This is a genomic window from Achromobacter spanius (assembly GCF_003994415.1).
Lineage (GTDB): Bacteria > Pseudomonadota > Gammaproteobacteria > Burkholderiales > Burkholderiaceae_B > Achromobacter > Achromobacter spanius_C.
The window spans coordinates 1,930,353-2,039,565 of record NZ_CP034689.1; the positions used below are offsets into that span (position 1 = coordinate 1,930,353).

The 109,213-nt window shown below is 62.5% G+C and carries 118 protein-coding genes and 6 tRNA genes (1 of these 124 running past the window's edge); 83 read left to right on the forward strand and 41 right to left on the reverse strand.

Annotation, left to right across the window (positions count from 1 at the left end):
- Positions 1-198 precede the first annotated feature (198 nt).
- The 3 genes from ELS24_RS08760 (at position 199) to ELS24_RS08770 (ending at position 3,179) form a co-directional block, all read left to right on the forward strand.
- Entirely contained in the window at positions 199-1,125 is a 927-nt protein-coding gene (locus ELS24_RS08760) for a LysR substrate-binding domain-containing protein (protein ID WP_127183861.1), read from the forward strand.
- A 7-nt stretch (positions 1,126-1,132) separates the two neighbouring features.
- Entirely contained in the window at positions 1,133-2,251 is a 1,119-nt protein-coding gene (gene mnmA, locus ELS24_RS08765; protein ID WP_050445966.1) for a tRNA 2-thiouridine(34) synthase MnmA, read from the forward strand.
- Between the two features lie 106 nt (positions 2,252-2,357).
- Positions 2,358-3,179: a sulfite exporter TauE/SafE family protein gene (locus ELS24_RS08770; RefSeq protein WP_050445965.1), complete on the forward strand. Its 822-nt coding sequence runs from the start codon at positions 2,358-2,360 to the stop codon at positions 3,177-3,179.
- 117 nt (positions 3,180-3,296) lie between these two features.
- Here the strand turns inward: ELS24_RS08770 and ELS24_RS08775 are convergent, their stop codons facing one another.
- Positions 3,297-3,908 carry a glutathione S-transferase gene (locus ELS24_RS08775; RefSeq protein ID WP_050445964.1) on the reverse strand — a complete coding sequence of 204 codons (612 nt, stop codon included), beginning with the start codon at positions 3,906-3,908 and terminating at the stop codon, positions 3,297-3,299.
- A gap of 161 nt (positions 3,909-4,069) precedes the next feature.
- On the opposite strand from ELS24_RS08775, the gene purB reads away from it, so the two are divergent.
- Together purB and ELS24_RS08785 are read left to right on the forward strand one after the other, a co-directional pair.
- Positions 4,070-5,446, forward strand: a complete 1,377-nt coding sequence (gene purB / locus ELS24_RS08780; protein WP_050445963.1) for an adenylosuccinate lyase — start codon at positions 4,070-4,072, stop codon at positions 5,444-5,446.
- Between the two features lie 58 nt (positions 5,447-5,504).
- Positions 5,505-5,963, forward strand: a complete 459-nt coding sequence (locus ELS24_RS08785) for a c-type cytochrome (RefSeq protein ID WP_050445962.1) — start codon at positions 5,505-5,507, stop codon at positions 5,961-5,963.
- Positions 5,964-6,066: 103 nt separating this feature from the next.
- Here the strand turns inward: ELS24_RS08785 and ELS24_RS08790 are convergent, their stop codons facing one another.
- The 3 genes from ELS24_RS08790 to ELS24_RS08800 form a co-directional block, all read right to left on the reverse strand.
- Positions 6,067-6,759: a cytochrome b/b6 domain-containing protein gene (locus ELS24_RS08790; RefSeq protein WP_050445961.1), complete on the reverse strand. Its 693-nt coding sequence runs from the start codon at positions 6,757-6,759 to the stop codon at positions 6,067-6,069.
- A gap of 111 nt (positions 6,760-6,870) precedes the next feature.
- Positions 6,871-7,152: a hypothetical protein gene (locus tag ELS24_RS08795; protein ID WP_050445959.1), complete on the reverse strand. Its 282-nt coding sequence runs from the start codon at positions 7,150-7,152 to the stop codon at positions 6,871-6,873.
- Positions 7,153-7,880: 728 nt separating this feature from the next.
- The gene (locus ELS24_RS08800; protein WP_050446083.1) at positions 7,881-8,240 is read right to left on the reverse strand and encodes a hypothetical protein; all 360 of its coding nucleotides are present in this window, start codon (positions 8,238-8,240) and stop codon (positions 7,881-7,883) included.
- Between the two features lie 118 nt (positions 8,241-8,358).
- Between ELS24_RS08800 and ELS24_RS08805 the strand changes: the two genes are divergently transcribed.
- The 3 genes from ELS24_RS08805 to ELS24_RS08815 all read left to right on the forward strand — a co-directional run bounded on the left by ELS24_RS08805 (position 8,359) and on the right by ELS24_RS08815 (position 10,893).
- Positions 8,359-8,868 carry a GNAT family N-acetyltransferase gene (locus ELS24_RS08805; protein WP_127183862.1) on the forward strand — a complete coding sequence of 170 codons (510 nt, stop codon included), beginning with the start codon at positions 8,359-8,361 and terminating at the stop codon, positions 8,866-8,868.
- A 161-nt stretch (positions 8,869-9,029) separates the two neighbouring features.
- Positions 9,030-9,734, forward strand: coding sequence for a DUF3053 family protein (locus tag ELS24_RS08810; RefSeq protein ID WP_127183863.1), 705 nt, complete (start codon positions 9,030-9,032; stop codon positions 9,732-9,734).
- A gap of 67 nt (positions 9,735-9,801) precedes the next feature.
- Complete coding sequence (locus ELS24_RS08815; RefSeq protein ID WP_127183864.1) at positions 9,802-10,893, forward strand: AI-2E family transporter; 1,092 nt, start codon at positions 9,802-9,804, stop codon at positions 10,891-10,893.
- Between the two features lie 30 nt (positions 10,894-10,923).
- Here ELS24_RS08815 and ELS24_RS08820 read toward each other — a convergent pair whose 3' ends face one another.
- Positions 10,924-12,801 carry a DUF4153 domain-containing protein gene (locus tag ELS24_RS08820; protein ID WP_127183865.1) on the reverse strand — a complete coding sequence of 626 codons (1,878 nt, stop codon included), beginning with the start codon at positions 12,799-12,801 and terminating at the stop codon, positions 10,924-10,926.
- Positions 12,802-13,062: 261 nt separating this feature from the next.
- Here ELS24_RS08820 and ELS24_RS08825 point away from each other — a divergent pair, with 261 nt between their 5' ends.
- Positions 13,063-14,637 carry a sensor domain-containing diguanylate cyclase gene (locus tag ELS24_RS08825; RefSeq protein ID WP_127183866.1) on the forward strand — a complete coding sequence of 525 codons (1,575 nt, stop codon included), beginning with the start codon at positions 13,063-13,065 and terminating at the stop codon, positions 14,635-14,637.
- Between the two features lie 18 nt (positions 14,638-14,655).
- On the opposite strand, the gene ELS24_RS08830 is transcribed toward ELS24_RS08825, so the two are convergent.
- Positions 14,656-14,910, reverse strand: a complete 255-nt coding sequence (locus ELS24_RS08830; RefSeq protein ID WP_050445951.1) for a hypothetical protein — start codon at positions 14,908-14,910, stop codon at positions 14,656-14,658.
- Between the two features lie 165 nt (positions 14,911-15,075).
- On the opposite strand from ELS24_RS08830, the gene yddG reads away from it, so the two are divergent.
- Entirely contained in the window at positions 15,076-15,981 is a 906-nt protein-coding gene (gene yddG / locus ELS24_RS08835) for an aromatic amino acid DMT transporter YddG (RefSeq protein ID WP_127183867.1), read from the forward strand.
- 32 nt (positions 15,982-16,013) lie between these two features.
- On the opposite strand, the gene ELS24_RS08840 is transcribed toward yddG, so the two are convergent.
- Entirely contained in the window at positions 16,014-16,205 is a 192-nt protein-coding gene (locus tag ELS24_RS08840; protein WP_050445949.1) for a hypothetical protein, read from the reverse strand.
- A 260-nt stretch (positions 16,206-16,465) separates the two neighbouring features.
- Here ELS24_RS08840 and ELS24_RS08845 point away from each other — a divergent pair, with 260 nt between their 5' ends.
- From ELS24_RS08845 to ELS24_RS08855, 3 genes are all read left to right on the forward strand, one after another.
- Positions 16,466-16,717: a hypothetical protein gene (locus ELS24_RS08845; RefSeq protein WP_050445948.1), complete on the forward strand. Its 252-nt coding sequence runs from the start codon at positions 16,466-16,468 to the stop codon at positions 16,715-16,717.
- A gap of 141 nt (positions 16,718-16,858) precedes the next feature.
- The gene (locus ELS24_RS08850; protein ID WP_050445947.1) at positions 16,859-17,050 is read left to right on the forward strand and encodes a hypothetical protein; all 192 of its coding nucleotides are present in this window, start codon (positions 16,859-16,861) and stop codon (positions 17,048-17,050) included.
- 207 nt (positions 17,051-17,257) lie between these two features.
- On the forward strand, positions 17,258-18,178 hold the full coding sequence (locus ELS24_RS08855; protein ID WP_127183868.1) for a hypothetical protein: 921 nt from the start codon (positions 17,258-17,260) through the stop codon (positions 18,176-18,178).
- A 50-nt stretch (positions 18,179-18,228) separates the two neighbouring features.
- Here ELS24_RS08855 and ELS24_RS08860 read toward each other — a convergent pair.
- From ELS24_RS08860 to egtD, 3 genes are all read right to left on the reverse strand, one after another.
- A tRNA-Met gene (locus tag ELS24_RS08860) sits at positions 18,229-18,305 on the reverse strand.
- A gap of 182 nt (positions 18,306-18,487) precedes the next feature.
- Positions 18,488-19,804 carry an ergothioneine biosynthesis protein EgtB gene (egtB, locus tag ELS24_RS08865; protein WP_050445945.1) on the reverse strand — a complete coding sequence of 439 codons (1,317 nt, stop codon included), beginning with the start codon at positions 19,802-19,804 and terminating at the stop codon, positions 18,488-18,490.
- A gap of 36 nt (positions 19,805-19,840) precedes the next feature.
- Positions 19,841-20,818 (reverse strand): L-histidine N(alpha)-methyltransferase, encoded by a 978-nt coding sequence (egtD, locus tag ELS24_RS08870; protein WP_127183869.1) that lies wholly within the window; start codon positions 20,816-20,818, stop codon positions 19,841-19,843.
- Here egtD and ELS24_RS08875 point away from each other — a divergent pair.
- From ELS24_RS08875 to ELS24_RS08885, 3 genes are all read left to right on the forward strand, one after another.
- Positions 20,817-21,149, forward strand: a complete 333-nt coding sequence (locus ELS24_RS08875; RefSeq protein WP_127183870.1) for a hypothetical protein — start codon at positions 20,817-20,819, stop codon at positions 21,147-21,149. The two genes, egtD and ELS24_RS08875, sit on opposite strands and share 2 nt — an antisense overlap.
- A complete protein-coding gene (locus ELS24_RS08880) occupies positions 21,146-21,478 on the forward strand; it encodes a DUF883 family protein (protein ID WP_050445943.1) in 333 nt (110 codons plus the stop codon). The genes ELS24_RS08875 and ELS24_RS08880 overlap by 4 nt, the downstream gene beginning before the upstream one ends.
- A gap of 125 nt (positions 21,479-21,603) precedes the next feature.
- A complete protein-coding gene (locus ELS24_RS08885) occupies positions 21,604-22,980 on the forward strand; it encodes a phospholipase D-like domain-containing protein (protein WP_240669545.1) in 1,377 nt (458 codons plus the stop codon).
- A gap of 36 nt (positions 22,981-23,016) precedes the next feature.
- On the opposite strand, the gene ELS24_RS08890 is transcribed toward ELS24_RS08885, so the two are convergent.
- The 5 genes from ELS24_RS08890 to ELS24_RS08910 form a co-directional block, all read right to left on the reverse strand.
- The gene (locus ELS24_RS08890) at positions 23,017-24,657 is read right to left on the reverse strand and encodes an FMN-binding glutamate synthase family protein (RefSeq protein ID WP_050445941.1); all 1,641 of its coding nucleotides are present in this window, start codon (positions 24,655-24,657) and stop codon (positions 23,017-23,019) included.
- Between the two features lie 117 nt (positions 24,658-24,774).
- Positions 24,775-25,998, reverse strand: a complete 1,224-nt coding sequence (locus ELS24_RS08895; RefSeq protein WP_050445940.1) for a YeeE/YedE family protein — start codon at positions 25,996-25,998, stop codon at positions 24,775-24,777.
- A 168-nt stretch (positions 25,999-26,166) separates the two neighbouring features.
- The gene (locus ELS24_RS08900; RefSeq protein WP_127183872.1) at positions 26,167-27,447 is read right to left on the reverse strand and encodes an arsenic transporter; all 1,281 of its coding nucleotides are present in this window, start codon (positions 27,445-27,447) and stop codon (positions 26,167-26,169) included.
- A gap of 9 nt (positions 27,448-27,456) precedes the next feature.
- Complete coding sequence (locus ELS24_RS08905) at positions 27,457-28,401, reverse strand: AEC family transporter (RefSeq protein ID WP_127183873.1); 945 nt, start codon at positions 28,399-28,401, stop codon at positions 27,457-27,459.
- A gap of 28 nt (positions 28,402-28,429) precedes the next feature.
- Positions 28,430-29,338, reverse strand: coding sequence for a DMT family transporter (locus ELS24_RS08910; RefSeq protein ID WP_127186282.1), 909 nt, complete (start codon positions 29,336-29,338; stop codon positions 28,430-28,432).
- Between the two features lie 112 nt (positions 29,339-29,450).
- Between ELS24_RS08910 and ELS24_RS08915 the strand changes: the two genes are divergently transcribed.
- The gene (locus tag ELS24_RS08915; RefSeq protein ID WP_370641185.1) at positions 29,451-29,900 is read left to right on the forward strand and encodes a GNAT family N-acetyltransferase; all 450 of its coding nucleotides are present in this window, start codon (positions 29,451-29,453) and stop codon (positions 29,898-29,900) included.
- A gap of 143 nt (positions 29,901-30,043) precedes the next feature.
- Here ELS24_RS08915 and ELS24_RS08920 read toward each other — a convergent pair.
- A tRNA-Leu gene (locus ELS24_RS08920) sits at positions 30,044-30,128 on the reverse strand.
- Positions 30,129-30,268: 140 nt separating this feature from the next.
- On the opposite strand from ELS24_RS08920, the gene ELS24_RS08925 reads away from it, so the two are divergent.
- The gene (locus ELS24_RS08925) at positions 30,269-30,880 is read left to right on the forward strand and encodes a tRNA-uridine aminocarboxypropyltransferase (protein ID WP_127183874.1); all 612 of its coding nucleotides are present in this window, start codon (positions 30,269-30,271) and stop codon (positions 30,878-30,880) included.
- A gap of 236 nt (positions 30,881-31,116) precedes the next feature.
- Here ELS24_RS08925 and ELS24_RS08930 read toward each other — a convergent pair.
- A tRNA-Leu gene (locus ELS24_RS08930) sits at positions 31,117-31,201 on the reverse strand.
- A 93-nt stretch (positions 31,202-31,294) separates the two neighbouring features.
- Positions 31,295-31,379 (reverse strand) — tRNA-Leu (locus ELS24_RS08935).
- A 274-nt stretch (positions 31,380-31,653) separates the two neighbouring features.
- Here ELS24_RS08935 and rnr point away from each other — a divergent pair.
- The 7 genes from rnr to ELS24_RS08970 all read left to right on the forward strand — a co-directional run bounded on the left by rnr (position 31,654) and on the right by ELS24_RS08970 (position 39,193).
- On the forward strand, positions 31,654-34,119 hold the full coding sequence (rnr, locus tag ELS24_RS08940) for a ribonuclease R (protein WP_050445935.1): 2,466 nt from the start codon (positions 31,654-31,656) through the stop codon (positions 34,117-34,119).
- 142 nt (positions 34,120-34,261) lie between these two features.
- Entirely contained in the window at positions 34,262-34,999 is a 738-nt protein-coding gene (rlmB, locus tag ELS24_RS08945) for a 23S rRNA (guanosine(2251)-2'-O)-methyltransferase RlmB (protein ID WP_100857043.1), read from the forward strand.
- A 48-nt stretch (positions 35,000-35,047) separates the two neighbouring features.
- Complete coding sequence (locus ELS24_RS08950; protein ID WP_127183875.1) at positions 35,048-36,292, forward strand: cystathionine gamma-synthase family protein; 1,245 nt, start codon at positions 35,048-35,050, stop codon at positions 36,290-36,292.
- 58 nt (positions 36,293-36,350) lie between these two features.
- A complete protein-coding gene (locus ELS24_RS08955) occupies positions 36,351-37,031 on the forward strand; it encodes a Fe2+-dependent dioxygenase (protein ID WP_127183876.1) in 681 nt (226 codons plus the stop codon).
- A 357-nt stretch (positions 37,032-37,388) separates the two neighbouring features.
- Positions 37,389-37,661 carry an HU family DNA-binding protein gene (locus ELS24_RS08960; RefSeq protein ID WP_003812968.1) on the forward strand — a complete coding sequence of 91 codons (273 nt, stop codon included), beginning with the start codon at positions 37,389-37,391 and terminating at the stop codon, positions 37,659-37,661.
- A gap of 169 nt (positions 37,662-37,830) precedes the next feature.
- Positions 37,831-37,906: transfer RNA gene (locus ELS24_RS08965), tRNA-Val, on the forward strand.
- 171 nt (positions 37,907-38,077) lie between these two features.
- Complete coding sequence (locus tag ELS24_RS08970; protein WP_127183877.1) at positions 38,078-39,193, forward strand: site-specific integrase; 1,116 nt, start codon at positions 38,078-38,080, stop codon at positions 39,191-39,193.
- On the opposite strand, the gene ELS24_RS31685 is transcribed toward ELS24_RS08970, so the two are convergent.
- From ELS24_RS31685 to ELS24_RS08995, 6 genes are read right to left on the reverse strand one after another with little or no spacing between them, the layout of a single operon-like run.
- Complete coding sequence (locus tag ELS24_RS31685; RefSeq protein WP_370641184.1) at positions 39,114-39,491, reverse strand: helix-turn-helix domain-containing protein; 378 nt, start codon at positions 39,489-39,491, stop codon at positions 39,114-39,116. The genes ELS24_RS08970 and ELS24_RS31685 overlap by 80 nt on opposite strands.
- Positions 39,488-40,834: a hypothetical protein gene (locus ELS24_RS08975; RefSeq protein WP_127183878.1), complete on the reverse strand. Its 1,347-nt coding sequence runs from the start codon at positions 40,832-40,834 to the stop codon at positions 39,488-39,490. Before ELS24_RS08975 ends, ELS24_RS31685 begins: the two co-directional genes overlap by 4 nt.
- A complete protein-coding gene (locus tag ELS24_RS08980) occupies positions 40,831-41,154 on the reverse strand; it encodes a hypothetical protein (protein WP_127183879.1) in 324 nt (107 codons plus the stop codon). The genes ELS24_RS08975 and ELS24_RS08980 overlap by 4 nt, the downstream gene beginning before the upstream one ends.
- Before the next feature lie 6 nt (positions 41,155-41,160).
- A complete protein-coding gene (locus tag ELS24_RS08985; RefSeq protein WP_127183880.1) occupies positions 41,161-41,442 on the reverse strand; it encodes a DUF4884 domain-containing protein in 282 nt (93 codons plus the stop codon).
- Positions 41,430-41,972, reverse strand: coding sequence for a hypothetical protein (locus tag ELS24_RS08990; RefSeq protein ID WP_205736958.1), 543 nt, complete (start codon positions 41,970-41,972; stop codon positions 41,430-41,432). The genes ELS24_RS08985 and ELS24_RS08990 overlap by 13 nt, the downstream gene beginning before the upstream one ends.
- Complete coding sequence (locus ELS24_RS08995; protein ID WP_127183881.1) at positions 41,969-42,487, reverse strand: hypothetical protein; 519 nt, start codon at positions 42,485-42,487, stop codon at positions 41,969-41,971. Before ELS24_RS08995 ends, ELS24_RS08990 begins: the two co-directional genes overlap by 4 nt.
- 83 nt (positions 42,488-42,570) lie before the next feature.
- Between ELS24_RS08995 and ELS24_RS09000 the strand changes: the two genes are divergently transcribed.
- A complete protein-coding gene (locus tag ELS24_RS09000) occupies positions 42,571-43,245 on the forward strand; it encodes a hypothetical protein (RefSeq protein ID WP_127183882.1) in 675 nt (224 codons plus the stop codon).
- Positions 43,246-43,293: 48 nt separating this feature from the next.
- On the opposite strand, the gene ELS24_RS09005 is transcribed toward ELS24_RS09000, so the two are convergent.
- The 5 genes from ELS24_RS09005 to ELS24_RS30810 all read right to left on the reverse strand — a co-directional run bounded on the left by ELS24_RS09005 (position 43,294) and on the right by ELS24_RS30810 (position 46,035).
- Positions 43,294-44,070: a ParB/RepB/Spo0J family partition protein gene (locus ELS24_RS09005; protein WP_127183883.1), complete on the reverse strand. Its 777-nt coding sequence runs from the start codon at positions 44,068-44,070 to the stop codon at positions 43,294-43,296.
- Positions 44,071-44,086: 16 nt separating this feature from the next.
- Positions 44,087-44,986, reverse strand: coding sequence for a recombination-associated protein RdgC (locus ELS24_RS09010; RefSeq protein WP_127183884.1), 900 nt, complete (start codon positions 44,984-44,986; stop codon positions 44,087-44,089).
- Between the two features lie 155 nt (positions 44,987-45,141).
- The gene (locus ELS24_RS09015) at positions 45,142-45,375 is read right to left on the reverse strand and encodes a hypothetical protein (protein ID WP_127183885.1); all 234 of its coding nucleotides are present in this window, start codon (positions 45,373-45,375) and stop codon (positions 45,142-45,144) included.
- Positions 45,372-45,911, reverse strand: coding sequence for a hypothetical protein (locus tag ELS24_RS09020; RefSeq protein ID WP_127183886.1), 540 nt, complete (start codon positions 45,909-45,911; stop codon positions 45,372-45,374). Before ELS24_RS09020 ends, ELS24_RS09015 begins: the two co-directional genes overlap by 4 nt.
- Positions 45,877-46,035 carry a hypothetical protein gene (locus tag ELS24_RS30810; RefSeq protein ID WP_164741229.1) on the reverse strand — a complete coding sequence of 53 codons (159 nt, stop codon included), beginning with the start codon at positions 46,033-46,035 and terminating at the stop codon, positions 45,877-45,879. The genes ELS24_RS09020 and ELS24_RS30810 overlap by 35 nt, the downstream gene beginning before the upstream one ends.
- Positions 46,036-46,600: 565 nt before the next feature.
- Between ELS24_RS30810 and ELS24_RS09025 the strand changes: the two genes are divergently transcribed.
- On the forward strand, positions 46,601-47,290 hold the full coding sequence (locus ELS24_RS09025; protein WP_127183887.1) for a hypothetical protein: 690 nt from the start codon (positions 46,601-46,603) through the stop codon (positions 47,288-47,290).
- A 445-nt stretch (positions 47,291-47,735) separates the two neighbouring features.
- Here the strand turns inward: ELS24_RS09025 and ELS24_RS31220 are convergent, their stop codons facing one another.
- Complete coding sequence (locus tag ELS24_RS31220) at positions 47,736-48,812, reverse strand: S24 family peptidase (RefSeq protein WP_240669470.1); 1,077 nt, start codon at positions 48,810-48,812, stop codon at positions 47,736-47,738.
- A 90-nt stretch (positions 48,813-48,902) separates the two neighbouring features.
- On the opposite strand from ELS24_RS31220, the gene ELS24_RS09035 reads away from it, so the two are divergent.
- The 35 genes from ELS24_RS09035 to ELS24_RS09200 all read left to right on the forward strand — a co-directional run bounded on the left by ELS24_RS09035 (position 48,903) and on the right by ELS24_RS09200 (position 78,535).
- A complete protein-coding gene (locus ELS24_RS09035) occupies positions 48,903-49,175 on the forward strand; it encodes a hypothetical protein (protein WP_127183888.1) in 273 nt (90 codons plus the stop codon).
- A gap of 201 nt (positions 49,176-49,376) precedes the next feature.
- On the forward strand, positions 49,377-49,892 hold the full coding sequence (locus ELS24_RS09040; protein ID WP_127183889.1) for a hypothetical protein: 516 nt from the start codon (positions 49,377-49,379) through the stop codon (positions 49,890-49,892).
- A complete protein-coding gene (locus ELS24_RS09045; RefSeq protein ID WP_127183890.1) occupies positions 49,886-50,191 on the forward strand; it encodes a hypothetical protein in 306 nt (101 codons plus the stop codon). The genes ELS24_RS09040 and ELS24_RS09045 overlap by 7 nt, the downstream gene beginning before the upstream one ends.
- A complete protein-coding gene (locus ELS24_RS09050) occupies positions 50,184-50,489 on the forward strand; it encodes a hypothetical protein (RefSeq protein ID WP_127183891.1) in 306 nt (101 codons plus the stop codon). Before ELS24_RS09045 ends, ELS24_RS09050 begins: the two co-directional genes overlap by 8 nt.
- A complete protein-coding gene (locus ELS24_RS09055; protein WP_240669546.1) occupies positions 50,489-50,980 on the forward strand; it encodes a nuclease domain-containing protein in 492 nt (163 codons plus the stop codon). The genes ELS24_RS09050 and ELS24_RS09055 overlap by 1 nt, the downstream gene beginning before the upstream one ends.
- Positions 50,977-51,801, forward strand: coding sequence for a helix-turn-helix domain-containing protein (locus ELS24_RS09060; protein ID WP_127183893.1), 825 nt, complete (start codon positions 50,977-50,979; stop codon positions 51,799-51,801). The genes ELS24_RS09055 and ELS24_RS09060 overlap by 4 nt, the downstream gene beginning before the upstream one ends.
- Positions 51,798-53,162 carry a replicative DNA helicase gene (locus ELS24_RS09065; protein ID WP_127183894.1) on the forward strand — a complete coding sequence of 455 codons (1,365 nt, stop codon included), beginning with the start codon at positions 51,798-51,800 and terminating at the stop codon, positions 53,160-53,162. The genes ELS24_RS09060 and ELS24_RS09065 overlap by 4 nt, the downstream gene beginning before the upstream one ends.
- A 6-nt stretch (positions 53,163-53,168) precedes the next feature.
- Positions 53,169-53,363 carry a DUF7696 family protein gene (locus ELS24_RS31690; RefSeq protein ID WP_428839683.1) on the forward strand — a complete coding sequence of 65 codons (195 nt, stop codon included), beginning with the start codon at positions 53,169-53,171 and terminating at the stop codon, positions 53,361-53,363.
- Between the two features lie 8 nt (positions 53,364-53,371).
- Positions 53,372-53,785, forward strand: coding sequence for a putative PDDEXK endonuclease (locus tag ELS24_RS09070; protein WP_127183895.1), 414 nt, complete (start codon positions 53,372-53,374; stop codon positions 53,783-53,785).
- A complete protein-coding gene (locus ELS24_RS09075; RefSeq protein ID WP_127183896.1) occupies positions 53,785-54,426 on the forward strand; it encodes a hypothetical protein in 642 nt (213 codons plus the stop codon). The genes ELS24_RS09070 and ELS24_RS09075 overlap by 1 nt, the downstream gene beginning before the upstream one ends.
- A 465-nt stretch (positions 54,427-54,891) precedes the next feature.
- On the forward strand, positions 54,892-55,476 hold the full coding sequence (locus tag ELS24_RS09080) for a Panacea domain-containing protein (protein WP_127183897.1): 585 nt from the start codon (positions 54,892-54,894) through the stop codon (positions 55,474-55,476).
- A 727-nt stretch (positions 55,477-56,203) separates the two neighbouring features.
- Positions 56,204-56,584: an HNH endonuclease gene (locus tag ELS24_RS09085; protein ID WP_127183898.1), complete on the forward strand. Its 381-nt coding sequence runs from the start codon at positions 56,204-56,206 to the stop codon at positions 56,582-56,584.
- A 209-nt stretch (positions 56,585-56,793) separates the two neighbouring features.
- A complete protein-coding gene (locus ELS24_RS09090; protein ID WP_127183899.1) occupies positions 56,794-57,276 on the forward strand; it encodes a phage terminase small subunit P27 family in 483 nt (160 codons plus the stop codon).
- 3 nt (positions 57,277-57,279) lie between these two features.
- Entirely contained in the window at positions 57,280-59,004 is a 1,725-nt protein-coding gene (locus ELS24_RS09095; RefSeq protein ID WP_127183900.1) for a terminase large subunit, read from the forward strand.
- 1 nt (position 59,005) lies between these two features.
- Complete coding sequence (locus ELS24_RS30815) at positions 59,006-59,161, forward strand: hypothetical protein (RefSeq protein ID WP_164741230.1); 156 nt, start codon at positions 59,006-59,008, stop codon at positions 59,159-59,161.
- Positions 59,158-60,387: a phage portal protein gene (locus ELS24_RS09100; protein ID WP_127183901.1), complete on the forward strand. Its 1,230-nt coding sequence runs from the start codon at positions 59,158-59,160 to the stop codon at positions 60,385-60,387. Before ELS24_RS30815 ends, ELS24_RS09100 begins: the two co-directional genes overlap by 4 nt.
- A 23-nt stretch (positions 60,388-60,410) precedes the next feature.
- Positions 60,411-61,022 (forward strand): HK97 family phage prohead protease, encoded by a 612-nt coding sequence (locus tag ELS24_RS09105; RefSeq protein WP_240669472.1) that lies wholly within the window; start codon positions 60,411-60,413, stop codon positions 61,020-61,022.
- An 11-nt stretch (positions 61,023-61,033) separates the two neighbouring features.
- A complete protein-coding gene (locus ELS24_RS09110) occupies positions 61,034-62,257 on the forward strand; it encodes a phage major capsid protein (protein ID WP_127183903.1) in 1,224 nt (407 codons plus the stop codon).
- Positions 62,258-62,298: 41 nt separating this feature from the next.
- Positions 62,299-62,619 (forward strand): head-tail connector protein, encoded by a 321-nt coding sequence (locus ELS24_RS09115; RefSeq protein ID WP_127183904.1) that lies wholly within the window; start codon positions 62,299-62,301, stop codon positions 62,617-62,619.
- An 8-nt stretch (positions 62,620-62,627) separates the two neighbouring features.
- Positions 62,628-62,960, forward strand: coding sequence for a phage head closure protein (locus tag ELS24_RS09120; protein ID WP_127183905.1), 333 nt, complete (start codon positions 62,628-62,630; stop codon positions 62,958-62,960).
- A gap of 3 nt (positions 62,961-62,963) precedes the next feature.
- Positions 62,964-63,458 carry an HK97 gp10 family phage protein gene (locus ELS24_RS09125; RefSeq protein ID WP_127183906.1) on the forward strand — a complete coding sequence of 165 codons (495 nt, stop codon included), beginning with the start codon at positions 62,964-62,966 and terminating at the stop codon, positions 63,456-63,458.
- Positions 63,451-63,804 (forward strand): DUF3168 domain-containing protein, encoded by a 354-nt coding sequence (locus ELS24_RS09130; RefSeq protein ID WP_127183907.1) that lies wholly within the window; start codon positions 63,451-63,453, stop codon positions 63,802-63,804. The genes ELS24_RS09125 and ELS24_RS09130 overlap by 8 nt, the downstream gene beginning before the upstream one ends.
- Positions 63,801-64,241 carry a hypothetical protein gene (locus tag ELS24_RS09135; RefSeq protein WP_127183908.1) on the forward strand — a complete coding sequence of 147 codons (441 nt, stop codon included), beginning with the start codon at positions 63,801-63,803 and terminating at the stop codon, positions 64,239-64,241. Before ELS24_RS09130 ends, ELS24_RS09135 begins: the two co-directional genes overlap by 4 nt.
- 104 nt (positions 64,242-64,345) lie before the next feature.
- Entirely contained in the window at positions 64,346-64,996 is a 651-nt protein-coding gene (locus tag ELS24_RS09140; protein WP_127183909.1) for a phage tail protein, read from the forward strand.
- Between the two features lie 73 nt (positions 64,997-65,069).
- Positions 65,070-65,387, forward strand: coding sequence for a phage tail assembly chaperone (locus ELS24_RS09145; protein ID WP_127183910.1), 318 nt, complete (start codon positions 65,070-65,072; stop codon positions 65,385-65,387).
- A 98-nt stretch (positions 65,388-65,485) separates the two neighbouring features.
- The gene (locus ELS24_RS09150) at positions 65,486-65,695 is read left to right on the forward strand and encodes a DUF1799 domain-containing protein (RefSeq protein WP_240669547.1); all 210 of its coding nucleotides are present in this window, start codon (positions 65,486-65,488) and stop codon (positions 65,693-65,695) included.
- A gap of 34 nt (positions 65,696-65,729) precedes the next feature.
- Entirely contained in the window at positions 65,730-71,336 is a 5,607-nt protein-coding gene (locus ELS24_RS09155; RefSeq protein ID WP_127183912.1) for a phage tail length tape measure family protein, read from the forward strand.
- Entirely contained in the window at positions 71,333-72,223 is an 891-nt protein-coding gene (locus tag ELS24_RS09160; protein WP_050449232.1) for a hypothetical protein, read from the forward strand. Before ELS24_RS09155 ends, ELS24_RS09160 begins: the two co-directional genes overlap by 4 nt.
- Before the next feature lies 1 nt (position 72,224).
- Positions 72,225-73,745 (forward strand): phage tail protein, encoded by a 1,521-nt coding sequence (locus ELS24_RS09165; protein WP_127183913.1) that lies wholly within the window; start codon positions 72,225-72,227, stop codon positions 73,743-73,745.
- Positions 73,746-73,813: 68 nt separating this feature from the next.
- A complete protein-coding gene (locus tag ELS24_RS09170; protein WP_240669473.1) occupies positions 73,814-74,140 on the forward strand; it encodes a hypothetical protein in 327 nt (108 codons plus the stop codon).
- A gap of 200 nt (positions 74,141-74,340) precedes the next feature.
- A complete protein-coding gene (locus tag ELS24_RS09175; RefSeq protein ID WP_127183914.1) occupies positions 74,341-74,784 on the forward strand; it encodes a hypothetical protein in 444 nt (147 codons plus the stop codon).
- A gap of 2 nt (positions 74,785-74,786) precedes the next feature.
- Positions 74,787-75,263 (forward strand): hypothetical protein, encoded by a 477-nt coding sequence (locus tag ELS24_RS09180; RefSeq protein WP_127183915.1) that lies wholly within the window; start codon positions 74,787-74,789, stop codon positions 75,261-75,263.
- The gene (locus ELS24_RS31050) at positions 75,260-75,778 is read left to right on the forward strand and encodes a lysis system i-spanin subunit Rz (protein WP_205736959.1); all 519 of its coding nucleotides are present in this window, start codon (positions 75,260-75,262) and stop codon (positions 75,776-75,778) included. Before ELS24_RS09180 ends, ELS24_RS31050 begins: the two co-directional genes overlap by 4 nt.
- 622 nt (positions 75,779-76,400) lie before the next feature.
- Complete coding sequence (locus ELS24_RS09195; protein ID WP_127183918.1) at positions 76,401-77,633, forward strand: DNA cytosine methyltransferase; 1,233 nt, start codon at positions 76,401-76,403, stop codon at positions 77,631-77,633.
- Positions 77,633-78,535 carry a NotI family restriction endonuclease gene (locus ELS24_RS09200; protein WP_127183919.1) on the forward strand — a complete coding sequence of 301 codons (903 nt, stop codon included), beginning with the start codon at positions 77,633-77,635 and terminating at the stop codon, positions 78,533-78,535. Before ELS24_RS09195 ends, ELS24_RS09200 begins: the two co-directional genes overlap by 1 nt.
- Before the next feature lie 249 nt (positions 78,536-78,784).
- Here the strand turns inward: ELS24_RS09200 and ELS24_RS09205 are convergent, their stop codons facing one another.
- Positions 78,785-79,042: a hypothetical protein gene (locus ELS24_RS09205; RefSeq protein WP_127183920.1), complete on the reverse strand. Its 258-nt coding sequence runs from the start codon at positions 79,040-79,042 to the stop codon at positions 78,785-78,787.
- Positions 79,043-79,164: 122 nt separating this feature from the next.
- Positions 79,165-79,240: transfer RNA gene (locus ELS24_RS09210), tRNA-Thr, on the reverse strand.
- A gap of 494 nt (positions 79,241-79,734) precedes the next feature.
- Between ELS24_RS09210 and ELS24_RS09215 the strand changes: the two genes are divergently transcribed.
- The 6 genes from ELS24_RS09215 (at position 79,735) to ELS24_RS09240 (ending at position 85,853) form a co-directional block, all read left to right on the forward strand.
- Positions 79,735-80,550 (forward strand): energy transducer TonB, encoded by an 816-nt coding sequence (locus ELS24_RS09215; RefSeq protein ID WP_050445931.1) that lies wholly within the window; start codon positions 79,735-79,737, stop codon positions 80,548-80,550.
- Position 80,551: 1 nt separating this feature from the next.
- Positions 80,552-81,505: a MotA/TolQ/ExbB proton channel family protein gene (locus ELS24_RS09220; protein WP_127183921.1), complete on the forward strand. Its 954-nt coding sequence runs from the start codon at positions 80,552-80,554 to the stop codon at positions 81,503-81,505.
- Positions 81,505-82,011, forward strand: a complete 507-nt coding sequence (locus ELS24_RS09225; protein WP_127183922.1) for an ExbD/TolR family protein — start codon at positions 81,505-81,507, stop codon at positions 82,009-82,011. Before ELS24_RS09220 ends, ELS24_RS09225 begins: the two co-directional genes overlap by 1 nt.
- A 63-nt stretch (positions 82,012-82,074) precedes the next feature.
- The gene (locus ELS24_RS09230) at positions 82,075-82,746 is read left to right on the forward strand and encodes a response regulator transcription factor (RefSeq protein WP_006218435.1); all 672 of its coding nucleotides are present in this window, start codon (positions 82,075-82,077) and stop codon (positions 82,744-82,746) included.
- A 156-nt stretch (positions 82,747-82,902) separates the two neighbouring features.
- The gene (locus tag ELS24_RS09235) at positions 82,903-83,928 is read left to right on the forward strand and encodes a sensor histidine kinase (protein ID WP_050445928.1); all 1,026 of its coding nucleotides are present in this window, start codon (positions 82,903-82,905) and stop codon (positions 83,926-83,928) included.
- On the forward strand, positions 83,925-85,853 hold the full coding sequence (locus ELS24_RS09240; protein ID WP_050445927.1) for a potassium transporter Kup: 1,929 nt from the start codon (positions 83,925-83,927) through the stop codon (positions 85,851-85,853). The genes ELS24_RS09235 and ELS24_RS09240 overlap by 4 nt, the downstream gene beginning before the upstream one ends.
- Positions 85,854-85,956: 103 nt before the next feature.
- Here the strand turns inward: ELS24_RS09240 and argG are convergent, their stop codons facing one another.
- Positions 85,957-87,297, reverse strand: a complete 1,341-nt coding sequence (gene argG / locus ELS24_RS09245; protein WP_046805493.1) for an argininosuccinate synthase — start codon at positions 87,295-87,297, stop codon at positions 85,957-85,959.
- 169 nt (positions 87,298-87,466) lie between these two features.
- Positions 87,467-88,375 (reverse strand): LysR family transcriptional regulator, encoded by a 909-nt coding sequence (locus ELS24_RS09250; RefSeq protein ID WP_127183923.1) that lies wholly within the window; start codon positions 88,373-88,375, stop codon positions 87,467-87,469.
- Positions 88,376-88,483: 108 nt separating this feature from the next.
- On the opposite strand from ELS24_RS09250, the gene ELS24_RS09255 reads away from it, so the two are divergent.
- The 5 genes from ELS24_RS09255 to ELS24_RS09275 all read left to right on the forward strand — a co-directional run bounded on the left by ELS24_RS09255 (position 88,484) and on the right by ELS24_RS09275 (position 92,384).
- Complete coding sequence (locus ELS24_RS09255; RefSeq protein WP_198158142.1) at positions 88,484-89,350, forward strand: amidohydrolase family protein; 867 nt, start codon at positions 88,484-88,486, stop codon at positions 89,348-89,350.
- Between the two features lie 79 nt (positions 89,351-89,429).
- Positions 89,430-90,383: a Bug family tripartite tricarboxylate transporter substrate binding protein gene (locus tag ELS24_RS09260; protein WP_050445925.1), complete on the forward strand. Its 954-nt coding sequence runs from the start codon at positions 89,430-89,432 to the stop codon at positions 90,381-90,383.
- 2 nt (positions 90,384-90,385) lie between these two features.
- Entirely contained in the window at positions 90,386-90,916 is a 531-nt protein-coding gene (locus ELS24_RS09265; RefSeq protein ID WP_127183924.1) for a carboxymuconolactone decarboxylase family protein, read from the forward strand.
- 21 nt (positions 90,917-90,937) lie between these two features.
- The gene (locus ELS24_RS09270; protein WP_127186285.1) at positions 90,938-91,501 is read left to right on the forward strand and encodes a DUF4286 family protein; all 564 of its coding nucleotides are present in this window, start codon (positions 90,938-90,940) and stop codon (positions 91,499-91,501) included.
- A 31-nt stretch (positions 91,502-91,532) separates the two neighbouring features.
- The gene (locus ELS24_RS09275; RefSeq protein WP_127183925.1) at positions 91,533-92,384 is read left to right on the forward strand and encodes an alpha/beta fold hydrolase; all 852 of its coding nucleotides are present in this window, start codon (positions 91,533-91,535) and stop codon (positions 92,382-92,384) included.
- Between the two features lie 171 nt (positions 92,385-92,555).
- On the opposite strand, the gene argF is transcribed toward ELS24_RS09275, so the two are convergent.
- From argF to ELS24_RS30820, 3 genes are read right to left on the reverse strand one after another with little or no spacing between them, the layout of a single operon-like run.
- On the reverse strand, positions 92,556-93,494 hold the full coding sequence (gene argF / locus ELS24_RS09280; protein ID WP_050446077.1) for an ornithine carbamoyltransferase: 939 nt from the start codon (positions 93,492-93,494) through the stop codon (positions 92,556-92,558).
- A gap of 14 nt (positions 93,495-93,508) precedes the next feature.
- Positions 93,509-94,732 (reverse strand): aspartate aminotransferase family protein, encoded by a 1,224-nt coding sequence (locus ELS24_RS09285; protein WP_127183926.1) that lies wholly within the window; start codon positions 94,730-94,732, stop codon positions 93,509-93,511.
- The gene (locus ELS24_RS30820; protein ID WP_164741190.1) at positions 94,729-94,953 is read right to left on the reverse strand and encodes a hypothetical protein; all 225 of its coding nucleotides are present in this window, start codon (positions 94,951-94,953) and stop codon (positions 94,729-94,731) included. Before ELS24_RS30820 ends, ELS24_RS09285 begins: the two co-directional genes overlap by 4 nt.
- Here ELS24_RS30820 and ELS24_RS09290 point away from each other — a divergent pair.
- Positions 94,921-95,211, forward strand: coding sequence for a DUF3579 domain-containing protein (locus ELS24_RS09290; RefSeq protein WP_013392635.1), 291 nt, complete (start codon positions 94,921-94,923; stop codon positions 95,209-95,211). The two genes, ELS24_RS30820 and ELS24_RS09290, sit on opposite strands and share 33 nt — an antisense overlap.
- A 143-nt stretch (positions 95,212-95,354) precedes the next feature.
- Here ELS24_RS09290 and ELS24_RS09295 read toward each other — a convergent pair whose 3' ends face one another.
- Entirely contained in the window at positions 95,355-96,074 is a 720-nt protein-coding gene (locus ELS24_RS09295) for a GntR family transcriptional regulator (RefSeq protein WP_127183927.1), read from the reverse strand.
- A 248-nt stretch (positions 96,075-96,322) separates the two neighbouring features.
- On the opposite strand from ELS24_RS09295, the gene ELS24_RS09300 reads away from it, so the two are divergent.
- The 8 genes from ELS24_RS09300 (at position 96,323) to ELS24_RS09335 (ending at position 105,451) form a co-directional block, all read left to right on the forward strand.
- Complete coding sequence (locus ELS24_RS09300; protein ID WP_127183928.1) at positions 96,323-97,060, forward strand: aspartate/glutamate racemase family protein; 738 nt, start codon at positions 96,323-96,325, stop codon at positions 97,058-97,060.
- Between the two features lie 95 nt (positions 97,061-97,155).
- Positions 97,156-98,733 (forward strand): ABC transporter substrate-binding protein, encoded by a 1,578-nt coding sequence (locus ELS24_RS09305; RefSeq protein WP_127183929.1) that lies wholly within the window; start codon positions 97,156-97,158, stop codon positions 98,731-98,733.
- A gap of 80 nt (positions 98,734-98,813) precedes the next feature.
- Positions 98,814-99,806, forward strand: a complete 993-nt coding sequence (locus tag ELS24_RS09310) for an ABC transporter permease (RefSeq protein ID WP_050445919.1) — start codon at positions 98,814-98,816, stop codon at positions 99,804-99,806.
- Positions 99,796-100,737 carry an ABC transporter permease gene (locus ELS24_RS09315; protein ID WP_127183930.1) on the forward strand — a complete coding sequence of 314 codons (942 nt, stop codon included), beginning with the start codon at positions 99,796-99,798 and terminating at the stop codon, positions 100,735-100,737. The genes ELS24_RS09310 and ELS24_RS09315 overlap by 11 nt, the downstream gene beginning before the upstream one ends.
- A gap of 26 nt (positions 100,738-100,763) precedes the next feature.
- Positions 100,764-101,957: an amidohydrolase family protein gene (locus ELS24_RS09320; RefSeq protein ID WP_127183931.1), complete on the forward strand. Its 1,194-nt coding sequence runs from the start codon at positions 100,764-100,766 to the stop codon at positions 101,955-101,957.
- Entirely contained in the window at positions 101,957-103,456 is a 1,500-nt protein-coding gene (locus ELS24_RS09325; protein WP_127186286.1) for an amidohydrolase family protein, read from the forward strand. The genes ELS24_RS09320 and ELS24_RS09325 overlap by 1 nt, the downstream gene beginning before the upstream one ends.
- On the forward strand, positions 103,453-104,478 hold the full coding sequence (locus ELS24_RS09330; RefSeq protein ID WP_050445915.1) for an ABC transporter ATP-binding protein: 1,026 nt from the start codon (positions 103,453-103,455) through the stop codon (positions 104,476-104,478). The genes ELS24_RS09325 and ELS24_RS09330 overlap by 4 nt, the downstream gene beginning before the upstream one ends.
- The gene (locus ELS24_RS09335; RefSeq protein WP_127183932.1) at positions 104,468-105,451 is read left to right on the forward strand and encodes an ABC transporter ATP-binding protein; all 984 of its coding nucleotides are present in this window, start codon (positions 104,468-104,470) and stop codon (positions 105,449-105,451) included. The genes ELS24_RS09330 and ELS24_RS09335 overlap by 11 nt, the downstream gene beginning before the upstream one ends.
- A 45-nt stretch (positions 105,452-105,496) precedes the next feature.
- Here the strand turns inward: ELS24_RS09335 and ELS24_RS09340 are convergent, their stop codons facing one another.
- The 3 genes from ELS24_RS09340 to ELS24_RS09350 form a co-directional block, all read right to left on the reverse strand.
- Complete coding sequence (locus ELS24_RS09340; RefSeq protein ID WP_127183933.1) at positions 105,497-106,774, reverse strand: TRAP transporter large permease; 1,278 nt, start codon at positions 106,772-106,774, stop codon at positions 105,497-105,499.
- Positions 106,775-106,809: 35 nt separating this feature from the next.
- Complete coding sequence (locus tag ELS24_RS09345) at positions 106,810-107,310, reverse strand: TRAP transporter small permease (RefSeq protein ID WP_050446076.1); 501 nt, start codon at positions 107,308-107,310, stop codon at positions 106,810-106,812.
- A 102-nt stretch (positions 107,311-107,412) separates the two neighbouring features.
- Positions 107,413-108,387, reverse strand: a complete 975-nt coding sequence (locus ELS24_RS09350) for a TRAP transporter substrate-binding protein (RefSeq protein WP_050445912.1) — start codon at positions 108,385-108,387, stop codon at positions 107,413-107,415.
- Between the two features lie 100 nt (positions 108,388-108,487).
- Between ELS24_RS09350 and ELS24_RS09355 the strand changes: the two genes are divergently transcribed.
- Positions 108,488-109,213: the beginning of an ABC transporter permease gene (locus ELS24_RS09355; RefSeq protein ID WP_127183934.1), read on the forward strand. It continues 1,812 nt past the right edge of the window; only the first 726 of its 2,538 coding nucleotides appear in the window; its start codon is at positions 108,488-108,490; its stop codon lies beyond the right edge, outside the window.

Below are 109,213 nucleotides of genomic sequence, written 5' to 3' on the forward strand. Positions count from 1 at the left end.
TTCCTGGCGGGGCGGTTTGCGCAAACGAAAGTTTCTCCGTAAGCTATGACTTTTTTTCATGCCTCTTGTTTGCCGACACGGATCGGGCGTTACTTTTGTGTAACTTTTCCGTCGCGCGGCGTCACCTCGAAGGCAGGGGATGGCATCCCCGATCAAGCCCCGTTGGGGCGGGAGCCCCACGCTGTGTGGGGGCATTAAATGCGACGTTTCTGTCCCTCATTAACCGATTTGCAGGCGTTTGAAGTCGCGGCGCGGCACAGCAGCTTCACACGCGCGGCGCAGGAATTGTGTGTCACCCAGGGCGCGGTCAGTAAACAGGTGAAACATCTGGAAGAGTTCGTCGGCGTCGAACTATTCCTGCGCATCAGGCAAGGCCTGGTGTTGACCGAGGCGGGCCGCAGTTATCTGACCAAGGTGCAGGCGGGCCTGGGCCAGATCGAAGCCGCCACCGTTGAACTGATTGCGCACCAGGGGCAGGGCGGCACGCTCAACCTGACCTGTATGCCCACGTTCGGCGCCCGCTGGCTGATTCCGCGCCTGACCGCCTTCATGCGGCTGCGCCCGGACATCCATGTGGAGTTTCTGCCGCACCGCCAGGGCTATGATTTTTCCACGCCAGAGCTGGATGCCGCCGTGCGCTTTGGCGAAGGCCTGTGGCCAGGCAGTGGCGCCGACTACATCGTGGGCCGCGACATCGTGCCGGTGTGCAGCCCCCGCCTGATCCCGGGCGGCTGCCCCTCGCCCGAAGCCTTGCTGGCCTATCCGCTGCTGCACCATACGTCGGCGCTGGAAGGCTGGCGCGATTGGTTCGAGCAGGCCGGCTGCGATAGCCGGCGCAGCCTGGAAGGGGCGCGCTTTGACCAATACGCGCTGCTGTCTCAGGCGGCCGCCGCCGGTTTCGGCGTGGCGCTGATCCCGCGTTGCCTGATTGAAGACGAACTGCGCGACGGCAAGCTGGCCGTGGCCATGAAGCTGCCGATCCGCGCGCGCATGGGCTATTACCTGTGCTATCCCGAGCAGAAAGCCAACCTGCCCACCTTGCAGGCGTTTCGCGCCTGGTTGATGGAAGTCTCCCGGGCGGCCGAGCCGCAGCCCCGGGAAGACGCCGTGTCCGAACTAAAATAGCCGTATCATGAGTCAAATATCCACCAAGAAAGGCCGCGTGGTCGTGGGCATGTCGGGCGGGGTCGATTCTTCGGTCACCGCCTGGTTGCTCAAGCAACAAGGCTATGACGTCGTCGGTCTGTTCATGAAGAACTGGGAAGATGACGACGATTCCGAATACTGCTCAACCCGCCAAGATCTGTTGGACGCCGCCAGCGTTGCCGACCTGGTTGGCGTGGAGTTCGAATTCGTCAACTTTGCCGCCGAATACAAAGACCGCGTTTTCGCGGAATTCCTGCGCGAATATTCGGCCGGCCGCACGCCCAACCCCGACGTGCTGTGCAATGCCGAGATCAAGTTCAAGGCGTTCCTTGACCACGCCATGGCGCTGGGCGCCGAGCACATCGCCACGGGCCACTACGCGCGGGTGCGCGAAGTGCCGGCGGCGGGCGGCGGCACGCAATTCCAGTTGCTCAAGGCGCTGGACGCCTCCAAGGACCAAAGCTATTTCCTGCATCGCCTGAACCAGGCCCAGTTGTCGCGCACGCTGTTCCCGCTGGGCGAGATCCACAAGACCGAAGTGCGGCGCATTGCGCACGAGATCGGTCTGCACAATGCCGCCAAGAAGGATTCCACCGGTATCTGCTTCATTGGCGAGCGTCCGTTTCGCGAATTTCTGAACCGCTACCTGCCTACCGAGCCGGGTCCTATCCTGACGCCGGAAGGCCAGCAGGTGGGGCGCCACGAAGGCCTGTCGTTTTACACCTTGGGTCAGCGCAAGGGCCTGGGCGTGGGCGGCGTGAAGGGGCGCCAGCGCGAAGACGGCACGGCCGAAGCCTGGTATGTGGCGCGCAAGGACCTGGAGCGCAATATCCTGTACGTGGTGCAAGGGCATGATCACCCCTGGCTGCTGTCCAGCCAATTGCAGGCGCAGGACGCCAGTTGGGTGGCGGGCCATCCGCCCGAGATCGCGGGCTATGGCGCCAAGACGCGCTACCGCCAGGCGGATGCGGCCTGCCGTCTGGACAAGGCTGATGGCGACACCTTCGCCCTGGATTTCGCCGAGCCCCAGTGGGCCGTGACGCCTGGCCAGTCGGCCGTGCTTTACGATGGCGACGTTTGCCTGGGCGGCGGCATCATTCTGTAGCGCGCGCCTCGAATCGGCGCGCATGCGATCAAGCAGGGCCCCGTGGGTGCGACGCCCGCGGGGCCTTGTTCATGAACCTAAGAATTCAAAACGAGAGGAGAGGGTTGTGGATGTTTCGATGGTGATTTGCCTGCTGGTGCTGGGCGCGTTGGCCGGCTTCGCGGCGGGGCTGCTGGGAATCGGCGGTGGGATGCTGCTGGTGCCGCTGTTGACAATGTTGTTCTCTTGGCAGGGCATGCCGCCCGAGCTTGTGGTGCACGCAGCCATCGCCACGTCGATGACGTCCATCCTGTTCACGTCGATTTCCAGCGTGCGGGCCCATCAGCAGCGCGGCACGATCAAATGGAACATCGTATGGGCCATGGCGCCGGGCATCATCATTGGCGGCCTGGTGTCGGGCGGCGCGGTGTTCGCCGCCCTTAACACTTTGTGGCTGTCCCTGTTCTTCGCGCTGTTCGTGGGCTATTCAGGCTGGAGCATGCTGCGCAACAAGAAACCCAAGCCGGCTCGCCAGATGCCGGGGGTGGTGGGCACCAGCGCGGCGGGGGCGGGTATCGGTTTCCTGTCGGGGCTGGTGGGCGCGGGCGGCGGATTCCTGTCGGTGCCTTTCATGGTCTGGTGCAACGTGGCCCTGCACAACGCGGTGTCGACGTCGGCTGCGCTGGGCTTTCCCATTGCGCTGGCCAACAGCGTGGGCTATGTGGTGTCGGGCCTGAATGAGGGCGCATCGCGTCCTGGCATGCTGGGCTATATCTATTGGCCGGCCTTGCTGGCGTTGGTGTGCACCAGCGTGCTGACCGCACCGCTGGGCGCACGGATGGCGCACCGCCTGCCGGTGCAGACCTTGAAGCGGGTGTTCGCGTGCCTGTTGTTCGCTTTGGCGGCGTACATGCTGTTCAAGGCTTGGCAGACCTTTGCGGGGCAATAGGGGCGAATAGGGGCTGGTGGTCGGCGGCGGCTTGCTATGCCGCTGCCGCAATGCAAACCGGCCGCGCATGGCGGCCGGTCGTCAAGTGCCCATGCCCGATGGACAGGCAGGCGCGCTTTACGCGGTTTGGGGCAGGGTGTCGATGAACGACTGCCGCTGCGCCAGTTTGTCGTGCAAGCGGGCCAGGTTCAGGTGGTTGGTGCGCCAGTCCAACGCGGCAAAGCGCAGGTCCAGGTAGCCCAGCGCGCAACCGACGGCAATGTCGGCCAGGCTGTAGTTGATGCCCATGCAATGGGCGTTGTCGCCCAGGCTTTTGTTCATGGCGTCCAGGCTGGCGTGGATCTTGCCGTATTGGCGTTCGATCCATTCCGGGCTGCGCTGCGCCTCGGGGCGCTGGTTTTCCTTGACGATGGCCACACAGGCGTCCAGGACGCCATCGGCGATGGCCTCCCAGCATTTGACGGCGGCACGATCGCGCCCCTGCTGCGGAATCAGGCGGGCAACGGGCGACAAGGTGTCCACGTACTCGACGATGACGCGCGAATCAAACAGCGCGCCGCCATCTTCCATGACCAGGCACGGAACCTTGCCCAGCGGGTTGTACGTTTGGATCTGCGTGTCGGCGGACCAGACGTTTTCGAGTTCAAGCCGGTAGTCCAGCTTTTTCTCGGCCATGACGATACGCACTTTGCGTACGTATGGACTGGTTAGCGAGCCGATCAGTTTCATGGAGTCACAAGCGGAGTCGAAAAGCGGCCGAAGTATAGCAGGCCGTATGACGGTCGCGCCGTCCGCGGGCCGGAATCTTCGCCAGTTTGCCACAATGTTGCGCGCCCTCGGATGATAAAATCGCCGGGTTTTCCCATCCGTAGCCATTTCTTCCCCAGACCATGCAAATCGCCGATCAGTTAAGCCAACTTAATGCCCTTTCGCCATTGGATGGCCGTTACGCTTCCCGGAGCGACGCGCTGCGCGGTCTGCTGTCCGAAGCCGGCTTCATGGCGCACCGCGTGGAAGTCGAGGTGGCCTGGCTGGTCGCCCTGTCCGACGCCGGCCTGCCTGAGCTGCCCAGCTTTTCCCCGGCCGCCCGCCAGCGTCTGCAGCAGTTGGTGCAGGATTTCTCGGAATCCGATGCCGGTCGCATCAAGGATATCGAGCGCGTTACCAACCATGATGTGAAGGCTGTCGAATACTGGTTGAAGGAAAAAGTGGCTGATGATGCCGAGCTGGCCCGCGCCGCCGAATTCATCCACTTCGCCTGCACGTCCGAAGACATCAACAACACTTCGCACGCACTGATGCTGTCGCGCGCTCGTGATCAGGTCGTGGTGCCGCGCCTGCGCGAATTGGCTGCCAAGCTGAACGACATGGCGGTAGCCCAGGCTGACCAGCCGATGCTGTCGCGCACGCACGGCCAGCCGGCCAGTCCCACCACGCTGGGCAAGGAATTCGCCAACGTGGCCGCGCGCCTGAACCGCGCCATTGCCGCCGTCGAGGCCGTTGAGCCGCTGGCCAAGCTGAATGGCGCCACCGGCAACTACAACGCCCACCTGTCGGCTTACCCGGAAATCGATTGGCCCGCCTTCAGCCAGCGCGTGCTGGCTGGCCTGGGCCTGACCCAGAACCGCCACACCATCCAGATCGAACCGCATGACTGGATGTCGGCCCTGTTTGACGCCATCACGCGCGCCAACATCATCGTGCTCGACCTGGACCGCGACATCTGGGGCTACGTGGCGCTGGGCTACTTCAAACAGCGCCTGAAGGAAGGCGAGGTCGGTTCGTCGACCATGCCGCACAAGGTCAACCCGATCGACTTCGAAAACTCCGAAGGCAACCTGGGCCTGGCCAACGCCGTGCTGCGCCACCTGGCCGACAAGCTGCCGATCTCCCGCTGGCAGCGTGACCTGACCGACTCCACCGTGCTGCGCAACCTGGGCGTGGGTCTGGGCTATTGCCTGGTAGCGTGGGATGCCTGCATGCGCGGCCTGGGCAAGCTGGAAGTGAACACGGCCGCTATCGATGCCGACATCGACGCTTGCTGGGAAGTGCTAGCAGAACCGGTGCAAACCGTGATGCGCCGCTACGGCCTGCCGCAGCCCTACGAGCAACTCAAGGCCTTGACCCGCGGCAAGGGCATCACCGAAGAAGCCCTGCGCGAGTTCATCCAGGGTCTGGCGCTGCCGGAAGAGCCCAAGGCGCGCCTGTTGGCAATGACACCTCGGTCATACATCGGGCTGGCCGCGAAGCTGGCCCGGGCGGTATAGTCGCCATGCCGCGCGCGTCATGCGCGCGGCATTCTTGTTGCACTTACGGGAGATTGCAATGCAAAAGTTGTCCACGCTTGCCGCGTTGGCCTGTATGACCGTGGCGCCGTTGCTCGCGACGACCGCCTCGGCGCAGTTCGCCAAGCCTGAAGACGCCGTCAAGTACCGCCAGTCGGCACTGACGCTGATGGCCTCGCACTTTGGTCGCATGGCGCCGGTGGTCAAGGGGCAGGCGCCGTACGATGCTGCGCAGATCAAGGCCAACGTCGAGGTCTTGAAGACCTTGTCGGCGCTGCCCTGGGCGGCTTTCGGGCCGGGTACGGAAGGCGGCGACGCGCGCCCCGAAATCTGGAGCGATGCCGCGGGCTTCAAGCAAAAGCAGCAAGCCTTCCAGGACAATATCGTGAAGCTGTCGGCCGCCGCTGATTCCGGCGATCTCGACAAGCTGCGGGCTGCCTTCGGCGACGTGGGCGCCAGCTGCAAGTCCTGTCACGACTCCTACCGCAAGAAGAAGTAAGGTCCTGCCGTCCGCGGGCGGCATTGATACTTGCCACGTAAAAGCCCTTCGATGGTTCGAAGGGCTTTTTTGTTCTTGGCCTGCCGTATCGGTGCGTGGCGGATTACGAAAAAGACATGTCGGCGACGACTTCGATTGACCGTATCCACAACACCAGGCCCGTTACGCAGGCGCCCAGCAGCAGGGCGCGCAACCACACGGCGATGCCGTCCTGCGCGGGCGGGGTGCCGGCGGGCAGGTCCTTGGCGTCGACATCGCCCGTGATGATGGCCCGCACCAGGCGCTTGCGGCGCACCAGGGCGTACCAGGCGACTGCCAGAAGGTGCAGTGCGATCAGGGCGATGATGACCCATTCGTTCAGCTTGTGCCACGAGGTCAGCGCCCCGGAGGTGGCCGCGCTGACATAACCGAACAGCGGTCCTTGCGTCATGATGTCGTCGGTGGTGAACAGGCCGCTGACGGCTTGAAAACCGACGGCCAGCAGCAGCGCCAATACCGACAGTGCGCCCAGCGGATTGTGGCCGGCGGGCGCGGCGGCGCCCTTGAGGTATTTGGCCACCGCGCCCGGGCCGCGCACGAAGGTCGCGAAGCGGGCGTAGCGCGGGCCGACGATGCCCCACAAGAGGCGGAAGATGATCAGCCCCAACGCCGTACAGCCAAAGCGCACGTGCCAGTCCATATACAGGCCGCCCAGCTTGACGCTGACGAACGCGCCGACGATACAGACGACAAGTGCCCAGTGAAAGAGTCGGGTGGGAAGGTCCCAGATGCGTACCGCGAGTCGGTTGTTCTGCATGGTGAGATGGCCAAGGCTGCGTTGCGAGCGACTTTATCACGTCAAAATGAAATCGCCGCGCACCAGGCGCGGCGAGGCTTCAAGCGAAATCGGCGCCAGGCGCCGATGGGCTCAGTACGAAGCGTTGCGCACCGATTCGATGCGATGCACATGTTCGTGGCGGAAACGGATCCGCTGGCCGGGGGCCTTCTGCGAGGTATTGCCGCAAGCCACGACTTCCGTCGTGTAGGTGGTCGTGCCGTTGATCGGCGCGTTGAAAATGACCGTTGCACGGATGGCCGGGCCGTTGGCCGGTTGCAGATGAACGATGTCGCCGATATGGATCGGGGTGTTGTCCAGCGTCGTGTGAGCGGGGCGGCGGATCAGGTCCGAGGTGGTGAAACGAGTATTCATGGTGTGTGTTCTCTTAAGTTCTAGTTATTAGAAAAGCTGCGTGTTGCGCATGCTGCGAAGGGCGGACGTACCAAAAGCGCCTCGCGTCCTCGCGGTTGCCTGTCACCGGGTTTTTCAGACAGGCCAAGCATGACACTAACGCATAAGTGTTGCCGTCAGTTTGCGCATTCTCATGTTTTTTGCGTGCGCGCGTAACGGGGTGGTGCAGCCGATGCCATCAGTCAGTCCAGGACGGTATCGGTTCGGGCTTAAGTGGCGTGCGTGCGGTAGCAGGCGGCCTTCAGGCCCGAGGGGTCGCTCAGAGTGGGTTGGCTCTGGCGGTTTCTGTGCGGCTGCCGTCGTGGTTACGACTTGGGCTGCAACGTGTTTTGTTGCTCGTTTTTAAACTTCATTCCAAACCGGACTGGCGGGATGGTGAAGAGGTGCTTGGCTGTTGCCGTGCTTTCCAGGCGGAGGGCCGACGATTTGCGTTTTCGCGTTATGGGTTTTCGCAAACCGGATCGAAATTCCGGGTAGTTGGCAGGCTGCTGGGGTAGCGCGCTTGTTGTGGCGCGGTGAATCCGGTTCACCAGAATCAAGCCAGCTTTTTGGATCAACTTTTTGAATGTTTCCGGCCTATTTATTCTGGGAAATATGGGGGCGCAGAAAATATTAGCTGTCGATAGTATCGCAAACGAAAAGCGGCCGCAAGTGTTTTTTATAAGCAGGTGGCAAGGCCGCCGTTCTGCTTAGTGCTCTGCCGAGCGGGCTTGGCGCTGGGCCTCGATGATCAGGCCTTCGAGTTGGGGGGACATCCGCAATGCCACCTGCGCGCCCATGGATCCGTCCGGCTGGCGCTCGGTTTCCAGCGCCAGACCAATGTGTTCATCATTGAACGCATCCGGCGCGGCTTCAATCTCGACGTAGCGCGCAAGCAAGGCGTCAACCGCCTTTTGAGCGTCGGCCAGGGCCTCGTCCGACAATTGGCCCTGTCCCAGGTATTGATTCACAACGCGCGCCAGGTCGTTCATGAAGAACAGCAGGGCGGCCGCGCCGCGGCAATCAGGCTGGGTGAATCCCCAGGGGGCGGAAGTGGCGTGTTGAGTCATGGGCAAAGCCGTGTGGGGTTGCGAGCGGCCGGGGCCGGAATCCGGCATTTTAAAGGATGGGAATAAGGGCGAAGCCCATTCGAAATCGGGCATGCCATAGGGCATACTTTCGACCCTGATGATCCGACCCGCCCAACCTTGCGACCTGGCCTGCCTGGCCGATGTCGAACGCTCCGCCGCGCAACGCTTTCACGGCACCCCGATGGCGTGGGCCGCCGACGGGGACCCGCTGCCGTTGGCGGACCTGGTTGCGGCCCACGCCGCCGGCCTGCTGTGGGTGGCGCTGCGTGATGACGGGCAGGTATGCGGTTTTGCGCTGGCTCAGCCCATGGATGGGGATCTGTTCCTGGTTGAAATGTCGGTGGCCTTGCCCTCGCAGGGGCGGGGCTTGGGTCGAGGCTTGATGCAGGCGGTGCTGGGCCACGCGCGGGCGGCTGGGCGCTACGGGGCCGTCGTCCTGACCACAGATCGCGAATTGCCCTGGAATGGGCCGTTTTACCGACGGCTCGGTTTCCGCGAGTTCGCGCCGCCGTATTCGCCCGGCCTACAGCGGCGCGTCCAGGCGGAGGCCGACGCGGGCTTTGACCCGCGGCGGCGCTGCGCCATGAGGTATCCGCTGCCGCCTTGAACAAGGCGAAACAAGACCCGCCCTGTGTCAACTCGCTTCGATCGCAACAAAATCCGCCCGAGGGCGGTCCTACTCGGACGCTTCGGGATAATCTGCGCACTGGCGTCCGCTATTGACGGGGGCGGGCGCCAACCGGTTCATCAACCCGCTGGAGGATACGCATGTCACTGTGGCGAGCCAGCCTGACGGGGCTGGCGATGGCTTCGATGCTGTTCGTGACGGCCTGCGTCAACAAAGAACCGCAAGAGCGCGCGGCATTCATCCAGTTGCTGCAAGCGCGGATGAACAGCAATGTGCTGCTGCCGATTGCCGCGTTGAGCAAGGTCGAAAAAGAGGCGCTGGGCGACTACGCCGATGCCTACGAAGTCATTACCGATTTCCAGCAGGAAATGGCCGAGTCGGCCCGTGCGATGCGCGACGTGCTGGCGCTTGAGACGATTCGTTCGGTGGGTGACATCGTCGAGCGCAAGTCCGGTTTTGAAGCCGCGCGCAAAACGCTCGCGGAAAGCGCGGCCAAGCTGCAGGAGGCGCGTGAAACAGCGGACAAGGCGCGGGCAGAACTGCAATTGCCGGCTGATCTGGCGCCTGTCTACGATGGCGTGTATGACGAATCTGTCTCCGGGCCCGCCCTTGAACTCATGCGGGCAGCCTCAAGCATGGACTCGGTTGCACGCGATGCCCTGGGTATCGCGGACCTGGTGTCGGCCAATGCCGAAGAAATACAGTTGGTTGACGGTCAGACGCGTGTCGCCACGCCCACGCTGCAACACGAATTGAATCTGCGCTTGCAGGGCCTGAATGCACAGGCGGACGAGCTTGCACAAGCGCGACAGACCATCCTGCTTGCCGCGGGTGGTGGAGCCTGAACCGGCGCGCGCGAACAGGCTAAGTACAATGCGGGTCTCGCGGCGTTTGCCGTGCCTGGAACGAAATATGAGCCAATCCTCCAGCTTGCACTTCAGAACCTTTCTGCTCCTGCTCGTGGTGGTCTCCATCGCGTTCGGCTGGCTTTTGTGGCCTTTCTATGGCGCGGTTTTCTGGGGCGCCATTCTTGCCATCATCTTTGGACCCTTGCAGCGCCGACTGGCCAAGCGCATGGGGGGGCGGCGTAATCTGGCCGCGCTGATCACCTTGCTGGGGGTATTGCTGCTGGTCATTCTGCCGTTGGTGCTGATTAGTGGATCGCTGGTGCGCGAAGGTGCAAACCTGTACCAAAGCATCAAGTCGGGCGAACTGAATTTCGGTCTGTATTTTCAGCAGGCGATGGCGGCCTTGCCGCCGTCGGTGCATGATGTGCTGGCGCGGTTCGACCTGGCCGACATTCCCAGCCTTCAGGAAAAGCTCAGCGCGGGGGCGATGCAGGCCAGTCAGTTCCTGGCGACGCAGGCCTTAAGCATCGGGCAAGACACGTTCCAGTTCATGATCAGCTTCGGCATCATGCTGTATCTGCTGTTTTTCCTGCTGCGTGACGGGCCCGAGCTGTCGGCTCGTATCAAGCGCGCGATGCCCTTGAGCGATGGGCACAAGCAACATCTGTTTCGCAAGTTCACCACCGTTGTGCGGGCCACCGTGAAGGGCAACGTCGCGGTGGCGGCGGTGCAGGGTGCACTGGGCGGCATCATCTTTTCGATCTTGTCGATCCAGGGGGCGCTGTTGTGGGGCGTGATCATGGGCTTCCTGTCGCTGCTGCCTGCCGTGGGGGCCGGCCTGATCTGGGTGCCTGTCGCGGTCTACTTCCTGCTGACGGGCGCCGTGGTCAAGGGCGCGGTGCTGATCGCGTTTGGCGTGCTGGTCATCGGCATGGTCGACAACGTGCTGCGCCCGATCCTGGTGGGCAAGGACACCAAGATGCCCGACTACGTGATTCTGATTTCCACGCTGGGCGGCATGGCGCTATTCGGCCTGAACGGCTTTGTGATCGGGCCGCTGATCGCCGCGCTGTTCATGGCGAGCTGGGATCTTTTCTCGCAGACTTCCGACGGCATGATCGAACAGAAGGAAGCGCCCCCAGTGTCGCGCAAATAACGATGCCGGGGTCTGCGCGCCTGCGCTGGATCAGCGCAGGCGCAGCAACTGGTCGCCGATGACCAGATCGCGTTCAGTGCGCGGCTGCGTCCGCACCAGCCCTTGCCGCAAGGCTTCCCCGATGTCGTCCACGCCCGTCATGTCGTCCATGGGCTGCTGGAAACTTTCTGCGCGCAGATAGCCCAGGTGGCGCCATTGGCCGCCGGCGGCCGGCGTAAACGCAATGAACCATTCACGCGTTCGGTGTGCGCCACTGCGTTGCGGCGCCACGTACAGGATGAGTTCGTCCTGGTCGTCGCCTGTCAGGTCAGCGAAGATCACCTGGCAGCGTTGCGTCGGCGGTGCTGCATCGGCTGGCGGGTCTGTCGGCGCGTCCGCCTGCGCATCTGCCGATATGGCGCACCCCCGTGCCTCATTGGGAAATTCGGCCCGCAGAAGGCGCCACCATGCCACGGGAACGTCATGTCCGGCAGGCGTGCTTGCCAGCGGCGGCGGGCTGACGGGCGGCGGATCCGCTGCGTCGTTCCGCGACTCGTCCCAGTTGAAATAGCTGCCCTTCAGGGTTTCAGCCGCGGCCACGGCAATCCGGGGATCCCGCGCATTGGCGGCGCCATCGGCCAGGCGCCGCAGCGCGTCTTGCCCCCATCGTCCGTAGTCTTTTCCCATGGCGTAAAAACTGAAATCCTGGGGGTCTTTGCGCCCGTCGACCAGGCGTTGAAACTGGCTTTCAGCGGTCAGCCGCATGGGGTTGGCAAGCGGCGTGTTGAACGCCAACAGCAGCGCCAGTATGGCGAAGGCGGCGGCCAGATTGGTGGCCGCCAGCGCTGCATGGTCATGCCTGGGCCGCAAGGCCGCCCAGGCATAGCCGGCGCCATACAGCACCAGTACCACGCCGCTGCCCACGCCCCAGGCGCGCAGCACTGTCCAGCCGTACTGATCCACACGGACCACCGCGCCGTACAGCGCGACGGCCGCCAGGGGCAACAGGCACACCATTGCCCAGCGCAGGGCCCGACGCAGGCGCGGGCCGAACGGGGCGGCATTCGGGCTGTCTTGCCAGGCGGCGTTGATCAGCTTGATCCATACCAGCGAAAACGCAATCAACGCGCCCGCGGATAACTGCACCGCCTGCAAGTCCAACGCCAGCCGCGCCGCCAATGCAACGGTGAAGGCCAAGCCCACCAGCGTGACCAGCGGCAGCAGCCAAGCGTTCAACGTCAGCCAGGATCGCTGCAGCGTGTCCGTCAGCGCGGGGCGGCGGCGCACGCCGACGAGGCAGGCGGCCAGGATTATCGGCCAGACGGCAAGGCGGAATGTCGCGTCTTCAACAAGCCTGCGGACAAGCCGGATTCCAATCATGTCGAACATGGCGCCCGCCGCCGCCAGCAACAGGCAGACGCACGACGCCAGGCACAGGCTCAGGCCAAGATGGACGGTGTTGCGCCACGCCGCACGGAACACGGCGGGGTAATTCCACTGTGCCCGGCGTGTGTTCAGCGCCTGCACCAGCGGCAGCAGCACAAATCCGGCGATGCCGGTCAACAGCAATGGCATCGCGGCATCGCCGCGGCTTAGCCATCCTCCGCGTTCGTTGGGCAGCGCGCCATAGGCCGCCGTCAGGCCATAGGCCGTGGCGGCCGGCAGCAGCAGGCCATAAATGAACAGCGCGGCCAGCCAGCGCCGGGTGCTTTGCATGCCCGACAGCAGGGCGCCGGCAAGCGGCGTCAACGCCAGCCACTGCAGCAGGAAGTACAGGGCAAAGGGTCTGCCCCAAGGCCACGCTCGATGCGCCATCAGTTCGTGCAGGCATACGCCAAGCAGGGCGGCGATGGCGCCATAGATCAGCACGGTCCTGTCGGCCGCATCCAACGGTCCGGCGACGGTTTTTTTCAGGGACGGATTCTTCATGCCGCGGATAGTAGCAATTTGGCGTCTTCGTGCGTTTCGGCGGCGAGGCGCGTGCGATGAAATTGTCGTCCGGCCGCTGATTTCGGAGTAAATTGGGGACGCGATACAGCCCGCCGAAAGGCGCGATAGCGCCTGCAAAAGGCGTCTGTGCATGGATTGTGCGGTTGCGGGGTTCTGCAATAATTTCTGAATTTCATCCCGCCCGGAGGCATCACCGGGGCAGGACGTATCGGGAGGCGCATGGGTCCAAGGGGGAAAGCGATGGCTGACGGCGAAAGCCTGCCTGGCGTGAGGGCGCGTCCTCAACACCGGTATTCCATGCGGACCGGTTTGCTCATCCTGGTGTTCGCCTGTATTTCTCCCGCGCTGGTCGTGGCGTCGATCGCGGTGTACGAAAGCTACGTTGTCCAGAAAGATCGGATTTTCCGCGACACGGTTTTCCTGGCACGCAACCTGACCTCTGTGCTTGACCGCGAGCTTACTGGAGTTGAAGCCGGGGTTCAGATGCTGGCATCGTCGCCAGACCTGCTGAGCGGCGATCTGGCCAGCTTCCATCAGCGCGCCCGGGATTCCGTGCGCTTCCAGATCGTGGACAGCTATGTCCTCACTGATGGGGAAGGGCGTCAGATCATCAACACCTTGGTGCCCTATGGATCAGCGTTGCCGCGCAGCGGTGCGCCACAAGCCCTGCGCCAAGTGTTCATTACACGGCAGCCAGTGCTGACGGGCTTGTTCATGGGCGGGGTCACCAAACGGCCGACCATTGCCATGGGCGTGCCCGTGGTGCGCGGCGATAGCGTCATCTACAGCTTGAATGTGGGCTTGTCTCCGGACCGCATCGGCAGCGCGCTGGGCCGGCACGCCTTGCCGGAAGGCTGGGTGGCGGCTGTGCTGGACGAATCCGGCACCATCATCGCCCGCACCGGCGACAGCTCACGGTTTGTCGGGCAAAAGGCCGTGCCTTCCTTGGTGCAGGCGATACAGCGCGAAAGCGAAGGCGCTTTTGAATCGGTCACCAAAGAGGGCACGCCCGTCTATACGGCATTCAGCCGCTCGGCGTTGTCAGGGTGGACGGTTGCCGCCGGGGCGCCCATCAGCCTGGTGACGACGAACCTGTACCGCTCCATCGGCTGGGTGGCGCTGGGCACCTTGATTGCGTTCGGCCTGGGCCTGTGGCTGGCCTTGCGCCTGGCCAACCGGCTGACCTCGGCGGTGCAAGGGCTGGTGGGGCCGGCGCTGGCGCTCGGTGAAGGGCGCACCGTTGAGCTGGCCGGCACCAGCGTCAAAGAGGCCGAAGAAGTGGGCACCGCGTTGTTGCAGGCGTCGCGCATGCTGGCGCATGCCCAGCACCTGGCGCACTACGATCCCTTGACCGGTTTGTGCAACCGCGTGCTGTTCGGAGAACTTGTCCTGCGCGAACTGTCCATGGCGCAGCGCAGTGGCGATTCCTTCGCCATCCTTGCCATTGATCTGGACGGATTCAAGGCGGTCAACGATCTGCATGGTCATGCCGCGGGCGACACCGTGCTGAAGGAAGCCGCGGACAGGATGGCGCGGGCCATCCGCGTGTCTGACGTCGCGGCCCGCTTGGGGGGCGACGAATTCGCCGTGCTGTTGATGGGCGTGGGCCAAGCGCAGGCGCAGCCGGTGGCCGAGGCCTTGGTGGACAGCCTGTCGCTACCCTATCCAGGAATTCGCGTGGCCGTATCGGCAAGTGTCGGCATTGCCGTGTATCCCGACTCTGGCATCACGATGCTGCAATTGCTGGAGCGCGCCGACGTCGCGCTGTACAAGGCCAAGGCGGAAGGCAAGCGGCGGGTGGCGTCGGACGTGTGATGGCGCGTACTACCGTGTTCACGTATCGGGCTGCGGTGCTTGCTGAGGCGCAAGCGCCGTCAGGACCTCGCCAGAGGTCAAGCGATATCGCCGTTCGCCCAGGGCGATCACGCCTTCTCCGTCCGACGTTCTGAGAATGTAGCGGGAGTCCGCCAGCGGCACAGGGCTGGACGGACCCCGGTCGTTCGCCTGCAAGAAAACCTCTATCCGGTACAACCTGCCCGATTCCGTGCTGGCAAGCACATCGCTCAATCTACGTATGGAAATGGCCATGCGGCTGATACTCCCTCTTGATTGATGTTTCAGTGGGTCTGTCGCGTTTCCCTGCGCGGACGCCTCGATACCAAGGCTGGTCACTACGATAACGATAGGTTTTCGCTACACTGCCCGCCTGTTGCCGCGCCAGGGCGGGCATCAAGCCAATAAGCGAACACGTTCATGCGATCTTTTTCCGGCCGGCATGCGGCCACTCTCTGCGGTCTGCTGGCGATCCTGCTTTGGGGCACGGTCGTTGGACTGATTCGCGGCATCAGCGAGAGTTTTGGCGCCATCGGCGGCGCCGCGCTCATTTATACGGTAGGTTCGGTATTCCTTGTGTGTCTGCTCGGGTTTCCGGCGTTGCGGAGTTTCCCGCGTCGTTATCTCATGGTGGGCAGCCTGCTGTTTGTCACTTACGAAATCTGTCTGTCGCTGTCGCTGGGCTTTGCCATCGACCGGGAGCAGGCCATCGAGCTGGGCATCGTCAATTACCTGTGGCCCTGCCTGACTGTGTTGTTGGCCATCGTGTTCAACGGCCAGCGCGCCAACGCCTGGGTGTTGCCGGGAATAGCGCTGTCGGTATGCGGCATTGCCTGGGTCGTGGGCGGATCGGGCCTGTCCTGGGAACGCACCGTCGCAAACATATCCAGTAATCCTCTCAGCTACGGATTGGCATTCGGCGGCGCCATTATCTGGGCCGTATATTGCAATGTGACCAAGCGATTCGCCGATGGAAAAAACGGCGTGGCTTTATTTTTCATGCTGACCGCGGCGGCATTGTGGGCAAAGTACTTTTTCAGCGCTGAACCGCCATTGACGTTTACCGGCCCGGCCACGCTGGAGCTATGCCTGACCAGCGGTGCGATGGCAGCCGGTTATGCGCTGTGGAACGTGGGCCTACTGAAGGGCAACCTGACTTTGCTGGCGACGGCGTCCTATTTCACCCCGGTGCTTTCCACCTTCTTTGCCGCCATATGGCTATCTACCCGCTTGACGGCTTCATTCTGGCAAGGCGTGGCCATGGTCACCGCCGGTTCCTTGCTGTGTTGGGTGGCCACAAGAACCAAATCCGCCCGGGGCGATTAGCCCGGGGCGGCTAAAACGCTGGGGCAGAACTATCAGTCGATCAGCATGGACTGCGCGACCGCATAGCCCAGCGGAATCAATAACAGCGACGCAAAGGTTGAACTGACAATCGCCGCCGATATCTTCAGCCAGGGCTCTGGCCCCGCGCTTCGAATCGTTTGAATCACCAATCCGACGATACCCATAACCATCAAACAGCTGATTACCACTGCTACGTAAGTCATGTTGTCTCCGTCCTCGCCTGATTAAAGGGATTCGGCGCCGCGTTGCGCGGTCTAGATGTGTGTACTGATTGTGCGCCTGTATTCGCAGAGTTGTCCCTAGGGTTTTCCTGGCACAAATGTGGCGGTGTGGTGTTTTTGCCGCGCGCCTTGCAGCATGAATCCATGTGCGCGCGCAACATTTCAAACAGCGTGCGAAAGCGCGTTTAAGGCAAGTCCGATTGCGCTACGATGGGCGCATATCTCCACGGAAAATCCGAAACATGACGCAGAAATTGCGCCCCGGCACGCGTGCCACCCTTCAAGTCAGGCAACTCTTGCCGGGAGAGTTTGCGTGGATCATTACCTTGCTTGATCCCGAAAGCGGCAATGTGCACAGCACCAATTATTCTGAAAAGCGCTACGGCAGCCAGGATGAAGCATCGGCTGCGGGCAAGGCCGCCGTCGTGGAATTTCTGGGCGCCGGTGAAAAAAATGGCTTGGTGGTGGCCAAAGACGGCAAGCTCAAGCCCTGACCCTGCCCGGTCGCCCGCGTTTTACGAACAAGCCCTCGCAAGAGGGCTTTTTGCTGGGCGCGGCCAGGCCGGGGCTTGGGTGGGCACGGCAATTGCTGTAGCGGTGGCGGCGCGCTTGGCGCCGCCAGAGGAGAACAAGCCATGTCCCAAATCCCGCATCGAGAGCCCGGCCTGCCGGACGATCTGCCGCCGGACGATCCGTCATTGCCCGGCAATCTGCCGCCCGATGATCCGCTGCCGGACCCCAATCAACCGCCCGACGACCCGCCGCTTGTTGATCCGACGCCGCCGGCGCCGGATCCCCGTTTGCCGGGAACGATAGATCTGGCTTGATTGCCGGTTTGCGTGGTTCGAAAACCTTAAAAGGAGACTGTCACATGCGTTCCATTCTGTTGTGGCTGCTCGGCGTGCCCATTCCCATCATCATCCTGCTGGCGCTTTTCTGGCATTGACGCCGGGCTTGGGGTTGCGGTGCCGTTCGGGATTGCCCCTTCGGTATTGCGCCCGCCGACGTCACAAAACAATGAACAAGGAATCACCATGGAAAACGCATCATCTTCAAGCCTGGCCCACGGCGGCGCCATTCCGCCGCGCGAGTCCGCCATATCGGCGGTGTCTTGGGCGGCGGTGTTTGCTGGCGCCGTGATCGCGGCGGCGCTCTCGCTGGCGTTGTTTGCGGGGGGAACCGGCCTGGGCTTTCTATCGGTTTCACCGTGGGGCGATGAGGGGATGTCGGCGCCTGCCGTCGGCATCGGCATCATTGCGTGGATGTTGTTCACGCAGATCATTTCCTACGGCATCGGTGGCTACGTGGCCGGGCGTTTGCGCACGAAGTGGGTGGATGTGCATTCGGACGAGATCTATTTCCGCGATACCGCGCATGGCTTTTTAGTGTGGGCCTTGAGTGCTGTCGTTAGCGCGGCGCTGCTGGGTTCCGCGCTGGCAACGCTGGCGTCCGGTGCGGCGAAAGCGGGGGCTTCGGTGGCGGCAGGCGCCAGCACGGCAATCATGGCAACGGCGGCGGCCGGGGCGGCGGGCGCCAGTGGCGGCGGCATGGACCGCGCCACCGACTACTTCACCGATACCTTGCTGCGCTCGGATCGGCCCGAGGCGGCGGGCGACCGTGGCGCGGCCCGCGCGGAAGTCGGCCGCATCGTCGCCATGAGCCTGGCGCGCGGAGAGATGACGCCCGAAGACCGCGACTACGTGACCAAGGTGGTGGCCGCGCAAACCGGCCAGGATCCCGCCGTTGCGCAGCGCCGCGTTGAGCAGACCATCGCCAACGCCAAGAAGGCGGCCGAAGAGGCCAAGCAAACAGCCAAGGAAGCGGCCGATCAGGCCCGCAAAGCCGCCGCCGCGTTCGCGCTGTGGGGGTTTGCATCCATGCTGATCGGCGCGTTCGTCGCAAGCCTGGCCGCAACCTGGGGTGGCAAACGCCGCGATACCCTGCGCACGCTGTAGGCGCGCGCAACGCAAAAGGCCCTCACCGAAGTGAGGGCCTTTCTAAATCTTGGTGGCGCATCCCTGATTCGAACAGGGGACCTGCGGATTATGATTCCGTCGCTCTAACCGGCTGAGCTAATGCGCCAATCCTTGTTCGTCATTCAGTGCTGCCTCTGCCTATAGCTTTGGTTTTTCAGCTATTAACTTTTCAGTTTTTAGCTTTATTCCGCTGCTTTATTCAGTAGCGCTGATCAACGAAGAACGAAATTCTAGCATGAAACTTTTTTTGTTTGCAAGCGGGCTTGCTGCAAAAAAACAGGAAGTGATTCACACGTCCCGAGCCAGGCGGATTCCCGAAAACTGCCAGCGGGCTTCGGGTGGGAAGAAATTGCGATAGCTCGCGCGGACGTGATCGCGCGGCGTGGCGCATGAGCCGCCCCGCAGTACGTACTGGTTGCACATGAACTTGCCGTTGTATTCGCCGACGGCGCCAGCATCAGGCTTGTAGCCTGGATAGGCGTCGTAGGCACTGGACGTCCATTCCCAGGTGTCGCCGAATAGTTGGACGGGGCCGCCCGAGCCGTTGCGCGCGGGCGCCGGGCGCGGATCCAGGTGCCCGTTTTCAAGCATGTTGGCGCGGCCAGGGAAGGCGGGGTCCGCCAGTTGCCGGGCCGCATGTTCCCATTCCGCTTCGCGCGGCAGGCGTACGCGCGCCCAGCGTGCGTAGGCGTCGGCTTCGAAGTAGCTCACATGGGTGACTGGCGCCTGCAGTTCCAGTTCATGCATGCCGCGCAGCGTGAAGACGCGCCAGTCGTCGCGCTGACCTTCCCAATAAAGCGGCGCGCGCCAACCTTCGGCGCAAACGCGGTCCCAGCCGGCGGACAACCACAGCTCGGGCCGCTTGTAGCCGCCGTCCTGGATGAACGCCAGGAATTCGTGTTGTGTCACAAGCCGGTCGGCCAGATAAAACGGCGCCAGCAACACTTCATGGGCGGGCCCTTCGTTGTCGAAGCCGAAGCCCTTGCCGTCGTGGCCGATGCGTGTGATGCCGCCGCCATAACGGGTCCAGCCGGCTGGCGTTGCGGGCGGCAGCGCCGGTGCGCCCGACGCCACGTAGGCGGGCTTGAGCGGGTTGAAGGACAGCATGTGCTTCACATCGGTAAGAATCAGTTCCTGATGTTGCTGCTCGTGGTTCAGGCCCAGTTCCAGCAAGGCGTCGAAGGCCGGGTCGTTTCCGCCTAAGCGCGAGATCAGGTCGTGCATGGCGGCGTCCACATGCTGGCGGTACTGCTGCACCTCGGCAAGCGTCGGCCGCGACAGCAGGCCGCGCTGGGGGCGCGGATGCTTGGCGCCGATGGCGTTGTAGTACGAGTTGAACAGCATGCGGTACTGCGGGTGGAAGGCGGTATAGGCAGGGTGGAAGTGCGTCAGTAAAAAAGTCTCGAAGAACCAGGTGGTGTGCGCCAGATGCCATTTGACGGGGCTACAGTCCGGCATGGATTGCACCTGGCAATCTTCCGGGCTTAGCGGCGCGGCAAGCGCCGTGCTGGTAGAACGCACGGCGTCGTAGCGATCGTGCTGGCCGGCCTGCCCGCCAGCGTAGGGTCCGGTGGCGGGGTGAGTCAGCAGGCAGGCAGGTTCCATGGCGATCCTCCAGTGGCGTTGAGGGGAAAGCGCGCGTCAGGCGCGGGCGCTGAAAACCGAAAACCAGCCGCGTGAGTCCGACCAGTGGGCAATGTCGTGAAAGCCGGCGCGTTGCAGCAGGTCCGCGAACGCTTGCGGCGTGAATTTGTAGGAATTTTCGGTATGGATGCGTTCGCCAGCACGGAATTCGCGCTCGCCCCCGGGCCAGCTCACGCATACGTCGCGCAAGGCTTCCAGGTGCATCTCCACGCGCGACCGCGCGCTGTTGAAGAGCGCCAGGTGGCGCCAGTCCGGAACGTCGAAATCGGCATCCAACACGGTGTTGACATGCCGCAGCAGATTCAGATTGAACGCGGCGGTAAGGTGCAACGCGTCGTCGTAGGCGGGCTCCAGCACTTGCTTGGGCTTGACGCGGTCCACCCCCAGCAACAGGCCGCCGCCCTCACATTGCGCGCGGATGCGCTGCAGCATGGCGTGCGCATCTTCAGGGCTGAGGTTGCCAATGCTGGAACCGGGATAGAAAAACAGCCGCTGCGCGTCGGGTATGCCGTCCGGCAGGGCCAGCGCTTGCGAAAAATCCTGGCCGACCGGGGTGACGTTCAATTCCGGGTACGACAGCCGCAGCCGTTCGACGGCGGTCTGCAGGTAGTCGACCGAAATGTCGATCGGAATGTAATGCTGAGGCTTCAGGCGGGCGAACAGGCGCTCGGCCTTGACGCAATCGCCCGCGCCCAGGTCAATCATGGATTGCACCGGCCCGATGTGGCTCGCGATGGCTTGGCCATGGCGTTGAAAAATCTCGGCTTCGCAACGGGTGGGGTAGTACTCGGGCAGTTGGGTGATCGCGGTGAACAGCGAGGAGCCCAGCGCGTCGTACAGGTACTTGGGGTCGATATGAGCGGGGTCGTCCAGCAGGCCGTCGCGCAATTCGATCTGCTCTGGGCTGGGCGCCTGGGAACCGGACTCGAAAAAATCGGAGACGGCGTGGGCAAGCACTGCAGAAGGGGAAACCATGCGTTCATTCCTTTTTTCCGAGGCGGTTGAAGCGCATTGCAAGAGGGGTATTGTGGCGGCGAGGGGGGTTGCGGTGTCAAGCGCCAAGCCGCCGAATGCAATGGACTTTTACGAAATCGAAGCCGGGCCGAAAAACGGGGCCAAGCTTCTTGCGTCCTTACCAGCAAGTTCCGATCCGATCGTCCCCGCCGCTGAAATATCGAATTACGGCTGGTTGCGAAAGCTGGAGCGGCGGCGCCGAATGATCGGCACAATGCAGATCTGGTCAACAGGACGACATCCCAACGGGATGACGCCCCATGGGCCCAACATTTTCAAGGAGCGACTATGAATCGAAAGCACCAACGCGCCGAGATGGCTCTGCATCGCGATCGGGTCAACGACAGCTTCCGCGACCTGGTCGCCGGCACTGAAGATCTCTTGCGCTCGACGGCTTCCTACACGGGCTCCGAAATTGAATCCGCGCGCGCGCGCTTGAAGCAGCAACTGGCCGAAGCCCGCCACCATGCGGGCGATTGGGAAGGCGCGGCGCGCGAACGTGCGTATCGCGCCAAGGCCTACGCCGATGAATATGTGCATGAAAACGCCTGGAAGTCGGTGGGCGTGGCAGCGCTGTTGGGCGCTGTGCTGGGGTGCCTGGTGGCAAGCGGCCGGCGTTAAATCGGGCTTCTCTTATGAGGCCGCCTCCGGCCCTGTGCCGGACAGAATTCGCGCCGGGCAAGCCTGCAAGCTTGTCCGGCGCGCGCCGTTGGGGGCGTGCGCTGTGGCTGATTTGCGCCGTCGCCATGGCGGCTGGCTGCGCCAGTGTGCCCGATGCGCGGGAGCGCCAGGCGCGCAAGGCGCAGGCCGGCCTGTCCGCCGATGCAGCGCGTGAAAGCTACCGCCGCGGGCATGGCATCGCGGCGGACCCCAACACCCCCAAAGATGATTTCCTGGCAAGGCACCTGGCGATGGAGCAGGCTGTCAGCGGCGCGCCTTTAGCGCCCGGCAACCGCGTCAAGCTGTTGGCTGACGGGCCCAGTACGTATCGCGCCATGCTGCAATCCATTGCGCAGGCTCGCCGCTACGTGCACATGGAAACCTATATCTTTGACGACGATGCGGAAGGCGCGCGCTTTGCCGAAGCCCTGATCGCCGCGCGCAACCGCGGCGCCGAGGTTTCGTTGATGGTGGATGCGGTTGGCACCATCAAGACGCCCGATGCCTTGTTCCAACACCTGCGCGATGCGGGCGTGCAAGTGGCGGTGTTCAACCCCGTCAACCCGGCAGCCGCACGCGCGGGTTGGTCGCCGAACCAGCGCAACCATCGCAAGGTGCTGGTGGTGGACGGCAAGGTGGGCTACGTAGGCGGCATCAACGTCAGCAGTGTTTATGAATCGTCGCCAGGCTCGGCGTCGGGTTCCGGCCCAGGCGCGGGCGGCGGGGGCGGCGCAAAGGCAGACGACCAGAAGGCCACGGGCGATGCCAAGGTCGCGCCATGGCGCGATACGCATCTGCGCATTGAAGGGCCGGCGGTGGCGCAACTGGAGCAGGTGATCCAGGCGGGGTGGGCGTCGCAATCCGACGAACCCATCAAGGGCGGCGGCACCTATGTGGCGCCGCCCGTCGGGTCAACAACCGTGCGCATCCTTGCCAACCAGCCTGACCGCAGCGACGGCTATACCGTTTATCTGACCTTGATGTCCGCGTTCGAAAGCGCGCAGAAGTCGATCCACATCACCATGGCGTACTTTGTGCCCGATCCCGCCTTCATCGACGTGCTGTCGGCGGCCGCGCGGCGGGGGGTGGATGTGGTGTTGGTGCTGCCGGGGTTCAGCGATTCGTCGCTGGTCTTCCATGCAGGGCGTTCGCACTACACCGATCTGCTTGATGCCGGCGTAAAGCTCTATGAGCGGCGCGACGCCTTGCTGCATGCCAAGACGGCGGTGGTTGACGGCGTGTGGTCCACCGTGGGCTCCAGCAATATGGATTGGCGCAGCTTTGCCCTGAACTACGAGATCAACGCGGTGGTGCTGGGGCCGGAATTCGCCGCTGAAATGGAAGCCTTGTTCCAGCGCGACGTTGCTGACTCGGTGCCCATCACTCAGGATGAATGGGGCCAGCGAGGCATCGACGACCGCTTCATGGAAACCTTTTCGCGGATGTTCGAGCGCTGGTTGTAGCCGGCGCGTCGTCCATCCGCCCCAAGGGCCTGCGCGCTATGCGCGGTGTTCGGCCAGCGCCGTGGTGATGTCCTGCGTGGGCAGGAACGACTCGGCTTGCGCCATCGCCCAACCCACGCGGAATACCTGATGGCGGAATTCACCGCGCAGCAGCTCGCCCGGCGCCAATTCAGGAAACAACGCCGACAGCAGGCGAATTTCGCTCGACGAGATGCGGCGCGCGATGTGATGCGGGCGCAACTGGCCGGGGTGGGTCAAGCCGGCGGCGGCCAGAAGTTCGGCCAGCGCGTGCAGCGTATTGCGATGAAAGTCGGCCACGCGCTGGGCCTTGTCCGGCACCACCAGCGCGCGTTGCCGCAAGGGGTCTTGCGTGGTGACTCCCGTGGGGCATTTGCCGGTATGGCAAGCCTGCGCCTGAATGCAGCCGATGGCGAACATGAAGCCGCGCGCGGCATTGCACCAGTCAGCGCCCATGGCCATTACGCGCGCCATGTCGAACGCGGTGATGATCTTGCCCGATGCGCCCAGCTTGATGCGGTCGCGCAGGTTCACGCCGATCAGGGTGTTGTGCACCAGGCGCAGCGCTTCGCGCAGTGGTGTGCCCACGTGGTCCACGAATTCCACGGGCGCGGCACCCGTGCCGCCTTCCGCGCCATCGACCACGATGAAGTCCGGCGTGATTCCGGTTTCCAGCATGGCCTTGACGATGGCGAACCATTCCCACGGGTGACCCACGCAGAACTTGAAGCCCACCGGCTTGCCGCCCGACAATTCCCGCAACCGCGCCACGAACTTCATCAGCCCGATGGGCGTGTCAAAGGCCGAATGGCTGGCCGGGGAATTGCAGTCTTGCCAAGGAGCGACGCCGCGCGCCTCCGCGATTTCCAGCGTGACCTTGCTTGCGGGCAAGATGCCGCCATGGCCGGGTTTGGCGCCTTGGGACAGCTTGATTTCAATCATCTTCACCTGCGGCGTACAGGCATTCTTGACGAAGGCTTCTTCCGAAAAGGCGCCGTGTTCGTCGCGGCATCCGAAATAGCCCGAGCCGATGTTCCACACCAGGCCACCGCCAGGCTGGCGATGGTAGCGGCTGATGCCGCCTTCGCCAGTGTCGTGCGCGAAGTTGCCCTGGCGCGCGCCTTCGTTCAGGGCCAGCACGGCGTTGGCCGACAGTGCGCCGAAGCTCATGGCCGACACATTGAAGGCCGACATGGAATAGGGCTGCGTGCAATCGGGGCCGCCCACCGTCACGCGAAAATCGGTGTCGTTGATGTGCGAGGGCGACATGGAATGGTTGATCCACTCATAGCGGTCGCCATAAACATCTTCCTGCGTGCCGAACGGACGCTTGTCGACTTCGCGCTTGGCGCGTTGGTAAACGATCGAGCGTTGCGCGCGAGAGAACGGCGCCGCATGCGTATCGTCTTCCAGGAAATACTGGCGGATCTCTGGCCGAATGAACTCAAAGAGGAAACGCAGGTTGCCGATGACGGGGTAGTTGCGGCGGATGGCGTGGCGGGTCTGGATCAGGTCATACACGCCCAGCGCGCCCAGCATCGCCAGAGGAACGGCGGCCCACAGCCACCAGAGCGAACTTGTGAAAGCCAGGACGGCGGTGACGGCAGCGCCGGCCAGGGTCAACAAAAAGGCCGTGTAACGGCCAAGTATCCAACTCATGTTCCTCTCCGTGATGCGGAAATGCAGCAACCATACACCAGGCGGCCGTGACCAAAAAAGAAAGCCCCCTGAAAACAGGGGGCCGAGCGTGGAACACTGTTTTTCAGCAGTGGGCCATTAGCAAGCGGAAGCTGGCGGGGTTTTTTCGACCGCCAGGCCGAAGGCGGGGCGTAGCCGCACACCCAATGCACTGCCCGCGAAGGCGGCCGGCAGCCACAGCCAGGCGTGCAGGCTACCCGACAGGATGCCGCTGAAGTAGGCCCCGATATTGCAGCCGAAGGCCAGGCGCGCGCCATAACCCAGCAGCAGGCCGCCAATGACCGCAGCCGCCAGCGAGCGCGCCGGAACCTTCCATACCGGGGCAAACTTGCCCGCGGCGCTGGCCGCGGCCAGCGCGCCCAGCATCAAGCCGATGTCCATCACGGTGGTGACGTCCTGGCGCAGCGGAGCGACCAGCGACGGCTGCTTGGCCCAATAGGCCCAGCTTGCCACGTCACCGCTGACGGCATTCAAGGCCTTGGCGCCCCACAGGGCGAACGCCGACGTGATGCCCCAGGGGCGGCCAGCCAAGGCCAGCGTGGCGAAGTTCAGCACGACCAGCGCCACGCCGCCCCAGATCAGGGGCCACGGGCCTTGCAGCAAGGAGGCGGGGCGCGCCGTGCGCGACGCGAAGGAAATCACATGCCCGTGGCGGCGCTTTTCCAGGACGGTTGCGCCCCAGGCGATCAGCGCGAACACAGCCAGATTGGCGATCAGCGCGGGCGCCAGGCCCCAGGCCTTGATCAGCGAGGTGGGCGCCAACGCGGGCAGCGTGGACCACCAACTGTAGTTGGCGGTGCCGATGACCGAGCCTACGATAAAGAAAAGCAGCGTGACCAGCATGCGCGTATTGCCGCCCCCGGCCGCGAACAAGGTGCCCGACGCGCAGCCGCCGCCCAACTGCATGCCGATGCCAAAGAGAAACGCGCCCAGCAGCACCGACACGCCGGGCGGAGACACAAAACCCGTGACCGGCTGGCCAAACAGCGTGCCCGCCGCCAGGAAGGGGAAGAACAGCAGCACGCCCACACCCAGCATGAGCATCTGCGCGCGCAGGCCCGCGCTGCGGCGGTCGGACACAAAGACACGCCAGGCCTGCGTGAAGCCGAAAGAGGCGTGGTACAGCGTGATGCCCAAGAGCGCGCCGACGACCCACAGCGCACCTTGGCGCCAACTGACGGTTTGAAGTAGATACAGCGCCCCAGCCAGCAACAGCAGCAAGGCAATCCACAGCGGCTTGCGGTTGATCTGTAGCGGCGGCAGGGCCGAGGGCAGGGGCAGGGTCGAGGCGTTGGTGCTCATGGGGTATCCCGGTGGGATCGGATTCGTCAAAGCAAACGGGCGCAAGATAGGGCGCCCGTGGAGAAGGATGAAAGTTTACGGTGGTGGCTTAATTGCTCAAACCATCAATTAATGATTGGTTAATAGCAAAAAGTTATTAGCGGACACTGCGACCGAGATCCGCCGTATTCACTGCAAACGCCACACCAGCGCTGCCAGAGTCAAGAGCAAGACGGGAAGCGTCAACACGATGCCCACCTTGAAGTAATAACCCCAGGTGATGCGCAGCCCCTTGCGCGCCAGCACGTGCAGCCAGAGCAGGGTGGCCAGGCTGCCGATGGGCGTGATCTTCGGGCCCAGGTCGCTGCCGATGATGTTGGCGTAGATCATGGCGTCCTTCAGCGGGCCCGTGGCGCTGGTGTCGGCGATCGACAGCGCGCCCACCAGCACGGTGGGCAGGTTGTTCATGATGGACGACAGAAATGCCGTGATCAGGCCCGTGCCCATTGCCGCGCCCCATAAGCCATATTGGGCACACCAGTCCAGCACCCGGGCCAGATGCGCGGTCAGGCCGGCGTTGCGCAGGCCGTACACAACCAGGTACATGCCCAGCGAGAAGATCACGATGTGCCAGGGCGCTTCGCGCATGATCTTGCGCGTGCCCACGATGTGTTGGCGTCCCGCGATCAACAGCAGGCCCAGCGCGCCGGCCGCCGCGATGGCGCTGACCGGAACGCCCATCGGCTCCAGCACGAAGAACCCGGTCAGCAGCAGGCCCAGTACGATCCAGCCAGCGCGAAAGGTGATGGGATCCCGAATCGCCGAGGCGGGGGCGGGCAGTTGGCTGACGTCATAACGTGGCGGAATGCTCTTGCGAAAGAACAGCAGCAGCACCACCAGCGTGGAGCCCACCGCCATCAGATTGACCGGCAGCATCACCGAGGCGTATTCGCCAAAGCCGATGCCGAAGAAGTCGGCCGACACGATGTTCACCAGGTTCGACACGATCAGCGCGATGCTGCCGGTATCGGCGATGAAGCCCGCCGCCATCACGAAAGCCAGCGACGCGCCGGGCCCGAAACCCAGCGCCAGCAGCATTTCCATGACGATGGGCGTCAGGATCAGGGCCGCGCCGTCATTGGCGAACAATGCCGACACCGCGGCGCCCAGCAGCACGATCAGCACGAACAGCAGCCGTCCGCGTCCGCCGCCCCAACGCGCCACATGCAGCGCGGACCATTCGAAGAAGCCGGCTTCGTCCAGGATCAGGCTGGTGATGATGATGGCGATAAAGGTGGCGGTGGCGTTCCAGACGATGCGCCAGACATCCGCGATGTCGGCCACGTGGACCACGCCAGTCGCCAAGGCCAGGCCGGCGCCGATGACCGCGCTCCAGCCGATGGACAAGCCTCTTGGCTGCCAGATCACAAGCGTGATGGTCAGAATGAAAATGGCGGCGGCAAGCAGCATGACAGGCGATCAGGAAATAGGATGGGCGCTGATCCAGGCCACCAGCACGCTGACGGTGAGCACGGATGCAACGGTGGAAACAAGAATGGCGCGCGAGGTCACGCGGGCATCGCGCCCGTACATCTTCGCCAGCATGAAAGGGCCCGTGCCGATGGGCAGCGCGCTCATCAGCACGGCGGTCCAGGCCCACAGCGGTGGCATCGAAAACACGTAGAACGCCAGCACGGCGGTGACGGTGGGCTGCAGCAGCAGCTTGCCGACCACCAGGCGCAGTACGCCGGGGCCCGCGGTGGCGGTTTCCGTCTGCGCCAGGAACAAGCCGATGGTGACCAGCGCGCAGGGGCTGGCGGATGCGCCCAGCAGCGCAACGTAGCGGTCGATGCCGTCAGGCAGGGGCAGGCCCGTGGCCGCCCACGCCAGGCCGAGCACCGGCGCGGCCAGCAAGGGGTTGCGCATCAACGCGCGGCCAACCTTGAGCAGCGTGGCGGCGGCGTTGGGGGCTTGTTGCCGGTCGAATTCGATCAATGCGATGGCAAAGCCGAATAAAACACTGGCGGTCAGCAGTGTGGTGAACGCGGCGGGCGCCAGGCTTTCCGCGCCAAACAGCGCCACGCACAAGGGGATGCCCATATAGCCCGCATTGGCATAGGACGCCGCCAGGCCTTCGATGCTGCGGTCGGTCAGCGGGCGCCGTCCGCCACGGCCGGGCAGAAAAGACACCAGGAAGGTGACGGCAATGCCGCCGGCGAAGGCGGCCACAAAGCCCCAGTGCGCCATATGCGCCAGATCCACCTGCGTCATCGCGCGAAACAGCAGCGCCGGCAACGACAGGTAGACCACGTAGCGGTTCAAGGCGTCGGTGGCGCCAGGCCCCAGTACCTTGCCCCGGGCTGCCAGCCAGCCGGTCAGGATCAGCGCAAAGACCGGCAGGGCGGCAGTGATGACGGCGTTCATGGTTGGGGGAGTGGGCGCGGGAAGGCGCTCATTCTACTTTGGGCGGATGTGGATTCTGGCGCGCGCTGCGGGTGACCAACAGAATGCCCCCTGCGGCCAAGGCCATGCCCGGCCACGCCAGCGCCGGGATGGGTTCGCCCAGCGCCAACAGCGCAAAAATGGCGGCGCAGGGCGGCACCAGGAAAAACAAGGCGGACACGCGCGAGGCTTCGCCGTGCCGGATCATGGTCAGCAGCAAGGTGATGGCGACCAGCGAATTTCCCACCACCAGATACGCCAGCGCGGCCAGCAGCGGGCCGGTCCATTCGATGTGCATGGGTTCCAGGGCGAAGGCCAGCGGCGCCGTCACGGCGAGGCCGACGGCGTACTGCACCATGTTGGACGTGATGGGATGCGTCGCCGTGCCGTAGCGTTTTTCGTAGAGCGTGCCGCTGGTGATGCAAAGCAGCGCGCCCACGGCGAACAGCAGCCCCAGCGGCGCCAGTACGTCGATGGACGCCTTGGCCACGATGACGAGCGCGGCGCCCGCAACGCCCAGGCCCAGCCCCGTCCAGCGCCGGGCGTCGACCCGTTCATGCGCGATCATGGGCGCCAGCAGGCCGATCAGAATCGGTTGCAGCGATGCAATCAACGCAAGCCCCGCAGCGGACATGCCCAGCTTGAGCGACAGATAGGTGCAGCAGAAATAACCGGCCTGCAGCAACACACCGACCATGGCCAGATGGCCCCATGCGCGCGCGCCGCGCGGAAGCGGTGGGCGCATGATCAGCATGAATGGCGCCAGGATGAGCACGACACAGGCGTAGCGCACCGCCAGGAACGTCAGCGGGTCGGCATAAGCCAGGCCGATCTTCAGCACCACGAAGCCGCTGGACCACAACAACAGGAAAAGCGCGGGGGCGGCTTTCAACCAGGTCGGGGGTGCGGCGGGCGTCATGTTGGGTGCGGGCAACGAGGGCAAGCCGCGATCGTACCCCTTTTCGTCTCGTTGTCATCCCTGCGAGAATGCGGCGTAGGATATTTATTGTTGATGAGCCGTACGCGAGGAAATGCAGATGTCGACCAACAAGCAATCAGCGGTGCGTATTGCCCTGGGGACCTGGGACCGCCTGCGCGAAGACGCCTATTCGGTCCGCCATGAGGTGTTCGTGGTTGAACAGAAGGTGCCGCCGGAGGTAGAGCTGGACGACGACGACGCCGTGTCGGTGCATGCGGTGGCCTATGGCCCCGACGGCACGCCGATGGGCACCGGCCGCCTCTTGCCCGATGGGCATATCGGCCGCATGGCCGTTCACAAGCGGGCGCGTGGCAAGGGGGTGGGCGCTCAGTTGCTTACCGCCTTGATCGAGCAGGGCCATGGCGACGGGCACCGCATGCTGGTGCTGCACGCGCAGAAACACGCGGCCGGTTTCTATGAGGCGCATGGCTTCACCGTCGAGGGCGAAGAATTCATCGAAGCCGGCATTCCGCACGTCGTGATGACGCGCGAACTGAAGTAGGGCAACACAAGTAGGGCGAACTGACGTTGGCTGACAGCAGGGCCTTGCAACGTCGGCGCGCGGAAAAGAAAAAACCCCGGTCGTTTTTTCACGAACGGGGTTTTTCTTGGCGCATCACGACAGGTACCTCGTGATGTAATAATTGGTGCCCAGGAGAGGACTCGAACCTCCACACCTTGCGGCACACGGACCTGAACCGTGCGCGTCTACCAATTCCGCCACCTGGGCTATGTTGCTATCCCCTTTGCGTCACAGGGTTCGTCGCTTTCGCGTCGTTTCTGGTTCAGCAGCAGAGAAGCGAGATTATGCACATTTTTTTTGGCGTACGCAAGCAAGAGTTTATAGGCAAGAGTTTATAGTGTCGCCCCATGTCCCGAGCCCTATGCACGCGTTGCCTGCGCCCCGAATCCCACTGTCTGTGCCCGCTTATTCCCGCCTTGTCATGCCGCACCCATCTGCTGGTGTTGCAACACCCTAGTGAAGCGCGCCATGCATTGAATACGGCCAGGTTGGCGGTGTTGGGCTTGGCTGGCGCGCGGCGTGTAGTGGGCGAAACCTTCACGCCCGACGTGTGGGAAAAACCGGGCTACGCACCCCGCCTGCTGTTTCCGGGGCCCGCCGCCGACGTCTTGACGCCCGGTTATGGCCGAGATCTGGATCAGCCAATTCAATTGATCGTGCCGGATGGCACCTGGGGGCACGCGCGCAAGCTGCTGCACATCAACCCTGAGCTGGCGGCGTTGCCGCGTGTGATGTTGCCGCCGGGGCTGACGACGCGCTATCGCGTGCGCCATGCCGACATTCCGGGCGCGCTATCCACCATCGAAGCGGTGACGCACGCCTTGAACGCGATTGAAGCCCCGATGAATGTCGACGCCTTGCTGCGGCCGTTCGAAGCGCTGATCGACGGGCAGATCGAAGGGATGGGTGAGGATCTTTATGCGCGCCATCATTTGCAGCGCAAGGTGCCGTGGCGTTAATGCCTGCACCCATGGCTAGGTGGGAAGAGGGCGAATAATCAAATTGGTTGGGCGCAAACCGGGTGCATCGCATAATGCGCCCGATATATCGAATCTCAGCCCCGAATGTCAGCCCCGAATCTCAGCCGCTTGCGCTTATTGGCGCACAAAGCAAAAGCCCCGAGCATCTTTCGATATTCGGGGCCTTCAGCCTTGCTATCAACCCAGCGCTGACGCTGTTCTGACTTATATGCGGGTGGTGCCCAGGAGAGGACTCGAACCTCCACACCTTTCGGCACACGGACCTGAACCGTGCGCGTCTACCAATTCCGCCACCTGGGCACTGGAAGAGCTATTTGCTCTAGCAGGTTTGCTGCTGGTATTGCTGATTTTTGCTATCCAACCCGTTTGAAAACGGATTCGATTTAAATTCCGTGGTGCCCAGGAGAGGACTCGAACCTCCACACCTTTCGGCACACGGACCTGAACCGTGCGCGTCTACCAATTCCGCCACCTGGGCACTGAGAGAACCTTGTCAGAACTATGTGATACGCTGCGGCCCTAGTTGCATGGTTTTATTAAGCGCTGTGTGTTGATTTCAACTTGCGTTGTTTTCAACATACTGACTTAACTAAAACATGCGTCCTGAGCGCACTTGGTTTTACAATGTGGTCTTTCGACCCAGGGTTGCATGGTTTTGACACCTGATTTGCAGCCCTTCTGACCATTTCTGCTTCAGTGTTCAGCCTTGGGCGAACCACAGAAGCTGCGCATTATATACGGAAATTTTAGCTTTGGCAAAACGATCGAATAACGAATCGAAAAACAACAGATCAACATCCTTGCCCGAAGCGCCGCCGGACTTCGACCCTGACGTCCCGTCCCGTGAAGCCATTCTGACCGCGCTGCGTACCGCAGGTTCGCCGTTGTCTCCGGTGGAATTGGCCGAACGCATGGGCGTTGAGCGCGCGGCGACGATGGTCGGATTTGAACGCCGCCTGGGCGCCATGGAGCGCGACGGCCAGCTTATGCCCAACCGCAAGGGCGTCTTGCTGCTGGCCACCAAGTTGGACTTCGTTGCCGGCAAGGTGCTGGGCCACCGCGACGGCTTCGGTTTCCTGCTGCGCGATGATGGCGGGCCGGACCTGTTCCTGTCCCCGCGCGAAATGCTCAAGGTGCTGCATGGTGACCGCGTACTGGTCAAACCCACCGGCGAATACCGGGGCAAGCCGGAAGGCACCATCGTTGAAGTCATTGAGCGCCGCACCAATAAGCTGGTGGGCCGTTTCCTGCACGAGCATGGCTTGTCCATCGTTGTGCCGGAAGACCAGCGTATCAAGCACGACATCCTGATTCCTCCCAGCGATACCAATGGCGCCCAGCATGGGCAGGTGGTCGCGGTTGAAATCATCGAGCAGCCCACGCGCCACACGCAGCCGCTGGGCCGTGTGGCAGAAGTGCTGGGCGAGATCGACGACCCCGGCATGGAAATCGAAATTGCCGTGCGCAAGTTCGACGTGCCGGTCGAGTTTTCGGAAGCCGCTCGCAAGCAGGCTGCACGCCTGCCTGACGTCGTGCGCAAGAGCGATCTGAAAGACCGCGTTGATTTGCGCGATGTGCCACTGATCACTATTGATGGCGAAGACGCGCGCGACTTCGACGACGCCGTGTATTGCGAGCCCGTCGAGCTTGGCACGGGCCAACGCAAGCGTCCTGGCTGGCGCCTGTTGGTGGCCATTGCCGACGTCAGCCATTACGTCCGTCCCGGCGATGCGCTGGACGACGACGCCATTGAGCGCGGCACCAGCGTGTACTTCCCGCGCCGCGTCATTCCGATGTTGCCGGAATCCCTGTCCAACGGGCTGTGTTCGCTGAACCCCGACGTAGACCGCCTGGTGCTAGTGTGCGACATGGTGATCCCCGCGACGGGCGCCAAGGCCGGCACGGTCACGGCCTATCAGTTCTATAACGCGGTGATGCACTCGCATGCGCGCACCACCTACACGAACATCTGGGCGGCGTTGCAACAGCCTGGTGGCCCCGCCGCCGCCGCGATGCGCAACGTGTTGCCGCATGTCCAGCATCTGTACGAGCTGTTCCAATTGCTGGTGCAAGGCCGCAAGAAGCGGGGCGCCATTGATTTCGACACCGTCGAAACCAAGATCGTCTGCAACGAACTGGGCCGTATTGAACAAATCGTGCCGTCGGTGCGCAACGATGCCCACAAGCTGATCGAAGAATGCATGCTGGCCGCCAACACCTGCGCGGCTGATTTCATGACGCGCAGCAAGCATCCGGGCCTGTACCGCATTCACGAAGGCCCCACGCCGGAACGTCTGCAGTCGCTGCGCGAATTCCTGCGCACAATGGGCCTGTCGTTGGGCGGGGGCGATATGCCCACGGCCAAGGACTACGGCGACTTCCTCGACACCGTGCGCGGCCGTCCTGATTACCAGTTGCTGCAATCGATGTGCCTGCGATCCATGCAACAGGCCGTCTACAGCCCCGACAACATGGGCCACTTCGGCTTGGCCTACCCGGGCTACAGCCACTTCACGTCGCCCATTCGCCGCTATCCCGACCTGCTGACGCACCGTGTCATCAAGGCGTTGCTGGCCGGGCAGCGCTATGTGCCCAGCCTGGATGACCACGCGGTGGTCATCGGGCGCACGCAGAAAGAACACGAACAGGCCATCTGGGAAAAGATGGGCCTGGTGCTGTCGGCCACCGAGCGCCGCGCCGACGAAGCGTCTCGCGACGTCGAGGCCTGGCTCAAGTGCTGGTTCGTCAAGGAACGTGTGGGCGAGGACTTCAGCGGCACCGTGACCGGCGTCGCCAGCTTTGGCATCTTCGTCACGCTGGATACGCTGCACGTTGAAGGGCTGGTGCATGTCTCCGAACTAGGTGGCGAGTACTTCCAATTCAACGACGGGTTGCATGAACTGCGCGGCGAGCGCACGGGCATGCGCTACCGCCTGACCGACAAGGTGCAGGTGCAGGTGGCGCGTGTTGACTTGGAAGCCCGCCGTATTGAGTTCCGCCTGGTGCAGGGCACGAGTTTCGACGCCTTGCGCAAGGCGTCGGCCCGGGGTCCCGACGAGCCGGTGCGCAGGGTAAAGAAGGCGGCGGCGCCGAAACCGGCTGCGCTGAAAGGCCAGACCGCCAAGGAACGCCGCGCGGACGCCAAGAAGGCGGGCAAGCCGCCTCGGACGGCCAAGCGCGCTGCTCCGGCAAAAAAGGCGACGCACAAGCGCCATTGACCGCTGGGTTGATGGCCCCTTCATGGTCAGCCCGCCGTAGGGCGGCGCGGCCATAAGGGGTAACATTGCGTTGATGGCCGGCTTGGTCCGGTGGCCCGCCCCCTTTGGGGCGGGTATTCGTTTATCTAAAGGTATTGCATTTATGGCGTCGACCCAAGTTCTAGCCGGGTTTCACGCGGTTGTCGCGCGGCTGCGCCACGCGCCCGAGTCGATCAAGGAAATCTATGTCGAGGCGTCGCGCCGCGACAAGCGCATGCAGACGTTCATCGAACAGGCCGAGAAGGCGGGCTGCCGCGTGCATCCGGTTCCGATGGAGCGCCTGGACGGGCTGTCGCGCGGTACGCGCCACCAAGGCGTAGTGGCCCTGGCCGACGAGCGCCAGCTGGCCGTGGATGTGGACGAAGTGCTCGATGTGATCGAAGGGCCGCCGCTGCTTTTGATTCTGGATGGCGTGACGGACCCGCACAATCTGGGCGCCTGCCTGCGTACCGCTGATGCGGCCGGCGTGCATGCCGTGATCGCGCCGCGCGACCGCGCGGTGGGTTTGAATGCCACCGTGCAGCGCGTGGCTTGCGGCGCGGCCGATACCGTCCCCTACCTGATGGTGACCAACTTGGCGCGCACCATGCGCAGCCTGAAGGATCGCGGCGTGTGGCTGGTGGGCACCGATGACCAGGCTACCGAGAGCATGCACCAGATCGACGCGCGCCAGCCGATGGCCTGGGTCATGGGCGCCGAAGGCGAGGGCATGCGACGCCTGACCCGCGAAACCTGCGACCAGTTGGTGAACATTCCAATGCTGGGTTCGGTGGAAAGCCTGAACGTCAGCGTGGCCAGCGCCGTCTGCCTGTACGAAACCGTGCGTCAGCGCAAAGCCTGAGCCGTTCCGTCCGATTCTTTTCCCGCTTTTTTTACACGTCAGCCCATCATGCACCAGAACGGCTTTACCACCACGATCCTCCATTCCGACCGCCAACAATCCGTCGAGCACGGAGCGGTGCACAAGCCGATGCATCCGTCGTCGGAATTCGCCTACGACGACGCGCGTGAACTGGCGGCAGTGTTCCAGGGCAAGGCGGGCTTTACCTACGCGCGCCAGGGCACGCCCACCACCACGGCGCTGGAAGCCAAGATCAACCACATGGAAGGCGGCAAGGGCACCGTCAGCTTCGCTACCGGCATGGCGGCGTTGTCGGCTATCTTCACGACCCTGCTGCGCCGTGGTGACCACATGGTGTCCAGCCAATTTGTGTTCGGCAATACCAATAGCCTGTTGGGCACGCTGCTTGAGCTGGGTGTTGAAATCACTTTCGTGGATGCGACGGACGCGGCGCAAGTGCGCGCGGCCATTCAGCCCAATACGCGCATGGTCTTCACGGAAACCATCGCCAACCCGGGCACGCAGGTTGCCGACCTGGCGGTGATCGGCGAGATCTGCCGCGAAAAAAATCTGGTCTACGTCGTGGACAACACGCTGACGTCGCCCTGGATGTTCCGCCCGTCGACGGTGGGCGCGTCGCTGGTGATGAATTCGCTGTCGAAATATATCGGCGGCCATGGCAACGCGCTGGGCGGCGCGGTGACGGACACCGGCCTGTATGACTGGGTCGACTATTCCAATATCTATGACGCTTATCGCAAGGGCCCGTCCACGGCGTGGGGGCTGACCCAGATCAAGAAGAAGGGCTTGCGCGACATGGGCGGCACGCTGGCGGCCGAGCCCGCGCACCGCATCGCCGTTGGCGCCGAAACGCTGGCGCTGCGCATGGCCAAACACTGCGCCAACGCGCTGGCGCTGGCCCGCCTTCTGAACGAACACCCTGGCGTGGCCAAGGTGCATTACCCCGGTTTGGCCGGCCACGCGCAGCATGCGCGCGCCGCCGCCTTGTTCGGCTCGCGCTTTGGCGGCCTGCTGGGCGTGGAGCTGGCCGATGGGGTGGACTGCTTTGATTTCCTGAACCGCCTGCGCATCGTGCTGATGGCGACGCACCTGGGCGACACCCGCAGCCTGGCGCTGCCGGCCGCGCACACCATCTATTACGAGATGGGCGCCGAACGTCGCAAGCAAATGGGCATTGCGGACAGCCTGATCCGCGTGTCGGTCGGCATTGAGGACGAGGCCGATCTGCTGTTTGATTTCGATCAGGCGCTCAATGGTTGCCTGAAGGGATAATTCGGCAACCGCGCGCCGGGCGTCTTTGCGACTGGCGCGCTTCAAGGACCCCCGGCTCATGCTTATACAGATTGCAGACGTTTTCACGCCCGACGAGGCGGCTGATATCCGTCAGAGGCTGGATGCCTCCGAATGGGTGGACGGCAAGGTCACGGCGGGCTACCAGTCCGCCGAGGTCAAGCGCAACCGCCAGTTGTCCGAGCAGCATCCGCTGGCGCAGGAGCTGGGCAACCTTATCTTGCAGCGGCTGGCCACGAACAACCTGTTCATGTCGGCTGCCTTGCCCCGCAAGATCTTCCCGCCCCTGTTCAACCGTTATGAGAGCGGCGAGGCCTTCGGCTATCACGTGGACAATGCGGTGCGCGGCATCACGGGTACAGCCGAGCGCGTGCGCACGGACTTGTCCGCCACGCTGTTTTTCTCGGAGCCTGATTCCTACGACGGCGGCGAACTCGTCATTGATGACACTTATGGTCCACGCGCGGTGAAGCTGCCAGCGGGGTACATGGTGCTGTACCCGGGCACCAGCCTGCACAAGGTGAACCCGGTGACGCGCGGTGCGCGTGTCAGTTCGTTTTTCTGGATGCAAAGCCTGGTGCGCGAGGATAGCCAGCGAGCATTGCTGCTGGATATGGACGTGGCGATACAGCGCTTGAACCAGGACGTGGCGGGGCACGCATCCCTTGTGCAGCTGACCGGCATTTATCATAATTTGCTGCGCCGCTGGGCGGATGTTTGATTCAGGCTTGAAGTGTTTTTGGCGGTGTCGCGCAAACCCCGAAATGCGCGTTTGTGTATATTGCGAAAACGGCTAAAAGCTAGTATTGGCGCGGGTTGTGGTGAGGTTTTTGCTTGACAGCCGCTCTGCGCCAAGGCCTAATACACCTCTGCGTCGCTGACGGTTTGAAGACATTTATGTCATCAAATCCTAGGCGGCGCAGCAGTTTAAAAGTTGTGCTTTTGCAGCGCAAGAAAAGTCTATCCACTGTCTGTTCGTCGTTTGTCGGACCTTGCGATTAGTTGGTGGCGTCCCCTCATGACAGCCATGAACCCCACGGTCTCGCCAGACTCCATACCTTGTGAGGGGTACACCTGAATGAACAAAACTGAACTCATCGATCACATCGCCAGCAAGGCCGATATCTCCAAGGCTGCTGCCGGCCGTTCGCTCGACGCCCTGATCGGTGCCGTCAAGACCACGCTGAAGAAAGGCGGCACGGTAACGTTGGTTGGCTTTGGCACGTTTGCTGTGTCGGCTCGCGCTGCTCGCACCGGCCGTAACCCGCGCACGGGCGAAACCATCAAGATCAAGAAGGCCAAGGTGCCGAAGTTCCGTCCGGGCAAGGCCCTGAAGGACGCCGTCAACTAATCGACGGCAAGGCGGTCGCTGGGCACCGGCCCCACGCGATTTGCCGACAACGACGCGGTCCGGTATACTCCGGCCCGCGTATTGCTTTTGAGTCCCCCGAGTTGGCTGCGAATTGGTCACTGCCTTGAACGAGTCATCGTGTTCAAGCAGCACTGAAAGTGTCAGGATCGGGTGCTTAGCTCAGTTGGTAGAGCGGCGCCCTTACAAGGCGTAGGTCACAGGTTCGACCCCTGTAGCACCCACCACCCAAAAGCGCGTTAAATCAGGCACTTAGGCTCAGCCAAGTGCCTTTTTTATTGCCCTTTTGCCACCCGAATAGGGAGTCTAAGGGAGCCTCAACCAACCATAAAGAGCTTGCTACCAACCGTCCTACGCCCTACATTGGCCGCTCTTAACGAGTAGGCGCGGGGGCAGCGGTGGCAGGAAAGAGAAAGCGGGCGAACGGCACCTGGGAATACATTTTCAAGCGCGCAGGCGTGCTGGAAAAGCCCATCTACATGACGTTCACTTCCGAGGAAGAGGGCGACGCATATGCCTCCCGACTGGAGGCGCTGCTAGACAACGGCATCGTGCCGGCGGAACACCGCGCCGAAAGCCGCATTTTGACGATTGCCGATCTTGACCGTGAGTACCAGCGGAACGCCCACCCGTCCCCCAAGGATGTGGCGGCGCTTCGTGTGGTGGTACGCATGGAGGGCGGAACCCCGCTTCGGGGCATCGCGGCGGCCTGGGTGGACAATTGGATTTCGGCCATGAAACGCATAGAGCGGCTGGCACCCGCGTCGATCAGGGCGCGCGTGGGCGCCTTGGCGCGGTGCACTGATTGGGGGATGCGGCAGGGCTATCTGACGATGCCAGATCACCCGTTCCGGTCCTTACCGAACGGGTACGCCCAATACACCGAAGAGGATCGAGTCAAGGCCGGGGGCGTGAAGCGCGTCGATCAGGAGCGTGATCGCCGGCTTGAACGGGGCGAGAATGAAGCAATCTTAGCGGTCATCGATGGCGGCGAGCTTGCAAGGAAGCATAAGCCCTATCCGCTACCGGACAGGGTGGCGCTGCGCCTTCTGTACCAGCTCGCGCTGGAATCTGCGATGAGGCTGCGGGAAATGTACACGCTGCGGGTGCATCAAGTGGATTTGCCCAAGCGGACTATCTTTCTGGACAAGACCAAGAACGGGGACAAGCGCCAGGTGCCCATGTCGAGTATTGCGCGCGGCTTGCTGGAGTCCCACATGTTGGAACGTCAGATCGCACCCGATGCGCTCTTGTTCCCCTGGTGGAACGGCGAGGATGCCTCCTTGCCGGCAACCAGTGACTTTCTGTCCAAGCTATTCGCGAATATTTTCGAACAGGCTGGATGCGAAGACTTACGGTTCCATGACCTTCGGCACGAAGCCACGAGTCGCCTTTTTGAGCGCACTCAGCTTTCGGAAACGCAGATCATGAAAATTACCGGCCACAAGAGTCAGCGGATGATGATGCGCTACGCGAACCTGCGCGGTTCTGACCTTGCCGCTGGGCTTTGGTAGGCGCCCGCATCCTGGCGCTGGTCTGCGTGACGATCATCTTCTCCAGGTACCCCAAAACATCCTTGACCAGCATAACGTAGGCCCGCCCGACCTTGGCGGCGGGGATGGCGGCGTCATCGATCAAACCAAGAACGGTTTTTGGGTGAACGCTGAGTAATTCAGCGGCGCCCTGCACACCAGTGGTGGGCGAACTTGCGCCGAATTGCGCGGGGGAACGCTGAACGCGCGCTCCGCGTGTCTGTACGGGGGCTGGCAGGCCAAGGTTGCCCGCCTGGGCATTGTTGCTCTGCGTAGTCATTTCGTTTGGTCCTTGTTTACCTCGGCCGGTTCGGCTTTCCAATCCCTGTAGCGCTCCAGGCTGCCCTTGGCGTTGGGCGTCGGCGGTGTGATGCCCTGATGGTTGTCCAGCCACGCCTGCACCTCGCCGCCTGACCACATCTTGCGCAGGTGAGTGGGGAACAGGATGCGCACCGCCTCGGTGGCCTGGGGCGTGGCACTGTCATTTGCCGCCGCATCCGCCAGCAGAGTCTGGATCGCAAGCCTGAAGGTGTCGCGGCACTTTTCCGCCAGGCGTGCGGGGATCATGCGGGCTTGATTGCCATCCGGGCAGCAGTCCCGGTATTCGTCCCCTACAGGGCCGACGCTGCCGCATCCAGGGCAGTAACGTGCCAGCGGCTCCGCGCTGGCCTGGGTCGCGGCAAACGCCAGCTCTAGGCTATAGCCCTTCGCGCGCATTTCTGCCTCGTCGGGCGGTGCTACCTTGCGTGTGTCGTGCCAGGCTGTCACGCCGGGCGTCGGCAGCGTCCAGAGGGCACGCCACGCCACCGGCTGCGCCTCCCCGGCTACAGAGGCGCTATGTCCAGAGCTTGCGTCCACAGGCACGGGCTTATGTCCATAGGCGTCCCCGGCCAGAATCGCCGTGCGCCCCAAAGCGTAGTAACGACCCCGCCATACGATACGGTCACAGTGATCCGGCACCGACTGCACGTAATCGCCCGGCTTCGCCTCCCCCGCCACAGGGGCGCTTGCCAGGGCGGCGACATAATCGTCGTACCGAACCCAGTCACCCGATGCCGTTTCCTGCATGCGGTCCGTCCCGTGGTAGTAGCGCTTAATCGGAGCCGCCCGCTCATCGGCTACAGGGGCGCTGGCCAGGGCGGCGAGTTCTGCTGCAATTCGGGTTTCCACATTGCGGCGAGCAATCGAACGAACGGACAGCAAGGTGCTGGACACCATGCTTTCGCCGTATTCGCTGACGTGTTCCAGAATTCGTTCCAAGGGCGAACCCTCGGCGTCCGCAGACTTGCGCCAAAGCTGCGCAGCCAGGAATGGGTCATTCTCCAGTTGTTCAACCGAAACCCCTTGAGGGTTGCAGGCGCTGCACGGAATCGACTCCGGGTATCCAGCGGTGTGGCTGGTGTACCAGCCGGGTCCGCCGCATCGCTTGCACCGCTCATCGGCCACCGGCTCGCCCGCCTGCACGCCCTCCGCGCGCAGCTGGGACAGCAGGGTGGATTCGATCAGCGACTGGATATGGTCGCGCCGACGATCGACGCCGGGCTCCATGCTCATTGCCTGGGCGAAGCCAAGATAAGTCAGGATTTTGCCGGCCGCCTGGGCGGCGATGTTCTGGTCGGTCATGAGAAAAGATCCTTTTGCCCGCCAACGTCGATCAGGCGGTAGTAAAGCGGCTCGTAGTCGTGCGCCACGGTGTCTTTCCAGACGCCCGGCGCCACGCGCTCAAGGTTGGTGAGGTATTGCAGGGCTTTGTTGCCGCGCGGGCCGTCGTCTTGAAACGGCTGGTGTTCGTTGTTCAAGCCCCAGCGGCGCATCGTCCAGTGGTCCGGCCCTTCATCGTTCTCGGGGATGACGCGGACGACTTCGTAGCAGAAGCGGAACCAGGGGAGACGGCCCACCGGCCGCAGGAACGTGCCAGGGACGGGGAAAAGTTCGGCGGCCATGGTCATCTACTTCGGGGGCGCATACCCGGCACCACCTTTCGTTTCGACGGTCACGGCGTGGGTGCAGCCCTTTCCGCAGTATTCCTGGTGGGTTGATGTGATGTCGCTGGCCGTGCTGGTGAAGTAGACCCAGCGGTTTGCGTCGTAGAACCTGTAGACGGTGACGCCTTTGTGGGTGAACAGTTCGGCAACCGCGATGTCTTTGTTGTCAGTGCCGGACACCGAGACGGGATCTTTTGAGCAGGCCGTCAGCACTGCGGCCAATACGATGCATATCAGCTTGCGCATGCTTGCCTCCGTGCGCCCTGGCTAGAGTGGGATGAGTGTCGGACCCAAACGCAGACCGGCCCCCAGTCTTCCGTATCGTGGATGGAGAGGATGAACCACCCCCAGCCCTTCGGCTTTGGCGGCTGCCACGCGCTTATGTCGATGCCGGCGTCGTCATCACCCCAGTAACTGACGCATGCCGGGTGGGCATCGTCTTCGCTTTCGAGATAGGCGACGCTGGTTTCAACCTGCTGGGACTTGTACCAGGCGCTTGCGGCAGCGCTTTGCCCCTCGTCGAACGAGGGGAACGCCGGATGCGTCCAGTACCCATCAGCATCGCGTTTGACGGGGGCGGGCTGAATCCTTCCATCGGCGATGGAGGCGCGGTAGTGCTTCCACGCAATGCGCCCAAGCGCTACGCCGCAGATCGAAGACGCGCCGAAGAGTGCCGACAGCGCGTACTCTTCCCTTGCGAGGTACATGCCCATCAACACGCACTGCACTGTGAGATTTACGGTGTGAAGCCCCATGTAGCGGATGAGAGTGTTCATTGCGCGGTTCCTTTGCCCTGCTGGGCGGCAATGGCGGCGTCGCAATGCTCCATAGAGCAATACCCTTTCCCCATGTGCAGTATGTTGGACGGTCGGCCGCACTGGCAGGCCGGAAAGGCGTCGGCGCGGTTGGCGTCGTACCATGCCTGCGCCTCCGTGCTGTAAGGCTCGTTCTCTGCGGGGATGTGACCTGGCCCCAACAGGCCGTTGCCTATCCACTGCATGGCCGCTTCTGCGCCCTTGCCGTGCCTCCATTCGATCCAGGCAGCTTGGTCGGCAACAACCATGTTGTGAACGATCTTGCTCAGTTCATCAATCAAGCGTTGCTGACGCGCAGCATCCCGCTCAGCGGCGGCTGTGGCCGTCCAGCCCGCCGCAACAAGGGCGGCGCGCATTCGCTCTCGGAAGTGTTCGTGCGGGTCGGGGATCAACGCAGCGCGCGGGGTTTCGGCGAACCACGCATTTACAGCTGCATCGACCAATTCGACCGGGGGCGTATTCTCGGGGGCGCTCATGCGGTGGCTTCCTCATTGAAGATCTATAGAGCCTCGGTGTGGGAGGCAATCGAGTACGATGCGCGCGTCTAGAGGAGACGCGTATGCACAAGGGTTATCAGGTTCTTTTGGCGCTGCTGTTTCTTGGGTTTTGCGCCGTGCTGGCCAAGTACTGGCCGACGACAAGTGAGCAGTGGGCTAGTTGGGTGCAAGCCATTGGCTCGATCGCGGCGATAGTTGCAGCAATCTGGATTTCGTCCAGTCAACATCGGGCCGCAAAAAGACGAGAGGCGCAGCAACGCGCGGACGCGGAGCGGAATTACTTGTCCGCCACCCGCGCTGAATTGGCAGTGCTGTGGAGTATGTACAACCTGAGGGTGGGAAATCTGCTGACTGAGCACGATCCGACAGAGTTGCTGGACGCAATATGGCCGATAGATCACGACCCTTTTGTGGTTTACAACTCGAACGCTCAAATGCTCGCAGAAATTGAAGACGACGGATTGAGAGCGTTGCTTATCCAGACCTATGCCCTGGGTAGGGGACTAATTGCGACCTGGCGTATGCACAATTCACTTTTGGAGGAGGTGATCAGGCTTACCCGTTACGCCAATGAGTTTCCTTCGGACGTTACAAAGTCGGCCGCGCAGAACGCATTTCGGATGGCACTGGCCTACGGTCCCGTCCTTAAGGATATTCACCTTGAGATGTCAAATCTTGCCCCTCGCTGCATCCAAGCCCTGGACGACGGCATTAAGAAAATAGGACATATGGCGTGACGCGTGCAATTTGTGCGTGGATTTAGATTCCGGCGTCGCAATGGAACGCTAGCCGCCCAACACCCAGCGCAGGGCCGCGGCGTAGTCGCCCTGGGCCTGCTCAAGTGCCTGTTGGATTTGGGCGCGGGATTTCAGCTTGGGGGCGGCACCCATGATTTCGGCTTGGCGCCGGGATCGCTGATGCGGCTTGGCGTCTTTGCCGGCGTCAACAAGCTGGGCCACCTTCTCGCGCTGCTCGGCGGGGGAAAGTTTCGTCAGGGCCTTGGCATGCGTCAGCGTGACTTGCCCTGCCTCGACGGCGTCCTGCACGACCTTGGGGCAGTCCAGCAGGGCCAGTGTGTCGCGGACGGTGATAACCGAGCAGTTGTAGATGACGGCTATCTGGTCTTCACCCCGGCCCAGCGCCAAATGCCGGCGCATCTTCTCGGCGCGCCCCAGCGGCGTTTCTGACGTTCGGATTTCATTCTCGCTAACGATGGCATCCAAGGCGTCTTTGCGCTTCCCTTGGTAGACCACGGCGGGCACCATCCGAATCGGCTCGCCTCGCGCACGCCGCCACTTGTTCGCAAGGCGGGCGTTCTTGACGCGCTGCCTACCGAAAACCACCTCAACGGCGCCGGTTTCAGGGTTTTTGGAGATCGAGACGTTTTCCAGAACCCCCTGATAGTCAATGTTGCGCGCCATTCCCTCGTCTTCGGGGAGGTGTACCCGCTCGTCGTACAAAGGCGACGATTCGTCTGTCACGAGGACAAGTGCGTCCGGGTCGAAGAAGAGGACGTTGGTTTTGCCGCTGGCGCCGTATGCGTCAATACTGTTTTTTGCCATTGCCTTACCCTTTGGATCAGATGCGCTTTTCGCCGCCCAGGGCGTCGACCAGTTCGGCCATAAGCTTTGCCAGTTCGCCGGTCATAAGCGCCATGTCGGAATCGAGTTTCTCGTCGTCTTTGGCGGCCACCGTTTCATTGCCTTCCTTCAGCACGTCCAGAGGTGAGACGCGCTTGATATCGAGGCCTTCGGTCAGGACAAACGAAATCCGGTCGGTCCAGGTCAAGGCGAGGCGGGTGCATTGCTTGCCTGACTGGATATGGCGCCCAACGTCTTCGGCGTCGATGGAATGCTTGATGTAGCGGATGGCCGCACCGCTTTCGCCGGACGACCGCAGTTCGGTGTCCTGGTCGATGCTGAAGTTGTCGGGGGCTTCGTCTTGGGCCAGCCAGCCCGTCATTGCAGACGCGGGCGACTGCGCGACGTACAGGTTTTCCAACGGAAAGGGCTCAATGCACTTGGCGAGGATTCCGATTACTTCGTCAGCCCGAGCGGATGCGGCTGCGTCAATCACAAGCCAGTGATTCAGCGGGTCGATCCACACGCGGGTATCGCGGTAGATGCTGAACGCACGGGGCAGAAGCTCGTCGGTGACGCGCTCCTTGATTTCCTTCATCTGCTTGCGGCCCGGCTTGTAGCCTTGCTGCTCTTCGATTTCCTGGGCGCGGAACTTGGCCACCTGGTTGAGGACCGTTGCCGGAAGGAGCTTCTTTTCGGCCCGCAGCGACATCAGAATCTGTCCGCTTACGGCGTGGGCCAAGCCGCCATTCTCACGGGGCGGAACCCATCCGATGGACTGCATTTCCAAGTTGTTGCCCGGCTGGAATGCTTGGCGCGCCAGAGCGGCTTCCAGGTCATCGCCGAACAACGTCCAGGCGGCCGAGAGGCGGTAAATCTTGAGATTTCTGAACCACATGGGGAACTCCGTTTAAATGGGTTTCTGCGCGCTTCGGGGCTTCCTGGGCGCGCGGGGTTTCACTTGCCTGACCTCGGAGGCAGCAATGCGACGGCGGGGTAGCGGAATCGGCGGCCACCGGCCTGCGCGGTCCCGCACGATGAATTCAATGCCGTTCATATCGCGAAGCTCAGCAACCAACTGAGTACTTGACGGCCAAAAAGGAAGAACGCCCCGAAGGCTATGCCTGCGGACCACGCCCACACGCGAGGGATATCGGCGTCCTTGCTCCAGTTGCCTTTGCCTGCGTGGTCACGGGGCGCGATGAGGTCGCAAAGCTTGCGTAATGGGTGCGGGTGCGATTGGTGCCGCACGGCGCGGCGGGCAGTTAGCTCGGTGGCGGCGGTCATTGCGCTGCCCCGGCGGCGTAGCCAAGTTCTCGGCGTACTGAGGTGCGCGGCATGCCCGCTGCCATGGCCGCAACGGCGGCCAGGTCTTCTGTGGAGTACTTGCAGGGAGCGCCTTCTTCCGCGCGTTCTCCGCTGAAGATGTCGTTACGGTTGATGAAGGCGATGAACGCGAGTTCGAGCGCCTTCTTCAGATCCTTTTTGAACGCGCGGTAATGGAGTTCGATTTCCAGGTATTGCGGCTTGGTAACGAGAAGCCAGAGAGCCGTTTCCCGGCGGTACTGGCGCGACTGCACCTCGTTGGACTTCAACACCATTGACGCCACTTGCACGAGAAGCCGACGGTCTTGGACGGTCTTCAAAGGAAACTTCATCCATTCGGTCGGAAGTCCTTCGTCTTCCAGATCCGCCAGGGACATTCCGTGTTTTTCAAGCAAGGACGCAAGGAAACGCTGCGCGTTGTCTCGTTCGCCACCCTCGCCGCGACGGGCGAGGGCCAGCAGCTTAAGCATCCGCTGGCGCGCTTTGTCGTTGTTCATTTCGATTCCAGGGGTCGGCCGCGACATAGCGGCGGTTGAGGTATTCGCCGAAAGGGGCCAGGGCCACCGCCGCCAAGGCGAGCAGGGCCAGGCCCCACCAGATGGCGGGGATGGTTGAAGGCATGGGGATGTGCGCGAACGCGCGGTGGTGGGCTTAGGAGAGCGGGCCGGTTAAGGCGAGCGATGGTATCGAGCGAAAGTCACTTTCGGAGCCGGTGACGTTGCGGCGCTGGCCCGCTCTCCAAAGCCCCCGGGCGGACCGGGGGAAGGGTTTGCCTTAGCTGGGTAGTATCGGCAGGGTTGCGCAACCCGCCAGGCAGGCGCAAACGCAGACGTAGAACACGGTTCGCAGAACGACCCGTAGAATGGTTTTCAGTGGCATGGTTGACCTACTTTGATTGCCCCGAGGGCGACAAAGTAGATAGCGGAACGACTTTAAACCGCTGGTAGGGTCATTCGTTTGGGCTGCTATTTGTTGATGCTGCTGCCGAAGTTGAATGCGTCGATGAGTTCTTCGATGAAACGGATGATCATGGCGACCATGGTGAAAGCTCCGGGGTGGGGGTAGGGTTGCTGAGGGATCGGGCAGCGCCTGCCGATGCCCCGCGCGCGGGGCATCGGGAGATACCGGGATGAATTGCGTGGCCACATCGCTCTAACTAGAATCCGACCACTTGGAGGAAAGAGTGATGAGCAAAAAACTTACCTGGATCGGAATTGCGATTACTGCGGCGTACCTAGTCGCCGCAGCCTTGTTGGGGTGGGGCGAATGGGACAAGTTTTCGGATATGAAGCCCAATGAGGTTGGGGACTTTCTAGCCGGCGTTGTCGGGCCATTGGCTCTTCTATGGCTGATCCTTGGCTACTTTCAACAGGGAGAGGAACTCAAGCAAAGTACCGAGGCGCTGCGATTGCAGGCCGAAGAGTTGCGAAGTTCCGTTGAGCAGCAGCATGCCTTAGTTGAGGTCACCAAATTGCAGGTAAATGCTCAAATTGAAGCCTTTGAGCGTGAAAGGGAGGAACAGAGAAGAGCTCTGTCTCCCTTATTCATCTTGGCGCATGCGGGTGGCTATGGTTCTGGCGATGGGCAGCAATATAAGTTCTCGCTACGCAACCACGGCGCGACGGTCACCCAATTCACTGCATGGTTCGAGGGAAGGAAAAATACTCCTCCTCAGCTGTCGAAAGATGTGCTCCCTCATCAGGGGGAGCTCACTTTTTCTTTCGCGGATAAACGTGAAGACTTGACACCAATGCTTGTCCGCATGGCCTTTATGGACGGCGGCGGGCACCGGGGTGTTCGGACGTTTAGCGTGGGTTTCTCACCTTCTAAAGAACCCATGCTCAATGATGTATCGGTCACCGCGTTGCCGGACTAACACCGCAAACGAGGTGCTTAGCCGGCTTGATCGGTTTAGGTAGACACGGCACTTGGCGATGGCCGCGACCTGCATTCAGCGGCTGGATGAAGAGGCCGGGGTTATCGTCGCCACGCCCGGCTGGGCGTTACCTGGGCGCGCTGGCCCATGCACACAGGGTCCGGGGGCGCACTGGCGCCTGGTTGTCCTGTTTCGCCCTTCCTCCCTCTCGGGGGCGGGCGGCCTAAGTTGTTAAAGAGCGGTGCATGGTGTGTTTCAGCCGATGCATGCGTGCAGTATTACCGAAACGGTAATATTGGTCAAACCAAAAAGGTAATTTGTCCATTGCATTTGTTTACCAATTAGGTAATTTCGATAGCCGCACCTGCGCAACAGCGCCTCGCGGCCAGGTCAGACGGACGAAAAAAAGCCGCCCGTAGGCGGCTGATTCAGTGGGTGAGACGCTTTACAGCAAGCGCTGATCGACCCCATTTCGTAGGTCGTATGGCGACCAGAGGATCCGTCCCACAATGCGCACATCGCGGCCGTCCTCCTTTTCCAAAGGGAAGGGCGGATACGCGGGGTTCAGAGACTTGGCGAGCCAGGTGCCGTCACGTTCGCGAGAGATGCACTTCACGATCATCTTGCCGCCATGGTTGATGGCGTAGACCGTGCGCGGATCAATCAGTCGGACGTCCGTCACCGCCTCTTCATAAAACAGCATCGGCCCTTCATTACGAATAACCGGCTCCATGCTGTCGCCGTCCGCATACACAATCTTCATGCGCTCGATCGGAAGCTTGAACGATTCCAAGAATGATCGGCGCAGAAGGATTTCGCCGATAGCCGTCTCTTCGTAGTTCTCGATGCCCAGCTTCCCAGCGGCGAGCCTGACATCGAGTTCGGGCACCGAAAGGAATTCTTGGTCATTTGCTGAATAGCCGGCGCGCGGGACATGCCCGACGTTCGCGGCATGGCTGATCCGCAATGATTGGACTGCTCGCTCTGTCTGTTGGGTCGTCGTCCCACCGTCCCAGGGAGCCACAGGCAGGCCGGCAATGCGCATCGGAAATTCATCGGTCCCGTCGTCGGCATAGAGGCCGCCACGCAAGACACGCGGAGCGTTGGCTTCGGGCGGCCGGGGCGGAGCAGCTACCTTAATGCCCAGGTTCAACTGAGCAATCGCCAAAGCCATAGCCCCTTCGAGCGCGCTCAATTGCCCTGCGGGTAAAGCCCGAACGGCAGCTTCTGCTATTGAAGGGAACGGCCAAGGGCGAGCATCGCTCGGGGCCTTTGCGTCGTCGTCGCGTACCGGTGTGTGATCGGCGTCCATCCAATTATTCGGAAGCCCAAACGCTTCCTCCATCTTGCGCGCGGCTCGGTCGCCAATGTCCTTCTTGCCGGTCGCATAGCGACTCACAAGGGAAGGCGTGGAGTACTCAAGGCGCGTGGCGGCCTCGGTCTGATTGCCGGAGCATTTTTCCTCGATGGCGCGAGCGAAGTTCGCCCGGCGGATTTCTTTGATGGACTTCATGGTGGTCATTGGACCTGGGTTTACCTTATAGGTAAATAAACCGAATGGGTAACTTCGTTTGGTTGATCTATTACCAAAAAGGTAATAGCATCCTGGCTTATGAATATCGCCAAACCCAAACCGAGCTTCAAGGCCTTCTACCTCGCCCTTTCGTCTGACGATCGGGCGAAGTTCGCGAGGCGGGCCTGCACGACCGTCGCGTACATCGAAACGCACCTCCTGTACGCCCGCAAGGTGCCTCGTAAGGGAACGATGGATGCGCTGTGGAAAGCGAGCCAGGAGTTTGGCGCGCCTTTCGATCACGGCGAGTTGCTCGGCTTTTTCTACGGTGGTCCCAAGCCCCACGAGCCTCTCGCGCCTACGTCACCGTAAGACCCTTATGGAGAGCCCCGATGGATAGCGCCAATTCGCCGGTCACGCCGGCAGACCAGCCGGCCCAGGTGCCGCAGACGTCCGACGACAAGGCCCAGATCGGCCCGTTGGATGTCTGAAGTTCGATTTCCATGCTTCACATCTTAGGGACGGTGGAGTGCCGCCGAAACCCTGATATTTCCCGATTCCAAGGTATGCCCGATGACCAGCCGCCTGAAATCCCACCACTGGCTTGATGTTCTTTACAACGATGTGCGCAATGCGCCCGGCGGCGTCAAGGACGCGGCCACCTTTTTGACTGAGCGACGGGGCAAGCGCATCCATTACGAATCGCTGCGCGCCAAGTTGAGCGGCCAAGAGGGCGAGTCGATCACGTTCGAAATGGCGGACCTGCTGACCGAATGGCTGGCGCAGAAGGCCGGGGGCGCTGAAGTAGCCCACCGCTGGGCGCAGACCTACGCGATGGTCGAGCATGGGCTCACCTGCTTGGACGTGCCGCCGCCGCCAACGGAGGGCTGGCCCGACGAATTGAAGGCTATCCACGAAAAGGTGCTGAAGGTAGGCGCCACGGTCGGAGGCTTGAATGCGTCGACCCTAGAAGCGATGGCGGACGGCCAAATCGACCCCGATGAGCGGAGCGCGCTGTACACGCTTTTCATGGACTTGGCCGTCTTGGCGTTCCGTGGCGCTCGCAATGTGTCGAGGGTGCAATGCTGACCCGTGGAGCTTCTGGTGTACTCGTGCGGGCGCGTATCGCGTCCACGGAGCGTAAGGGGGCGGCGCTGTCGCGCGCGGCTGCAATGATGTGCAACGGCGCGAAGTTTCAGCGGTGGGTTGTTTCCCGCGTTGGCGCCGCCCCCGAGGGCGTTTCAGCCCAGCAGCACGCAGCACAGTTCGTCCGCGATGCGTGCGGTATCACAAGCCGCGCCGAGTTGGATCACAACCCCAAAGCGGCCACGCTCTTCCATGAGGCCGTGCGCAAGCCCTTTGTGGACTGGAGCGGCGTCTATGACTGACTGCCTCCACATGTTCCGCGGCTACCGCGTGCCGGCCGAGACGGTGGAAGCCGTCAAGCAAGCCATCATCGACACGCCGCGCCGCGTCGATATCAAGGCGCTACAAGAAATCGTCCAGCCCGCTCTGGTGCCGGTGGACCCGTGGCCCAGCACGTCGCGTGCTGTTGCAGCGGCCCGCGCGGTTGAGTCGTTCCTGTTCGATGCGACCCAGGCCGGCCTGGTCAAGCGTCACACAAACGGCTGGAAGTTCCCGTACTGGTGGCGGGTTAAAGCTTCGTCGGGGGCGCAATGTCCTTGATGCGCCGCACCCCCCTCAAGAACAAGACGCCGATGAAGCGCAGCGCCACGCCGATGATGCGCGCTGCGCCGATTCGGACCACCCCAATGCCGCCGCCCCGTGCCGCCATCAAGGCGCGCAAGAAGCGCAAGAAGAAGCCCAAGACCGTCTACCGCAACCCCGCGCTGTTGGCGCTTGCCAAGGGCGAGGAATGCCTCACGCGGGTTCCCAGCTACTGCTGGGGCGGAACTGAAAGCACGGTATCGGCCCATTCGAATCGGACGCGAGACGGCAAGGGGAAAGGCATCAAGGCTCATGACTGGGCCATCGCGTTCGCCTGCGGCGGGTGCCATTTCTTCCTGGACCAGTCCAAGGCTCCGAGAGAAATGAAGCTGAGCTATTTCATCCCTGGCTTGCGTCTTACGCGCCAGCGAATCATGGACTTGGGTAAATGGCCCGCTGAAGCCGAAGCCGGCTATCAGAATTTGTATGGAGGGGCATCGACCCTATGAGCACCATCGTAATGTCGGCCTGCTGGCCGCTACAGACCAAAACGCCAGCTCAGAAGGCTGTATTGATGAGCATGGCGGATAACGCGAACGATGAGGGCGTGTGCTGGCCCTCCGTCGCCTACATCGTGATGCGCACCTGCGCTGGTGAGCGGACCGTCCAGGATGCCATCAAGTGGCTGATCAAGTATGGCGCTATCAGCGTCTCCAGGCGGACAGGCCGGTCCACGGTGTACACGATCACCCCCGCGAAATTCGCACCCCCGCAGGATTCGCACCCCCGCGAAATTCGCACCCCCGCAGATTCCGCACCCCCGCAAGAATCGCACCCCCGCGAATCTCGCACCCCCGCAACTGCCGCACCCCCACCCCCGCAGGATTCGCACCTCAGAGGTGCGAATGCCGCACCCAGAACCGTCATAGAACCTAAAGATGAACCGTCATTAAAAGAATCCCCCAGACCCCCAGAGGGGGCTTCGGGCCGTGGACGGAAAAAGAACGCGGTTTCGTTCAAGACGTTCGTCGATGCCTGCCAAGCCAATGGCGAGAAGGTCATCGGTGATTACCAGCCGGTGCTGGACTACTGCGAACAAGCAAAGCTGCCTGTGGAGTTCGTGAACCTGTGCTGGGCCGAGTTCAAGCGGCGGCACCTTCCGGGCGGAACGGCCGAGGGCAAGCGGTACACGGACTGGCGGCGGGCGTTCCTGAACTGCGTGCAGGGCAACTGGTACGGCATATGGTTTGCCGACAAGGCCACCGGCGCGTTTGCATTGACCACCAAGGGTGTCCAGGCTGAGAACGTCGTCAAGGGGGCGGAGCAATGAACGACGTGCTTGTTCCCCAGGCGACCGACTCCGAGCAGGGCGTCATAGGCGGCTTGTTGATCGACAACAACGCCATCGACAGGCTGGGCGACCTGCGGGTAGAGCATTTCTATCGAGCGGATCACCGGGTGATGTACGGCGAGATCCTGGCGATGATCGGGCAGGGCGTAGGGGCGGACGTCATCACCCTGGCAGACCGCATCCGGGCTAAGGGCGCTGACGCGGGCGGGCTGGAGTACCTGAGCGACATCGTTGCCAATACCCCGAGCGCTGCCAACATTGCCCAGTACGCGACGACGGTTCGGGACCGTGCGCAACAGCGGGGCTTGCTGGAGCTTGCACACGACACCATCGACGCCGTGCGCGCTTCAGGGGCGATTGGTGCAGCGGCGTTGATCGACCAGGCCCAAGCTGGCCTGGAAAAGTTGGCGGAAGGCGCAACCCGACAGCCTGAGCCGGTTCGGGCGGGCGATGACCTGATCAACTTTGTGGAATATCTGGAATTGCACGCCGACGACGAAACTGCCGGCGTCATGTCTACCGGCTATCCGGACTTGGACGCAAAGCTGGCTGGCGGCATTCGTGGCGGCGACCTGATTGTGATTGCCGGTCGGCCGAAGATGGGAAAAACGGCGCTCGCGCTCAACATCGGACTGCATGTTGCTAATGGTGGGAATGTGCTGGTGCTGTCGATGGAAATGCCCAAGCGGCAATTGCACACTCGCAATGTGGCAATTCTCGGGGGCGTGCCGATCCCTCGCCTACTGCAACCCAAGCTGATGTTGCAGTCCGACTACGAGGGGCTGACGGCAGCGTGCAAGCACATCGAATCGCTGGGCCTGTGGCTGGAAGACCAGGGCAATCTGAGCCTGATGGACGTGCGCCTGAAGGCCCGGCAGATCAAGCGCAAACATGGTCTGAACCTTCTGGTGATCGACTACCTGCAACTGATGCGCGGCGAAGGGCCGAACCGAAACGCGGAAATCGAGGGGATCACGCGCGGCCTGAAGGCGTTGGCGATGGAATTGGACATTGGGATTGTCCTGCTGTCGCAACTGAATCGCGATCTTGAGAAACGCCCCAATAAGCGCCCGATGCCGTCTGACCTTCGGGATTCGGGGGCGATTGAGCAGGACTGTGACGCAATCCTGTTCGTGTATCGGGATGAGGTCTACAACGCCGACAGTCCGGATCGTGGTGTTGCGGAAATCATCATTGGCGCTGGCCGCCAGGTGGACCGTGGAACGGTCGGGCTGCAATACATCGGAGAGAGGACGAAGTTCCAGAGCCTGGCCCAGGGCCAAGCATTCGGGAATCGGCCTGCTGCCAAGGGCGTGCGCTACAGCCTGATGGATGAGTAGAGCCATATGACGAACAGCGCGAGCAAAACCAGCAGCGAGTCATGGCGCCTGCAATGTGAGGCCCGCCATGTCCTATCCCTTCCGTTCGACCGTCGGATTCCCTATCTGAATCTGGTTGGCAGGAAGCGCGGTATCGAAGCCCAAAAGTACTTGGAACAAGAGGTAAGGCGACAGTTCGCCAAACGGAGGAAAGCGGCATGAGCGGAGCAATGGCACGCAACAAAGGCGCGTCGTATGAGCGCAAGGTTGCCAACATGCTGACCGAGGCAACCGGCAAGGTGTGGCGGCGGCGCGTGCGCAACGCGGTCGGTGATAGCGATGTGGTGGCGGACGATCCGGCCTTCGCGCGCATCAGCATCGAATGCAAGCACGCCAACACGCTTTGCCTGCCCGCATGGTGGCGCCAAGCGCAACAGCAGGCCGGCGAACAGGGCGTACCGGTGCTGATCTACAGGCAAACGGGGGCGCGTGGCGAATCGGTCATGGTTGACGCCCACGACGTGAACCCGAAGATTTTTCCCGTCCGGGGGCGGCACACCGTCACGATGGGCTGGGATGTAGCAATGCAATGGATGCGGGAAATGCTGCCTGCGAAAGTGACTTTTTCTCCGGGGATTTACTGATGACCATCTTGACCCTTTCCCGCTTGGCTTCGACCCCTGTCGTAGAGGCGAAACCCAGCCGACTGTTTGCCACCGCTCATGCGGCGCTGACCTTCGCCTATAACCACACCGACCAGGTGTATGACAAGCCCATGATGGCTCGCATGGCGCAGGCGCCGTCAGAAGGCAAGGGCTTGGGCGGAACTGACGGGGCAGGGCAGGCCGCCTTTGTCTTCGGGGCGCTGGATCCGCTGCCCCGCCTGTACCGCGCCATCCTAGTTGCACGCTTTGCGCCCCGAACGGACCGCTGCAAATGCTGCCAGGGCACCGTTGATCGGCATGATTGGCTCGCGGCGGTACGCGAAATCTCTGACGCGGCGGCATGCGATGCGTTATCGGGGCATCCCACCCCTCGCGTGCTGCGCGATGCCATAGTGGCGCGGTACTTCGGCAAAGATGTAAAGCTGTCGGATGCGGCTGAGCGGGCAGGGAAGAGCGCTGCAACGGCAACCAACTACAACGGCAAGATCAAGCTGTGGCTCTATGGCACGCGCACCACGAAACAAAAGGGTGGCGAACGTGGTGCAGGGCAGAAGGGCGTCGAGGCGCTGGCGATGGAATATGCCGCAGACCTGTTGTCGGCAAAAGGCCTTTGCGATTGATCGCTTGCGAGGTTGAATTTTCTCTGCTAAAGTTCACCCGGTTTAGTCACTTTGAATAAGTGCGTACAAAAAAGCCCGCCAGCGAAAGCAGCGGGTTTTTTGCATTTTGTGCGGCGGCTGCTCTCGTCTTGGCAGCTTGCGGTACAGTTATTGACAAAGTGGCCAAGGCGTGATCCCTATGTTTGGAAGTGGCGATAGGGCTTTCTCTGTTACAAGACCAGCGCATCATGCATATGCGCCCTACGCGCCGGAGAGCCCTGCATTTCGTGTCCTGCGGCTTTACAAAAAAAGCGATTTGATACCCAAATTTGATGTATAGTTCGCGTAGAGCAGCTTAATTTGTAACAGCGCTCGGTGACCGCTTGCGTAAAACAAAAATATGTGGCAGCCGAGATAACTATAGGGTAGTTGGCCTCTCTTAGTGTTTTTGCAGTTGATTGCAAAAAAGGGCGGGAGGTATTCACGATGAAAAATTTCAGCAGAAATCGACTGATCAACGCGATCATTTACTTCGCTCGCAATGTAAATGCGTGTGGGAAGATCAAGTTGTTCAAATTGTTGTATCTGCTGGATTTTGAGCATTTCAAGCAGACTGGAAAGAGTGTCACAGGCCTCGACTACCAAGCATGGAAGTTCGGCCCTGTTCCGGTTGCTTTAATGGAAGAATGGGAAGTGCCTCGCGAAGACATTCGCCGAGCGCTAGACGTGATTCCTGTGAAGGTCATTGACTATTGCCGCGAAGAAGTCCGTGTCAAAGACGGGGTTGAGTTCGACGACGAAGATTTTTCGCCGCGCGAACTTCGCATAATGGCGGACTTGGTCGCCCGATTTGGGTCGGCCTATTCGGAAAGGATGATTGACGTTACACATGCCCAAAATGAAGCATGGGACAGGGTATGGCGTGACGGTCAAGGGGCGTTTGATACAATTCCTTACGAACTGGCGATCCCGGATGACAATCCTGATCGTGAAGAGTTACTCCGAGTTGCTAACAACGAGCGCATGTACGAAAATGCGTTATTAGCGTTGAGCAACGAGTCCCTTCATTAATGATTCCCCCGGGTAGTTATTCCCTCGGCCAGATTTGGCACAATAAGAATTATTATCAGACCGACGATGGTCAGCAGATGCCGAAATTTGAGGCTTTGCTGGCTCGTGGCCCCGGTCCTGGCGATCTTTTGACCGCGTGCTTTACATCCAAGCCAAATGGGTTGCCCGAGAGTCCCGCATGTTCCCTGGGCCCCCCCGCGCTGGCTATTGTGTTGGCCTCTTAGGTCCCCCGATGACCAAGATGTCATGGGTGGACTTCAACAGCGTTAAATATAGGGACCAATACTATACCGATAAGTGGTTCCGCGCGGGCGTGCTCACGCTTACAGGCTTAAGTTTGACCCCAGCGGTACTGCGAAATGTACTGGAATGCTTGAGTGGATCGGATGATCTTCGCACGGGGCATTGGAAATGGATTCAAGCAACTCTTCATGATTTGCCATCGACTTAAGCAATGATTTGCATGTCAAGGCCTCAACTGCCAACAGCAGTTGAGGCCTTTTTGTTTGGGCGTTTGTTTCGTCACGGCGATACCTAGGCGTAGAGGGCCGCCTTGGTAAGTGTTCAACCTACCATTTGTTGATAAACGCAGGTACGTTGTGATGCTGAGACTTGGGTGCTTTGGTGGCCCAATGTTCCAAACCTCAAGGTCGTCATGACTTAGCGATCAGACAATCGTCACAAGCCTTTGCGTTGCATCCATTGGTATTTCTGTGGGAGCACGAAAATGGTTCGTCGAACGGCCTTCCCATGTCGTCATCGCGGCTGCGCTGCGTTGGTTCGCGCACCAGGTTATTGCGATTCGCACGCGGGTGAGTCCGCAGGGTGGAATCGAGGCCATCGGCGCGGTAGCAGACAGCAGCGTGGATATGGCGCGGAATGGGATCGACTGCGCCTTCTGATTCTGAAGCGCGACCGCTACCTGTGCCAATGCGATGAATGTAAGCGCACGGACCGCGTGCTGCCAGCCACAGAGGTGGATCACCGAATCCCGAAAGCTGAGGGCGGATCCGATGATCTCGGCAACCTGGCCGCGATTAACAAGGATTGCCACAAGCGGAAGACCGCACAAGAAAGCGCCAGAGCGCGAGCGCGGGTGAAGAAGTAGGCGAGGCCCTCGCTCTCACTGGTCGTGCCGTGGTGACCTCCTGCGCGGGCCTGGAGGCCTCTGGCGGGCGGTGCCACAAGGGAGGGGGTGGGTCAATCCTTGGCCCATTCGCACGTAGGACGGCCCGTTCCGTCTTTTTTTTACGCCCGCGAAAAATGAAATTTGACGGGCAGCGCATTGTGCGCATTTTTTGACCAATGGAGCAGGCTATGGCAGGAGTAGCAGGGCGCTCCGGGCGCAAGCCGAAACCAGCGGAAAAAAAGCTGGCGGCCGGCAATCCGGGAAAGCGCGCGATCAATAAGGACACCCCTTCGTACGGGGAGATCACCAACGTTTTCGTGCCGGAATGGTTGCAGGGACATGGTCGGGATTTGTGGGAGCATCTCGCGCCACTGCTGTGCCGTGAAAAAATCCTACAGGCGACTGACATACAGAACCTGGAGGCATATTGCGCGGCCTATGGCCGCTTCAGGGCGGCCGAAGAAGAAATCCAGAAGCACGGAATCGTGGTCGAGGGCGCTCAAGGCGGACCGCTGAAGAATCCCGCAGCGACCATTGCTAATGAAGCTCTAAAGCAAATGGCTACATACGGCTCTTTCCTGGGGCTGGACCCTTCGAGCCGTCAGCGAATGCAGGGGCCGAAGAAGCCCACCAAGGGCAATCCATTCGCGGTACTGCTGGGCGGGGGCTGATGAATGGCGGCGCCGCAGTATCCCCGGGTAGCGCAGGCGCTGAAATTTGCAAAGGATGTGGTCAAGGGGAAGGTGCCGGCGTGTCGGTACGTGGTGCTGGCGTGTCAACGCCACCTTGACGACCTGGCAGCGTCCAAGGCAGCGAGTTATCTCTACCGCTTCAACGCGGCGGAGGCAGAAAAAAAGCTCGCTTTGATCGAACTGATGCCCCACACAAAGGGAGAGTGGGCCTTTAAACAGCAGTTGGTCACGCTGGAGCCGTGGCAGAAATTCGGATTGGCTTGCACATTCGGCTGGGTTCATAAGAAGGGCGGACTTCGTCGGTTTCGAGAGTCGTATTGGGAAGTTCCCAGAAAGAACGGTAAGAGTGTTATCGCAGCGGGTGTCGGTATTTCGATGTTTGCGGCCGATAACGAGTTTGGCGCTGAGGTGTACTCGGGCGCGACCACTGAGAAGCAGGCTTGGGAGGTTTTCCGGCCGGCGCGCTTGATGGTTCAGCGTTCTCCCGGCTTGGTCGAATACTTGGGCATTGAGGTAAACGCGCAGGCCTTGGCCCGCCCTGAAGATGGAAGCCGGTTCGAGCCGATCATTGGCAACCCTGGCGATGGTGCATCGCCGTCATGCTCAATCGTGGACGAGTACCACGAGCACGATTCGGCGGTTCTCTACGAAACGATGCTGACAGGCATGGGAGCGCGCCGGCATCCCCTGATGTTCATCATTACGACCGCTGGCGCCAACATCGAAGGCCCGTGCTACGACAAGCGGCGGGAAGTCATCGAGATGCTGGAGGGGCTTGTCCCGAACGATGAGCTGTTTGGGTGGATATGGACCCTGGACGAAGGCGACGATTGGACAGATCCCAGGGTATTGGCGAAAGCAAACCCCAATATGGGCGTGTCGGTTTATGCCGAATACCTGATCAGCCAGCAACAGCGCGCAATCAAGCAGGCCCGCTTCACCAATACGTTCAAAACGAAGCACCTGAACCTGTGGGTTACGGCGAAAACTGGCTTTTTTAACCTTCAGCAGTGGGAAGCCTGCAAAGACGAGTCGCTGCGCCTTGAGGATTTCGACGGCGAAAGTTGCTTTCTTGCATTTGACCTGGCGCGCAAGCTGGACATGAACAGCATGGCACGGGTGTTTTGCCGGTTCATCGATGGCAAGCGCCACTATTTCAGTGTGGCGCCTCGTTTTTGGGTTCCCGAAGACACCGCGAACGACTCCGACAATCGGCGCATGGCGGAACGCTTCCAAAAGTGGGTAAACACAGGCCATCTGTACACCACTGACGGCGCGGAAATCGACTATCGGGAGATTCTTGCCGAGGCGGTGGATGCGCACAGCCGCAATCCTGTTGAGCAATCACCGATTGACCCTAGCGGAGCGACAAACCTGTCGCATCACCTGGACGATGACGGACTGTCGCCCGTCACCATCGTGCAGAACTACACAAACATGAGCGACCCCATGAAGGAACTGGAGGCGGCCATTCGCTCAGGCCGCTTCCATCACGATGGGAATCCCATCATGACCTGGTGCATCGGAAACGTCATCGGCAAGAACTTGCCGGGCAATGACGACGTTGTTCGACCTATCAAACAGGGCAATGACAACAAAATCGACGGCGCTGTGGCGCTGATTATGGCGGTTGGCCGCGCAATGCTGGCGGACCGTGGCGGTTCGGTGCTGGATAACCTGACCGATGACGACATTCTGGTGATGTGACATGAAGAATCTGCTGATTGATGCGGCTGGCCTCGCTGGCTTTTGCTGCGTGGCGACCGGGGTGTATTTGCAATTCGGTGCTGGCCCCGCACTGCTGGCCGCCGGTTCCTTGCTGCTCGCATTTGCGCTGCGCGCCGCTGCCGGGGGGAAGCGATGATCTTGTCTTCGCTTTTTGAAGGGCGCAGCGTGGAAAGTCCCTCTGTGCCACTGACGGGCCAGAACCTGCAAGAGTACTTGCACGGGGAAGGCAAGCGCATCTCAGTGACGCCGGAGGCGGCTCTTTGCCTGTCGGCGGTATATGCGTGCCACTACGTGCTGTCCAGCAACGTGGCGCAGCTGCCAGCGGTCGTTCTGCGCCGTCAGGGGAACCGGATAGAACCAGCGACGGACCATCCGGCTTTCGACCTGATCCACTCCAAGCCGAACGACTGGCAAACCAGCTACAAATGGCGCGAGACGAAGCAGCATCACGTCTTGGGTTGGGGAAACGGCTACACGCGGATCGTAAGACGCCGCTCCGGCGAACTTCAGTCACTGGAGTTCTGCCTACCCTGGACCACCTCGCTGGTTAAGCCCGCTGGGCGATGGATCTACAGCACGACCGACGAAGATGGCAAGGCGATGGCCGTGGCTCCGGAAGACATGGTGCATATCCGCGCTTTGGGTTCGTCTGGCCGCATGGGCAAGAGCATCATTCAGCAGCACGCTGACATGCTCGGGTTGGGCTTGGCCGCGCAGAGGTATGGGCGCGAGTTCTTCGAAGGGGGCGGGCGCCCGACCGGGATTCTGACCGTCAAGGGCGACCTCAACAAAGATACCTGGGGGCGGCTGCGGGAGTTCTGGAGCAAGGCTGTGTCACGGCTTATCCAGTCGGAGAACAAGACCCTCTTGCTGCCGGCGGACCTGGACTATCGCGCGCTCACCATCCCGCCTGAGGCCGCGCAGTTCCTGGAAACGCGAAAGATGAACCGCACTGAGATTGCGGCCATCTACAACGTTCCAGCGGACATGATCAACGATCTGGAGCGCGCCACCAATTCGAACATCACGGAGCAGAGCATTCGCTTCGTGCGCTACTCGATGATGCCTTGGGGCGTGAATTGGGAGCAGGAACTCAACAGCAAGCTGTTCACACCCGCCGAGCGACGCGCCGGCTACTACGTCAAGCTCAACCTTGCCGGGCTGTTGCGCGGTACGCCGAAAGAGCGGGCGGAGTTCTATCACGCGGCCATCACTGATGGCTGGATGGACCGTAATGAGGTCCGCGCCCTGGAAGACCTCAGCCCCCGTGAAGGGCTGTCGGATTTGCTTATCAGCGTCAATGCTAAGCCGGCCGCTGAGGTCGGAAAGCCGCCGGCAAACCCGCCGGCTGAAAGCCAATAGGGACAACCATGAAAGACCTTGAAATGCGCACGCTGGGCAACCAGCCGTGTGAGCTTCGCACGTCTGGCGACGGTGAAACGGAGCGCCCGCAGATCGCGGGCTACGCCGCAGTGTTCAACACGCGCAGCGCGCTGCTCTTCGGCACGTTTGTTGAGGAAATCGCCCCTGGCGCATTCGATGACGTCATGGGCGATGACGTACGGGCGCTCTTCAATCACGATCCGAATTTCGTCTTGGGGCGTACGCGAAGCAACACGCTGCGGCTGGAAATCGACTCTCGCGGCCTCGCCTACACCATCGACCCACCGGAAACGCAGACGGTCCGCGATCTCGTACTGACGCCGCTGAAACGCGGAGACGTGACTGGATCGAGTTTCGGCTTTCGCGTCGCTCCGGACGGCGACGAGTGGCGCCGCGAAGGCGAAATCATCGTCCGAACCATCCACAAGCTGGCTGAACTGCGCGACGTGTCGCCAGTCACGTACCCGGCTTATGGCGATAGCCACGCCGCCCAGCGTTCGCTGGAAAGCTGGAAGAAGATGGCCGAAGGCGCCCGGGACCTTGCCGCCAAGGCTGTAAACGAGCGTCGCGCGCGCGAGCGCTTCCTTGAACTGACCTCTCTCACATCAATTTAATCGGAGTCGATATGACCCTTGCAGAACTGAAGCAAAAACGTGCGGGAATCGCTGCTGAAATGCGCACGTTCCATGACGCCCAAGGCGAAACCGCCTGGGGCGACGAGCAACGCTCCAAATGGGACGGCATGAAGGCCGACCTGAAGAAGTTGGACGAGCAGATTCAGCGCGAAGAAGAATTGCGCGACACCGAGCAGCGTTACGTCGAAGACAACGCCGGCAAGTTGGCAGCGGAAGCCGCCGCTGCGGCGGGCAACGGAAGTCCCGACGAGCAGCGCACCCAGGCATTCATCAAGTTCGTGCGTCATGGCGCAGGCGAACTGACCTCGGAAGAGCGCAAGATGTTGCTGGAAGCCCGCGCTCAGGGCGTGACCGGCCCGGAGAAGGGTGGCTACACCGTTCCGACGACGTTCCTGGCTAAGGTGCAGGAATCCATGAAGCAATATGGGGGCATCGCCAGTGTCGCGCAGGTGCTGGTCACTGACGGCGGCAATCCGATCGAGTGGCCTACGAGTGACGGCACCAATGATGAAGGCGAGCTGATCGGCGAAAACACCGACGCCGGTGAAAAGGATGTGGAATTCGGCATGGACGCACTGGGCGCCCACAAGCTGACGTCCAAAGTGATCCGCGTGTCGAACGAACTGCTTTCGGACTCGGGCATCGATATGGAGACGTACTTGGCGGGTCGCATCGCCTCGCGTATCGGCCGTGCCGAATCCCGCCTGATCGTCATGGGTACGGGGGCCGGATCGCCCGCCCAGCCCAAGGGCTTGGCCGCGTCTGTCTCTGTCGGGAAACAGACCACCGCTGCGGGCGCATTCACCTGGAAGGAAGTGAACGGCTTGATTCACTCTATCGATCCGGCCTACCGCAGTGCGCCCAAGTTCCGCTTGGCGTTCAACGACGCCACGCTGCAAGCGCTGGAAGAAATGGAAGACGGCAACGGCCGTCCCCTGTGGATCCCGGGCCTTGACGCCAGCGCCCCGGCACGCCTGCTCAAGTACCAGTACGTGATCGACCAGGCCATTCCGTCCGTCGCCGCTGGCGCCAAGTTCATGTTCGCGGGCGACTTCGATCAATTCATCCTGCGCCGCGTTCGCTACATGGTGCTCAAGCGCCTGGTGGAACGCTACGCCGAATTTGACCAAACCGGCTTCCTGGCCTTCCACCGCTTCGGGTGCGTGTTGCAGGACACTGCCGCCATCAAGGCGCTGCAGGGCAAGGCCGCCTAACTACTTCGAGGGCGGGCTGAGCAATCGGCCCGCTGAGATCAATGCTCGATTTGGACGAAGTTCGGGAGCAGTTGCGCATTGAGGCGGAGGACACCAGCGATGTACTGCTGGGTCGGTACGTGGGCGCGGCAGTGCGGAGATTTCAGGCGCGGACGCTGCGTCAGCTATTTAAGGCTGCGGCGGATGTTCCTGATCCTGCGCCTGCAAACGCGCTGGTCCTTGAAGATGATGTGGTGCTGGCGCTCCTTTTGCTCGTCGGGCATTGGGACAAGAACCGGGAGGCCACCACCGATCTGGAGCTTGCTCCAATTCCTTACGGCTTCGAGGAACTGGCCGCGCCATACCGCTGGTGGCCAGATTAGGAGGGATCATGCAAAAAGCAGGCAGTCGCAACCGCCGAGTGACGATTCTCCGCCGCGAAGAGGGCAAAGACGCCGCCAATGAGCCACTGAAGGCCTGGGAGATCGTGGGGAAGGCCTGGGCCTCCATCCGCTATGTCTCGGGCGTGGCAGCGATCAAGGCGGGCGCAGCGCAGGAAATCGCCAAGGCCAGCATACGTGTTCCTTACCGGCGCGACGTGGTGATGGGGATGCGCATCGCGCGGGGGCCGGATACCTATGTCGTTGATGCGGTTCTACCCGATGAAGAGCGCCGGCAACACACTGACCTCGTTTGTCGCTTGCTTTCTGCGAGGGAGGTTTGAGCGATGAGACAGGCCAGGAAACATAGCGCCCGTTCTGTTGCATTCTCCTTCGAAGGCGACATTGCCGGCCAGGTCGCTGCATTTGTGAAGCAGGTGCAGGAAGAAGCGGTTCGGCCAGCCGCGCATGCGATGGCAGTCGTTCTTTACGACGAAATTCGGGCACGGGTGCCGGTCCATATGGGCACGCTTCAGGCGGCCATCTACCGCTGGTTCGACGCGTCGGAATCCGGACCAGACCGCAAAACCTACATGGTTGGCGTGAACAAGAGCAAGGCTCCGCACTGGTGGCTGGTCGAGCATGGCCATTGGCGCAAATACGCCGTGCTGAAACTGCCCGACGGCTCATACGTCACGCTGAAGGACCAGCCTCTGAAAACGCCTGTCTTCGAACCGGCGCAGCCGTACTTGCGTGTGTCGGTCGATGCGAAGCTGGGCGCCGCAGTTGAGGCTGGCCGTCGCAGGATGGCGGAAAAACTCGGGGAGATTCTGAATGCTTGAGCCGATGATCGTTGCGGCCCTTGCCCCTCTTGTGGAGGGCCGCGTATTTCCCGATACCGCGGCCGGCGACACGCCTATGCCGTTTATGACCTATCAACAGGTCGGGGGGCGCGATGTCGTGTTTGTCGACGGGGAAACGGCGGACAAGCAGGGCGCTCGCGTCCAAATCAATGTCTGGGCGAAGACCCGCCTGAATGCATCCGGACTGATTGCGGCTACCAGGGCGATCCTGTGCGGGGCGCCGACGTTTGCTCGGCCCGAGGGTGGACCGGTGTCCGTCACGGACCCAATCACCGGCTTCAAGGGCGCCACGCAGGATTTCATGATCTGGCACGACACCCTATGACGACACCTCATGTATCCACCGGCTCCACGGTCGGTGTCAGCGCCGTCCTTCCGTCCACGTTGACGCGCTCGGCGTTCGACGCATTGGCCTATACGCCTGTCCGTGGCGTCCGGGTGCTGAGCAGCCTGGGCAAGTCGTATCAGACCGCTCCCTTTCACCCCATTGGCGCAGCGGTTCCTTATCAGCGACGTGTTGCCCAGGCCGCCGCTTCCCTACCGCTGGAGATGTACCGCCTGGTCGATCCGGGTCAGGCCTTGCTGCGCGCAGCGCTTGATTCGGAATCCAGCTTCAGCTTTCGCGTCACGGTTCCGGGTTTCGGGCATCACTATTTCACCGCTCGCGCCTCTAGCCGGATGTTGGGCATCGGTGGCGGCACCGATATCGCTGTCTCCAGCGTAGCGCTTGAAATCGACAGCCCGGTTTTTGAACCACCGTAATTCCCTTTGATGGCCCGCTGGGCCGAAACCGCCCCATTTTTGGGGCAACACCACACAACCCGCCTCGTGCGGGTTTTTTTTCGTCCCGAGATAGGAAGCCCACAATGTCAGTATCCCTCCCGAATGGCGTGATCATCGCGCTGGCGACCGCATATGGCGCGTCGAAGAACATCACCGCTCTTACCAACGCCAATCCGGCCGTTGCGACAAGCGCGGCTCACGGCATCGCCAACGGCGCGCTCGTCGAAGTGAAGTCCGGCTGGCAGAAGATCAATGAGCGCATCGTGCGTGTCGCCGATGCCGCCGCCGGAGCATTCTCGCTGGATGGCATGAATACATCATCTCTGGTGCAGTACCCCGCTGGCACCGGCGCCGGCTCGGTGCGTGAAATCACGGCGTTCACCCAGATCACGCAGATCCTGGAAACCAGCACGTCCGGCGGCGAAATGCAGTTCGCTACGTACAGCTTTCTGGAAAACGATTTCGAAGCGCAGATCCCGACGCAGGCCAGCGCGCAGTCGCTGGATCTGACCATTGCCGACGATCCGACGCTGGCCGGCTACAAGGCGCTGCAAGCCGCTGCGGAAACCCGTGAAGTGCGCGCTCTGCGCATCACGTTCCCGAACGGTTCGATGATTCTCTACAACGGCTATGTGTCGTTCAACGAGACGCCGACCATGACCAAGGGCGAAGTGATGGGCGTGCGGGCCACGTTCTCGCTGCTGTCGCGCCCCGTGCGCTACGCCGCAGCATAAGCCCATCACCGGTTCCACCGTCCATTCCGGGCGGTGGCAAACGATCAGAAACGCAATAGGAAATCACTACATTATGGCGAAACTCAAATTCACCCTCAACCCGGCTCCGACGTTCAAGCGCAAGGTGGGTCTGCCTGTGCCCGGCAATGGCTTCGTGGACGTGGAATTTACGTTCAAGCATCGCACCAAGGAGGAATTCAAGGATTTCCTTGAAAAGCTGGAAGGCCGCGAAGACGTGGAAATCCTGCTCGACGTGGTGTGCGGCTGGGAACTGGATGACGCATTCGATGCGGGGAACATCGAACGCATGGTCGAGGGCTACGTCGGATCGGCGCGCGCCGTCGTCGGCGCGTATATCGACGAGCTGAGTAAAGCCCGCCTGGGAAACTGAAGGCGCTGGGCGCCGCACTTTATGAGAGGCCGCCTGATCCGCGCGAGCTCGCGGCATTCGGCCTCACCCCGGATGACGTTGCCGGCGATCCGGTCGAGATTTGGCCGGAGAACGAAGCCGCGTTCATGCTGTTCTTCGCCTTGCGCTCGCAATGGCGCATGGGCATGGGAGGGGCGACAGGATTGGACTATGGCGCCCTGTCCCACAAGATGGACCGTATGGGCTTGTCTCCCGAGCAGTACGAAGAAATGGAAGACCAAGTGCGCGTCCTTGAGTTTTCCGCACTGGAAGAAATAAACCGGAAGTAGCCCGCCACGCGCGGGCTTTTTTTTTGGACTGACCATGACTCAAGCTATTGCGGAAGGCGTTGTTTCGGTAACTGCCGACACGTCCGGTTTCTCTGCTGCCATGGCTGACGTTGCCCAAGAAACTGGCAAAGCGAAGAAATCGCTCGACAGTTTGGGGCGCGGTGCCTCCACGAGTCTCAACAAGACAGCCGATACCAGCAGCCAGGCAACCAAGAAGATTGAGCGGTCCACGCAGAGCTTGATCGGGCAGATCGAGCGGCAGATCGCTGTAGCGGAAGCAGGCGCGCGGGGCACAGCTGCCTACTATCAGGAAATCGCCAAGCAGCGAGGCATTGACACCAACCAGCTCAAGCCCTACCTGGACCAGTTGAACGCGGTGACGGCGAAGCAGACCCAGGCGAAGGCGGCTCTGGCAGCCACTGAACCCGTTATGAAGCAATTGGGCATGTCGGCAAAGGCTACGGCCGCTGCGATGCGCGGTGTGCCTGCGCAGTTCACTGACATCATCACGTCCATTCAGGGCGGTCAGCGGCCGATGACGGTGCTGCTGCAGCAAGGCGGACAACTGAAGGATATGTTTGGCGGGATCGGCCCCGCAGCGCGGGCCATGGGGACTTACGTCCGAGGTCTCATCAGTCCCATGACTCTGGCGGCCGGCGCCGTGGCGGCCCTGGGCGTGGCGTATTACAAGGGATCTCAGGAAACCCCGACCTACGTTCAGACGCTTATCAAGACGGGCAACGCGGCGGGCGTGACCGCCGGCCAGTTGCAGGCAATGTCTGGACAGATCAGTTCCATGGTGGGCACGCAGGGCCAAGCTGCGGCGGCGCTGAATGTCTTCGCAGGGACAGCAAAGGTGGGGGCGCAGAGCCTGGAAGGGTTTACCGCCGCCGCCATACGCTGGGAGAAGACGACGGGCACGGCCGTGACCGACACCGCCAAGGCGTTCGGGGATTTGGGCAAGGCGCCTCTGGAGGCTTCTCTCAAGCTGAACGAGGGAATGAACTACCTGACGGTAAGCACCTATGAGCAGATTCGCGCCTTGGATCTGCAAGGGCGGTCGAGCGAAGCGGCGGCCGTCGCGCAGAAGGCTTATGCCGATGCGCTGAACGACCGCGCCCCAAAGATCACGAGCAGTCTGGGCACGCTGGAGCGTGCATGGGCCAGCGTGCAGGGAGCAGCCAAGGGGGCATGGGATGCCATGCTGGACATTGGCCGTCCCTCTACCGCCGAGGATGCCATCGCGAAGATGGAACGCGAGGTGCGGCAGCGACAGGAAAACATCAGGCTAGCGCGCCAGGGTGGCTCCACGGTATCGGCGAAGGAATTGAGCGGCCTTGACGGCGCTCAGGCCGAATTGGGCGCAATGTTGGCGAAATCTGCCGCCACTGTTGCTGCTGCGCAGGCGGAAAAGAAGGCCGTCGAGGATCTGGCTACCGCGCGCGCTCGCGCCGAATATTTGGACGACCCTACGCGCAACACCAAGCCCCAGCAGCGCGCCAAAGCCCTTGAGGCGGAGGCCAATGCCTATCGGAAAGCGGTTGCTGGTCTGATCGCAGGGACTGACGAGTATCGCAAGGTGTATGCCGCGCACCAGGCCGCATTGGCTGATATCGAGAAGCGGTTTGATGACAAGGGGGCCGGGAAAGGTCCGAGCGCGACCGATAGCGAAGCCGCCCGCTTGCGGGCGCGCATCGTGGAAGAAAAGGCGCTGGCCGTGGAACTGGCCGAGCGTGGTCTGCAAACCAGCAAGCTCAACGAGCATGAACGGCGCGCCGCTGAGATCGGTGAGCTGCTTCAGGGGAATTTGAAGGGAGCCGCGCGCGCCGGCCTGGAGCGCGTGCAGGCGCTAGCCGCCGAGGCAGGCGCCCTGGCACGCACCAACAAGGAAACGGCAGCGTTTCTGGAGTCGCACGCGAAGTACATGCAGGATCTGGAAGATGGCGTCGGAAAGATCAGCCAGGAGGCCGCCGCAGTCGAAGATCAGGTTGCCACTTACGGGCTGAGCAAGGCGGCGCTGGAACGTCTGACTATCGCGCGCTTGTATGACCGAAAGGCAACGCTGGCCGGCTTCGAAGGGTCGGAGCGCGAAGTTGAACTCATCGAACAGGAAATCGAGGCCCGGGAACGGCTTTCTGCCGCGATCAGCGCCAAGGACGTGAAGGACGCCCAGAAGAAGATCGCGGACGACGCAGCGCGTGATTGGGAGCGCAGCGTGGACAAGTACGGCGACGTGTTCCGGATTGGCTTTGCCGACATGCTGAACAACGGTAAGGAGGGCTGGAAGTCATTCACCAAATCGCTGACCACGACGTTCAAGACCACGGTTGCGGACCAACTGTACAAAATGTTTGCACAGCCCATCGTTGTGAACATGGTCGCCAATCTGGCGGGGATCATGGGCGGTGTTTCGTCCGCAGGCGGCGCGGCAGCGTCCCTGGCGGGCGCAGCGGGCCAAGGCGGCTCGTTTGGGGGGCTGGGACTCATGAATGTGCTGAGCCTTGCCAAGACCGCATACGGTGCCCTGACGGGCGGGATTACCGCGTCGCTTGCCTCGGGCGTTTCTGCCATTGGGAGTGCTATCGGATCAACAGCGGCCACGCAGTTTGCGCTGGGCATGACAGGTCAGGGTGCCACGCTTGCCGCAGGCCTGGCTGGCCCGACGACTGCCGGCAGCGCTGCGGCCAGCGCAGGTTCAATGGCGGCTGGCGCGATTCCCGTGGTTGGCTGGATCGCCGCCGGCATGATGGCTTCGCGTTCGCTCTACAAGCAGGGGTGGGATGCCGGCAATGGCACGATGGCACCGATTGCCAAGTACAACCCAATCACCGGGCCGTCGCTGTGGACGGACAAGGTATTGCGAGCGGTGGGGGTCAAGGGTGAGTGGGCCTCGATGCTCTCAGGTTCGTCCACGATTGCGCGCCTGTTTGGCATGGCGCCAAAGAAATACGGTGACACCTCCATCGTTGGTGACTTCGGCTCCCTTGGCTTTATGGGCCACAACGAGACACCTTGGACTCAAAAAGGTGGGTTGTTTCGCAGCAATAAAAAGGGAGTCCAATACCGTTCGCTGGACAACGAATTTATGGAGTCCATGACGGCCTCCTTTGAGTTGATGAAGGATGGCGTCGGCGCGCTGGCGGACTCCATTGGGGTGTCGTCCCAAACTCTGGACACCTACAGCGAGCGCATCAAGATCACCCTGACGAAGAACGCCGAAGAGAACCAGAAGCTCATCGACACGATGCTGGCGAACGTCGGAGAGAACATGGTTCGGGCGCTGATCCCTGACATCGACCGGTTGGCCGCCGAAGGTGAATCTGCTGGTCAGACGCTCGCGCGATTGAGTGACAGCTTGGCGACCGTCAATTCTTCCCTGAAGCTGCTTCGCCATGGCTTGCTGGACGTGTCGCTGCTGGGCGCGGAGACGGCTACCAAAGTTGCGGCGGCATTCGGTGGATTGGAGAGCCTGACCAATGCCAGCCAAGCGTTCTATGAGGTGGCATATACCGAAGGGGAACGCGCCAAATTCAGCTTGGCGTCCATCAGTGATGCGCTGCAATCGGTTGGCGTCGATATGCCCAACACGATAAAGGAGTTGAACAAAGTCGCGCTGGCGTTGGACCTGACGACGGATTCGGGACGAGCGGCATACGCCACCTTGATTTCTCTCGGGCCGGCCTTTGCGGCGGCTATGGAGGCGTCTGAAAGGGCGGTGCAGCAAGCAGCTACGGCGTTGTTTGAGCCGTTTGTTGGGCGAGGGGCATCGTTGCCTGCGTTGTCCGGCGCGGCGATCGCGTTTGATGAGGTGTCGGACAGCGCGTCGTCGGCTTCGGCGGCAGTTGGGTATATCTCGCGCCTGTTCCTGATTCTGGATTCCGGCCTGATCCAGTTCAACGGTAATCTGGACGGCGCTTCTGCGGAGATGACTGCCGGGCAGGAGGCGTCCGCAATGTTGGGCGATCAGATCGCGGATCTGCGGGCGCAAGCCGGAGGCGCGATTATTGACTTTGCTGGGTTGGGCGCGGCTTTGGCGGCGGTCGATACCGACACGTTTGTCGCGACGATGGCGCTGGCATTGCAGAACTTAGCAGGCCGCTTCGCTGGGTTGATGAGCAGCATCAACGCCGAGCGGGTGGCCGTGCGGGATGCGGCGCGCGGGATCATTGACGCCAAGGTCATGACGCCGCAGGCCATTGCGGAGGAAATCACCGGGATTAATACGGTGGGACCGAGCAATGCTGGCCTGGTCGCCGCCGCTGGCCGGCTGAGCGCCGCTGATGCTTTGGCGGCGCAGCGGGTGGCTGAGCGCAAACAGCGTGAGGGGGCATACAACGCCGTAAAGGGACGCTACGACACCGCAACCATGGGCCTTGCAGCGGCTCAGCAACGGGCGACCGAAGCCCAGGCGCTGCTGGATAAGCTGAATTGGGATATTTACGCGCCCAAAACGGTCACGTACAAAAAGAAGAACTGGGCGGAGCTTGACGCGGCGCGTAGCGTGGCGCAATCGCAGATGCCGGCTGCGCGAGAAGCCTGGGCGCAGGCGCAAGCGGCGTTGCAGGCCGCTCAGGCGGCGGCAGCAGCGGCACCGGGGCTGGCCGATGTGGCCCGCCTGCAGGCCGAGTATGCGGCGTCGGTTACGACCGCCGCTAGCGCGCAGGCGGCTGCGACCGAAGCGGCAATAAATGCCAAGAGCCAGCAAACGGCGTATGCGGACGCATTGCAGAAGTTTGCGCTTGATGCAACGAAGTCGGTTTCTCGGTTGGGCGATTTGCGCGCGGAGACTGTGCGTTACTACGAGGCCCAGAAGGCGTTGGCCGGCTTGATGGCGGAAAGCGCTGCCGGGCTTCGAAAGTCGGTTTCTGACTACCGTTATAGCCAGCTATCTCCCGAGGATCAGTTCGCATCTTTGCAAGGCGACTATGCGACAGCGTACGCGAGTGCGATGGGGGCGGACGGGGAGTTGCTGGCCGGCTATGCCGACAAGCTCAACTCACTTCTGCAACCGATGCTTGAGGCGGCTAAGGATTCGTTCTCATCCGATGCCGCATATCAGGCGTTTGTTGCTACGGCGCTGGCTCGGGCCGAAGCTATCGCCGGCCGTCTGGATTCCGTCGCGCCGAAGGACTACGCGAAGGAAAGCCTGGATCTGCTTGCGCAGATTGATGCGACCCTTGCCGCTCTTGAGACTTCCGCGCTTAGCGGCGAACAGGTGATCACGAATGCGATCAACGCTAGCCGCGATGCAACAGTGAACGGATTGCGCCAGGTGGTCAATGCGTTGACCGGCCAAGCCGTGGCGGCGTTTGCGAAGGGGGGCGACCATGCCGGCGGGTTGCGCCTTGTCGGCGAGCGCGGGCCGGAATTGGAGGTAACCGGCCCTTCTCGGATCTTCAGCGCAGAGCGTACGCAGGCGATCCTTTCCGGGGGCGGCAATCAAGAGTTGCTGCTTGCAGAACTGCGTGCGCTGCGCCAGTCGAATGAGGCGTTGCGGGCGGAAGTCGCCAGCCTGCGCATCGAGGCGAGAGCGACGGCCAGCAATACGGGCAAGACCGCGCGCCAGCTTGACCGACTCGAAATGGACGGGATGGTGGTTCGTACCGAGGCAGGCGCGCCTCTTCAGGTGGAAAGCACATGAAAGTAATCAAACCTGTGGTGATAGGTCCGGCACAGCTCATCAGTTCGAGCGTGCCGGACAGTGATCTGCCTGCATACGATCCGGCAACCGACTATCCCCTGGGGGCGCACGTCCTCTTCGAATCGATCATCTACGAGTGCGTCCAGGCGCCAAACAAAAGTCATCAACCGGACTTGTCGCCGCTCTATTGGGCGGCGGCGGGGCCGACCAACAAATGGCTCATGTTCGATAGCGAGGTCAGCACGCAGACGGTCGCGCCCAGTCCCCTGGCAGTTGTGGTCAAGCCGGGGATCACGAACAGCCTGGCGCTTCTGGAGCTGGGCGGCTCGCATTTGTCGGTGGTGGGTAGGGACGGCCCCGCAGGGCCCATCATCTACGAGCATTCTCGGTTGCTGGAGGGTTCGATTGTTTCGAACTGGTTTGAATACTTCTTTGAGCCGTTTATTCCGCTGTCCGAGGTTGTCCTAACGGATATTCCCGCATATGGAAGCCTGCATCTTGAGGTGACGATTAGTGCGCCAGGGGCCGATGCCGCGTGCGGCGCGATGATCTGTGGCACTGCCTATGAGGTCGGTGAAGTGGAGTATGGCGGTAGCGCCGGCATCATCGACTACAGCCGCAAAGAGACTTCAGCGACTGGCGTCACGACGTTTCGGCGGCGGCGCTTCTCTCGTCGCATGTCTCATCGGCTTTGGGTCGATTCAGCTCGCTTCAACGCAGTCTATCGACTGCTGTCTGGCCTTCGCGCCACGCCATGCGTCTGGATCGGCACGGACGCGCAAGGGTATGGCCCGCTGACGATCTTCGGGTTTTACCGTGACTTCTCATTAGAAATCGCCTACCCACTGGTTTCTTTTTGCAGTTTGGAAATTGAAGGACTTACCTGATATGGCTATTACCAATCTTCCGACGCCGCCCAGTCGAAGTGATCCGGAGAATTTCCCGGAACGCGCCGACGCCTTTATGGCAGCGCTGCCGGGATTCGCGACGGAGGCTAATTTGCTACTTGAACAGGCAAGTGAGGCTGCGATTGCGGCAGATGAAGACGCCTCAGTGGCGTCGGCCAGTAAAAATGCTGCGGCTGCGAGCCAGAACCAGGCGGCGCAGTCGGCGCAGGACGCTGATGCCTCCCGCCAAATTTCAGCCGAAAAGGCGGACGATGCCGAAGCAAGCGCGCAACTAGCTCAGCAGTGGGCTACCAAGATGGGCGCTCCGGTCGAGGGAGACGGGTTTTCGGCTAAGCACTATGCCAAACTTGCAGAGGCGGGGACGGGGTTGACCGTGTATTCGGCCGGGGATGTCCCATCTGAAAATATCGGACCCATCTATATCAAGGGCCAAGGTGTTGCTGAATGGGATACCTTCGCTTCGCGTTACGAGGTGCGCTCCAAGATCGCAGTGGGCACGCCATCCTGGTGGCCGTTGCGGGTGTCCATTCCTGCCGGTCAAATCCCCCTGGACGGTCAAGTGGTAAGCCGTGCCACCTTTCCTGATCTCGCTGCCATGGTGATCGCAGGCACGCTACCTGTTGTGGCAGAGGCTGCTTGGCAGAGCGATCCCACGCAACGCGGCATGTACACGGTGGGCGACGGGTCGACCACCATTCGCGTGCCGGATATGAACGGCAAGTCGGCCGGGTCGCTTGGCGCGGTCTTCCGGCGCGGTGACGGGGCTATGTCGGCGGACACGAACGGTCTGATTCAGCGCGACGCTTTGCAAAACCTTACTGGGGCCATGACTACGCGAAGCGGGGCGGGCGGGGTAGGTGCGGTCGTGAGCAGCTCTGGCGCATTTCAAAGTGCGACCAAGGCTACCGGCTCTGGCATCGGGTTCATTGCTTATGCGGCTGGAGACGGTGCGGGCGACCAAACCACGTTTGATGCATCCAGGGTCGCTCGAACTGCCGCCGAAACGCGCCCACTGAACGTTGCCGGTGTTTGGACGGTGCATGCGTTCGGGGCCGTTGTGAACCCCGGCAGTGTGGACGCCGCGCAACTGGCTAGCGATTTGGCGGCTTTGGATGCCGAGTTTCAGACGCTGGTCGGCCAGATTGAATTCACCATCATCTACCCAAATGGCGGGAGCGAGGCGTCGCCTGCGAACATCGCGATCAACTCGCAGTATGTTCTTACCAATCCGTTCCCCGGCCATCACGTTATTTTAGAGCCGGAAGTGTTGTACGAAGGAAATTGGGGAAACCCCGGTTGGTGGAGCGGTGACGCCAACATGGCCGGCATACGCGCCACCATGCGCAACAACTCCATCATTCTTTCCACCGCAAAGAATGCGCTTGGAATCGGCTACCCGCTGGGCGGCGGGGCGTTCACTTATACCGGCTCCACTGGGATAGGTGTAGCTGGGTTGCCCGCCCGGATCAAAGTTTGGAAAGTTAAAGGGGCAGTAGCATGAACGTATACGCACATCCCGGTGAAAGCCAGCAACAGATTGGGGGTGACTGCCCTCCAGGTTGGGTAGCCATGATTAGCCAACGTCCCGCCGATAGCTTCGTTGCGCGGGAAGACGGCCAATGGGCTGCCGCGCCTACCCCTATCCCGCAAGTCGTGAGCCGCTTCCAGGGCCGTGAGGCCATGTGGCAAACGCCGCACGGAGAAACGACGCTGTTCGAAGCGGCCGAGGCCATCATCGATCACGAGGACACGCCGGCCATGTACCGCCGCGCATGGGCCGACTTGCAGGAGTTCCGGCGTGATAGCGAAATGCTGCGGGCCATCGCGGCATTACTCGGCCTGACTGGCGCCAACTTGGACGAGCTTTTCATTTTGGCTGCTGGCATCGAGGCATGACGGGGCGGGGATGAGAACTTAGGCGGATGTGCAGAAGCTTGAGGTCTGCGCACTCGCTGACTTGTATGAGCTTGATGCCTCGTCTATCGAACTGAACCGCCTATAGCCGCACGTCGGCATCACACAACCCCGCTTCGGCGGGCTTTTTTTTGTCCAAACGGGAGGCAATCATGCGCACCGTCTACAGGAGCAGTGCAACTATGGAACCAGGTACTACGGGGCTGGGAGGCCTCGCTGCCTTGAAAGTCGCAATGGCGTATGGCGCGCCGGCGGCGCTGGCGGCCCTGCTTGGGCTGCTAATCATGCCGCCACGATCCGTGCGCGAGTTCACTATCCGCACGATTTCGACGGTTTCTTGCTCGTTCATGTTCGGGCCGGCGCTTGCCGCAGGCGTTATCGCCTGGAAGCCGGGGCTGATGGACGCCATGATTTGGCTGGCGCAGCATGGCGCGGGCAGCGATGACGCGCTGCTGGCGAAGTTTTACGTGTTGGGGCCGAGCATGCTGCTGGCGGGGCTTCCCGCGTGGTGGGTATTGGGGGCGTACATGCGATGGATAGCAAGCATGCGCCAGAAGGGGCTGCTTGAATGGGTGGCCGAGGTCCGCGCGAAGATCTTGGGCGTGCGGCCTGGTGGGGAGGGGTGATTGTGGATCTGAAGACGATTACGGACGACGCGATCACGCCCGCGTTGGCACTGCTGCCGGCCAAGATGGACACGCCGGTCGCGAGGGTCATGCTGCTGGCGATTGGCTTGCAGGAAAGCCGCTTCGTCTATCGCCGGCAGATCGGTGGTCCGGCGCGCGGGTTCTGGCAATTCGAGAAGGGCGGCGGGGGGCGTGGCGTCCTGCTGCATACCAGCACGCGCGAGCATGCGCAGACGGTGTGCAAGGCGCGCAGCGTTCCGGCGACTGCTGATGTGGTGTACGAGGTGTTGGACAAGGACGACGTGCTGGCGGCGGCGTTCGCGCGGTTGCTGCTGTGGTCCGATCCCAAGGCGCTGCCGTCGATCGGCGATGTAGACGCCGCCTGGGCGCTGTATCAGCGCACCTGGCGCCCTGGAAAGCCGCACCCGAAAGCCTGGCCAGACCTCTACCGCCAGGCCGTCGCCGAGGTGGTGCCATGAACCCGCTGGCCAAGCTGACGGGCGCATTGATGGGCTGGAAGGGGTACGCGGCGGCTCTGTTGGTGGGCGCCATCGTTGCCGGTGGCGCGGCGTGGAGGGTTCAGGGCTGGCGGTACGGCGCTGAGATTGCCGAGATGAAGGCCGATCAGTCGGCCCGCATCGCCGAGTCCCAGCGCCAGGCGCGCGAAATCCTGGAGCGCCGCGTGGCCGAGGTTGGCCAAATCAACGAACGGAATGCGAAGGCCGAATGGGCCGCTTATGGAGGTATGCGCAATGCGCAAGTACAAGACGACGGCCTACGGGCTGATGTTGATGCTGGGCGCCAGCGGCTGCACGTCGTTGCCAGTTGCCCCGCCTCCAGCGGTGGAGTGCCCAAAGCCCGAGCCGGCTCCGGCCTGGGTGATGGAACCCGCGCCGAACTTGATCCAGCTGCTCGACCGGATTATTTCGCCCTCAGGGCAGGAATCCAGCAAGTGACTGCGCAATTGGATGCATGTCAGGCGCGTATACGCTAACGCGGGGCCATTCATTATTTTGGGCGCATGATCTCGGAGCATTAACACGTTGGATTGAGGGCACTCGCCCGTTTCAGAGTGCGCGCTATACCGTCCATGAACCTTGAAAATACACTCTCGCTGCTCTCCCTGACCGTCGCCGTATGCGACCTGGCCTTCGTGCTGCTAGACCGAGCCGCAGCAAAAAGGCGCAAACTGCGCCGCAAGAAAAAATAGCCATAGGCTGCTACCCGTGAAGTCGCAGCGACGTTGATCGTTGTTGCGGCTTCCTACGCTCGCGTTTCATCACATCCTGAAGGCTTGAATACGAGTTTCCAGCGGAGCGTGTCGCAAAACTTAGAACTTATGCGACGTTTGGTGGCTTTTTTTGGATACACAAATGTGTATCCATGGGGTACTATCACCCTATGTCGAGCAAAGACGCTGGCCTACGCATTCGTGTTGAAAGAGAACTCCGAGAGGCGTTCCAAGGAGCTTGCTTGGCTGAAAACAGGAGTGCGTCGGAAGTGCTGCGCGAGTTCATGCAGGCATTCGCCGACCGGAACCAAGGCGGCTTGCAGCCCGATATGTTCGCAGCACCAGCGGCCAGGAAGCCGCGTCAATCAATCAAGAGAAAAGCGATATGAGCCAATTTAATTCTTTGGAAGGGCGCTTGACCTCGCTCGACTTGTTTGCAGGTGCGGGCGGACTGTCCGAAGGATTGCGCGAAGCCGGGTTCACTTCGCTTTACGCAAACGAGATTTCCCCGCGCTATGCGCAGACCTACGCGGCCAACCATCCAGCCACGCAGGTCGATAGCCGGGACATTCGCGAGGTCGATGCACGCAAAGTCCGAAAACTATTGGGCTTGAAGCGGGGCGAATTGGATTTGATCGCCGGTGGCCCGCCCTGCCAGGGCTTTTCGATCAACGCGCCCAAGCGTTCCACCGATGATTCACGGAACCACCTGTTCCGCGAATACCTGCGGTTTGTTACTGAATTTCAGCCGCGAGCGGTCTTGATCGAGAACGTCCCTGGCATGGTGTCGTTTGAAGGCGGCGCAACGCTGGATGCGATCCTGGAATCATTGAAGCAGCTCGACTACGACGCCGACGTGCGGATTCTGTACGCGCCGCATTACGGTGTGCCGCAAACCCGGTGGCGCACGATCATCCTTGGCAGCCGTTGCGGCGTCGATCCCACGGCGCTATTCCCGGAACCGCTGCGCCAAGCCCCAGTTCGAGTGAATTTCACCTCTCAATTCGCCGGGAAAAACTTGGTGAACTTGCCACGCTCCTTGGAATTGCCGTCACACGTCACGGTCAAAGATGCCATTGGCGACTTGCCGGCCCTGCACAACGGCGAGATTGGCGAGCAGGTCAAAGACTACCGGCACTCGGCGGATAATCCGTATCAACAATTGATGCGGGTGGGTTCAACTGGTGTGACGTGTCACGAAGCAGCACGGTTGAGCAAGATCAACCTTGAACGCATGACGCACATTCCGCAGGGCGGGAACTGGACGGATATTCCCGATGCCCTGTTGCCGCGCGGGATGCGCATGGCGCGGCGCAGTGATCACACGAAACGTTACGGTCGGGTCAATCCTGATGGCCTCGCGTCCACCATCCTGACCAAGTGCGATCCACATTGGGGCGCTTACTTCCATTACGAGCAAGACAGAACCTTTACCGTGCGCGAAGCGGCACGCATCCAGTCCTTCCCTGACACCTACGTTTTCTGCGGATCGCGGGTTGAGCAATACGAACAGGTAGGTAACGCCGTGCCGCCGCTGCTGGGCGCAGCCGTCGGGCGAGCTATCGCCCATGCGCTGGGGAATGTCCGCAAGACCGAGCGCAAAGTAAGGGTGGCGTAGTGGCGGGAAAGATTTGGGAGTTTTTCGGCTATCGCTCCGATGACCACTCTCCGGCGGCAGTGGCCGCAGCGACGGACAAGCAATGCCCCTATTTGTCCGAAGTGTGCGAAAAGCGGTTGAGTGACGGGGCCATCGCTGGCGTTTGCACCATCAAGCCGGTGACTTCCGGCCCGGTTATTTGCTGTCCTATCCGCTTGTACGCGGACAATTACCGCGCCCTGTACGACGTGGCGAAGATCGCGTTTGACGACGATTTAGAGCTGATCGCGGGCCGGCAAGCATCAGCGCGGGCGCGGGAGAAACAAGCACCGGTCGTAGCCGTTTTCGGAAAACGCTGGAGCGGCGAATTGCGCTTGCCGCAAAAGGACGGCGCGGGCAGTTACTTCGTAGATTGGGTGCTGGCATTGCTTGATGCCAATGGCAAACTGAAAGAGTTCGTCGCCGTCGAAGTTCAGACCATCGACACAACGGGCAACTACCGCAACGGTAGGGAAGCCTTGCTCACGCCGGAACGCACAAACCCGGCAATAACGGCGGGCTTGAATTGGGAAAACGTCAACAAGCGCATCCTTCCCCAACTGATCTACAAAGGCCAGGTGCTGCAACGTGAAGCGTTGTGCCGGAAAGGTTTATTCTTCGTCTGTCCGCAACCTGTTTACACGCGGATCATGGCCCGCCTTGGTGGGGTCGGTGGTTTGATCCGTTATGCCTTGCAACCGGCGTCGATCACGTTTCTTGCCTATGAGCACGAAGAAGCAGGCATCATCGACGGGGCCACGGTGCCGCTGAAAGCACTGCCGCCACATTCGACCACGGTTTACAAGGTTCAAGAGGCGTTCAATAACGTCACCTTGCCAGATGAAAACGTCTATAAAACCGCTATTGAGGCCGCACTAGGCTGACGGTCGCTTTCGAGAAAATGGGAAGACGTGAGTAACGAAATCGCCACCATCTGTCTGCACGGTGTCCCACACCACATCAAGGTTGATGTTGAAGTAGCCGTGGGCGATGCGCAGCGTGGTCACTCCAACGAAAGCGCCCCAAGCCGTAAGGGGGGCTGGGGCGCAGTGCCACCCAAGGCAGGACAAGTGCAAAGGCAGCAGAGCCAGCGTAGCACGGAAGACCGGGTGACGGCCCCGCGTGGCGACGCATCAGTCCAAGTCGAACAGGGCGCGGTCAGCAGGCCGGGACACGTAGTCGTCCATCATTTGCCGAAAGTCGGCCTCGTCCCAGTCACCGCGGTCCAAGCGGCGTAGGATCGCTTCCCCCGCCAGCATAGCCTTCCGCTCAAGGTCTGCCCGGATCTGCTTGTAGGCGGAACGCCGCTCTTTGTCAGCTGCCTTGCGGGCCGCCTTCATTTCCTTGAGTTTTTCGTCGGTTGCGGTCAAGCGCTTTTTCAGTAGATCCATGCCGCTCTCTGCTGTGTTTTCTACGAACGAGGGGAATAGTAACGTGGACGTGGAGGCCCGAGGGATCAGAACATCGCCCCTGAGGTCGCAGTTTGGGATGGGCTTGCCAGCCTAGAGAAAAATGGTGCCGACAACAGGAATCGAACCTACGGCCTTCGCATTACAAGTGCGCTGCGCTACCAACTGAGCTTTGCTGGCGGGATGGCTGCCACCCTGGCGTGAGAGGCTTTTCGACAGGCAAGCGATAATTTATAAAATTAGCTGATCTATGCTTGGGTTGGTAATTTTGGTTGGTTTCCCTTGTAAGTGCATGATTTTTAAGTGTTGATTAGCCCCTTACAAGGCGTAGGTCACAGGTTCGACCCCTGTAGCACCCACCAAAAGCAACATTCGCATTTTTGCCGATTCTTCCAGCGAAACCCGCACACTTCATTGTGGCGGGTTTTTTGCTTTGGGCATCGCGCCGGCTTCCCCCGCATTCCTTGCGTTTGCGCAAGCATCCTTGTACACGTTTTGAGCTTTCTGGTTTGACCCGGTAGGGCAGTGTTACGCTATTCCAGACGAAATAGAACGTGCGAATCATTCGCATTTAAGATATTATGATCGGCTTGTACCGGCTGGCTGATGCCGCTTTTTTTTGGGCGGCGTCTTCGTCTGGCTGGCCGGATAAGTCAATGCACTCTGGCTGATTCATGCCTAGTTTTCAACGCGGTTCGAATTCTTCTTCGCCGTCTTCATTTGGTATACGCGCTGGCGCCGGGCTGGCGGTTGTCGCACTTCATGCGGCTGTGATCGGAGCCATTTTCATGGCGCCTACGAATCGTCCTGAGCTCGAGGAACCCGAGGCTGTCATGGTCAGCCTGGTGGATGCGCCCATCCCGCAGGTGGCCAAGGCGGAACCCACGCCCGAACCGCCGGAGCCCGTGGTCGAACCTCCGCCCGAGCCGCAGCCCGAAATTGAACCGGAACCCGAGCCCGAGCCTGAACCCGAACTGAAGCCCGAGCCGGAACCCGAACCCGAGCCGGTGGTTGAAAAGCCGCCGGAGCCGGCGCCCAAGCCGAAACCAAAACCCAAGCCGAAGCCCAAGCCCAAGCCGATTCCCAAGCAGGAAGTCAAACCCGAGCCCAAGCCGGAGACGCCGCCGCCGCAGGCCAAGCCCACCGGCGCGGTTGATGGCGCGCAGGCCACGCAAAGCCCGCAGCAGGGGCCGCCGCCCGATCAGCCCGTGCTGGTGTCGAGCATCGAATTCCAGGGCGCGCGTCCCATGCCTACCTACCCGATGGCTTCGCGCCGCATGCGGGAAGAAGGGCGGGTGCTGGTGCTGGTGGAGATCAACACGCAGGGCCTGGTGGACCGCGCAACGATCGACACGTCCTCGGGTTTCTCGAGGCTGGATGAATCCGCGCTGACCGCTGCCCGCAAGGCCAGGTTCAAGCCCTATACCCGTAACGGCGTGGCCTATCCCGCCAAAGCCAAAATTCCGTTCGATTTCGTAATGAGGAACTGAGATGTCCAACGCACTGCATGGCGCCACCCTGGTGGCGCAGGCGACGACCAGCCCGGCTGCACCCGCTGCCGCCGCCGCTGCGCCCGCAGCCCAACAAGCCGCCACGGCCGGCGCCGGCGTCGTTCAGCAATCGGCTGACGCGCTGCAGAACGCCGCCGCCGCGCTGCCGTCGCTGCCCACCCCCGCGCCGTTGCCGGTCGCGCCGCCCGACATGGGCTTCTTGCACTTCGTCGCGCAGAGCGATTTCGTGGGCAAGAGCCTGTTCGTCATCCTGATCCTGATGTCGCTGGTGACCTGGTACCTGATCCTGGTAAAGGCCGCCAGCAACGTCAGCATGCGCAAGCGTTCGGCGGACTTCCTGAACAAATTCTGGAACGCCAGCTCGCTGGAGCAGGTCGAGCACGAAATCAGCACGCACGGCGCGCGCGACCCGTTCTCGCACCTGGCCAGCCACGCCATGCACGCCCAGGCGCACCACAATAAGTTCGGCGCGACCAAGCTGGAAGAATCCGGCAGCAATTCCGATTTCGTCACGCGCACCATGCGCAAGGTGATCGACGAAGAAACCGCCAAGCTGGAAAACGGTCTGACGGTGCTGGCCTCGGTGGGCTCCACCGCGCCGTTCGTCGGCCTGTTCGGCACGGTGTGGGGCGTGTATCACGCCCTGGTGGGTATCGGCCTGTCCGACGGCGTGACCATCAACCGCATCGCCGGCCCCGTGGGCGAAGCCCTGATCATGACGGGCCTGGGCCTGGCCGTGGCCATTCCCGCGGTGCTGGCGTACAACACCTTCGTGCGCAACAACCGCGTGTACCTGTCGCGCCTGGATGCCTTTGCGCACGACCTGTTTGCGTTCCTGACCACCGGCCAGCAAGTGGCGCTGTCCGACGGCAAGGTGCGCGCCCTGCGTCGCCAGAACGGTAACGGCGCCGCGGTTCAACGCGGGAGCGAATAATGGCCTTTGGCAGCTTCGAGGGAAAAGGGTCCGGAAGCCATACGGTTTCCGAGATCAACATGGTGCCCCTGATCGACGTCATGCTGGTGCTGTTGGTGATCTTCATCATCACGGCCCCGCTGCTGGCGCATTCGATCAAGATCAACATGCCCCAGGTGGCCGCCGAGCAGATCGAAGAAGAACCCAAGACGGTCGACCTGGCCATTGATGCCAGTGGCGCGCTGTTCTGGGACGAAAAGCCGGTCAATATTGACGACCTGCCCAACCGCTTCAAGTCGATCGCCGGCACCAAGCCGCAACCTGAAATCCGCATTCGCGCCGATCAGAACACGCGCTACGAAACGCTGGCCAAGGTCATGGCCGCGGCGCGCCGTTCGGGCATGTCGCGCATCGGGTTCATCACGACGCCGCCATCCAGCGGCGCCGCGGCAGGCGAAACGCCCGCTGCTGGCGCAAGCCCGGGCAGCGCCACCCCGGCCCCGGCCGGGGCGCCGTCCGGCGGGTGAACGAATCCAGGGAAGGGGCGCATTTCGCGCCCCTTTTTTTTCGGATCGCGCTAGAATCGCGGCATGCGAGTTCTGGTAATCGAAGACGACACCACCCTGGGCCATGCGCTCCAGGAATTCCTGGCCGACCAGGGTTATGCGGTCGACTGGCTGACCGAAGGCGACCGAGTGCTGGGCGCCTTGGCTGGCCAGCCTTACGACCTCATGCTGCTCGACCTAAATTTGCCCGGCATGAGCGGGCTTGATGTGTTGCGGCAGTTGCGCCAAGACGGCAATCAAGTCCCCGTACTGATCCTCACCGCGCGCGACGGCATTGAAGACCGCGTTGCGGGCCTGGATGCCGGCGCCGACGATTACGTCACCAAGCCCTTTGAACTGCCCGAGCTGGCGGCGCGCGTGCGTGCCTTCGGCCGACGCCGGGCAGGCCAGGCGCAGCCCCTGATCGAAGTCGGTCCGCTGGTGTTCGATACGGTCGGCCGCGAAGTGCGCGCCAATGGCCAACGCCTGTCGCTGTCGGTGCGCGAGCTTTCCGTACTGGAAATGCTGATGGCCCGCGTGGGCCGCGTCGTCACCAAGCGTCAGATCGTGAACTCCTTGTCCGCCTGGGACGCCGATTTCAGCGAAAACGCGGTCGAAGTCTATGTGTACCGCTTGCGTAAACGCCTGGAAGGCACGGGCGCCAGCATTCAGACGGTGCGCGGCTTCGGCTACATGCTGGATGTGGAAACGGCCTGACGGGCCGGGCGCCGCCGGTAGGTTCCGGCAGCGCGCTTCCATCCGCCCAAGCGAGGGTATCGCGTCATGACGCACGAACGCATTCCTTCCGCTCCCACGCCCACACGCCCCTTGCTCCCTTCCCGCTCGCTTGCCCGGCATTTGGTCATTCGGTTGATGCCGCCGATTCTGCTGCTTGTCCTGCTGGACCTGGCGGCAACCTGGGTGATCACGCACAAGATCGACATGTCGCTCTGGATGCTGGAAGATTTCTTCTGGCTGATGGTGGTGGGACAGATTGCGCTGATTGCGCTGTTCACCTGGGTGGTGGTGCAGGGGGTGCGATCCGGGCTGCGTTCGGTGAACCATTTGTCCGAGGAAATCCGGCAGCGCTCCATCGACGACATGCAGCCGCTGGAAGTGGCGGGCGTGCCGGTCGAGATCGAACCGCTGGTCACGCACACCAACGACATGTTGCTGCGCCTGGATGCGTCGCTGGCGGCGCAGCGGCGCTTCATCGGCCATGCCGCACACCAGTTGCGCACGCCGTTATCCGGCCTGCGGCTGGAATCCGAACTGATGCTGGCCCGCCCGTTGCCTGATGACGTGCGGGCGCGTGCCGAACGCATCAAGGCAGTCAGCGACCGCATGATTCGCCTGGGGCAGCAGTTGCTGGTGCTGGCGCGCGCCGACCCTAACGCGCGGCCGCAAGACAGCTTTGTACGCATCGACCTGTGCGAATGGGTGCGAGTGCATGGCGCCGAGTGGTTTCCACGCGTGCGTGAGGCGCGCTACGAACTGGACCTGGTGGCGCCGGACGCGCCGATCTGGATCGATGCAGACCCCTTGCTGCTGGCCGAACTGCTCAGCAACCTGATCGACAACGCCTTGCGCTACGGCAACGAAACTGGGCGTATTACGTTGATCGTGGGCGCCAACCCGCCGTCGCTGACGGTCGAAGATAACGGCCCCGGGATTCCACCCGAAGAACGCGACCGCGTGTTCGAAGCCTTTTACCGTTCGCCCACCGCCACGGCTGGCGGCTCGGGCCTGGGGCTGGCCATTGTGCGCGAGATCGCGCATGCCCATGGCGCCTGGTGGAAGCTGACCAGCCGCCCCGACTTCTCCGGAACACGCCTGTCCGTGGTGTTCCCCGGCCCCCGCAAAGGGGCGCAACTGACTCGTCAAGAACCCATATCATGAGCCAAGCCACGGCTGGTGCCTCTTCTCCGACCGGCGCCCATGCGGGCGGCGTCCATGCGCCGTCGTCGCGCGCGGCGCTTATCTTGGGGGCCTTGGGCGTGGTGTATGGCGACATCGGCACCAGCCCGCTGTATACGTTGCGTGCCTGCCTGACCGGCCTGAGCGTGCACACCGACCTGGAACCCGCGCATTTGCTGGGCGTGCTGTCCATCCTGTTCTGGATGCTGATGCTGGTGGTGTCCCTGAAGTACGTCACGCTGGTGCTGCGCGCCGACAACCGAGGCGAAGGCGGCACGTTGGCGTTGCTGGAACTGGCGGTGCGGGCGCGCGAAGGCAAACTGCGCTGGGTGCTGATCGTGTTGGGGATTTTCGGCGCGGCGCTGTTCTACGGCGACAGCATGATCACGCCCGCCATTTCGGTGCTGTCCGCGCTGGAGGGCATCGGCATCGTGTCGCACACGCTGGACCATTGGGTGGTGCCGATTGCGCTGGTGGTGCTGGTGGTGCTGTTCGCCATCCAGTCGCATGGCACGGGCCTGATGGGCAAGCTGTTCGGTCCGGTGATGCTGCTGTGGTTCGGCACGCTGGCCGCCTTGGGCGGTTGGCAAATCTGGCAGACCCCGGAAGTGCTGGCGGCCCTGAACCCCATGTGGGGCCTGCGCTTCGTCATCGAATTTCCGCTGATCAGCTTTGTGCTGCTGGGCGCGGTCGTGCTGGCCTTGACCGGCGCCGAGGCGTTGTACGCCGACATGGGCCACTTCGGTCGCCCCGCCATTCGCGGCGCCTGGTTCAGCATGGTGTTGCCGGCCTTGACGCTGTGTTATTTCGGCCAGGGCGCGCTGTTGCTGCGCAACCCCGAGGCCATCCGCAACCCCTTCTTTCTGATGGCGCCGGACTGGGGCCTGGTGCCCTTGGTGGCGCTGGCCACCATCGCCACCATCGTGGCCTCGCAAGCCGTGATTTCGGGCGCGTACTCCGTGACGCGCCAAGCGGTGCAACTGGGCTTTTGGCCGCGCATGCAGATCCTGCATACGTCCGCCGTGGAAAAGGGTCAGATCTACCTGCCGCAGGTCAACGCGCTGCTGCTGTGCGCCGTGCTGGTCCTGGTGCTGCTGTTCCGCAATTCCGACAACCTGGCGGCGGCCTATGGGTTCGCCGTAACGGGCACGATGCTGACGACGTCGGTGCTGGCCTTTGCCGTGCTGCCGCGCGGTACGACGGGCATCAAGCGCATGGCGTGGTTTGGGGTGCTGGGCTTCTTGCTGCTGTTCGACGTGCTGCTGTTTTCGGCCAACGTGTTCAAGATCCACGAAGGCGGCTGGCTGCCGCTGCTGGTGGCCATTGTGGTGTTCACGCTGATGATGACGTGGCGCCGTGGGCGCCGCCTGTTGTCGGACATGCAGCAACGCGATCGGCAGCCGTTGAAGGAATTCATGGAGCAGCTGGAGCAGTACCCGCCATCGCGGGTGCCGGGCACCGCGATCTTCATGACGATGAATTCAGGCAACGTGCCGCCGGCGCTGCTGCATAACCTGAAGCACAACAAGGTGCTGCATGACCATGTGCTGTTCCTGACGATTCTGGTGGCCGACGTGCCGTATATTTCGCCCGAAGAGCGTTTCGTGGTGAATAAGCTGTCGGCCTCAAGCTGGACGGCAACGGTGAACTACGGTTTCAAGGAAGACCCGGACGTGCCGGAGGCGCTGCGGCTGGTGGCCGAAGCGTATCCCGAGCTGGATCTGGAGCCGATGCGCACGTCTTATTTTCTGTCGCGCCAAACGGTGGTGGCGGCGCGCAAGCCCGCGCTCTGGCGGTGGCGGCGTGCCGTGTTCTCCTTCATGGCCCGCAACTCCACGCGCAGCACGAAGTTCTTCAAGATTCCCGCCAATCGCGTGGTCGAAATGGGCATGCAGGTAGAGCTGTAGCGGGCCCATCAGGTTCAGGCCCGCTGGCTTTCGTGGTGATAGCGGCGCAATAAAAAACCCCTCGATGACTGTCATCGAGGGGTTTTTCGTTGGCGTTGAAGAATTACTTCTTCTTGGCCGCGTCTTTCAACTGCGGCAGCGACGTGCCGCTGGACGCCAGCAAACCGGTCTTCACGTAAGTAAAGAGCTTTTCGCGGGTGTCGACGATATCCAGGTTGCGCATGGTCAGCTGGCCGATACGGTCGGCCGGCGTGAACGGGGCGTTTTCAACCTTTTCCATCGACAGGCGTTCCGGCGCGTACGTCAGGTTGGCCGATTCGGTGTTCAGCAGCGAATAGTCATTGCCGCGACGCAGTTCAATGGTGACTTCGCCAGTGATGGCGCGGGCCACCCAGCGCTGGGCGGTTTCGCGCAGCATGATGGCTTGCGGATCGAACCAGCGGCCCTGGTACAGCAGGCGGCCCAGCTTGCGGCCGTTTTCGCGGTACTGCTCGATGGTGTCTTCGTTGTGGATGCCGGTGACCAGGCGTTCGTAGGCGATGAACAGCAGCGCCAGGCCCGGGGCTTCGTAGATGCCGCGGCTCTTGGCTTCGATGATGCGGTTTTCGATCTGGTCGCTCATGCCCAGGCCGTGGCGGCCGCCGATGCGGTTGGCTTCCAGCAGCAGTTCAACCGGGTCGCTGTATTCCACGCCGTTCAGGGCGACCGGCTGGCCTTCCTCGAAGCGCACCGTGACTTCTTCGGCCTTCACGGCCACGTCATCGCGCCAGAACGCCACGCCCATGATGGGCTTGACGATGCGGATGCCGGAATTCAGTTGTTCCAGGTCCTTGGCTTCGTGGGTGGCGCCCAGCAGGTTGGAGTCGGTCGAGTAGGCTTTTTCGGCCGACATCTTGTAGTCGAAGCCGGCTTGGCGCATGTATTCGGACATTTCCGAGCGGCCGCCCAGTTCGTCGATGAAGCGCTGGTCGAGCCAGGGCTTGTAGATCTTCAGGTCCGGGTTGGTCAACAGGCCGTAGCGGTAGAAGCGCTCGATGTCGTTGCCCTTGAACGTGCTGCCGTCGCCCCAGATGTTGACGTCGTCTTCCTTCATGGCGGCCACCAGCATCGTGCCGGTGACGGCGCGGCCGATGGGCGTCGTGTTGAAGTAGGTGATGCCGGCGGTCGAGATATGGAACGCGCCCGATTGCAGGGCGGCAATGCCTTCCGCCACCAACTGCGCGCGGCAATCGATCAGGCGGGCATTTTCAGCGCCGTAGGCCAGGGCCTTGCGGGGGATTTCGTCGTAGTCCGACTCGTCGGGCTGACCCAGGTTGGCCGTGTAGGCGTAGGGAATGGCGCCGTTGTTGCGCATCCACAGCAGGGCTGCGCTGGTGTCGAGACCGCCGGAAAAGGCGATGCCGACCTTCTGGCCGGTAGGAAGGTTCGGGAGGATAGTGGTCATTGTTTGAGGTGAGACGCCAACAGGACTTTGACAAAAGGCTTTGACAGCAGCAAGCCGCCAAACAAGAAAGAGTGCGGGCATTTTAACTCTTTTGCCTGGGGCGGCCAGATCCGTGTCGGCACCGCGCATTCCGCGCCACGTCGTCAAACGGGGACGATGCGTGTGGGCTTCAGCCCGCCGGCGCGAACAGCTCGGACAGTTTCAATTCCCGGATCAGTTGCCCGGTGGCCGTCGCCAGGCGGGTGGAGGGCCGGTGACGGGCGCTGGCCAGCACAAGATTATTGGTGATGGTGGGCGCGCCAATGTCGCAGAGCGACAAGGCATGCTCGGCGGCCGGGCCCCGCGCCGCCGAGCGCGGCAGAATGGCATAGGCGTCGCCTTGCGCGGCCAGTTCCACGATGGTCTGCACGGCGTCCACTTCGGCGGCCACCTTCAGGCGCACGCCTTGTGCGCGGCACACGCTTTCGACCAGGGTGCGGATGGCGTTGGGCAGGCTGGGCAGCACCAGCGGATAGTCGCCCAACCGCGCCACGGTAACGCGCTCAGGCAGCGGCGGCTGGTGGCCGGCAGCAGCCGCCAGCACCAGGTCTTCGCGGAACAGCGATTCGTAGGCAAGCTGGGGTGAGGGCGCCGGGTCATACAGCAGCGCCAGATCGACCCGGCCGGCCAGCAGCCATTCGCGCACCTGGGCGCTAAGGCCTTCAGCGACCGCGATAGAGGCTTCGGGGAAGCCGTGGCGAAACGCCTGCACGAGCGGCGGCGTCAGCACGCGGGCGATACGCGGAGGCAAGCCCACCACCACTTTGCCCGTGGGCGTGGCGCGCAACGTCTGCAGGTCTTCCTTGGCGCGTTCGGCCAGGGTCAGCAGCGCGCGAGCATGTTCCAGGAAGCGCAAGCCGGCTTCAGTGGGTTCGGCGCCCCGGCCGTTGCGGTAAAGCAGGTGCTGGCCAAGCTCCAGTTCCAGCAGGCGCACCTGACGGCTCAAGGTGGGCTGGGCCACGTCCAGCATTTCAGCGGCGCGCGAGAAGCTGCGCCGTTCCGCCACCCTGACGAAGTATTCGATCTGCTTGAGATCCATGGGGTATTTGATTTTTCTATATCTGAAATCAAAGATATAGCATTGTTTAGCGCGCGGCAATCCGCGACGATGGCGCTTTCCCAGTCGTTTTTCCAGCAGGAACCCACAGTGCCCGATTGCCGTCCTCCGCTTGCCTCGCCGTCCCGTCCTCGCCACACCCTGCCGCCGGGCGCATGCGACACGCACTGCCATGTGTTCGGGCCGGGCGACGTGTTCCCGTATGCCGAGGGCCGTTCGTACACGCCGCCCGATGCGCCGTACTCGGCCATGGCCGCGCTGCATGCGCATCTGGGCATTGAGCGCGCGGTGGTGGTGCAAGCCAACTGCCACGGCTCGGACCACAGCGCCTTGCTGGACGCGCTGGCCCAAAGCGGCGGGCGCTATCGCGGCGTGGCCTTGCTGGGGGCGGACACCACGGCGGCAACCGTCAAGCAATTGCATGAGGGCGGCGTGCGCGCCGCGCGCTTCAACTTCGTGCCGCACCTGGGCGGCGCGCCGGACCCGGCCGTGTTCGATCATGTGGTGGGCCTGATCGCGCCGCTGGGCTGGCATCTGTGCCTGCACGTGGACGGAGCGATGTTGCCCGAACTGTTGCCGCGCCTGCTGGCGTTGCCCCTGCCTTTTGTCGTGGATCACATGGGGCGCCTGAAGGCGGTCGACGGGCTGGAATCCCCTGCCATGCGGGCCTTGCTGAGCCTGGCCGATGTGCCGCAGGCCTGGGTCAAGGTGTCGGGCATTGACCGTATCGCGTCGGGCAAGCGCCCCTTCGCCGAGGGCATCCCTTTCGTGCGCGCCCTGATCCAGGCCATGCCGGACCGCAGCCTGTGGGGCACGGACTGGCCGCATCCCAACGTGGCGGGCGACATGCCGGATGACGGCGAACTGGTGGACACGTTCTTTGAGGCGTGCCCGGATCCCGGCCTGCGCCAGCGGGTGCTGGTGGACAACCCCGCAAGACTGTACGGATTCATGTAGACGGCTGCGCGGCAGCGCGATGGTTTGGCGAGCAACAAAAATTTCGAGCCATAAAAATTCGATTCAACCAGGAGACATCATGTTCAAGAAAGTGCTTTCAGCCACTGTGCTGAGTTTCGCTGCCTTCGGTGCGGCGCATGCCGACGGCCCCGTCCGTCTGATCGTCGCGTTCCCGCCCGGCGGGCCGGTGGATCTGGTGGGGCGCGTGCTGGCCGAGCAGTTGGGCAAGGAGCTCAAGCAGCAGGTCATCGTCGAAAACAAGGCGGGCGCCAATGGCAACATTGCCGCGGCCTACGTGGCCAAGGCGCCGGGTGATGGCTCGGTGCTGTTCCTGACCAGCGTGGGCGCGGTGGCGATCAGCCCGGCGCTGTACAAAGACATGCCCTACGATCCGGCGCGCGATTTCGCCCCGGTCTCGCGGGTGGTGAACAACGCCACCGTGTTTGTGGTGAACCCTTCCAACCCGGCAACGGACGCGGCGGACTTCGTCAAGCGTTCGCAGGCGGCGTCGCAATCGGTGGCGATCGGCTCGTCGGGCATCGGCAGCATTCCGCACCTGACCTTGGAAATGTTCGAAGACGCCAGCAAGGCCAACGTGCTGCACGTGCCGTACAAGGGCGCGGCGCCCGTCATCAACGACGTGATGGGTAATCAGGTGGCCGGCTTCTTCGGCGACGTGCCGGGCCTGATCGGCCACATCCAGGGCGGCAAGCTGAAGCCGCTGGGTATTGCGGCGCCCACTCGCCATCCGCTGCTGCCCGACGTGAAGACGCTGGCCGAGCAAGGGATTGCCGGCGTGGAATCCAACAACTGGTATGGCATTGTGGCCCCCGCGTCCACGCCGGCCGCCACCGTCGACAAGCTGAACCAGGCCGTGCGCGCGGCGCTGGGCAATGAAGCGGTGCGCAGCAAGCTGGAGAAATTCGGCGCGCAAGCGGCGCCGAGCTCGCCGCAGGAACTGGCCGACCTGATCGCGTCCGACCGCGCCAAGTGGACCGCGCTGATCCAGCGCAAGAACATCCGTCCGGAGTAAGCATGAGCGCCAGTCGAGTTGCGCCCGTAGAGCCGGGCACCCGCGCGGAACTGGCCACGCTGGAGGCGCGCATCAGCGCCGCCCGTGGCCGCATATCGCCGCTGTATCAGGTGCTGCTGAACAGCCCCGCCGTGGTGGAAGGCTGGGAAGCCATGCTGACCGCGATCCGCCAGAAGACGTCGTTGTCGCCGCGCTTGCGCGAACTGATCATCTTGCGCGTGGCCACCCTGAACAATGCGCCCTACGAGTTCGACGCGCATGTGCCGCATGCCTTGGCGGGCGGCATGCCGCAGGACGTGATCGACGCCTTGCGCGCCAACCCGGCGCCGGGCGACGTGCAAGGGCTGGCGCCCGGCGAGGCCGACGTGCTGGCGCTGACCGACGCCATGACGCGTGACATCGAGGTGCCCGATGCGGTGTTCGCGCCCGTGCGCGCCCGCTACGATGACGCGCAATTGGTCGAGCTGGCGGCCACGGTGGGCGCGTACAACATGGTGTCGCGCTTTCTGGTGGCGTTGCGCGTCGGGCATTGAAAGGAGAAGACTGTGCAGGAAATACAGGAAGCGGTATTACTGGTGTCACTGGGCGAACGCTTTGACAACGCGCGCGCGGCCGACATGGGCGAGCGTCTGACTACGGGGCTGGCCGGTGTGCGCGTCAATGCGTTCGCCGCGCTTGAGGAAGAAGACACTTATGTGTACCTGCGTGGCGCGGCGGGCTCGTTGCCGGAAATCCAGGCGCGCCTGGCCGAACACTTTCCAGGCGCCCGGGCGCGTGTGTTGCATCAGACCCTGGACCTGCCCGGCGCCTCCGCCGGTCAGGACGCGCCGTGGCACTACATCGTTGAAACCGATGTGCTGCCTGAGGCCGAGGCGGACCTGAACGCCTGGTACGACCAGGAACATTTGCCCGGCCTGGCGTCGGTGCTGGGCACGGTACGCGCGATGCGTTACGAATGCCGTGATGAGTCGCCGCGTTACCTGGCCTGCTACGACCTGCACACCCGCGAAACCTTCGGCAGCCCGCCGTGGCTGGCCGTGCGCGCCACGGACTGGAGCAGCCGCGTGCGGCCATCGTTTCGCAATACACGCCGCACGATGTTCAAGAAAGTTCTGTGAATAGCCAGCCGTTAGGTACCGGCGAGGGGACATGATGATGAAGCAATTGCTGACCGGCCTGACGATAACGTGCGCATTCGCCGCGACCTCGCCGGCATTGGCCGATGTGCCCAAGCGCGTCAACGTGCTGGTGGGTAACGGCGCCAGCATTGAAGTGCTGGACCAAGGGCAGGGGCCCGCGCTGGTGCTGTTGCCGTCGCGCGGGCGCGGCGCGCAGGATTTCGACGAACTGGCCCAACGCTTTGTCCAGGCCGGCTATCGCGTGCTGCGTCCGCAGCCGCGCGGCATTGGCGGCAGTACGGGGCCGATGTCGGGCATCACGCTGCATGACCTGGCCGATGACCAGGCCGCGGTGATCCGCAACGTGGCGCGCCAGCCTGTGGTGATGGTGGGCCACGCTTTTGGTAATTGGGTGGCGCGTGCGACGGGGGTGGATCACCCTGAATTGGTGCGCGGCGTGGTGATCGTGGCGGCGGCGGCCAAGCAGTATCCCAAGGGCCTGAGCGAACACGTGGATCGCAGTGCGGATTTGTCGCTGCCTGATGCCGAGCGCTTGAAATCCATCCAGCATGTGTTTTTTGCGCCGGGTAATGATGCGCGTGTCTGGCTGAATGGCTGGTACCCGCAGGTCAGTGAGAGTCAGCGCATGGCGGGCAAGGCGACGCGGCAATCTGATTGGTGGTCGGGCGGGGACAAGCCCTTGCTGGATTTGCAGGCTGAACTTGATTTGTTCAAGCCGCCTGCGACCCGCGATGAGATTCGCGATGAGTTTGGTGGTCGCGTGTCGGTGGTGGTGATCGGGGGGGCTGGGCACGCGCTGGTGCCGGAGAAGCCGCAAGAGGTGGTGGAGGCTATTGCGGGGTGGGAGCGTGGGTTGCGGTGAGGGGGCGGTTATTGGCGCGGGGTGATGGGTTGCGCGCGATCGGGGGTGGCTCTGTGGCCGGTACCGGTGCGCGCTTCACCCATCCTACGGGTTGCCGGTGCGTGGTGCACCCATCCAACGGGTTGTGCCGGTGCGCGGTTCACCCGTCCAAGGTGTGAACCGCCGCGTGGGTCACACTTGGCCGAGTAGCAGGAATTCCATCAGCGCCTTTTGTACGTGCAGACGGTTTTCGGCTTCGTCCCAGACCACGCTTTGCGGGCCGTCGATGACTTCACCGGTGACTTCTTCGCCACGGTGGGCCGGCAGGCAGTGCATGAAGACGGCTTGGGGGTCGGCGGCGGCCATCATTTCGGCATCCACGCACCAGTCGGCAAAGGCGGCGCGGCGCTCTTCGTTTTCGGCTTCGTAACCCATGCTGGTCCAGACGTCGGTCGTGACCAGATGCGCGCCCTGGCAGGCCTCCATGGGGTCCTTGAACTGGCGCAGCACCTTGTCCGAAGGCGTGCCGATGCGCGAGGCTTCGAGCTCGTAGCCGGCGGGCGTGGACACATGCAGCGTAAAGCCCAGCATTTCGGCCGCGTGCAGCCAGGTGTAGGCCATGTTGTTGGCGTCGCCCACCCAAGCCACCGTCTTGCCCGCGATGGGGCCGCGATGTTCGATGTAGGTGAAGATGTCGGCCAGGATCTGGCAGGGGTGGAATTCGTTGGTCAGGCCGTTGATGACGGGCACGCGCGAGTGCGATGCGAAGCGCTCGATGCGGGTCTGCTCGAACGTGCGGATCATGACGATGTCGACCATGCGCGAGATGACGCGCGCTGTGTCTTCGATGGGTTCAGAGCGGCCCAGTTGCGAGTCATTCGAGGTCAGGTTGATGACCGATCCGCCCATTTGGTACATGCCGGCTTCGAACGAGACGCGGGTGCGGGTGCTGGCTTTTTCGAACACCATCGCCAGCGTGCGATCGTGCAGCGGCATGTGGGGTTCGTAGCGCTTGAACTTTTCCTTGATGATGCGCGCGCGGTCCAGCACGTAGGCGATTTCCGCGGACGAAAAATCCTTGAACTGAAGAAAATGCCGCAACGGGCCGTTTTGAGTCGTGGGAGGAGTCATGGTGTTGTCGCAGGTCATTGAGCCCGGCCGGGCGCAACGCCGGGTCGGGACAGGGATGATGAATGTTCGGCCAGAAAATCTTGGATGAGCGGAACCAGGATGGCGACGATCTGGTCCGCCTCTTGCTTGTTCAGGATCAACGGCGGCAGCAGGCGCACGACACGGTCGCGGGTGACGTTGATGAGCAGGCCCGCTTCCATCGCGCGTAGCGCCAGCACGCCGCAGGGGCGCGCCAGTTCAATGCCCAGCATCAGGCCACGGCCACGCACCTGGGTCACGCCGACAGTGCCTGTCAGGGCGCTGGCCAGCGCGTCTTGCAGGTAAGCCCCCACCGTGTGGGCGTTGTCCAGCAGCTTGTCGGTTTCCAGCGTGTCCAGCACGGCCAGGCCGGCCGCGCAGACCAGCGGCCCGCCGCCGAACGTGGTGCCATGGCTGCCCGGCGTGAAGACACCCGCCGCGGGGCCGGCCGCCAGCATCGCGCCGATGGGCACGCCGCCCGCCAGACCCTTGGCCAGCGTCATGACGTCGGGTTTGATATCGGCCCATTGGTGCGCGAACCATTTGCCGGTGCGCCCGATGCCGGATTGCACTTCGTCGATCATCAGCAGCCAGCCGCGTTCGGTGCAAAGTTGGCGCAGCGCTTGCAGGTAGGTGATGTCGGAGGGGCGGATGCCGCCTTCGCCTTGCAGCACTTCAAGCAGCACCGCGGTGGTGCGCGGTTCGGCGTCGCCGGCCGCGCGCACGGCGGCCAGGTCGTTGTAGGGCACCTGGATGAAGCCGGTGGGCAGCGGCTCGAAGCCCTTGCGCGCTTTCTCGCTGCCCGTGGCCGCCAGCGTGGCCAGCGTGCGGCCATGCCAGGACGAGTCCATGGTGATGATGTGGGCGTGCTGGTTGCCGCGCTGGTAGGCGTAATAGCGCGCCAGCTTGATGGCGGCTTCGTTCGCTTCCGATCCGCTATTGCAGAACGCCACTTCCTGCATGCCGGACAAGGCCGTCAAGCGGGCGGCCAGCGCCTCTTGCTGTGGAATTTCGTAGATGTTGGACGTGTGGATGACGCGCGCGGCCTGTTCGCTGATGGCGGCCACCAGTTTCGGATGTGCGTGGCCCAGGCAGGAAACGCCAATGCCGGCCAGCGCGTCCAGGTATTTGCGCCCGTTTGCATCCCACAGCCATACGCCCTGGCCGTGCGAAAACGCAACCGGCAGGCGAGCGTAGATATTGGCCAGAGGCGAGGTCATTGCGGATCCTCCTGGGGGATGACCAAAAAACCGGTCCTGAATTCGTTGAATCCCCAGGCGAAAGCGGGGCGGAATCGGCTTTTGGAAGAGAGCAAAGGATCAATCATATACAATTCGCGGCGCAGGGCGCATGTTTGATCACGCCGAAGATCCGGCTTTCGTGAAAGGCGCGCTGTAGTGAAGAACTCATGGCAACTCGCGTCAGACAATTCGTAATTCATGGCGTTACCGAAAGCGGTAGCCGATTCCGCCCCAGCGATTGGGCGGAGCGGCTCGCTGGCGTAATGGCTCAGTTCCGGCCCGCCGGCTGTGCCGGTAACCACCTCACTTATTCGCCTTATGTGCTGCCCGTCGTTATCGACGGCGTGCGCGGAATCGTGGTCGACTTGCGTTTGCGCGACCTGGAACCGTTGGCGTACAAGTTCGTGGTGGATTTCGCTCGCGACAACAACCTCAAGACGGAAGAACGCGAAATCTAAGCCCCAGAACGAAAAAGCGCCCCAACCGGGCGCTTTTCTCTTTCGTGGGGAAAGTGGCGCGCCCATCGGGCGGGCTTGAGGCTACGCCGCGCCTTCGTCAGACCGGCATCGCGCATCCGTGCCTTCGCGGCGCGCATGACGCGTCACGTGCCGTAGCGATCCAGGATCTTGCGGATATCGCGCACGCCCGTTCCGTCGGTGCTCAGCAGCGCCCGCGCGGTGACGGATTCCAGATGGTGTTCAAGCAGATGCAGCACGTGCTTTTCGTCACGCGCGCGCAGGCCTTCCACAATTTCCATATGTTCGCTGACCGCGCATTCACTGGAATGCGGCCGTCCGTAAAGCGCCAGGATCAGCGAGCAGCGCGAGACGATTTCGTTCACGTAGCGGGCATAGACCGCATTGCCCGATAGCTCGGCCATCAAGATGTGGAATTCGCCCGACAGCCGGATGGATTCATTCGTGCTGTTGCGTTTGCGAGCCGCTTCCTCTTCCTCCACATGCCGGGCCAGACGTGTCAGCCCGGTTTCGGTGATGTGTTGCACCAGCTTGCGGGCGACGTCGCGTTCCAGGCAGCGGCGCGCTTCGAAGATGTCGTGCGCTTCTTCCAGACTGGGGCGCGCCACCGCCGCGCCGCGATTGGGGCGCAGGTCTACCAGGCCTTCACTGAACAAGCGCGTCAACACGCCGCGGACGATGGTGCGGCTGACGCCAAAGCGTTCACCGATGATGTCTTCGGGCAGCTTGTCGCCGGGCAGCAAGGCCTGCTCGATGATGGCGCGGCGCAAATTTATGTATACGATTTGGCTGCGATTTACGTCTTTCTTCGGGGGCTCGTTGGCCGGTGGCGCGAGAGTGTTCATCTTCTTCCTTGGCTCCTGGACCTGCGCGTATTTTTGTAATGCATAGGGGCCACGGTAGCCGCGGCACCGCGCTGCGCGGGGCGTAGGCAAGCATACTACAACGCCGCTAAGGGTTAGCGATAGCTTGAAGCCTGGCATCAGGCGCGTACATTGTCGGCATAAATCGTATACAAACATTTATACAAAAGTGCCATTTAAAAAGCACTTTTGTTATCTGTTTCGTATACAAACTTGCCGAGGTTTGTTCCATGCCAGCCATGCCCGACGCCGTGTCCCTGGACCGGCCCGCCTTCACGCCGTACCGCCTGCTGGTGGTCAACGGCAACACCACGTCCAGCCTGACGGACCGCCTTGCGGCGCAAGCGCAGAGCTTTCTTGGTGGCGCCGCGCACATACACGCCGTTACCGCCGTGTTCGGGCCGGCCTATATCGCCAGCCGTGTCGAGGCCGCGGTGGCCGCCCATGCCGTGCTGGAAACCGTGGAGCGCGAAGTGGCCCAGGCCGACGCGCCCTTTGACGCCTGCTTGCTGGCCTGTTTTGGCGAACCCGGTATCGGCGCGGTGCGCGAATGCCTGACCGTGCCCGTGGTCGGCATGGCCGAGGCGTCCATCATGGCCGCCATGCAGCGCGGCGACCGCTACGCCATCGTCACGGTCGGCCAGCGCTGGCCGGGCATGTTGCGTGAACAGATCCGCCAGCTTGGGCTGGACGCCCGCTGCGCCGCCATCATCGCCTTGCCCGGCAATGCGCTGGACTACGTGTCGCAAACGCCGGAGTCGGCAGCCCAGGTCAGCCTGGCGCTGGACGCCGCCGTGACGCAAGGCGCCGACGTCATCATCGTGGCGGGCGCCGCGCTGGCGGGTTATCTGCCGGTGCTGACGCGCCGGCCCGCCGTGCCGGTCATCGACTCCTACCGCGCCGCGCTGGCGCAGGTGCTGGCTCTGGCATCACTGGATAGGGTGCAACGCCAGTGCGCGTGGAACTGATCCGCCTTCCAGACACAGCCGCCATGCCCATGGCGCCAGGGCAAGCCTGGATCAAACACAAACCACAAACCGATAGACAAGGGAGAGTTGCAGCCATGAAGACGTTGCTTAAGTGGACCGCCGGCGCCGTGATCGCGCTGTCGGCGATTACCGGGGCTTCGGCCGCCAACACGTTGAAGTGGGGCGCCGCGCGCGACCTGGATTCGCTGGACCCGTATTCCTACGGCAGCACCTTCAATCTGGCGTTTTTGAACCACGTATACGAAGCGCTGATCCGCTACGACGACAAGTTCAACATCACCCCGGCGCTGGCCGAATCCTGGGAGGCCACGTCGCCCACCGTGCTGCGCTTCAAGCTGCGCCAGGGCGTGAAGTTCCACAACGGCGCACCGTTCACGGCGGACGACGTCGTGGCCTCGATGACCCGCGTGTCCGACCCCGCCTCGCCCCTGAAGGGCAACCTGCCGGCCTTCAAGGCCGTGAAGAAGGTGGATGACTACACCGTCGACATCGAAATGACGCATCCATACCCGCTGATGCTGAACGACCTGACCAACATCTTCATCTTCAACCGCCAATGGCTCGTGGACAACAACAGCACCAAGCCGACCGACGCCGCCAAGAACATCGAAGGCTACGCCACGCACCACGCCAATGGCACCGGCCCCTTCAAGGTGGAGTCGTACCGGCCCGATACGCGCACCGTGCTGGTCGTCAACAAAGACTGGTGGGACAAGCCCCGCCACAACCTCGACCGCATTGAGTTCACGCCCATCGCGTCCGCGCCGACGCGCGTGGCGGCGCTGCTGTCGGGCGATATCAACTTCACCGAAAACGCGCCCTTGCAGGATCTGGACCGCCTGCGCGCCGCGTCCAACGTGAAGGTGCTGGCGGCGACCGAACTGCGCACCATTTACTTCGGCTTCAACCTGGGCGACAAGCTCGTCGGATCGAACATCACCGACAAGAATCCGTTGAAAGACTTACGCGTGCGTCAGGCCCTGTACATGGCCTTGTCGCCCGACCTGCTGCAAAAGCGCGTGATGCGTGGCCTGTCGCGCACGACGGGCGCGCTGGTGGCGCCGTCCATACCCGGCTACGAGGCCAAGCAGGAAACGCGCCTGCCGTTTGACGCGGCCAAGGCAAAGGCGTTGCTGGCCGAAGCGGGCTATCCCAACGGCTTCACCTTGTCGCTGCTGTGTTCCAACGACATGTTCGTGAACGAGGAAGAGCTGTGCCAGGCGGCGGCGTCGATGTGGGCGCGGATCGGCGTAAAGGCTTCCTTGGCCAGCGGGCCGCGTTCGTTGCAGAACCCCAAGCGCTCGCGTGGCGAGTTCGACATCACCATTCACGGCTGGGCCAACGAGCCGCAGATCGATGCGCTGTCGATCCTGCTGCAAGTGATGCACAGCCGCACCGGCCCCGCCGGCGTCTTCAACTGGGGGCAGTGGGGCGACGCCGCGCTGGACGCCAAGATTGACGCGGCCGCGGCCGAGATGGACCGCGCCAAGCGCATCCAGATGATGGCCGAGGTATTGCAGACCCTGCATGACGATGTGCGCTTCCTGCCGCTGCACCAGCAGCCCATGGCCTGGGCCGTGGGCGACAAGGTGGGCGACGTGCTGCAAATGCCTGACAACAAGGCGCGTCTGTGGACCGTGCGCATGCAGTAGCGCGCGTGCAGGGGGAACGCCGCGCGCCGCGATGGGCGTGGCGTTCCAAAGTCCGACATCAGGTCTGAAGGAGGCCGCACATGCTGGCATTCATTGTTAGACGGGTCTTCAACGCGGCTGGCGTGATGCTGGCGGTGGCGTTGCTGGCCTTCGTGATCTTCCGTTTTGTCGGCGACCCCGTCGACATGATGCTCAACGAGCAGGCCTCGCAGACGCAGCGCGACGAACTGCGCGAGCGCCTGGGGCTGAACGCCTCGATGGGCATGCAGTACGTCAACTTCGTCACCAACGCGGTGCAGGGCGAATTCGGTATTTCGTACCGCAACCAGCAAGACGTCTTCGCGCTGGTGGCCGAACGCTTTCCCGCCACCTTCGAACTGGTGATGATGGCCACGCTGCTGTCGCTCGTGATCGGCGTGCCGCTGGGCGTGCTCACCGCCATCTACCGCAAGTCGCGCCTGGCGCAGGCCTTGCAGTTCGTGTCCATCCTGGGCATTTCGCTGCCCAGCTTCGTGGTGGGCATCATGCTGATTCTGGTCTTCTCGGTGCAGCTGGGCTGGCTGCCCGGCTTTGGACGGGGCGAAACGGTGAAGATCGGCTGGTGGTCCACCGGCTTGTTGACGCCGTCGGGCCGCGCCGCGCTGGTGCTGCCGTCCATCACCCTGGCGCTGTTCCAGATCACGCTGATCATGCGGCTGGTGCGGGCCGAGATGCTGGAAACGCTGCGCACGGAATTCATCAAGTTCGCCCGCGCCCGTGGGCTGCCCGACCGCGTGGTGCACTTTCGGCTGGCGCTGCGCAACTGCCTGATGCCCGTCATCACGGTCACGGGCATGCAGATCGGCAACCTGATCGCCTTCGCGCTGATCACGGAAACCGTGTTCCAGTGGCCCGGCATGGGGCTGCTGTTCATTCAATCGGTCATGTTCGTGGACATTCCCGTCATGGCCGCCTATCTGGTCATCGTGTCTTTCATCTTCGTGACCCTGAACACGCTGGTGGACATGATGTACGGCGTGGTTGACCCCCGCCTGCGCAGCCAGCACGTCAAAGGAGGCGGCAATGCTCACTAACCCCTTTTCGGGCGGCGCGCAAAGCCGGATGTCCCGCTTTCTGCAAAGCGACTTATGGTGGAGCCTGCGCAACGATTACGTGGCGATGGGCGCGGGCATCGTGCTGCTGGCCGTGGTGTTGCTGGCGGTATTCGCGCCGTGGATCGCGCCGCAGAACCCCTACGACCTGGCGCAGCTTGACTTGTTGAACGCCGAACTGCCGCCGTTCTGGGTGGATGGCGCCGACCCGCAATTCCTGCTGGGCACCGATACGCAGGGCCGCGACGTATGGTCGGCCATTCTGTATGGCTCGCGCATGTCGCTTGCCATCGGCCTGGCCACCGTGGTGCTGTCCTTGGCGATCGGCCTGCTGGTGGGGCTGGCGGCCGGCTATTTCGGCGGCTGGATCGACAACGCGCTGATGCGGGTGGGCGACACGCTGCTCAGCATTCCCACGATTCTTGTCGCCATTCTGGTGACGGCGGTGTTCCGCCAATTGCTGCCGCCCGGCCTGCGCGAAACGCTGTCGGCGGTGATCCTTATCCTGGCCATCTCCATGACCAACTGGGTGCAGTACGCCCGCACGGTACGCGCGTCGGCGCTGGTGGAACGCGGCAAGGAATACGTGCAGGCGGCGAGGCTGATCCGGGTCAGCCCGTTGCGCATCATGCTGACGCACATCCTGCCCAACACGCTGACGCCGGTGATGGTGACGGCCACGCTGAACCTGGGGCTGGCGGTGCTGATCGAGGCCACGCTGAGCTTTCTGGGCGTGGGCATGCCGCCGACCGAACCCTCGCTGGGCACGCTGATCCGCCTGGGCAACCAATTTCTTTTTTCGGGGCAGTGGTGGGTGGTGGTCTTCCCCGCGCTGTATCTAAGCCTGATCGTGCTGGTGGTGAACCTGCTGGGCGATTGGCTGCGTGATGCGCTCAACCCCCGTCTGCGCTGAAGGCGCATCTTCAATAGAGGTCAAGCATGGAAAATGCAACGCTGTACACCCAGGTCCGCCCCGCCGGCGGGGAACTCACCACGGTGCTGGTGCGCGACGGCCGCATCCAATCGCTGGGGGGCACGGCGCCCGAGGGCGCGGCGGTGGTGGACGGGGGCGGTGCGCTGATGCTGCCGGGGCTGATCGACGCCCATGCCCATCTGGACAAGACGATGTACGGCATGCCCTGGTACCGCAACGACGTCGGCCCGAGGCTGATCGACAAGATCGAGAACGAACGCGCCGAAAAAAAGCGCCTGGGCATAGACCCGTACCGGCAATCGGCGCGGCAGATCGTGATGTCGATTGCCGATGGCACCAGCCACATCCGCAGCCATGTGGACGTGGATACCGACATTGGCCTGGCCGCCATTGAAGGCGTGATGCGTGCTCGCGAGCAATATCGCGACCAGATCGATGTGGAATTGGTGGCGTTTCCGCAAAGCGGCCTGCTGATCCGGCCGGGCACGCTGGAACTGATGGACGAAGCGCTGCGCATGGGGGCCGAGGTAGTGGGCGGGCTGGACCCGGCCGGCATGGACCGCGATCCCAAGGGCCATCTTGACGCCATCTTTGCGCTGGCCGACAAGCACGGCAAGCCCATTGACATCCACCTGCACGAAGCGGGCGAGCTGGGCGCGTTTTCGATGCAGATGACCATCGACCGCGTGCTGGCGCTGGGCATGCAGGGCAAGGTCACCTTGTCGCACTCGTTCTGCCTGGGCATGCCCGACACGCAGGCCGTCCAGGCGCTGACCGATGGGCTCTTGCACGCGGGCATACACATCATGACGACGGGTTCGGCCTCGCGTCCCGTGCCCAACGTGGCGCGGCTGCGCGCGGCCGGCGTCACTGTCTGTACCGGCAACGACGGCATGCGCGATACCTGGGGGCCCTACGGCAAGCCGGACATGCTGGAACGCACCATGCTGGTGGGCCTGCGCAACAACTTCCGCCGCGACGACGAACTGGCGATGGCGCTGGACGTGGCCACCTACGGCAACGCGCGCGTGATGAAGCTGGCCGACTACGGCCTGGCTCCGGGCTGCCACGCCGACTTCGTGCTGGTGGACGCCGAAACCGTGGCCGAGGCCATTGTGGCGCGGCCGGTGCGCAAGCTGGTCGTCAAGCGCGGCCGCGTCGTGGCGCGCGATGGACGCGCCTTGGTGAGCGCGCCGTGATGCCCGCCGCCGAAGGCCCCATCCTGCTTACCGCCCGCTGGGTGGTGGGCCACGAAAACGGGCGGCACTGCCTGTACGAAAACGGCGAGCTCGTCTTTGAAGGCGATCGCATCCTGTATGTGGGTCACCGGTATCCCGGGTTCGTCGCGCGCCGCCATGACTACGGCCGCGCGGTGATTGGCCCCGGCTTCGTGGACCTGGACGCCTTGTCGGACCTGGACACGACCATCCTGGGTTTCGACAATTCCCCCGCTTGGCAAAAGGGCCGCATCTGGCCCGAGACCTATATGAAGCAGGGGCCGTACGAGATGTACTCGGCCGCCGAGCTGGCGTTCCAGAAGCGCTATGCCTTCGCGCAGTTGATCCGCAACGGCATCACCACGGCCTTGCCCATTGCCTCGCTGTTCTATCGGGTCTGGGGCGAAACCCGCGACGAGTTCCTGTCGGCCGCCAACGCGGCGGGGGAACTGGGCCTGCGTGTCTACCTGGGGCCGGCTTACCGCAGCGGGCATACCTATGTGGATGCCCAGGGCAATATCCGCTGCCATTACGACGAAGCGCGCGGCATGGTGGGGCTGGCCGAAGCGCTGGCGTTCTGCGACGACATCGACAACCGCTACGACAGCCGCTACAACGGCCGCATCCGCGCGATGCTGGCGCCCGACCGCATCGAAACTTGTACGCCGGACCTGCTGCGTGCATCGGCCGCCGCCGCGCGCGAACGCGAAATTCCGATTCGGCTGCATTGCTGCCAGTCGCGCCTGGAATACGACCTGGTGTTGGAACAGCACGGCATGAGCCCGCCGGAATGGTTGCAAAGCCTGGACTTTCTATCGCCACGCGCCTTGCTGCCGCACGGCACGTATGTGTCCGGCTCACGCCATATTTCGCGCCCGGGCCGCGACCTTGAAATCATCCGCGACGCGGGCGCCAGCATCGTGCATTGCCCGCTGGTATCCGCGCGCCATGGCGCCGCGCTGGCCTCGTTCGCAAGCTATCGCAAGCTGGGCGTCAACATCGGCATGGGCACCGACACCTGGCCGCCCGACATGGTGCAGAACATGCAGGTGGGCATGATGCTGTGCCGGGTGGCGGAAGGGGCCACCGAGGCGGTGCGCGCCGAAGACTATTACGACGCGGCCACGGTCGGCGGGGCCGATGCGCTGGGCCGCCCGGACCTGGGCCGCCTGGCCGTGGGCGCCAAGGCCGACATCGTCGTCTTTGATTTTTCGCACGATCGCAATGGCCAGATGATCGACCCGATACAGACCCTGATGATCAGCGGCAGCGGCCGCGACGTGTCGCAGGTCATCATCGATGGGCGCTTCGTCATGGTGGATGGCCGCATCCCCGGCTTTGACGCCCGCCTGGCGCAAGAGCAGGCGCAGTCGCAATTCGACGGCCTGGTGGCGCGCTACCCCGACCGCACCTGGGGGCATCCTCCGGTCGAACAGATTTTTTCTTCCAGCTATCCGCGTCCCGCAAGGAGCCCGTCATGATGGCAGTCGTACCCAATACCGCGCCGCCGCCCGCCGCCATTCCGACCTTGTCGGTACGTGGCCTGTCGGTTGAATTTCCCACGCGCCACGGCACGTTGGTAGCCACGCGCGACATCAGTTTCGATATCCAGCCCGGCGAAATCCTGGGCATGGTGGGCGAGTCCGGCGCGGGCAAGTCCCTGACCGGCATGGCGGTGATTGGCCTGCTGGAGCCGCCCGGGCGCTTGGGCGCGGGTGAGATTCATCTGGCGGGCAAGCGCATCGACAACCTGCCGCCCAAGGCGCGCCAGCGTTTGCGCGGCAAAGAGATCGGCGCGATTTTTCAGGACCCGCTGACCAGCCTGCACCCGCTGTTCACCGTGGGCGACCAGTTGGTCGAAACCATTCGCCACCACGACAAGGGCTCCGCCACGGCCGCCCGCGCCCGCGCGCTGGAACTCTTGCAGGCCGTGGGCATACCCGCGGCCGACAAGCGCATAGACCACTATCCACATCAGTTTTCGGGTGGCATGCGGCAACGGGTGGTGATTGCCCTGGCCTTGGCGGCACGCCCCGCACTGATCATCGCGGACGAACCCACGACCGCGCTGGACGTCTCGGTGCAGGCGCAGATCACCGCGCTGCTGCGCAGGCTGTGCCGCGAGCAGGGCACGGCCGTGCTGCTGGTCACGCACGACATGGGCGTGATTGCTGAAACCGCGGATCGCGTGGCGGTGATGTACGCGGGCCGCATCGTAGAGATCGGCCCGGTGCTGGACGTGTTGCGCCGCCCCGGCCACCCGTACACGCAGGGCTTGATGAACGCCATTCCCGGCCTGCGCCACCGCGCGGCGCGCTTGAACCAGATCGACGGCGCCATGCCGCGCCTGCACGCCATGCCCGCAGGCTGCGCGTTCCACCCACGCTGCGCGCAGGCGGGGCCGCGTTGCACGCAGACTCGCCCGCCACTGGCGGCTTCGCCCTCGGGCGCCACGGTCAGCGCTTGCTGGCTGCATCAGGAAGGAGTGGCTCATGCCGCGTAACGACGATGTGCTGCTGCGGGCCGACGACCTGGCCTGCTGGTTCGACGTGTCGCCGCCCTGGCTGGAACGCACGCTGTCGCGCCAACCCGAGCAAACGCTGAAGGCGGTGGACGGCGTGTCACTGGCGGTGCCAAGAGGCACCACCTTGAGCATCGTGGGCGAATCCGGCTGCGGTAAGTCCACACTGGCCAAGCTGTTGGTGGGCCTGGTCGCGCCCACGCGCGGCAAGCTGGAATATGGCCGCAACCGATCGGGCGGCGTGCTGCATCCGCAAATGATCTTCCAGGATCCCTATGCCAGCCTGAACCCGCGCTGGCGCGTCGGCAATATCGTGGCCGAGCCCATCATCACGCTGGGCCTGCGCCAGACGCCGGCGGATACGCGCCGCCGTGTGGACGAGCTGCTGGAACTTGTGGGCCTGTCCGCCAGCGACGCGAGCCGTTTTCCGCATGAGTTCTCGGGCGGGCAGCGGCAACGCATTTCGATTGCGCGGGCGCTTGCGACCGAGGCGGAATTCCTGGTCTGTGACGAGCCGACGTCCGCGTTGGACGTGTCGGTGCAGGCGCAGATCCTGAACCTGATGGGCGATCTGCAAAAGGAATTCGGGCTGACGTATGTCTTCATCAGCCACAACCTGTCGGTGGTGCGCCACGTGTCCGATAGCGTGGCGGTGATGTATCTGGGCAGGATCGTGGAACAGGCCGCGGCGGATCAGTTGTTTGAATCCCCGCAGCATCCATACACGCGCATGCTGCTGGACACGATTCCCGACCTGGAAGACCCCCGGCGTGACCGCGAGCCCATGGGCGGCGAAGTGCCCAACCCGATCCAGCCGCCTTCGGGGTGTACGTTTCACCCGCGCTGTCCCGAGGCCAGGCAGGAATGCCGGGTGGATGTGCCCGAAGTCAGCCGGGTGGCGGGACGCCAACTGCGCTGCCACGCGGTGCGGTGGGAACGGGCGGTGGCGGCCTAGGGACGGGTATCGGGTGGCGCCAGGCCACCCGATACGCCATACCGACTATTTCGCGTAGACCATATCCCGCAGACCCAACGACAGGCCGGGCCAATACGTGATCACCAGCAGGCAGACGATCACCACCCCCACAAACGGAATCAGCGGTTTGATCAAGCGTTCAAGCGGCAGCTTGGCCACCGCCGATGCCGCGAACAGGTTCACCCCGAACGGCGGCGTGATCATGCCCAACGCCAGGTTGACCACCATGATGATGCCGAAGTGCACCGGCTCCACGCCGAACGTCAAGGCCACCGGCAACAGCAAGGGCGCCAGCACCACGATGGACGCCGACGTTTCGATGAACATCCCGATCAGGAACAGCGCCACGTTCATGCCCATCAGGAACGTGAACTTCGTGTCGAAGATATGCGACAGCCACGTGCCCAGCGCATCGGGCACGCCCGCGCGGTTGAGCAGGAAGCTGAACACGCCGGCATTCGCGATCACGAACATGATCACGGCGGTGGACACCACCGACTTGTGCAGCGTCACGGACAGTTGCTTGAAGCTCAGGCGGCGGTAGATGAACTTGCCCACCACCACCGCATACACCACCGCCACCACCGAGGCTTCGGTGGGCGTGAACACGCCGCCGTAGATGCCGCCCAGGATGATGGCGGGCATCATCAGCGCCAGCCAGGCGTTCTTCAGCGCCGGCCACAGCGGCAGGCGGCCTTCGCCGTCGCGCTTGCCCAGATTGTTGCGCTTGGCGTAGAACCACACGTAGAACATCAGCGCCAGGCCGATCAGGATGCCCGGCATCACGCCGGCAATGAAGAGCTCGCCGGTCGACGTGTCGGTGGACACGGCGTACAGAATCATCGGAATCGACGGTGGAATGATCACGCCCAATTCCGCCGCGCTGGCCTGTAGCGACGCGGCGAACGGGGCAGGGTAGCCGTGGCGGACCATCGCGGGGATCAGGATGGCGCCCACGGCAAACGTCGTGGCCACGCTGGAGCCGGCCACCGCCGCGAAGATCATGCAGGTCAGCACGCAGGTGCAGGCCAGGCCGCCCTGGATGCCGCCCACCACGCTCTTGGCGAATTCCACCATGCGTTCGGAAATGCCGCCGGCCTCCATCAGGTTGCCGGCCAGGATGAAGAAGGGAATGGCCACCAGCGGGTACTTGTCCAACGCGGCGTACAACTGCTGCGCGACAACCACCCAAGGCAGGCCGGAACTGCCAACCCCCGCCAGGCTGGCCAGGCCGATCGACACGGCGACCGGTACGGACAGCCCGAAGAAGATCAGCATCGAGACAATCATTAATTGGGACATGGCGATTTCTGCTGCGTAGGTTCGTTGGGGGCGGCTTAGCCTTGTGCGTCGTTGCGCACCGGCACGTCGTCTTCTTCGCCCGCGCACAAGCGGGCCAGCACGGCGATGGCGGCAAGCGTTGCGCCAACGGGGATCGCCAGATAGATCCACGAAATCGAGATATCCAGGCTGGGCACGTTCTGGAAGCGCACCCGATAGGTCATGTTGCCGCCGATCCAGGCCAGAAATCCCAGGAAGCTGGCGCAGATCAGCCCGATCACCGCTTCAAGCACGCGCCGCTTCTTTCCGCCCAATAGGTTGCGCAGCAACTCCACGCTGATCATCGCGCCATGGCGAAAGGCCAGCGCCACGCCCAGCAGCACGGTCCAGATCAGGAGGGCGCGGGTCAGCACCTCGCTCCAGTCGGCCGGCGATTGCAGGATGAAGCGGGCAATGACCTGGTAGAAGGCGGCGGCCGCGGCGGCCACCATCAGAAGTTGGGCAAGGACCGAGACCAGCTTGAACAGGCCGCGGTCGAAAGCGCAAAGCAAACGCATGATGAATCCCGATAGCGATGGGCGCATAGGATGGAAAACGGCAAGCGGCGGGAACTGGGTCCCGCCGCTCAAGGCGGTATGCCCCGTGAGGGCAGCGCCGGCTTACTTGGTGTCGCGGATCGCGTCGATCAGCTTCTTGTCGAACTTCTTGTAGTACTCGGGGTAGGCGGGCTCGACGGCGGCGGCAAACGCGGCGCGATCCACCTCGGTCACCTGCATGCCTTCCTTCTTCAACTGCTCGACACCGGTCTTCTCGATGTTGTCCACGTAGGCGCGCATGGCCATGGCGGATTCCTTGCCGGCCTTGTCGAAGTTGGCCTTGTCGGCGGCCGACAGGCCTTCATAGACGTTGGCCGACATCAGCACCAGCGCCGGGCCGTACACGTGGCCGGTCAGGGACAGGTATTTCTGCAGTTGCGACAGCTTGGCCGACGTAATCACCGACAGCGGGTTTTCCTGGCCGTCGATGGTGCCTTGCTGCAAGGCGGTGGCCACTTCGGGCCAGGCCATGGGCGTGGGCAGAATGCCGATCTGGCGGAACGCCGTGATGTGGATGGGGTTTTCCGTGGTGCGGATCTTCAGGCCCTTGGCGTCGGCCGGGGTCTTGACCGGGCGCACGTTGTTGGTCAGGTGGCGAAAGCCTTGCTCGCCCCAGGCCAGGGCGATGATGCCGCGGCTGGGAAACTTGGCCAGCATGTCCTGGCCGATCTTGCTGTCCAGCACGGCGCGGGCGTGAGGCAGGTCGCGCAGCAGGAAGGGGATATCGAAAACCCCCGTCTCGGGAACAAAATTCAGGGTGGCGCCGGTCGAAACGATGGCCAGGTCGATCGTGCCGATCTGCAGGCCTTCGATCACTTCGCGTTCGCCGCCCAGCGCGCTGTTGGCGAATTGCTGTACTTTGTACTTCCCGCCCGAGGAGGCCTCGATGGACTTGGCCAAGGCGTCGGCACCAGCGCCATAGTGCGACGAGGTCGACAGGGCGTAGGCCATTTTCAAGGTGGTCTGGGCTGCCGAGGGCAGGGATGTGGCGGCCGCGCAGGCGGCCAGAATCGTGGCCGCAAGCCAGGATTTACGCATTGTCTTCTCCGGTATTAGGTATCTTTAGGGGCGGCGTTGCCTCCCGCCCGGGATGATATCGGGATTCGGACGCCGTTTAGGCGGTTTTTAACATTGATGAATGATGGATTTCCCTGATATGTCACAGGCCAAGCGCCCCGGTTTCTGGTCCACCCTGCGCCTGGGCGCCAGGATGATGATGCGCGACGCCCGGGCGGGCGAGCTGCGTTTGTTGGTGCTGGCGCTGGTGGTGGCGGTGGCCGCGGTGACCAGCGTGGGCTTTCTGGCAGACCGCGTCAGCCGGGCGCTGGAACGCGACGCCGGCCAGATGCTGGGCGCTGATCTCGTGCTGGATGCCGACGAACCCGTGCCCGCGCAATTCCTGGATCAGGCCCGCGAACGTGGCCTGACCGTGTCCAGCACAATGCAATTCCCGTCCATGGTCGGCGCGGGCGACGGCGCGCAACTGGCGGCGTTGAAAGCGGTGGAGCCCGGCTACCCGCTGCGCGGCGCCCTGCGTGTGGCCGAGGCCCCGTTCGCCCCCGACGCCGTCACCCGCGACATCCCGCCCGAGGGCGCGGTGTGGGTGGATGCCCAACTGCTGTCGCTGCTGAACCGGAAAGTGGGCGATACCTTGAACGTGGGCGACGCCCACCTGCGCGTGGACCGCGTCATCACCTATGAGCCGGATCGCGGCATGCAATTCGTCAATGTGGCGCCGCGCGTGCTGCTGCGCGCCAGCGACCTGCCGGCCACCGGCCTGATCGCGCCCGGCAGCCGCATCGGCTACGCCATGCTGGTGGCCGGCCAGCCGGACGCCGTGGCGGGCTACGCGACCTGGCTGAAT

What these genes read in the sequence shown, in the direction of transcription:
- ELS24_RS08760 (WP_127183861.1), top strand. Translation starts at nt 199, where the DNA reads ATGCGACGTTTCTGTCCCTCATTAACCGATTTGCAGGCGTTTGAAGTC.
- mnmA (WP_050445966.1), top strand. Translation starts at nt 1,133, where the DNA reads ATGAGTCAAATATCCACCAAGAAAGGCCGCGTGGTCGTGGGCATGTCG.
- ELS24_RS08775 (WP_050445964.1), bottom strand. Translation starts at nt 3,908, where the DNA reads ATGAAACTGATCGGCTCGCTAACCAGTCCATACGTACGCAAAGTGCGT.
- purB (WP_050445963.1), top strand. Translation starts at nt 4,070, where the DNA reads ATGCAAATCGCCGATCAGTTAAGCCAACTTAATGCCCTTTCGCCATTG.
- ELS24_RS08785 (WP_050445962.1), top strand. Translation starts at nt 5,505, where the DNA reads ATGCAAAAGTTGTCCACGCTTGCCGCGTTGGCCTGTATGACCGTGGCG.
- ELS24_RS08790 (WP_050445961.1), bottom strand. Translation starts at nt 6,759, where the DNA reads ATGCAGAACAACCGACTCGCGGTACGCATCTGGGACCTTCCCACCCGA.
- ELS24_RS08795 (WP_050445959.1), bottom strand. Translation starts at nt 7,152, where the DNA reads ATGAATACTCGTTTCACCACCTCGGACCTGATCCGCCGCCCCGCTCAC.
- ELS24_RS08800 (WP_050446083.1), bottom strand. Translation starts at nt 8,240, where the DNA reads ATGACTCAACACGCCACTTCCGCCCCCTGGGGATTCACCCAGCCTGAT.
- ELS24_RS08805 (WP_127183862.1), top strand. Translation starts at nt 8,359, where the DNA reads ATGATCCGACCCGCCCAACCTTGCGACCTGGCCTGCCTGGCCGATGTC.
- ELS24_RS08810 (WP_127183863.1), top strand. Translation starts at nt 9,030, where the DNA reads ATGTCACTGTGGCGAGCCAGCCTGACGGGGCTGGCGATGGCTTCGATG.
- ELS24_RS08815 (WP_127183864.1), top strand. Translation starts at nt 9,802, where the DNA reads ATGAGCCAATCCTCCAGCTTGCACTTCAGAACCTTTCTGCTCCTGCTC.
- ELS24_RS08820 (WP_127183865.1), bottom strand. Translation starts at nt 12,801, where the DNA reads ATGAAGAATCCGTCCCTGAAAAAAACCGTCGCCGGACCGTTGGATGCG.
- ELS24_RS08825 (WP_127183866.1), top strand. Translation starts at nt 13,063, where the DNA reads ATGGCTGACGGCGAAAGCCTGCCTGGCGTGAGGGCGCGTCCTCAACAC.
- ELS24_RS08830 (WP_050445951.1), bottom strand. Translation starts at nt 14,910, where the DNA reads ATGGCCATTTCCATACGTAGATTGAGCGATGTGCTTGCCAGCACGGAA.
- yddG (WP_127183867.1), top strand. Translation starts at nt 15,076, where the DNA reads ATGCGATCTTTTTCCGGCCGGCATGCGGCCACTCTCTGCGGTCTGCTG.
- ELS24_RS08840 (WP_050445949.1), bottom strand. Translation starts at nt 16,205, where the DNA reads ATGACTTACGTAGCAGTGGTAATCAGCTGTTTGATGGTTATGGGTATC.
- ELS24_RS08845 (WP_050445948.1), top strand. Translation starts at nt 16,466, where the DNA reads ATGACGCAGAAATTGCGCCCCGGCACGCGTGCCACCCTTCAAGTCAGG.
- ELS24_RS08850 (WP_050445947.1), top strand. Translation starts at nt 16,859, where the DNA reads ATGTCCCAAATCCCGCATCGAGAGCCCGGCCTGCCGGACGATCTGCCG.
- ELS24_RS08855 (WP_127183868.1), top strand. Translation starts at nt 17,258, where the DNA reads ATGGAAAACGCATCATCTTCAAGCCTGGCCCACGGCGGCGCCATTCCG.
- egtB (WP_050445945.1), bottom strand. Translation starts at nt 19,804, where the DNA reads ATGGAACCTGCCTGCCTGCTGACTCACCCCGCCACCGGACCCTACGCT.
- ELS24_RS08875 (WP_127183870.1), top strand. Translation starts at nt 20,817, where the DNA reads ATGCGTTCATTCCTTTTTTCCGAGGCGGTTGAAGCGCATTGCAAGAGG.
- egtD (WP_127183869.1), bottom strand. Translation starts at nt 20,818, where the DNA reads ATGGTTTCCCCTTCTGCAGTGCTTGCCCACGCCGTCTCCGATTTTTTC.
- ELS24_RS08880 (WP_050445943.1), top strand. Translation starts at nt 21,146, where the DNA reads ATGAATCGAAAGCACCAACGCGCCGAGATGGCTCTGCATCGCGATCGG.
- ELS24_RS08885 (WP_240669545.1), top strand. Translation starts at nt 21,604, where the DNA reads ATGGCGGCTGGCTGCGCCAGTGTGCCCGATGCGCGGGAGCGCCAGGCG.
- ELS24_RS08890 (WP_050445941.1), bottom strand. Translation starts at nt 24,657, where the DNA reads ATGAGTTGGATACTTGGCCGTTACACGGCCTTTTTGTTGACCCTGGCC.
- ELS24_RS08895 (WP_050445940.1), bottom strand. Translation starts at nt 25,998, where the DNA reads ATGAGCACCAACGCCTCGACCCTGCCCCTGCCCTCGGCCCTGCCGCCG.
- ELS24_RS08900 (WP_127183872.1), bottom strand. Translation starts at nt 27,447, where the DNA reads ATGCTGCTTGCCGCCGCCATTTTCATTCTGACCATCACGCTTGTGATC.
- ELS24_RS08905 (WP_127183873.1), bottom strand. Translation starts at nt 28,401, where the DNA reads ATGAACGCCGTCATCACTGCCGCCCTGCCGGTCTTTGCGCTGATCCTG.
- ELS24_RS08910 (WP_127186282.1), bottom strand. Translation starts at nt 29,338, where the DNA reads ATGACGCCCGCCGCACCCCCGACCTGGTTGAAAGCCGCCCCCGCGCTT.
- ELS24_RS08915 (WP_370641185.1), top strand. Translation starts at nt 29,451, where the DNA reads ATGCAGATGTCGACCAACAAGCAATCAGCGGTGCGTATTGCCCTGGGG.
- ELS24_RS08925 (WP_127183874.1), top strand. Translation starts at nt 30,269, where the DNA reads ATGTCCCGAGCCCTATGCACGCGTTGCCTGCGCCCCGAATCCCACTGT.
- rlmB (WP_100857043.1), top strand. Translation starts at nt 34,262, where the DNA reads ATGGCGTCGACCCAAGTTCTAGCCGGGTTTCACGCGGTTGTCGCGCGG.
- ELS24_RS08950 (WP_127183875.1), top strand. Translation starts at nt 35,048, where the DNA reads ATGCACCAGAACGGCTTTACCACCACGATCCTCCATTCCGACCGCCAA.
- ELS24_RS08955 (WP_127183876.1), top strand. Translation starts at nt 36,351, where the DNA reads ATGCTTATACAGATTGCAGACGTTTTCACGCCCGACGAGGCGGCTGAT.
- ELS24_RS08960 (WP_003812968.1), top strand. Translation starts at nt 37,389, where the DNA reads ATGAACAAAACTGAACTCATCGATCACATCGCCAGCAAGGCCGATATC.
- ELS24_RS31685 (WP_370641184.1), bottom strand. Translation starts at nt 39,491, where the DNA reads ATGACTACGCAGAGCAACAATGCCCAGGCGGGCAACCTTGGCCTGCCA.
- ELS24_RS08975 (WP_127183878.1), bottom strand. Translation starts at nt 40,834, where the DNA reads ATGACCGACCAGAACATCGCCGCCCAGGCGGCCGGCAAAATCCTGACT.
- ELS24_RS08980 (WP_127183879.1), bottom strand. Translation starts at nt 41,154, where the DNA reads ATGGCCGCCGAACTTTTCCCCGTCCCTGGCACGTTCCTGCGGCCGGTG.
- ELS24_RS08985 (WP_127183880.1), bottom strand. Translation starts at nt 41,442, where the DNA reads ATGCGCAAGCTGATATGCATCGTATTGGCCGCAGTGCTGACGGCCTGC.
- ELS24_RS08990 (WP_205736958.1), bottom strand. Translation starts at nt 41,972, where the DNA reads ATGAACACTCTCATCCGCTACATGGGGCTTCACACCGTAAATCTCACA.
- ELS24_RS08995 (WP_127183881.1), bottom strand. Translation starts at nt 42,487, where the DNA reads ATGAGCGCCCCCGAGAATACGCCCCCGGTCGAATTGGTCGATGCAGCT.
- ELS24_RS09000 (WP_127183882.1), top strand. Translation starts at nt 42,571, where the DNA reads ATGCACAAGGGTTATCAGGTTCTTTTGGCGCTGCTGTTTCTTGGGTTT.
- ELS24_RS09005 (WP_127183883.1), bottom strand. Translation starts at nt 44,070, where the DNA reads ATGGCAAAAAACAGTATTGACGCATACGGCGCCAGCGGCAAAACCAAC.
- ELS24_RS09010 (WP_127183884.1), bottom strand. Translation starts at nt 44,986, where the DNA reads ATGTGGTTCAGAAATCTCAAGATTTACCGCCTCTCGGCCGCCTGGACG.
- ELS24_RS09015 (WP_127183885.1), bottom strand. Translation starts at nt 45,375, where the DNA reads ATGACCGCCGCCACCGAGCTAACTGCCCGCCGCGCCGTGCGGCACCAA.
- ELS24_RS09020 (WP_127183886.1), bottom strand. Translation starts at nt 45,911, where the DNA reads ATGAACAACGACAAAGCGCGCCAGCGGATGCTTAAGCTGCTGGCCCTC.
- ELS24_RS30810 (WP_164741229.1), bottom strand. Translation starts at nt 46,035, where the DNA reads ATGCCTTCAACCATCCCCGCCATCTGGTGGGGCCTGGCCCTGCTCGCC.
- ELS24_RS09025 (WP_127183887.1), top strand. Translation starts at nt 46,601, where the DNA reads ATGAGCAAAAAACTTACCTGGATCGGAATTGCGATTACTGCGGCGTAC.
- ELS24_RS31220 (WP_240669470.1), bottom strand. Translation starts at nt 48,812, where the DNA reads ATGACCACCATGAAGTCCATCAAAGAAATCCGCCGGGCGAACTTCGCT.
- ELS24_RS09035 (WP_127183888.1), top strand. Translation starts at nt 48,903, where the DNA reads ATGAATATCGCCAAACCCAAACCGAGCTTCAAGGCCTTCTACCTCGCC.
- ELS24_RS09040 (WP_127183889.1), top strand. Translation starts at nt 49,377, where the DNA reads ATGACCAGCCGCCTGAAATCCCACCACTGGCTTGATGTTCTTTACAAC.
- ELS24_RS09045 (WP_127183890.1), top strand. Translation starts at nt 49,886, where the DNA reads ATGCTGACCCGTGGAGCTTCTGGTGTACTCGTGCGGGCGCGTATCGCG.
- ELS24_RS09050 (WP_127183891.1), top strand. Translation starts at nt 50,184, where the DNA reads ATGACTGACTGCCTCCACATGTTCCGCGGCTACCGCGTGCCGGCCGAG.
- ELS24_RS09055 (WP_240669546.1), top strand. Translation starts at nt 50,489, where the DNA reads ATGCGCCGCACCCCCCTCAAGAACAAGACGCCGATGAAGCGCAGCGCC.
- ELS24_RS09060 (WP_127183893.1), top strand. Translation starts at nt 50,977, where the DNA reads ATGAGCACCATCGTAATGTCGGCCTGCTGGCCGCTACAGACCAAAACG.
- ELS24_RS09065 (WP_127183894.1), top strand. Translation starts at nt 51,798, where the DNA reads ATGAACGACGTGCTTGTTCCCCAGGCGACCGACTCCGAGCAGGGCGTC.
- ELS24_RS31690 (WP_428839683.1), top strand. Translation starts at nt 53,169, where the DNA reads ATGACGAACAGCGCGAGCAAAACCAGCAGCGAGTCATGGCGCCTGCAA.
- ELS24_RS09070 (WP_127183895.1), top strand. Translation starts at nt 53,372, where the DNA reads ATGGCACGCAACAAAGGCGCGTCGTATGAGCGCAAGGTTGCCAACATG.
- ELS24_RS09075 (WP_127183896.1), top strand. Translation starts at nt 53,785, where the DNA reads ATGACCATCTTGACCCTTTCCCGCTTGGCTTCGACCCCTGTCGTAGAG.
- ELS24_RS09080 (WP_127183897.1), top strand. Translation starts at nt 54,892, where the DNA reads ATGAAAAATTTCAGCAGAAATCGACTGATCAACGCGATCATTTACTTC.
- ELS24_RS09085 (WP_127183898.1), top strand. Translation starts at nt 56,204, where the DNA reads ATGGTTCGTCGAACGGCCTTCCCATGTCGTCATCGCGGCTGCGCTGCG.
- ELS24_RS09090 (WP_127183899.1), top strand. Translation starts at nt 56,794, where the DNA reads ATGGCAGGAGTAGCAGGGCGCTCCGGGCGCAAGCCGAAACCAGCGGAA.
- ELS24_RS09095 (WP_127183900.1), top strand. Translation starts at nt 57,280, where the DNA reads ATGGCGGCGCCGCAGTATCCCCGGGTAGCGCAGGCGCTGAAATTTGCA.
- ELS24_RS30815 (WP_164741230.1), top strand. Translation starts at nt 59,006, where the DNA reads ATGAAGAATCTGCTGATTGATGCGGCTGGCCTCGCTGGCTTTTGCTGC.
- ELS24_RS09100 (WP_127183901.1), top strand. Translation starts at nt 59,158, where the DNA reads ATGATCTTGTCTTCGCTTTTTGAAGGGCGCAGCGTGGAAAGTCCCTCT.
- ELS24_RS09105 (WP_240669472.1), top strand. Translation starts at nt 60,411, where the DNA reads ATGCGCACGCTGGGCAACCAGCCGTGTGAGCTTCGCACGTCTGGCGAC.
- ELS24_RS09110 (WP_127183903.1), top strand. Translation starts at nt 61,034, where the DNA reads ATGACCCTTGCAGAACTGAAGCAAAAACGTGCGGGAATCGCTGCTGAA.
- ELS24_RS09115 (WP_127183904.1), top strand. Translation starts at nt 62,299, where the DNA reads ATGCTCGATTTGGACGAAGTTCGGGAGCAGTTGCGCATTGAGGCGGAG.
- ELS24_RS09120 (WP_127183905.1), top strand. Translation starts at nt 62,628, where the DNA reads ATGCAAAAAGCAGGCAGTCGCAACCGCCGAGTGACGATTCTCCGCCGC.
- ELS24_RS09125 (WP_127183906.1), top strand. Translation starts at nt 62,964, where the DNA reads ATGAGACAGGCCAGGAAACATAGCGCCCGTTCTGTTGCATTCTCCTTC.
- ELS24_RS09130 (WP_127183907.1), top strand. Translation starts at nt 63,451, where the DNA reads ATGCTTGAGCCGATGATCGTTGCGGCCCTTGCCCCTCTTGTGGAGGGC.
- ELS24_RS09135 (WP_127183908.1), top strand. Translation starts at nt 63,801, where the DNA reads ATGACGACACCTCATGTATCCACCGGCTCCACGGTCGGTGTCAGCGCC.
- ELS24_RS09140 (WP_127183909.1), top strand. Translation starts at nt 64,346, where the DNA reads ATGTCAGTATCCCTCCCGAATGGCGTGATCATCGCGCTGGCGACCGCA.
- ELS24_RS09145 (WP_127183910.1), top strand. Translation starts at nt 65,070, where the DNA reads ATGGCGAAACTCAAATTCACCCTCAACCCGGCTCCGACGTTCAAGCGC.
- ELS24_RS09155 (WP_127183912.1), top strand. Translation starts at nt 65,730, where the DNA reads ATGACTCAAGCTATTGCGGAAGGCGTTGTTTCGGTAACTGCCGACACG.
- ELS24_RS09160 (WP_050449232.1), top strand. Translation starts at nt 71,333, where the DNA reads ATGAAAGTAATCAAACCTGTGGTGATAGGTCCGGCACAGCTCATCAGT.
- ELS24_RS09165 (WP_127183913.1), top strand. Translation starts at nt 72,225, where the DNA reads ATGGCTATTACCAATCTTCCGACGCCGCCCAGTCGAAGTGATCCGGAG.
- ELS24_RS09170 (WP_240669473.1), top strand. Translation starts at nt 73,814, where the DNA reads ATGATTAGCCAACGTCCCGCCGATAGCTTCGTTGCGCGGGAAGACGGC.
- ELS24_RS09175 (WP_127183914.1), top strand. Translation starts at nt 74,341, where the DNA reads ATGGAACCAGGTACTACGGGGCTGGGAGGCCTCGCTGCCTTGAAAGTC.
- ELS24_RS31050 (WP_205736959.1), top strand. Translation starts at nt 75,260, where the DNA reads ATGAACCCGCTGGCCAAGCTGACGGGCGCATTGATGGGCTGGAAGGGG.
- ELS24_RS09195 (WP_127183918.1), top strand. Translation starts at nt 76,401, where the DNA reads ATGAGCCAATTTAATTCTTTGGAAGGGCGCTTGACCTCGCTCGACTTG.
- ELS24_RS09205 (WP_127183920.1), bottom strand. Translation starts at nt 79,042, where the DNA reads ATGGATCTACTGAAAAAGCGCTTGACCGCAACCGACGAAAAACTCAAG.
- ELS24_RS09215 (WP_050445931.1), top strand. Translation starts at nt 79,735, where the DNA reads ATGCCTAGTTTTCAACGCGGTTCGAATTCTTCTTCGCCGTCTTCATTT.
- ELS24_RS09220 (WP_127183921.1), top strand. Translation starts at nt 80,552, where the DNA reads ATGTCCAACGCACTGCATGGCGCCACCCTGGTGGCGCAGGCGACGACC.
- ELS24_RS09225 (WP_127183922.1), top strand. Translation starts at nt 81,505, where the DNA reads ATGGCCTTTGGCAGCTTCGAGGGAAAAGGGTCCGGAAGCCATACGGTT.
- ELS24_RS09230 (WP_006218435.1), top strand. Translation starts at nt 82,075, where the DNA reads ATGCGAGTTCTGGTAATCGAAGACGACACCACCCTGGGCCATGCGCTC.
- ELS24_RS09235 (WP_050445928.1), top strand. Translation starts at nt 82,903, where the DNA reads ATGCCGCCGATTCTGCTGCTTGTCCTGCTGGACCTGGCGGCAACCTGG.
- ELS24_RS09240 (WP_050445927.1), top strand. Translation starts at nt 83,925, where the DNA reads ATGAGCCAAGCCACGGCTGGTGCCTCTTCTCCGACCGGCGCCCATGCG.
- argG (WP_046805493.1), bottom strand. Translation starts at nt 87,297, where the DNA reads ATGACCACTATCCTCCCGAACCTTCCTACCGGCCAGAAGGTCGGCATC.
- ELS24_RS09250 (WP_127183923.1), bottom strand. Translation starts at nt 88,375, where the DNA reads ATGGATCTCAAGCAGATCGAATACTTCGTCAGGGTGGCGGAACGGCGC.
- ELS24_RS09260 (WP_050445925.1), top strand. Translation starts at nt 89,430, where the DNA reads ATGTTCAAGAAAGTGCTTTCAGCCACTGTGCTGAGTTTCGCTGCCTTC.
- ELS24_RS09265 (WP_127183924.1), top strand. Translation starts at nt 90,386, where the DNA reads ATGAGCGCCAGTCGAGTTGCGCCCGTAGAGCCGGGCACCCGCGCGGAA.
- ELS24_RS09275 (WP_127183925.1), top strand. Translation starts at nt 91,533, where the DNA reads ATGATGATGAAGCAATTGCTGACCGGCCTGACGATAACGTGCGCATTC.
- argF (WP_050446077.1), bottom strand. Translation starts at nt 93,494, where the DNA reads ATGACTCCTCCCACGACTCAAAACGGCCCGTTGCGGCATTTTCTTCAG.
- ELS24_RS09285 (WP_127183926.1), bottom strand. Translation starts at nt 94,732, where the DNA reads ATGACCTCGCCTCTGGCCAATATCTACGCTCGCCTGCCGGTTGCGTTT.
- ELS24_RS09290 (WP_013392635.1), top strand. Translation starts at nt 94,921, where the DNA reads ATGGCAACTCGCGTCAGACAATTCGTAATTCATGGCGTTACCGAAAGC.
- ELS24_RS30820 (WP_164741190.1), bottom strand. Translation starts at nt 94,953, where the DNA reads ATGAATTACGAATTGTCTGACGCGAGTTGCCATGAGTTCTTCACTACA.
- ELS24_RS09295 (WP_127183927.1), bottom strand. Translation starts at nt 96,074, where the DNA reads ATGAACACTCTCGCGCCACCGGCCAACGAGCCCCCGAAGAAAGACGTA.
- ELS24_RS09300 (WP_127183928.1), top strand. Translation starts at nt 96,323, where the DNA reads ATGCCAGCCATGCCCGACGCCGTGTCCCTGGACCGGCCCGCCTTCACG.
- ELS24_RS09305 (WP_127183929.1), top strand. Translation starts at nt 97,156, where the DNA reads ATGAAGACGTTGCTTAAGTGGACCGCCGGCGCCGTGATCGCGCTGTCG.
- ELS24_RS09310 (WP_050445919.1), top strand. Translation starts at nt 98,814, where the DNA reads ATGCTGGCATTCATTGTTAGACGGGTCTTCAACGCGGCTGGCGTGATG.
- ELS24_RS09315 (WP_127183930.1), top strand. Translation starts at nt 99,796, where the DNA reads ATGCTCACTAACCCCTTTTCGGGCGGCGCGCAAAGCCGGATGTCCCGC.
- ELS24_RS09320 (WP_127183931.1), top strand. Translation starts at nt 100,764, where the DNA reads ATGGAAAATGCAACGCTGTACACCCAGGTCCGCCCCGCCGGCGGGGAA.
- ELS24_RS09325 (WP_127186286.1), top strand. Translation starts at nt 101,957, where the DNA reads ATGCCCGCCGCCGAAGGCCCCATCCTGCTTACCGCCCGCTGGGTGGTG.
- ELS24_RS09330 (WP_050445915.1), top strand. Translation starts at nt 103,453, where the DNA reads ATGATGGCAGTCGTACCCAATACCGCGCCGCCGCCCGCCGCCATTCCG.
- ELS24_RS09335 (WP_127183932.1), top strand. Translation starts at nt 104,468, where the DNA reads ATGCCGCGTAACGACGATGTGCTGCTGCGGGCCGACGACCTGGCCTGC.
- ELS24_RS09340 (WP_127183933.1), bottom strand. Translation starts at nt 106,774, where the DNA reads ATGTCCCAATTAATGATTGTCTCGATGCTGATCTTCTTCGGGCTGTCC.
- ELS24_RS09345 (WP_050446076.1), bottom strand. Translation starts at nt 107,310, where the DNA reads ATGCGTTTGCTTTGCGCTTTCGACCGCGGCCTGTTCAAGCTGGTCTCG.
- ELS24_RS09350 (WP_050445912.1), bottom strand. Translation starts at nt 108,387, where the DNA reads ATGCGTAAATCCTGGCTTGCGGCCACGATTCTGGCCGCCTGCGCGGCC.